This is a genomic window from Streptomyces sp. NPDC020875, assembly GCF_040641415.1.
Taxonomy (GTDB): domain Bacteria; phylum Actinomycetota; class Actinomycetes; order Streptomycetales; family Streptomycetaceae; genus Streptomyces.
Genome location: NZ_JBFADP010000035.1, coordinates 1 through 94,450, shown reverse-complemented (window position 1 = coordinate 94,450; position 94,450 = coordinate 1). Strand labels below are relative to the sequence as shown.

Annotated in this window: 60 protein-coding genes and 2 pseudogenes; 33 read left to right on the top strand and 29 right to left on the bottom strand. The window is 70.2% G+C overall.

All coding sequences use genetic code 11. The features are described 5' to 3' along the window. Positions 1-99: 99 nt before the first annotated feature. From AB0G74_RS21100 to acnA, 12 genes and pseudogenes are all read right to left on the bottom strand, one after another. A pseudogene (locus AB0G74_RS21100) lies at positions 100-429 on the bottom strand (hypothetical protein); the annotation flags it as partial. A 220-nt stretch (positions 430-649) separates the two neighbouring features. Next, the gene (locus AB0G74_RS21095; protein ID WP_361148419.1) at positions 650-1,330 is read right to left on the bottom strand and encodes a DJ-1/PfpI family protein; all 681 of its coding nucleotides are present in this window, start codon (positions 1,328-1,330) and stop codon (positions 650-652) included. 147 nt (positions 1,331-1,477) lie between these two features. Beyond that, entirely contained in the window at positions 1,478-3,013 is a 1,536-nt protein-coding gene (locus tag AB0G74_RS21090) for an amino acid permease (RefSeq protein ID WP_361148417.1), read from the bottom strand. 148 nt (positions 3,014-3,161) lie between these two features. Beyond that, positions 3,162-5,090, bottom strand: coding sequence for a 1-deoxy-D-xylulose-5-phosphate synthase (dxs, locus tag AB0G74_RS21085; protein WP_361148415.1), 1,929 nt, complete (start codon positions 5,088-5,090; stop codon positions 3,162-3,164). Between the two features lie 425 nt (positions 5,091-5,515). Further along, a complete protein-coding gene (locus tag AB0G74_RS21080; RefSeq protein WP_361148427.1) occupies positions 5,516-6,790 on the bottom strand; it encodes a sugar ABC transporter permease in 1,275 nt (424 codons plus the stop codon). Between the two features lie 71 nt (positions 6,791-6,861). Beyond that, entirely contained in the window at positions 6,862-7,641 is a 780-nt protein-coding gene (locus AB0G74_RS21075) for an ATP-binding cassette domain-containing protein (RefSeq protein ID WP_361148412.1), read from the bottom strand. A gap of 169 nt (positions 7,642-7,810) precedes the next feature. Beyond that, a complete protein-coding gene (locus tag AB0G74_RS21070; protein WP_361148410.1) occupies positions 7,811-8,935 on the bottom strand; it encodes a substrate-binding domain-containing protein in 1,125 nt (374 codons plus the stop codon). 132 nt (positions 8,936-9,067) lie between these two features. After that, positions 9,068-10,252, bottom strand: coding sequence for an ROK family transcriptional regulator (locus AB0G74_RS21065; protein WP_361148408.1), 1,185 nt, complete (start codon positions 10,250-10,252; stop codon positions 9,068-9,070). 218 nt (positions 10,253-10,470) lie between these two features. Further along, entirely contained in the window at positions 10,471-11,406 is a 936-nt protein-coding gene (locus tag AB0G74_RS21060) for a carbohydrate ABC transporter permease (RefSeq protein ID WP_361148406.1), read from the bottom strand. Between the two features lies 1 nt (position 11,407). Beyond that, entirely contained in the window at positions 11,408-12,334 is a 927-nt protein-coding gene (locus AB0G74_RS21055; RefSeq protein WP_358826857.1) for a sugar ABC transporter permease, read from the bottom strand. Between the two features lie 97 nt (positions 12,335-12,431). Beyond that, a complete protein-coding gene (ngcE, locus tag AB0G74_RS21050) occupies positions 12,432-13,871 on the bottom strand; it encodes an N-acetylglucosamine/diacetylchitobiose ABC transporter substrate-binding protein (RefSeq protein ID WP_361148404.1) in 1,440 nt (479 codons plus the stop codon). A 1,228-nt stretch (positions 13,872-15,099) separates the two neighbouring features. Then, the gene (gene acnA, locus AB0G74_RS21045) at positions 15,100-17,814 is read right to left on the bottom strand and encodes an aconitate hydratase AcnA (RefSeq protein ID WP_361148402.1); all 2,715 of its coding nucleotides are present in this window, start codon (positions 17,812-17,814) and stop codon (positions 15,100-15,102) included. Positions 17,815-18,543: 729 nt separating this feature from the next. On the opposite strand from acnA, the gene AB0G74_RS21040 reads away from it, so the two are divergent. After that, positions 18,544-20,073, top strand: coding sequence for a UDP-N-acetylglucosamine 1-carboxyvinyltransferase (locus AB0G74_RS21040; RefSeq protein WP_358826860.1), 1,530 nt, complete (start codon positions 18,544-18,546; stop codon positions 20,071-20,073). Between the two features lie 320 nt (positions 20,074-20,393). On the opposite strand, the pseudogene AB0G74_RS21035 reads toward AB0G74_RS21040, so the two are convergent. Beyond that, a pseudogene (locus AB0G74_RS21035) lies at positions 20,394-20,564 on the bottom strand (FAD-binding oxidoreductase); the annotation flags it as partial. A 222-nt stretch (positions 20,565-20,786) separates the two neighbouring features. Between AB0G74_RS21035 and AB0G74_RS21030 the strand changes: the two are divergent. Beyond that, positions 20,787-21,986 carry an IS701 family transposase gene (locus tag AB0G74_RS21030; protein ID WP_361148425.1) on the top strand — a complete coding sequence of 400 codons (1,200 nt, stop codon included), beginning with the start codon at positions 20,787-20,789 and terminating at the stop codon, positions 21,984-21,986. 279 nt (positions 21,987-22,265) lie between these two features. Here AB0G74_RS21030 and AB0G74_RS21025 read toward each other — a convergent pair whose 3' ends face one another. The 3 genes from AB0G74_RS21025 to AB0G74_RS21015 all read right to left on the bottom strand — a co-directional run bounded on the left by AB0G74_RS21025 (position 22,266) and on the right by AB0G74_RS21015 (position 27,212). Beyond that, positions 22,266-22,385, bottom strand: coding sequence for an NUDIX domain-containing protein (locus AB0G74_RS21025; protein WP_361148399.1), 120 nt, complete (start codon positions 22,383-22,385; stop codon positions 22,266-22,268). A 70-nt stretch (positions 22,386-22,455) separates the two neighbouring features. Next, entirely contained in the window at positions 22,456-23,655 is a 1,200-nt protein-coding gene (locus AB0G74_RS21020; RefSeq protein WP_361148397.1) for a damage-control phosphatase ARMT1 family protein, read from the bottom strand. 26 nt (positions 23,656-23,681) lie between these two features. Then, on the bottom strand, positions 23,682-27,212 hold the full coding sequence (locus tag AB0G74_RS21015) for an NB-ARC domain-containing protein (RefSeq protein WP_361148395.1): 3,531 nt from the start codon (positions 27,210-27,212) through the stop codon (positions 23,682-23,684). A 270-nt stretch (positions 27,213-27,482) separates the two neighbouring features. On the opposite strand from AB0G74_RS21015, the gene AB0G74_RS21010 reads away from it, so the two are divergent. Genes AB0G74_RS21010 through AB0G74_RS20985 form a run of 6 tightly spaced genes read left to right on the top strand, consistent with a single transcriptional unit; the run spans position 27,483 to position 33,422 of the window. After that, positions 27,483-28,160 carry a class I SAM-dependent methyltransferase gene (locus AB0G74_RS21010; protein WP_361148393.1) on the top strand — a complete coding sequence of 226 codons (678 nt, stop codon included), beginning with the start codon at positions 27,483-27,485 and terminating at the stop codon, positions 28,158-28,160. Then, complete coding sequence (locus AB0G74_RS21005) at positions 28,157-29,473, top strand: N,N-dimethylformamidase beta subunit family domain-containing protein (protein ID WP_361148391.1); 1,317 nt, start codon at positions 28,157-28,159, stop codon at positions 29,471-29,473. The genes AB0G74_RS21010 and AB0G74_RS21005 overlap by 4 nt, the downstream gene beginning before the upstream one ends. Before the next feature lie 19 nt (positions 29,474-29,492). Further along, a complete protein-coding gene (locus AB0G74_RS21000; protein ID WP_361148389.1) occupies positions 29,493-30,647 on the top strand; it encodes a glycosyltransferase family protein in 1,155 nt (384 codons plus the stop codon). Between the two features lie 5 nt (positions 30,648-30,652). Further along, positions 30,653-32,200 (top strand): hypothetical protein, encoded by a 1,548-nt coding sequence (locus AB0G74_RS20995; RefSeq protein ID WP_361148387.1) that lies wholly within the window; start codon positions 30,653-30,655, stop codon positions 32,198-32,200. A gap of 5 nt (positions 32,201-32,205) precedes the next feature. After that, the gene (locus AB0G74_RS20990; protein ID WP_361148385.1) at positions 32,206-32,760 is read left to right on the top strand and encodes an FkbM family methyltransferase; all 555 of its coding nucleotides are present in this window, start codon (positions 32,206-32,208) and stop codon (positions 32,758-32,760) included. 23 nt (positions 32,761-32,783) lie between these two features. Further along, a complete protein-coding gene (locus AB0G74_RS20985; protein WP_361148383.1) occupies positions 32,784-33,422 on the top strand; it encodes a histidine phosphatase family protein in 639 nt (212 codons plus the stop codon). 32 nt (positions 33,423-33,454) lie between these two features. Here the strand turns inward: AB0G74_RS20985 and metG are convergent, their stop codons facing one another. Next, positions 33,455-35,179 (bottom strand): methionine--tRNA ligase, encoded by a 1,725-nt coding sequence (gene metG, locus AB0G74_RS20980; RefSeq protein ID WP_361148381.1) that lies wholly within the window; start codon positions 35,177-35,179, stop codon positions 33,455-33,457. Positions 35,180-35,536: 357 nt separating this feature from the next. Here metG and AB0G74_RS20975 point away from each other — a divergent pair, with 357 nt between their 5' ends. The 7 genes from AB0G74_RS20975 to AB0G74_RS20945 all read left to right on the top strand — a co-directional run bounded on the left by AB0G74_RS20975 (position 35,537) and on the right by AB0G74_RS20945 (position 51,117). Then, the gene (locus AB0G74_RS20975; RefSeq protein ID WP_361148379.1) at positions 35,537-36,832 is read left to right on the top strand and encodes a nucleotide sugar dehydrogenase; all 1,296 of its coding nucleotides are present in this window, start codon (positions 35,537-35,539) and stop codon (positions 36,830-36,832) included. Between the two features lie 20 nt (positions 36,833-36,852). Further along, on the top strand, positions 36,853-37,800 hold the full coding sequence (locus AB0G74_RS20970; RefSeq protein WP_361148423.1) for an NAD-dependent epimerase/dehydratase family protein: 948 nt from the start codon (positions 36,853-36,855) through the stop codon (positions 37,798-37,800). Between the two features lie 612 nt (positions 37,801-38,412). Next, entirely contained in the window at positions 38,413-39,273 is an 861-nt protein-coding gene (locus tag AB0G74_RS20965) for a DUF4132 domain-containing protein (RefSeq protein ID WP_361148377.1), read from the top strand. After that, complete coding sequence (locus AB0G74_RS20960) at positions 39,270-44,411, top strand: hypothetical protein (RefSeq protein ID WP_361148375.1); 5,142 nt, start codon at positions 39,270-39,272, stop codon at positions 44,409-44,411. Before AB0G74_RS20965 ends, AB0G74_RS20960 begins: the two co-directional genes overlap by 4 nt. Then, complete coding sequence (locus tag AB0G74_RS20955) at positions 44,408-45,661, top strand: AAA family ATPase (protein ID WP_361148373.1); 1,254 nt, start codon at positions 44,408-44,410, stop codon at positions 45,659-45,661. The genes AB0G74_RS20960 and AB0G74_RS20955 overlap by 4 nt, the downstream gene beginning before the upstream one ends. 3 nt (positions 45,662-45,664) lie before the next feature. Next, positions 45,665-49,324: a DUF5682 family protein gene (locus tag AB0G74_RS20950; protein WP_361148371.1), complete on the top strand. Its 3,660-nt coding sequence runs from the start codon at positions 45,665-45,667 to the stop codon at positions 49,322-49,324. Continuing rightward, entirely contained in the window at positions 49,321-51,117 is a 1,797-nt protein-coding gene (locus AB0G74_RS20945; RefSeq protein ID WP_361148369.1) for a hypothetical protein, read from the top strand. Before AB0G74_RS20950 ends, AB0G74_RS20945 begins: the two co-directional genes overlap by 4 nt. A gap of 149 nt (positions 51,118-51,266) precedes the next feature. Here AB0G74_RS20945 and AB0G74_RS20940 read toward each other — a convergent pair whose 3' ends face one another. Genes AB0G74_RS20940 through AB0G74_RS20920 form a run of 5 tightly spaced genes read right to left on the bottom strand, consistent with a single transcriptional unit; the run spans position 51,267 to position 60,301 of the window. After that, the gene (locus AB0G74_RS20940) at positions 51,267-52,967 is read right to left on the bottom strand and encodes an RNaseH domain-containing protein (protein ID WP_361148367.1); all 1,701 of its coding nucleotides are present in this window, start codon (positions 52,965-52,967) and stop codon (positions 51,267-51,269) included. A 3-nt stretch (positions 52,968-52,970) separates the two neighbouring features. Continuing rightward, positions 52,971-54,014: a DUF3962 domain-containing protein gene (locus AB0G74_RS20935; protein ID WP_361148365.1), complete on the bottom strand. Its 1,044-nt coding sequence runs from the start codon at positions 54,012-54,014 to the stop codon at positions 52,971-52,973. An 11-nt stretch (positions 54,015-54,025) separates the two neighbouring features. Further along, the gene (locus tag AB0G74_RS20930) at positions 54,026-57,592 is read right to left on the bottom strand and encodes a hypothetical protein (RefSeq protein WP_361148363.1); all 3,567 of its coding nucleotides are present in this window, start codon (positions 57,590-57,592) and stop codon (positions 54,026-54,028) included. Further along, complete coding sequence (locus tag AB0G74_RS20925) at positions 57,585-58,766, bottom strand: hypothetical protein (protein ID WP_361148361.1); 1,182 nt, start codon at positions 58,764-58,766, stop codon at positions 57,585-57,587. Before AB0G74_RS20925 ends, AB0G74_RS20930 begins: the two co-directional genes overlap by 8 nt. Next, positions 58,763-60,301 carry a PD-(D/E)XK nuclease family protein gene (locus AB0G74_RS20920; protein WP_361148359.1) on the bottom strand — a complete coding sequence of 513 codons (1,539 nt, stop codon included), beginning with the start codon at positions 60,299-60,301 and terminating at the stop codon, positions 58,763-58,765. Before AB0G74_RS20920 ends, AB0G74_RS20925 begins: the two co-directional genes overlap by 4 nt. A 102-nt stretch (positions 60,302-60,403) precedes the next feature. Between AB0G74_RS20920 and AB0G74_RS20915 the strand changes: the two genes are divergently transcribed. Further along, positions 60,404-61,303 carry a serine/threonine-protein kinase gene (locus tag AB0G74_RS20915; protein ID WP_361148357.1) on the top strand — a complete coding sequence of 300 codons (900 nt, stop codon included), beginning with the start codon at positions 60,404-60,406 and terminating at the stop codon, positions 61,301-61,303. 24 nt (positions 61,304-61,327) lie between these two features. On the opposite strand, the gene AB0G74_RS20910 is transcribed toward AB0G74_RS20915, so the two are convergent. Beyond that, complete coding sequence (locus tag AB0G74_RS20910) at positions 61,328-64,069, bottom strand: tetratricopeptide repeat protein (RefSeq protein WP_361148355.1); 2,742 nt, start codon at positions 64,067-64,069, stop codon at positions 61,328-61,330. Between the two features lie 230 nt (positions 64,070-64,299). Here AB0G74_RS20910 and AB0G74_RS20905 point away from each other — a divergent pair, with 230 nt between their 5' ends. The 4 genes from AB0G74_RS20905 (at position 64,300) to AB0G74_RS20890 (ending at position 67,368) form a co-directional block, all read left to right on the top strand. After that, positions 64,300-64,467 carry a hypothetical protein gene (locus tag AB0G74_RS20905; RefSeq protein WP_361148353.1) on the top strand — a complete coding sequence of 56 codons (168 nt, stop codon included), beginning with the start codon at positions 64,300-64,302 and terminating at the stop codon, positions 64,465-64,467. A 265-nt stretch (positions 64,468-64,732) separates the two neighbouring features. Further along, positions 64,733-65,530: a hypothetical protein gene (locus tag AB0G74_RS20900; protein ID WP_361148351.1), complete on the top strand. Its 798-nt coding sequence runs from the start codon at positions 64,733-64,735 to the stop codon at positions 65,528-65,530. Continuing rightward, positions 65,527-65,784 (top strand): helix-turn-helix domain-containing protein, encoded by a 258-nt coding sequence (locus AB0G74_RS20895; RefSeq protein ID WP_361148349.1) that lies wholly within the window; start codon positions 65,527-65,529, stop codon positions 65,782-65,784. Before AB0G74_RS20900 ends, AB0G74_RS20895 begins: the two co-directional genes overlap by 4 nt. A 309-nt stretch (positions 65,785-66,093) precedes the next feature. Next, complete coding sequence (locus tag AB0G74_RS20890) at positions 66,094-67,368, top strand: right-handed parallel beta-helix repeat-containing protein (protein WP_361148347.1); 1,275 nt, start codon at positions 66,094-66,096, stop codon at positions 67,366-67,368. Between the two features lie 79 nt (positions 67,369-67,447). Here the strand turns inward: AB0G74_RS20890 and AB0G74_RS20885 are convergent, their stop codons facing one another. Next, on the bottom strand, positions 67,448-67,918 hold the full coding sequence (locus AB0G74_RS20885) for a hypothetical protein (RefSeq protein WP_361148345.1): 471 nt from the start codon (positions 67,916-67,918) through the stop codon (positions 67,448-67,450). A gap of 155 nt (positions 67,919-68,073) precedes the next feature. Here AB0G74_RS20885 and AB0G74_RS20880 point away from each other — a divergent pair, with 155 nt between their 5' ends. Next, complete coding sequence (locus AB0G74_RS20880) at positions 68,074-68,916, top strand: RNA polymerase sigma factor (protein WP_361148343.1); 843 nt, start codon at positions 68,074-68,076, stop codon at positions 68,914-68,916. 390 nt (positions 68,917-69,306) lie between these two features. On the opposite strand, the gene AB0G74_RS20875 is transcribed toward AB0G74_RS20880, so the two are convergent. Then, the gene (locus AB0G74_RS20875; protein ID WP_361148341.1) at positions 69,307-69,813 is read right to left on the bottom strand and encodes a hypothetical protein; all 507 of its coding nucleotides are present in this window, start codon (positions 69,811-69,813) and stop codon (positions 69,307-69,309) included. 32 nt (positions 69,814-69,845) lie between these two features. Next, complete coding sequence (locus AB0G74_RS20870; protein ID WP_361148339.1) at positions 69,846-78,419, bottom strand: DNRLRE domain-containing protein; 8,574 nt, start codon at positions 78,417-78,419, stop codon at positions 69,846-69,848. Positions 78,420-78,861: 442 nt separating this feature from the next. Here AB0G74_RS20870 and AB0G74_RS20865 point away from each other — a divergent pair, with 442 nt between their 5' ends. The 7 genes from AB0G74_RS20865 (at position 78,862) to AB0G74_RS20835 (ending at position 83,502) form a co-directional block, all read left to right on the top strand. Next, positions 78,862-79,392 carry a hypothetical protein gene (locus AB0G74_RS20865; protein WP_361148337.1) on the top strand — a complete coding sequence of 177 codons (531 nt, stop codon included), beginning with the start codon at positions 78,862-78,864 and terminating at the stop codon, positions 79,390-79,392. Between the two features lie 125 nt (positions 79,393-79,517). Next, on the top strand, positions 79,518-79,757 hold the full coding sequence (locus AB0G74_RS20860; RefSeq protein ID WP_358826882.1) for a hypothetical protein: 240 nt from the start codon (positions 79,518-79,520) through the stop codon (positions 79,755-79,757). Further along, positions 79,754-80,245 (top strand): Clp protease N-terminal domain-containing protein, encoded by a 492-nt coding sequence (locus tag AB0G74_RS20855; RefSeq protein WP_361148334.1) that lies wholly within the window; start codon positions 79,754-79,756, stop codon positions 80,243-80,245. Before AB0G74_RS20860 ends, AB0G74_RS20855 begins: the two co-directional genes overlap by 4 nt. 70 nt (positions 80,246-80,315) lie before the next feature. Beyond that, positions 80,316-81,245: an ABC transporter ATP-binding protein gene (locus AB0G74_RS20850; RefSeq protein ID WP_361148332.1), complete on the top strand. Its 930-nt coding sequence runs from the start codon at positions 80,316-80,318 to the stop codon at positions 81,243-81,245. After that, positions 81,242-82,084, top strand: coding sequence for an ABC transporter permease (locus AB0G74_RS20845; protein WP_361148330.1), 843 nt, complete (start codon positions 81,242-81,244; stop codon positions 82,082-82,084). The genes AB0G74_RS20850 and AB0G74_RS20845 overlap by 4 nt, the downstream gene beginning before the upstream one ends. A gap of 330 nt (positions 82,085-82,414) precedes the next feature. Next, positions 82,415-82,726: a YrhB domain-containing protein gene (locus tag AB0G74_RS20840; RefSeq protein WP_361148328.1), complete on the top strand. Its 312-nt coding sequence runs from the start codon at positions 82,415-82,417 to the stop codon at positions 82,724-82,726. Then, a complete protein-coding gene (locus AB0G74_RS20835) occupies positions 82,723-83,502 on the top strand; it encodes a YrhB domain-containing protein (protein WP_361148326.1) in 780 nt (259 codons plus the stop codon). Before AB0G74_RS20840 ends, AB0G74_RS20835 begins: the two co-directional genes overlap by 4 nt. Before the next feature lie 164 nt (positions 83,503-83,666). Here AB0G74_RS20835 and AB0G74_RS20830 read toward each other — a convergent pair whose 3' ends face one another. From AB0G74_RS20830 to AB0G74_RS20820, 3 genes are all read right to left on the bottom strand, one after another. After that, positions 83,667-84,062 carry a VOC family protein gene (locus tag AB0G74_RS20830; protein ID WP_361148324.1) on the bottom strand — a complete coding sequence of 132 codons (396 nt, stop codon included), beginning with the start codon at positions 84,060-84,062 and terminating at the stop codon, positions 83,667-83,669. A 77-nt stretch (positions 84,063-84,139) separates the two neighbouring features. Further along, complete coding sequence (locus tag AB0G74_RS20825; protein WP_361148322.1) at positions 84,140-84,631, bottom strand: hypothetical protein; 492 nt, start codon at positions 84,629-84,631, stop codon at positions 84,140-84,142. A gap of 164 nt (positions 84,632-84,795) precedes the next feature. Beyond that, positions 84,796-85,017, bottom strand: a complete 222-nt coding sequence (locus tag AB0G74_RS20820) for an MbtH family protein (protein ID WP_361148320.1) — start codon at positions 85,015-85,017, stop codon at positions 84,796-84,798. A 985-nt stretch (positions 85,018-86,002) separates the two neighbouring features. Between AB0G74_RS20820 and AB0G74_RS20815 the strand changes: the two genes are divergently transcribed. The 5 genes from AB0G74_RS20815 (at position 86,003) to AB0G74_RS20795 (ending at position 94,331) form a co-directional block, all read left to right on the top strand. Continuing rightward, positions 86,003-86,689, top strand: coding sequence for a PIG-L family deacetylase (locus AB0G74_RS20815; RefSeq protein ID WP_361148318.1), 687 nt, complete (start codon positions 86,003-86,005; stop codon positions 86,687-86,689). 289 nt (positions 86,690-86,978) lie between these two features. Beyond that, the gene (locus AB0G74_RS20810) at positions 86,979-88,289 is read left to right on the top strand and encodes a nucleotide sugar dehydrogenase (RefSeq protein ID WP_361148316.1); all 1,311 of its coding nucleotides are present in this window, start codon (positions 86,979-86,981) and stop codon (positions 88,287-88,289) included. A gap of 46 nt (positions 88,290-88,335) precedes the next feature. Next, positions 88,336-89,292: an NAD-dependent epimerase/dehydratase family protein gene (locus tag AB0G74_RS20805; RefSeq protein ID WP_361148314.1), complete on the top strand. Its 957-nt coding sequence runs from the start codon at positions 88,336-88,338 to the stop codon at positions 89,290-89,292. Between the two features lie 347 nt (positions 89,293-89,639). Further along, positions 89,640-92,444: an AAA family ATPase gene (locus AB0G74_RS20800; RefSeq protein WP_361148421.1), complete on the top strand. Its 2,805-nt coding sequence runs from the start codon at positions 89,640-89,642 to the stop codon at positions 92,442-92,444. 288 nt (positions 92,445-92,732) lie between these two features. Then, complete coding sequence (locus tag AB0G74_RS20795; protein ID WP_361148311.1) at positions 92,733-94,331, top strand: D-alanine--poly(phosphoribitol) ligase; 1,599 nt, start codon at positions 92,733-92,735, stop codon at positions 94,329-94,331. Positions 94,332-94,450: the final 119 nt, after the last annotated feature.

Here is a 94,450-nt window from a genome sequence, read left to right as displayed (position 1 = left end):
AACTGACCTATCCGCTCGGCGAGAAGCCCGGCTTCCGACTGAAGGCCGTCAACTCTTCGAGCGGCGACTGCAAGGTCGACCTGGGCCGGTCCTCGCCGCCTCCAGGGCCTCCTCCTGACGTGGCAGCAGCACCCCGGCGAGGAGGACGGCGGCGCAGCCGGTGAGCAGGATCGAGGTAATGAGCCAGCCGCTGCCCAGGACACCGAGGCTCTGCCCGGTGGCGAATCCGAAGACGGGCACCGCGATACCGACAGCCGCGTACACCCGGCAGATCCGGTGCAGCGTCCGCAGGGTCGCCAGGGGCCCCGGTGCACGGGGGGCGGCCCGCACCCGGCGCAATGCCTCGGGGAACATGCTCGCGGCGACGGTGACGGGGCCGACGGCGCATATCGCGGCCAGGACGTGCAGCGAGAGAAAGAAATCGGTCACGGGGAAGTACTCCGGTTCGGCGAGGGGCGGCCCGAAGGGCGCCCCGTACGTTCGGACGCCACCGGCCGCGGCCCGGGGAGCCGGGGCGGAGTTCATCGGGGCCGGGCGTGTTCCCGGCGGGGGCCGGCGCGTCCTCGGGCGGGTACCGGTCTCGTCCGGTACGGGAGGGGACCGGCGGCGGGTTCCCCCGGAGGCCCGCCGCCGTGGTGTTCGCACGCGGTCAGATCGTGCTGGGCACCCGGCCCTCGGCCCGCCAGACAAGCCCCTGGCGTTCGTGCCCCAGCAGCTTCTCCGCCGCCCGGGCCACCCGGGGGCCGTAGCTCCGCTCCAGCAGATGAATACCGAGATCGATACCGGACACGAGGCCCGAGGCGGTAACCAGATCACCGTCGTCCACGACCCTGGCGTCCACCGCCCGGACCCCTTCGGCCTCCAGCAGCTTCAGATCGTCCCGGTTCCAGGTGTGGTGGGTCGTCGCGTGACGCCCCTTGATGAGACCCGTCGCGGCCAGCATCAGCGAGCCCGCGCACACCGTGGCGACCGTGGTGTCCGGCCGCTCGACGGCCTCCTTCAGCAGCCCGGGCAGTTCGGTCCCCAGCGCCCGCTCCACATGACGGGCGATGCTGTCCACGCGCCGCGCGAGGTCGGAGTCGTCGGGAGCGTCGATCCGCCCGGCCGCCCCCGGAACGACGATCAGATCCGCGCGCTCGGGCGACAGCCGCCCGTACGCCCGTACCGTCAGCGGTGGTGTGCCACTAGGTACGTCCCGGGGACCCTCCGCCGTCACCACTTCCACCGTGAGATCACCATCGGTGAACAGCCCGCCCGCGAAGAGCACCTCATAGGGGCCCAGAGCGTCCAGGGGATCGAAGCCGTCGAAGAGAACCACCTGTGCCAACATGCCGCACCACTCCTTGTCATTGCCCGCACGGGAAGGCGAACGCCGCAAAACTACGGCGCCCGCCACCGTCCCGAGCAGTGGCAAAAGTGCCCCCCTCCACTGGATTCCGGCCAGCCGGATCGTTCTCGCCGTACGGAGTCCACGAGGTCACTCGCCCCCGGCCCCCGGCTGTCCGGCCCCGGCCTCGTCCTGCTTGCCGAGCCGGCTGTGGCGGCGGCCGTAGAGGTAGTAGACGATCACGCCGAGCGCCATCCAGCCGCCGAACCTGATCCAGGTCTCGGTGGGCAGATTGAGCATCAGCCAGAGGGACGCGGCGACCGAGGCGATCGGCAGCCAGGGCACCAGCGGGGTGCGGAAGGCGCGGGGCAGGTCGGGGCGGGTGCGGCGGAGGATCAGTACGCCCAGGGCGACCACCACGAAGGCGAAGAGGGTGCCGATGTTCACCAGGACCGCCAGCTCCTGGATGTTGGTGAAGCCCGCGATGATCGCGATGGCGACGCCGAGGAGGACGGTGGCGCGGTAGGGGGTGCGGAAGGTGGGGTGGGTACGGGAGAAGAAGCGGGGCAGCAGCCCGTCCCGGCTCATCGCGAAGAACACCCGGGTCTGGCCCAGCAGCAGGATCAGACAGACCGACATCAGTCCGATGACGGCGCCGAAGCTGATGACGCCCGCGTACCAGGGGTGGCCGGTGGACTTGAAGGCGTCGGCGAGCGGGGCGTCGACGGACAGCTCCGAGTAGTGCTGCATCCCGGTGACGACCAGGGACACGGCGACGTAGAGCACGGTACAGATGAGCAGGGAGCCCAGGATGCCGCGGGGCATGTCGCGCTGCGGCAGCCGGGTCTCCTCGGCGGCGGTGGCGACCACGTCGAAGCCGATGAAGGCGAAGAAGACGATGGACGCGGCGGTGAAGATGCCCATCACACCGAAGTTGGTGGGGGCGTAGCCGAACAGCAGCTGGACCAGGGGTTCCTGGAGTCCGGAGCCGCCGGTCTGCGGTTCGGCCGGGGGGATGAAGGGGTCGTAGTTGGACGCCTTGACGAAGAACGATCCGGCGACGATCACGATCAGTACCACCGCGAGTTTGATCGCCACGATCAGTCCGGTGACCCGGGCGGAGAGCTTCATGCCCAGGACCAGGACCACCGTCAGCGCCAGGACCAGCAGAAACGCCAGCAGGTCGAAGCCGAAGCCGGTGACGTCATTGGTCCCGGAGAGGGCGTCGGGGAGCTGCCAGCCGATGTTGTCCATCAGGGACCGCAGATAGCCGGACCAGCCGACGGCGACCACCGCCGTGCCGAGGGCGAATTCGAGGACGAGGTCCCAGCCGATGATCCAGGCGGGGAGTTCGCCGAGGGACGCGTAGGCGAAGGTGTAGGCGGATCCGGCGACCGGCACGGTGGACGCGAACTCGGCGTAGCAGAGGGCGGCCAGCGCGCAGACGATCCCGGCGGCGACAAAGGCGAGGGCGGTGGCGGGGCCCGCGTTCTCCTTGGCGACGGCCCCGGTCAGCACGAAGATGCCGGTACCGATGATGACCCCGACGCCGAAGACCGTGAGATCGAGCGCGGAGAGGGACTTCCTGAGCGCGTGTTCCGGCTCCTCGGTGTCCCGGATGGACTGCTCGACGGTCTTCGTACGGAACGCGCCCGCCCTGGGCGCGGGGCCGGTCTGAGTACTCACCGTGGACCTCCAGATCTGTCGTCCCGACATGATCGGGACGACCCGTGGTCCACCGGGGTCCGGTACGGCTGGGTTTCACGCGAATGGGCCGGTAGGACCACCCGTCAGGGGTGTTCCTGCCCGGCCCTTCGCGGATCGGTTCCGGAGATCAGTCCCGGACGGGTTCGACCGCCCCGGCCTCTTCCGTAGCCGCGTCGACCGTGCCGTCGAGCCGGGCGACGAGACCGGTGACCTGCCGGGCGATGTCCGGCGCCGTCAGACCGATCTCGGTGAGCAGCTCGGCCCGCGAGGCATGGTCGAGGAACCGCGGCGGGATACCGAAGTCCCGCAGCGGTACGTCGACCTGGGCGTCCCGCAGGGCCTGGGCGACGGAGGCGCCCACCCCGCCGGTACGGACGCCGTCCTCGACGGTGACCACGACCCGGTGGCGGTCGGCCAGCGGCACGATCGCCTCGTCGACGGGCTTGACCCAGCGGGGGTCGATCACCGTCGTGGAGATGCCCTGCCGGTCGAGGAGGGCGGCGATCTCCAGACACATCGGGGCGAGCGCGCCGACGGAGACCAGCAGCACGTCCGGGGTGTCGGTACCGGGCTCGCGCAGGACGTCCATCCCGCCGATCCGGCCGACGGCCTTGACGGCGGGGCCCACCGCGCCCTTGGAGAAGCGCACCACGGTGGGCGCGTCGTCGACGCTGACGGCCTCCCGCAGCTGGGCCCGGACCTGGTCGGCGTCGCGCGGGGCGGCGATCCGCAGCCCGGGGACGACCTGGAGGATCGACATGTCCCACATCCCGTTGTGGGAGGGGCCGTCGGTGCCGGTGATCCCGGCCCGGTCGAGGACGAAGGTGACCCCGCAGCGGTGCAGGGCGACATCCATCAGGACCTGGTCGAAGGCGCGGTTGAGGAAGGTCGCGTAGACCGCGAAGACGGGGTGCACCCCGCCGGTGGCGAGTCCGGCGGCGGAGGCCGCGCCGTGCTGCTCGGCGATGCCGACGTCGTAGACCCGGTCGGGGAACGCCTTGGCGAACTTCTCCAGGCCGACGGGCTGGAGCATGGCGGCGGTGATCGCCACCACATCGGGCCGCTCCTCGCCCAGCTTGACCATTTCCTCGCCGAAGACGGAGGTCCAGTCGAGGCCGGAGGAGGCGATGGGCAGACCGGTGTCGGGGTGGATCTTGCCGACGGCGTGGAAGCGGTCGGCCTCGTCCTGGAGGGCGGGCTGGTAGCCGCGGCCCTTCTCGGTCAGGCAGTGGATGATCACCGGGCCGTTGAACCGCTTGGCGCGGGCCAGGGCGGACTCCAGGGCCTCGATGTCGTGCCCGTCGATGGGGCCGACGTACTTCAGGCCGAGGTCCTCGAACATGCCCTGCGGGGCGATGAAGTCCTTGAGGCCCTTCTTGGCGCCGTGCAGCGTCTCGTAGAGCGGCTTCCCGACGACGGGGGTGCGGCCGAGGATGTCCTTGCCGCGGGCGAGGAACCGCTCGTAGCCGTCGGTGGTGCGCAGGGTCGCCAGATGGTTGGCGAGGCCGCCGATGGTCGGGGCGTAGGAGCGCTCGTTGTCGTTGACCACGATCACCAGGGGGCGGTCCTTGGCGGCGGCGATGTTGTTCAGCGCCTCCCAGGCCATGCCGCCGGTGAGGGCGCCGTCGCCGATGACGGCCACCACGTGGTCGTCCTTCTTCAGCACCTCGTTCGCCTTGGCGAGGCCGTCGGCCCAGCCGAGGACGGTGGAGGCGTGCGAGTTCTCGATGACGTCGTGGTCGGACTCGGCCTGGGAGGGGTAGCCGGAGAGGCCGCCCTTCATCTTCAGCCGGGAGAAGTCCTGGCGGCCGGTGAGCAGCTTGTGCACATAGCTCTGGTGGCCGGTGTCCCAGAGGATCCGGTCCTTCGGGGAGTCGAAGACCCGGTGCAGGGCGATGGTCAGCTCGACCACACCCAGGTTGGGTCCGAGGTGGCCGCCGGTCTTGGCGACCGCGTCCACGAGGAAGGTCCGGATCTCCGCGGCCAGCTGAACCAGCTGCTCCGGGCTGAGCGTGTCCAGATCGCGCGGTCCCCTGATACGGGTAAGCAGCGTCACCCGTGCCTCCTTGCGTGTTGAGCTGGGCGTATGAGCTGGTCGTGTCGTCGCCGTCGAGCCGGTGATCTGACCGAGTCTAGTGTTTGGGCGGTGCGGCGCGACCGAAGGGGCGGGCTGTCACCGCACGAACAACTGAACGCCCCTGTGGGTGAACGGTGCCACCGGGCCGTTCACCGGATGGTGTGAGGCACGTCTCAGCGCCGCCCGGGCGTGGCGGGCCCGGGCCGGCCGGGCACGACGGGCCGGGGCCGGGCCGCCGGGGCGGGGGCGGCGGGCCCGTCCGCCGGAGAGCGGCGGCCCGGGTGGTCCGGAGTGTCACGTTCCGTACGGTACGGTGCCCGGCCCCGCGCGCGTCGCCCGGCCCGCGCGTCATGCCGTACGGCCCACCGGGCCCAGGAGCCCGGACGGCCCACCGGCCCCGCGCGTCAGGCGCGGCCCGCCGCCTTCTGGGTACGGCGGGAGACGGAGTCGATCACCACCGCGGCCAGCAGCACCCCGCCGGTGATCATGTACTTCACGGGTTCGGCGATGCTCTCCAGCTGGAGCCCCTTCTGTATGGAGACGATCACCAGCACCCCGAGCAGGGCGGACCAGGTCCGGCCCCGGCCGCCGAAGAGGCTGGTACCGCCGATCACGGCGGCGGCGATGGAGGACATCAGCAGATCGCCGGAGCCCGCGCCCTGATTCGCCGCGTTGATCTTGGAGGCGAGCATCAGCCCGCCGGACGCGGCCAGGGTCCCGGCGATCGCGAAGACCGCGATCCGGACGGCGGACACATCGATCCCGGCCCGCCGGGACGCCTCGATCCCGCCGCCGAGGGCGAACACCCGCCGCCCGAAGACGGTCCGCCGGAGCACGAAGTCGGTCCCGGCCACCACCGTCAGAAGGATCACCAGGGCGAGCGGCAGGCCCTTGTACTGGTTGAGCAGGTACGCGACCGGATAGCAGACGGCCGCCAGCAGCGCCGTCCGCAGCAGCAGCTCGCCCGGCGGCCGGGACGGCACCCCGGCCGCCGCCCGGCCGCGGGCGCCCAGCAGGGCGGCGGCGCCGTATCCGGCGACGGCGAGGGTCGCCAGACCGTAGGCGGCGGCGATATCGGAGAAGTAGTGGGTGGTGAGCCCGGCGATCAGTCCGCTGTCGTCCAGGTTGATGGTGCCGTTGGCGCCCAGGATCTGGAGCATCAGCCCGTTCCAGGCCAGCAGGCCGGCCATGGTCACCACGAACGCGGGTACCCCGATCCGGGCGAAGAAGAAGCCGTGGACCACCCCCGCCACCGTGCCGGACAGCACGGCCAGGACGAGGGCGAGCCATTCCGGGACGCCGTGGGTGATGTTCAGTACGCCGAAGGCCGCGCCCGCGAGCCCGCTCACCGAGCCCACGGAGAGATCGATCTCGCCCAGCAGCAGGACGAAGACCACCCCGACCGCGATCAGCCCGGTGCCCGCGATGTCGACGGAGATATGGGAGACGTTCTGCGCCGACATGAACGCCGGGTTCAGGATCTGGAAGGTCGTACAGATCACGATCAGACCGGCCACGACCGGTACGGAGCCCAGCTCGCCGGAGCGCATCCGGCGCCGGAACCCGGCGGCGTATCCGGCGAACCCCCGCTCACGGACGAGCAGCCGGGGGTCGACGGCGGAGGTCTCGTCCGGGGCGGTGGCCGGGGCGCCGGCCGAGGGCGGCCGGCCGCCGCGCATGGCCGGGAACACCTTCCGTACGGCGGCCCCGGCCGGGACCGTACCGCCCGGCGGGGGTGTCGGCGCCGCGGTCATCGGATCACCCCTTCGGTACGGGCGGCCCGCCGGGTCACCGCGTTCTCGGCGGCGCCGGTGATCGCGGCGACGATGTCCTCCCGGGTGGCGTCGCCGATGGTGAAGGTCCCGTTGTTGCGGCCCAGCCGGAGCACGGCGACCCGGTCGGCGACCGCCTGGACGTCCGCCAGGTTGTGGCTGATCAGCAGGATCGCCAGACCGCGGGTCCGGAGCCGTTCCACCAGATCGAGTACCTGGGCGGTCTGCTCGACGCCCAGGGCGGCGGTGGGCTCGTCCAGGATCAGCAGCCGGGGTTCGCCCAGCAGGGACCGGGCGATGGCCACGGTCTGGCGCTGGCCGCCGGAGAGCGACGCGACGGGGATCCGGACACTCGGAATCCGGATGGAGAGGGTGGTCAGCAGCTCGTGGGAGCGGCGTTCCATCTCGATCTCGTCCAGTACGCCGGAGCGTCTCAGCTCCCGGCCGAGGAAGAGATTGCCGACGACATCGAGATTGTCGCAGAGCGCCAGGTCCTGGTAGACGGTGGCGATGCCCAGCTCCTGGGCGTCGTGCGGATCGCCGATCCGGACCGGGGCGCCCCGCCATTCGACGGTCCCGCCGTCCGCCGGGTGGACTCCGGCGATCATCTTGACCAGGGTCGACTTCCCGGCTCCGTTGTCGCCGACGAGGGCGACCACCTCGCCCGCGTGGACTTCGAGGTCCACCTCCGTCAGGGCCCGGACGGCCCCGAAGCGCTTCGAGACCCGGCGTAACGCCAGTACCGGCACAGCGGACATATCGACCAACTCCTTCGCCGCCTGACCGGCGGGGTGCGCACCGGGCCCGTCCGAGCGGGGCGGGGCCGCGGTACGAGTACGGGTGCGGTGGATCCGGCGGCCCGGCGCGGGGGCACCGGGAGGCCGGGGCCGGGGAGGCCGGGGCCCTCCGCGGGGGCCGGGGGCCGGGCTACTTCAGGCCGAGCGCGTCGCAGGCGGCGCGATACTTGTCGGTACAGATCTCGGCGATGGTGTAGATACCGTCCTTGACGACGGTCTCCCGGACGTTCTCCCTGGTCAGGGATGTCACCTCCACCAGGGCCGCGGGGACGCCCCGGGTGGTGGGGCTGTCGACCGAGTCCTTGGCGACGGTCCCCAGGTCACGGCCCCGGGCCAGAGCGACGGCCATCTCGGCGGCGGCGTTCGCCTCGCCCGCGTAGGGCTTGTAGACGCTCTGGTACTGCTCACCGGCGACGATCCGCTGGACGGCGGCGAGTTCGGCGTCCTGTCCGGTGACCGGTGGCAGCTTCTCGAAACCGGCGGCCTTCAGGGCGGTGATGATGCCGCCCGCCATGCCGTCGTTGGCCGAGTAGACACCGATGATCTCGTCCTTGCCGAGGGCCGTGATCGCGCTCTCCATATTGGAGTTGGCGTTCTCGGGCTTCCACTCCTTGGTGTCGTACTCCCGGCCGATGTTCACCTTGCCGTCGAGTACGGCGTGGGAGCCCTTCTTGTAGAGGGCGGCGTTGGGATCGGTGACGGAGCCGTTCATCATCACGATCCGGCCCGATTTCGCCCGGTCGCCGAGGGCGGCGAGCAGCGCCTCGGCCTGGACCCGGCCGACCTCCTCGTTGTCGAAGGAGGTGTAGGCGTCGATCGGGCCCTCGGCCAGCCGGTCGTAGGCGACCACCGGGATCCCGGCCTCCTTCGCCTTGCGGACCCCGCCCGCGACGGCCCTGGAGTCCACCGCGTCGAGCACCAGGACGTCGACCTTGTTGGTGATCATGGTGTCGATCTGCTGGCTCTGCAGGCTCGCGTCCTGCTTGGCGTTGGCGTAGACGACCTCGCCCCGGCCGTTGGTCAGCTCACTGATCCGCTTCTCGATCAGAGGTTTGTCGAACTTCTCGTAGCGGGCGGTCTGGTTCTCCGGGAGAAGCAGACCGACCGCGATGTCGTCGCCCTTGGCGGCCCTGGTCCCGGTGGCCCGGTCGCTCTCCTCGTCCCCGGACTCCTTGGCGCTGCCGCAGGCGGTCAGGGCCAGGGCCGCGGCGGCGGATAAGGCGGTGGACACGACACGACTCAGCCGAGCGTTCATCGTTACCTCCTGACGCGGCCGCGTCATCGCGGCCGAGGTGACAGGCAGTCAACTCGGCCGGATCTGCGGGGTCAAGGAGTAAATCATTAACGAGATGACAACGGTGCCATCCGTTCTCTAAGTGAATGCTTCTCACACTCCGGGGGCGGTTCGGCCGACCAGGGCCGAGTCCCCCATCTCGCTCAGCACCAGGGCCACCGCGCCCAGCACCTCGGCCCGCGCGCCCAGCGCGCCCTTGACCACGGTCAGCCGCTGGGCGGCGCTGGGGATCGCGTACCTGGTCAGCGCCGTACGGAGCGGGGCCAGCAGCACCTCGCCCGCCTCGGCGATCTCCCCGCCGACCACCACCACCCGGGGGTTGAGCAGATTGCAGAGCGCTCCCACCCCGACGGCCAGATGCCGCCCGGTGTCGGCGATCACCCGGGCACAACCGGGGTCCCCGCTCCGGGCGAGCCGTACCACCCGGTCCATGGTCAGCCCGGGGCCGTGGACGGGGTGGAGCAGCGGCAGTACGTACCGTACGGCGGCGAAGGTCTCCAGACAGCCCCGGTTGCCGCAGCGGCAGACCGGACCGGATTCGTCGAGGGTGAGATGGCCGATCTCGCCCGCGGTGCCGCCGGGGCCCCGGTAGATCCGGCCGCCCATCACCAGTCCGGCGCCGACACCGCCCGCGACCTTGATGTAGGCGAGGTCGGCGACGCCCCGGGCGGCGCCCCAGATCAGTTCGCCCAGGGCCCCCAGATTGGCGTCGTTGTCCACATGGACCGGGACGCCGAGCCGGTCCGACATCTCCTTGCCCGGGTTGGAGCCGACCCAGCCCGGCAGCATCGAGGTGGGGCCGATCATCCCGGACTCGCCGTCGATGGGTCCCGGTACGCCCAGTCCGACGCCGAGGACCTTTTCCGGGGCGGTCCCGGTGGCGGCGATCAGCCGGGTGACCATCCGTTCGGCCCGGTCGAAGCCGCCGTCGGCCGACGAGTCCACATCGAGCGGCTCGGAGTCCTCGGCGAGCACCTGGTGGGCGAGGTCGGCGACGGCGACCCGGAGATGGGTATGGCCGAAGTCGACTCCGACGACGACCCCGGCGGCGGCGCTGAGGGAGATCGACCGGGCCCGCCGGCCGCCCGCCGAGGTGGGGGTGACCTCGACGGTGCCGCTCTCCTTCAGCTCGCGGACGATATTGGAGACGGTGGCGGCGGAGAGTCCGGTGCTCCGGGCGATCTCGGCCTGGGTGAGCGAGCCCGCCATCCGTACGGCCCGGACGACCCGCTCCAGGTTGGCCCGGTGCAGGGACGTCTGCGAACCCGGAGTCTCCACGACCCACCACTCCCGCCGAATGCGTACAACTTGTGAACTCCAAGCTGACCCGGGCGGGGGAATCGCGTCAAGGGGCGGAGGTCCGGACCGGTCCCGGGGCGCCACCCGGGGCGGCGGGCAAGGCTGCGGGCGGCACGCATCGACGCCCCCGGCGGGAAATCAGCCGGGGGCGTCGGGCCGGGGGCGCCTCGGGAGGCGCTGCGGTCCTTCCGTACGGGCTACTTCAGGGCGCCGGCGGTCAGACCGGCCACCACCTGCCGCTGGAAGATGATGTACGCGGCGAGTACCGGCAGCATCGCCATCACCAGCCCGGCGAAGAGACCGGAGTAGTCACCCTTGTATCCCTGGCTGACCGCGAGCTGGACCAGCCCCTGGGAGAGCACCTTCCGGTCCGGATCGGTGTTGAGCACCGTGGGCAGCAGATACTGATTCCACTGTCCGAGGAAATTGAAGATCCCGACACTGATCAGTCCGGGCTTCGCCATCGGCAGCATGACCTGGAAGAACGTCCGGGTGTGCGAGGCCCCGTCCATGAACGCCGCCTCCGCCACCGAGGTCGGCAGCGTTCGGAAGAACGCCGTCAGGAAGAACACGGTGAACGGGAGCGAGTAGGCGATGTACACCAGGATCAGTCCGTGCAGGGTGTTCAGCATGGACATGTTCTGAAGGACGTAGAACAGCGGCACCAGCGCCAGGATCACCGGGAAGCTCATTCCTCCGATGAAGAGGAAGTAGATGAACCGGTTGCCGGGGAAGTCGAACCGGGCCAGGACATAGGCCGCCATCGATCCCAGCAGCAGCGTCCCGATCAGCGAACCGCCCACCACCAGAATGGTGTTGAGGAAGTAGTCGCTCATCCGGGCCTCGTTCCAGGCCCGGGACCAGTTGTCGAACTGGAGGCTGTCCGGCAGCGACCACGGCGTGGTGAAGATCGCCTTGTCCGTCTTGAAGGAGGACATCACCGCCCAGAGCAGCGGCAGCACCACCAGGATCGCCCAGATGACCAGCACACCGTGGGAGAAGACATTGAGGACGCCGCCCTCGGACTTCTCCGTCCGGCGGACGGGGGCCGCCGGCTTCGGTACGTCGGTCGTCTTCGTCAGCTCGGGGCCGTCACCGGCCACGCCCTCGGCCGTGGTGTCAGTCGTCTTCATCTCAGTACTCCAGCCGCTCGCGCCGACCCAGTCGCATCACCGCGGCCGCGAAGAGCAGGGTGACGAAGAGGAGGGCGACACCGATGGTCGTCGCGTAGGCGGCCTGGCCGTCGCGGAATGCCTTCTGGTACACGTACAGCGGCATGACGATGGTCGAGTAGTCGGGTCCGCCGCCGCTGGGGCCGACCGTCATGATCTGGACCACCGCGAAGGACTCGGCGCCGAGCGCGAGGATGCCCATATAGATCCACCCGGACTGCACGGTGTCCCAGAGCAGCGGCAGGGTGATCTTGAAGAAGGTGGTGAACCGGCTCGCGCCGTCGAGCAGGGCCGCCTCGTAGAAGTCCCGGGGGATGGAGGCCATGCCCGCCGAGAAGAGGACCACGAAGAATCCCACGGTCGACCAGACGAGGACGACCATCACACAGATCAGCGCCAGATCGGGGTCCCCCAGCCACTGCGGCTGGGCACCGATGCCGAAGGTCTTCAACGCGGTGTTGATGGCCCCGTCGGCCGGGTTGTACGCGAACTTGAAGAGCAGGGCCACGATCGCGATCGAAAGGACCTGCGGGAAGAAGTACACGATCTTGTAGAAGCCCGAACCCCGGACTCCGGTGACCGCCGCACCCTTGCGCCGCCGCCCGCCGACATTGATCATAAAGGCGAAGAACAGTGCCAGGCCGATCGTCACCAGTGGCAGCGCCACGGCGAAGGTCAGGCTGTGCTGGAGCGACTTCCAGAAGACGTCGTCCTCGAACATCCTGGTGTAGTTGTCGAAGCCGACCATCGAGAATTCGGGACTGAGTCCCGTCCAGTTCGTGAACGAATAGTAGATCGACTGGATGAACGGCCAGATGACGAAGAGCGCGTAGAGCGCCAGGGGGACTACCAGGAACCCCGCGATGAAACGGTACTTACCGTGCTGCATTTCCTACCGACCCCGATCTTCCCTCGGAAAGCACCGCTGGTGCCGTGTGGAGGCCGGGGCCCCGTCCCCGGTCGGCCGGACGGGGCCCCGACAGGGTTCACTGGCGCTTGAACTTCTTGATGGAGTCGTCCTTGGCGGTCTCGTCGGCGACCTTCTGAGCCTTCTTGATGGCCTCGGCCGGGGTGATCCGGCCCGCCATCAGCTCACCGAGAGCCGCACCGATCTTCTCCTTCTGAAGCGCCGCGTACCAGTCTCCGAGCCGCGGGTTGACCACATTCGTACCGGCCTTCTCGAGGGCGGCGACGACGGACTTCATGCCCGGGGTCAGCTCGATACCGTCGGTACCGCCGTCGAACGCGCTCAGCGACTTCACGGCCTTGGTGAAGTTCCGCGACGAGTCGGCACCGAGCATGATCCGGAGCTGCTCCATGCCGCCGGCCTTGTTCTTCGCCTTGGAGGGGACGATGAACGGCTCGCCGCCGGAGGCCCAGAGGGTACCGAAGGGCATCTTGTCGCTGGAGTCGATGCCGGTGGGGGCACTGACGGCCAGGTCGAAGTCCTTCGGCATGGTGTTCGCCGCCTCGTTCTCCACCCAGGAGCCGTTGGGGATGAACAGCGCCTTGCCCTCGGTCCACTTGGTCTGCGACTGGATGTGGTCGAGACCGGGGGTGCCGTCGAGGACGTACCCCTTCTTCTTCAGCTCGTAGTACCGCTCGAAGCAGTCCTTGACCGCGGGGTGCTTCCAGGCGTTCGGCTCCAGGTTGTCGATCGCCTTGATGACGTCCGGGCCGCCGCGCTTGGCGATCATCGGGTAGAGCGTGAAGGGGATGTAGTACGGGTGGACACCGGCGTAGGTCCAGCCGGCGATGCCCTTCTTCTTCGCCTTCTCGCAGACCGCCAGCATCTGGTCCCAGGTCTCCGGGTACTCGGCGTCGAGCGAGTTGAGAAGCTTCTGCGAGTACCAGACGCCGTAGACGGTGTAGGCGTAGTAGAGCATCCAGACCGGGGAGCCCTCGAACTGGCCCATCTCGACGATGCCCGGCCGCAGGGTGTCGCGGACCTTCTTCTTGGGGTCGTCGTAGGAGGGGGCGTCGAGCAGCTCGGTGAGGTCGTGCAGCTGCTTCTGGGCGACCAGGACGCCCATGTCCATCTGTTCCTTGCCGGAGTTGTCGATCAGGTCCGGCGGGGTGCCGCCGTTGAAGCGCGGCTGCAGCTCGGTCTGGATCGCCTGGGTGGCGTGGAACTTCACCTTCGCCTTGGGGAAGTTCTTCTCGTAGACCTTGACGGCGTCCCGGGCGTACTGGTCGCCGAAGCCGCCATTGAAGAGCACGAAGTCGAGTTCGGCCGTCTCATTGACCGCCAGGGGGTTCTTCTCGGACTTCGTGCCCTTCTCGGCTTCCTTCTTGTCGCCGTCGCCGCTGGCACAGGAGGACAGAAAGCCCACTGCGGGTACGGTCATCAGGCCCAGCGCCGCGGAGCGCTTCATCAGCTTCCGACGGCCGAGACCGCCGTTCTCGTGGACGGAGGTGGATCCCATGCTCAAGTCCTCGCCTTCATCAGGACTCAGGCGGTGAACAAGTCGCCCGTCCGTCACGCCTCCCGGCGCAGGGCTCCGCACACCGCGGTGAATTGCTGTGATTTCCCGCAGGAAACTCAGTAAAGCTTGGGTGGTGCACCTTTCTTCGGGAGCCCCGGCGGTGGTCATCGCGTTTACGGCACACGGCGGCCCACCCGCCCGTTCCCCCTGGCCCGGACGGTGTCGTCGGACACCCGCTCGGACGCCGACAGGTATAGTCCACTTCCCTCAGGGGGAGCAAGATCAAGAGCAAGGTTCACTGTCAGTCTTTCCCTAGTTGAGACCGTACGGATATCTCCCCCGCCCCGGACATGGGACGTCCCGCTGACACCCGCCTGACATGCGAAGGCGGGTATGACCAGATCGTTCTCAGCGGAATGGCTGATTCCAAGCACATCGCGCCGCTATTGCGCGCCGACATCGCACCGGCGCTCTTGACAGGGCCGGGCGCCCGCCTCCCGATGGGGTTGCTCCGGGGATTCGGACAACGTTGCCAACATCCTGATCGCCATGATCGACAGCACTTCCGCACTCGGGACGGGCCGCCGCCGGAGCGGAGCAATAGCGGGAAAGCCGGGGCGGACGGAAAGAACTGCCCATCGGATCCCAAGAGCGCATTCGGCGGGGGAATTCGGGCACCGCCGAAGATCGGAGCACCGGACTTCGGCCGGGATCAGCGGGGTTCACCCGGGCGACGAATGCCGCGATTCGGGCGGGGCGCGGGAGAATGCGGCCGATCCGCATCGGTGCGAAAGTGGCTGGAAAAAGCTGTGCGACCGGTCGGATTTCGATGGTTTTCCCGGGGCGGAACGTACCCCCGGCCCGGCTCGGAGCGCCCCAGGTTCCCGGTCGCGTAGACCCCGCTCCGGCACCCCGGGCCCGGCCCCGGCGCCGCCGCCGGACGCCCGCTTCCGACTCCTCCGCCCCCCGCGGGCCCGGCCGTACGGACCCCTCGGGCCCGCCGTACCGGCCCCCTGCGTCCGGGCGTACGGGCGTCGGAACCGGGCTCCCGGGTCCCGGCTGTCGTAGCGCCCCGGACACCCCTCAGCCCGGCCCCGGGCACCCCCTTCCCCGCCCCCCGGCCTCCTCCGCGGGCACGGCGAAGGGCCGCACCCCCCGGGAATTCACCCTGGGGATACGGCCCTCGTCGTGCCGGTAATCAGGTCGCGGACCGTGGTCCGCGACCGCGTCAGCCGCGGATCAGGTTCCGCAGGACGTACTGCATGATGCCGCCGTTGCGGTAGTAGTCCGCCTCGCCGGGGGTGTCGATCCGGACGACCGCGTCGAACTCCACACCCGTGTCGGTGGTGACCTTGACGGTGCGCGGGGTGGTGCCGTTGTTCAGCTCGGTCACACCGGTGAAGGAGAAGGTCTCCTCGCCGGTCAGGCCCAGGGTCTCGGCGCTCGCGCCCTCCGGGAACTGGAGCGGGAGGACACCCATGCCGATCAGGTTCGAGCGGTGGATGCGCTCGTACGACTCGGCGATGACGGCCTTGACGCCGAGCAGCGCGGTGCCCTTGGCGGCCCAGTCGCGGGAGGAGCCGGAGCCGTACTCCTTGCCCGCCAGGATCGCCAGCGGGGTGCCCTGCTCGATGTAGTTGCGGGAGGCATCGTAGATGAACGACACCGGAGCGTCCTGCTGGGTGAAGTCGCGGGTGAAGCCGCCCTCGGTGCCCGGCGCGATCTGGTTCCGCAGTCGGATGTTGGCGAAGGTGCCGCGGATCATGACCTCGTGGTTGCCACGGCGCGAGCCGTAGGAGTTGAAGTCGCGGCGCTCGACGCCGTGCTCCGTGAGGTACTTGCCGGCCGGGGTGTCGGCCTTGATGGCACCGGCCGGGGAGATGTGGTCGGTGGTGACCGAGTCGCCCAGCTTGGCGAGCACCCGGGCGCCGGTGATGTCGGTGACCGGGGAGGGCTCCATCGCCATGCCCTCGAAGTACGGGGGCTTGCGGACGTACGTGGACTCGGTGTCCCACTCGAAGGTGTTGCCGGTCGGGATCGGCAGCGCCTGCCACTGGGCGTCTCCGGCGAAGACGTCCTGGTAGGACTTGTTGAACATGTCCTCGCCGATGGCGTTGGCGACGACGTCGTTCACCTCGGCCTCGGAGGGCCAGATGTCCTGGAGGTAGACCGGCTTGCCGTCCTGGTCGGTGCCCAGGGCGTCGCGGGTGATGTCGACCTTCATCGAGCCGGCGATGGCGTAGGCGACCACCAGCGGCGGGGACGCCAGGTAGTTCATCTTGACGTCGGGGTTGATCCGGCCCTCGAAGTTGCGGTTGCCGGAGAGGACCGAGGTGACGGCCAGGTCGTTCTCGTTGACCGCCTTGGAGACCTCCTCCGGCAGCGGGCCGGAGTTGCCGATGCAGGTGGTGCAGCCGTAACCGACCAGGTTGAAGCCGACCTTGTCGAGGTAGGGGGTGAGACCCGCCTTGTCGAAGTAGTCGGTGACGACCTTGGAGCCCGGGGCGAGGGTGGTCTTCACCCACGGCTTCCGGCTGAGGCCCTTCTCGACCGCCTTCTTGGCCACCAGGGCGGCGGCGACCATCACATACGGGTTGGACGTGTTGGTGCAGGAGGTGATCGCGGCGACGGTGACGGCGCCGTGGTCGATCTCGTACGTGGACCCGTCGGGGGCCGTCACGGTGGTCGGCCGGGTGGGCACGCCGTTGGCGGTGGCCGGGGCGTCCGAGGCCGGGAAGGACTCCTTGCCCGCCTCCTCGTCGTCGTCGACGTAGTTGCGGACGTCCTGGGCGAACTGCTCGGCGGCGTTGGCCAGCACGATCCGGTCCTGCGGGCGCTTCGGACCGGCGATCGAGGGGACGACCGTGGAGAGGTCCAGCTCCAGCTTCTCCGAGAAGTCGGGCTCGGCGGCCGGGTCCAGCCAGAGGCCCTGCTCCTTGGCGTACGCCTCGACCAGCGCGACCTGCTGGGCGGAGCGGCCGGTCAGCCGCAGGTAGTTCAGCGTCTCGTCGTCGATCGGGAAGATCGCGGCGGTGGAGCCGAACTCGGGGGACATGTTGCCGATGGTGGCGCGGTTGGCGAGCGACGTGGCGGCCACGCCCTCACCGTAGAACTCCACGAACTTGCCGACGACCCCGTGCTTGCGCAGCATCTCGGTGATGGTGAGCACCAGGTCGGTGGCGGTGGTGCCGGGGGTCAGCTCGCCGGTCAGCTTGAAGCCGACGACCCGCGGGATGAGCATGGAGACGGGCTGGCCGAGCATCGCGGCCTCGGCCTCGATGCCGCCGACGCCCCAGCCGAGCACACCGAGGCCGTTGACCATGGTGGTGTGGGAGTCGGTGCCGACGAGGGTGTCGGGGTACGCCTGGCCGCCTCGGACCATGACCGTACGGGCCAGGTGCTCGATGTTCACCTGGTGGACGATGCCGGTGCCGGGCGGGACGACCTTGAACTCGTCGAAGGCGGTCTGGCCCCAGCGCAGGAACTGGTAGCGCTCCTTGTTGCGGCCGTACTCCAGCTCGACGTTCTGGGCGAACGAGTCGCGGGTGCCGAACTTGTCGGCGATGACGGAGTGGTCGATCACCAGCTCGGCCGGGGCCAGCGGGTTGATCTTCGCCGGGTCGCCGCCCAGCTCCTTGACGGCCTCGCGCATGGTGGCGAGGTCGACGACACAGGGGACACCGGTGAAGTCCTGCATGATGACGCGGGCCGGCGTGAACTGGATCTCCTGGCTCGGCTGGGCCTGGGAGTCCCAGCCACCGAGCGCCCGGATGTGGTCGGCGGTGATGTTCGCGCCGTCCTCGGTGCGGAGCAGATTCTCCAGCAGCACCTTCAGGCTGTAGGGCAGCCGCGCGGAGCCCTCGACCTTGTCCAGCCGGAAGATTTCGTACGACTCGTCGCCCACGCGCAGCGTGCTGCGGGCGTCGAAGCTGTTCGCCGACACGACAGTCTCCTTCATCAATGTGCGCGTACTACGTCATGCTGCCGCCATGGCCCCTCATCGATCCGCTAAGGTAGGGCTTAGTTAGGTAACCCTTACCGGGATGGCGACTGCGGTACGCCCGGGCAGTTATCTCGATGTCGAGATAACTCTAGTACATCGCCGCGTCGCGGTCATGCGCGGGCACCCCCGTGGCGCCTCACGAGGGTGCCCCCGCATGCCCGCGTACGCCCTCGACCTGGGGCGCCCGGCACCCGGGGCGGCCCGAGCGTGCTCCGTCACGTCCGGCGGACGGCGACGCGCGCCCTCCACCGCCACCCCTACCCCGCACCGCAGACGTACGGCGACACCCGGAACGCCACCCCTACGCGGCATCCGGCACGTGACATCCGGCACGCCCCACCCCCTCCATGCCCCTACGGATAAATCCGACAGGATCCGCCATACGGGGACGACTCCCTCACCCCTTCCCTCCGGCATTTCAGGATGACCCGGACAGGAGGCAGCACCTTCCCCCGCTCCCGAATGGCGGAATTCTTCCCCTTCGATCCGGCCGGGAATAGCCTGTCCGACAAGGGGCAGAAGTCCGGGACCACCCGAACGGTCCGCCCGGGTTGCCGTGACGCCGCCACCGACGGAGCGTCAGAAGTGCGGCGGACACGGCGCGTACGGCTCACCCGGTTGACACCCCCGACGCGCGCCTCATCTCATATCTGAGATAACCTCTGGCGCATGGCAGACGACTACCTCGTACGCATCGGCAGGCTCATCCGTGACGCCCGACAGCATCGTGGCTGGACACAGAGCCAACTCGCCGAAGCGCTCGGCACCAGCCAGAGTGCGGTCAATCGCATTGAACGCGGTAACCAGAACATCAGCCTTGAGATGATCGCACGCATCGGCGAAGCGCTCGACAGTGAAATCGTCTCCCTGGGGTACGCGGGCCCCATGCATCTGCGCGTAGTCGGCGGACGGCGCCTCTCCGGCGCGATCGACGTCAAGACGAGCAAGAACGCCTGTGTCGCCCTGCTCTGCGGCTCTCTCCTCAACAAGGGCCGTACGGTGCTGCGCCGGGTCGCCCGGATCGAGGAGGTCTACCGGCTTCTGGAGGTCCTCAACTCGATCGGGGTCCGGACCCGGTGGATCAACGAGGGCATGGATCTGGAGATCGTGCCCCCGGCCCGGCTGGACCTGGACGCCATCGACGCCGACGCCGCCCGCCGGACCCGTTCGATCATCATGTTCCTCGGTCCGCTGCTGCACCGCGTGGACAACTTCCGGCTGCCGTACGCGGGCGGCTGCGACCTGGGCACCCGCACCATCGAGCCCCATATGATCGCGCTCCGCCGCTTCGGCCTCGACATCACCGCGACCGAGGGCCTCTACCACGCCCGGGTCGAACGCCCCGCCACCGCCGGACGACCCATCGTCCTGACCGAACGCGGCGACACGGTGACCGAGAACGCGCTGCTGGCCGCCGCCCGCCACGACGGCGTCACGGTCATCCGCAACGCCTCCTCCAACTACATGGTCCAGGACCTCTGCTTCTTCCTGGAGGCGCTCGGCGTCGAGGTCGAGGGGATCGGCACCACGACCCTCACCGTGCACGGCGTCCCCACCATCGACGTGGACGTCGACTACTCCCCCTCCGAGGACCCGGTCGAGGCGATGAGCCTGCTGGCCGCCGCCGTGGTCACCGAGTCCGAGCTGACGATCCGCCGGGTCCCGATCGAGTTCCTGGAGATCGAACTCGCGGTCCTGGAGGAGATGGGCCTCGACCACGACCGCTCCACCGAGTACACGGCGGACAACGGCCGCACCCGGCTGGTGGACCTGACGGTACGCCCCTCCAAGCTGGAGGCGCCCATCGACAAGATCCACCCGATGCCGTTCCCCGGCCTGAACATCGACAACGTCCCGTTCTTCGCCGCGATCGCGGCGACGGCCCAGGGCCAGACCCTGATCCACGACTGGGTCTACGACAACCGGGCGATCTACCTCACCGACCTCAACCGCCTCGGCGGTCGGCTCCAGCTCCTCGACCCCCACCGCGTCCTGGTCGAGGGCCCCACCCGCTGGCGCGCCGCCGAGATGATGTGCCCGCCCGCCCTGCGCCCCGCGGTGGTGGTCCTGCTGGCAATGATGGCAGCCGAGGGCACCTCCGTACTGCGGAACGTCTATGTCATCAACCGCGGCTACGAGGAGCTGGCCGAGCGGCTGAACTCGGTGGGCGCGCAGATCGAGATCTTCCGCGATATCTGAGACACGGGCGCCGCTGCACCCCGCCCGACCTGCGACTTAGCGGGTCAGGGAGGGGGCGGCGGCGTCTCTGGGACTTCACTGGGACTTTGGTTAGTTCCGGTTGGTGGCCGTCCGTTCGCGTGCCGTCACCGGGAGTTGGCAGGTTCTCGGCCTTCTGCGCTCGGCCTCCACCGGAGTCGGGTCGTCCCAGGCAGCGTGACAGGCACTGGCGCGAACTGCTCCATGCGCTTCGGATGGCACGGGCCACGCTGGATGGCAGTGGCACGTCCCGGACCCTGCACCCCCTTGGGGAGCGCGAAGCAAAGCTTCGCCCGTACTATGAAGATCTCCAGGGACCGTCGGCCCCGCTGGGCGACCTCGGCCTTCAGCTCGACCAGGTACGGCCCCGACCCCGCCCCGGCCACCAGTGACGTGACGCCCGGCACCCGCTCGGCAATCACGTGTACCAAGGCTCCGGCCTCGGCCAGGACGACTGCGGTGGTGAGCCTCATTGCCGTGCGTGGCCCAGCCAAGCCGGCCACCTAGTACTCCAGCAGGATTTCGCTGTCTGAGCTGTGGTTTTCAGCGGGCGGCGGGAGTGTAGCGGGTTGGTGGGTGGTCGGGGGCGGTCTCACGGAGGCCGCCCCTCGAACGTGTGCAGCCGCCGCCGGTAGTGACAGCGTCCGGGGAAGCCTCCACGTGTGATCACCGAGAGTGCTGCCGAGCAATGGGACCTGGAGCTGGACGACCTCTTCCTGACCATCGGCCACCGTTTCCACCGCGTCGAGCTCCGCCGCCGTATGCGTGACTACGTGCGTGGCCTGCTCGCCCCGGTCGCTCGCAAGAACAGCTGGCAGCTGGCCGAGCAGGCGGGCCACGCCACTCCCGACGGCCTGCAGCACCTGCTGGCCGGCGCGAAGTGGGAAGCCGACGACATTCGCGACGACCTGCAGGAATACACGGCCGACAAGCTGAGAGAAGACGGCGGAGTCCTCGTCGTCGACGACACCGGATTCATCAAAAAGGGCACCACGTCCGCCGGGGTCCAGCGCCAGTACTCCGGAACCGCGGGACGCACCGAGAACTGCCAGATAGGCGTCTTCGCCGCCTACTGCACCACGCGCGGCCGGGCGCTGGTCGACCGCGAGCTCTACCTCCCCAGGGCCTGGGCCGAGGACCGCGAACGCTGCCGAACGGCCAGAGTCCCCGACGGCCGGGAGTTCGCCACCAAGGGCCAACTGGCCCGCCGCATGGTACTGCGCGTCGCCTGGGTCACCGCGGACTCCGCCTATGGACAGGACGGCCGTTTCCGCCGACTGCTGGAACAGTCAGGCGTCGGCTATGTCCTGGCCGTGCCCAAGTCGCAGTTCACCGTGGGCTGCCCCCGCGTCGAGGGCCTGTTCGCCCAGGCCCCGGACGAGGCGTGGGAGAAGATCTCCTGCGGCGGCGGCGCGAAAGGACAGCGACTCTACCACTTGGCAGCGGTACGGCTGGCGGCCGTCGCCGAGTTCGACTACCAGGGCGAGTTCCCCTGCCGGATGCGGTGGGCGCTGGCCCGCCGCAGCATCCGCAGGCCCGGCGAGATCGCCTACTACCTCGTCTACGCCCCGCTGGAGACCACCGCCCACCAACTGGTGCGGATCGCCGGGGCGCGCTGGACGATCGAGGAGTGTTTCCAGGCCGCGAAGAACGAATGCGGCCTGGACCAGTACGAAGTCCGCCGATACGTCGGCTGGTACCGGCACATCACTCTCGCCATGCTCGCGCACGCCTTCCTCGCGGCCACGGCACAGCAGGCCCGGGAAAAGGGGGCGGAACCGGTGAGGCAGCCGGGGCTGTCGAGCTCACCGTGGCGGAGATTCGGCGACTCCTGGCAGCTTGCCGTCCCCAGCTCCCGCACCTGCGCGGATACAGAGACCGACGTCACGCGATGAACTGGTCGCGCTGGCGCCGACAACGCCAGGCGGTCGCACGCCACTGTCACTACCGGCGGCGGCTGCACGCGTTCGAGGGGCGGCCTCCGTGAGACCGCCCCCGACCACCCACCAACCCGCTACACTCCCGCCGCCCGCTGAAAACCACAGTTCAGACAGCGAAATCCTGCTGGAGTACTAGTCAGCACTCGCCACGACCGCTGGCCGCCGACGGGGCAGCGTGCGATGTAGTGGATCTCCCGGCCTGTCATGTGGTGAACCCGTTTGTCCCAGCACGCTTTATGGAATCACCAGGAGCCCGGTCTCTTCCTCGGTCTCACATGTTGCGGCTTCCCCGGGAGTCTCCTCGGGTTCGATCTTCCCTGCCGGGAACTGCCAGGAGAGTGCCCCTTCTGCCACACGTCGCCGCCCCTCACACGACGACGGCAGCGGCGACCGCTCTTCTGGCCTCGACCGTCACGACGATCCCCTACCGTCGAACCTGGATCAGCGCGTGCGTGCCACTCGTACGCCAGGCAGCCCCGGACCGATCCAGCGCGTCCAGCGCTTCCTGCTCCAGGCCGACGATGACGTCGGACTTCAGAGTCCGGAGCGCCGCGACTGCCCCCGGGAAGTATGCGGTGAGACCGGCGAAGGGCGCCGTGGCGTCCCACAGCCGGTCGCCCACCAGACGTCGATAGTTGAGGTCGCCCTTGAGGATGGTGAGCGTGGTGCTCGCGAACTCGCCGCGGAGGTCCTCGGGCATGTCCTCGTACGGCAGCGGAGCGCAGAAGAACGGGTGGGCACGGACCTCCAGGGTTCCTACCGCCATGGCCTTCCACAGCCGGCCGCCGATCGCTCCGGCTTGGCCGGGTGCCTCGGTGAGGCGGCGGAGGCAGTCGACGACGTCGGCCGTCATCGCGTCGGAAACGTAGTAGGGGTACGGCTTGAGGTGCAGCACAGCCTGTTCAGCATGCCGCTGTTCGAGGAGGTGGTCGATGAGGATCAGGTCCGGAATCAGCTCGCGGCCCGCGTTGTCCGCCACCACGGCGACGGTCGAGGAGCCCCCGACGGGCAGCAGCTGCCACAGCACGGTGCTGTCGTCGGCCACCAGGGCGGAGACAGCCGCGTCACCGGCCGCTGTCTCCCCCGCCAAGACGCGGAAGCCGAGGTCCGCGCGGTTGCCCCAGAGCGACGCGTGGAGCAGGGCCGCAGCCCGCTCGTCCGCCGGAACGCTCGCGAGCGCGTCCAGGGCCCGCAGTTCCTCCTCCACCGCCTCACCGCGCAGCTCGGCCTGCTTGAACGGCGCGAACGGATCGACTCCCTGCCACGGCCCGGTGCCGAAGTACCCGACCGCGCCGAGGAGCCTGCGGTAGAAGTAGCTCTCCGCCCAAAGGAACGGGGCGTCGAACCAGGAGCGCCCGAAGTGCTCCTGCCCCCAGTCCGCCCAGCGCTCACGGTCGTGCTCTCCGGGAGCGAGTGACTCGATGACGCCATTGGTGATCTCGTCCAGCAGGGCGTCGAGGGCCCCGTGCTGCGGGCGGCCATAAGGGAAGGCGTCTCGTACCTGCTGGATGAGGGCAGGGTGGCGCTTGGCCAGCACGCCCCAGGCGAACGAGCCGGGCTCGTTGCTCAGGATGACCGGCGCTCCAGCCGTATCACCCGAGACGAGGGAGGTCTTCTGTGCCATGTTGTCCAAAGCCCTTCGCATGTCGCTCACGTATCCATGACCTTCAGGCCCACGACACCAGCCGCGCTCCCGATCAGCACCTCACCCGTCGCCGGTTCGAAGGCGGCGCAGTGCAGTGAGGCGTCCACCCGGACCTTGGCGATCTGCCGCTGTTCGCCGAGCGACCAGACGCGCACCGTCCCGTCCGCCGCAGCCGACACGAGGCGGTCCTCGTCGCCCATGAAGCCCAGCATGAGGATGCGGCCCGTGTGACCGGAGAGGTGGGAGGTAAACCGGTCCGTCCCCAGATGCCGTACCGCGATGTCTCCGGTTCCCGCCCCGACGGCCACGCGGTCGCCCGGACCGTCCACGGTGACGGCGCGAGCCCACCCGCTGGGGCTACTGAACCGGCTTCTGAAATCCCCTGTGGGGGCGTGCCACACGCGCACCGAGCCGTCACCACCGCAGGCAGCCAGAACGTCTCCGCTGTCGTCGAACGAGAGCGACCGCAGCCGACCGGCGTGCACGTCCTGAGTCCACAACAGCGTCGCGGTAAGAAGATCCCAGCACCGGATGTGTCCGTCGCCCGTGCTCGCAGCGATACGAGGCGTCGAACGGGCCATCGTCACAGCCCACGTTCGCGGGGTGTCCTGGTTCAGGGTGAGCGACCATGCCTGGTCGGGCAGCGACCAGACCCTGACCGCGCCGTCGCCGCAAGCCGCAGCGACGTGCTCCTTGCCACAGGCCAGGGACCAGACTCGTCCATGGGCGGCGGGCAGCCTCCTGCCGACCGCCGCTGTCGCAGTGTCGACTACGTCGACGCCGCCGGCCCCGTCGCCGACCACGGCGATACGTCCGCCGGCCGCGAACTGTGTAGACCACACGGTGTTCGAGCCGTCGGCCAGGGTCCTGAGCCTGCTCTTCCCCACAGTCCAGAGGCGGACAGCGCCGTCCTCGCACCCGGCGACCACAGTGCCGTCGCCCGTTCTGGCGAGTGAGCGCACCCAGTCCACGCCCCGTGGCAGGTGCGTCTCGCCTACGGGCGCCTCATCTGAGAACGCCTGGATTCTCGGCTCCTCGGTGGCGGCGACGAGAAGGTCGTCATACGGGGACAGAGCAACGGCACGTACGCGCGCCCTGAGGTCGGCTATCCGGCGGATGATCGCGAGTTTCCTGTCGGCTACGTCCCACAATGCCGCAGAACGGTCACCGGACCCCGAAGCCAAGACAGGGGAACCGGGGGCGAAGGCGACGGTGCGGACCCAGTCCCGGTGTTCCGCACGTTCGTCGAGGAGGCGGCCGGTGCGCAGGTCGAAGAGTCGGACGAACTCGTCCTCCCCGGCTGCGGCCACGAGCGAGTCGGAGTCCCCGCCGATGGCCACGGACCAGACAGGGGTACCTGCCGCCCGCATCGTGCGCAGGAGCACGAGCCGCTCCAGGTCCCACGCACATACGGCTCCGTCCTCGGCACCGGAGACCAGGACGGATTCGGCTGAGGAGAAGGCGAGGCTGCGAACACGGCGGTTGTGCCCGGGCAGCACCCCTACAGGTTCGCCGGTGTCCGTGCGCCACAGTCGGATCGCCCCGTCGTCCCCCGCTGAGGCGAGAACCATCCCGTCCGCGGAGAGCGCGGTGGCGAACACCCATCCGGTATGGGCTTCGTGGGCTCGGAGGAACTTGCCCGTGTTCAGGTTCCACAGCCTGACCACCCCGTCCTCGCCGCCTGATGCCACGAGGCCGCGGCTGGCGGACACACTGACGACTGCACCGATATGACCGCGCTCCGTCACCGCCTCGGAGCTCACCTCCGGGGGCGGCAACAGCCAGCTCGGGGCGAACACCGTCCCCTCCCTCGCAGCGCTTTCCAGGGCTCGGGTCGCCTCTGAGGTGGATGCACGCCGCAACACGATCGAGAGGGTCGAGGCAATGTCGGACGGGCTCTCCAGCCCGTTCAGCAGGTACCCGGCACCGGTCAGGGCCCGTGCGGTGGCCCACACCTGGTGCTGCGGGCGGCCGACGTCGTGGCGCTCGGGCATGGCGTCGAGCACGGCGGCGTCCGCGGTCAGAGACTGGTGTCCGACCAGTTCGACCTTGCGTATGACGTACGTCGGCGAGGCCAGCAGGTCGATGAGCTCGGTGTCGAGGCACGCCTCACGCAGGTGGTAGGGGAGGTGACGCCACAGGTATCCCTCGCTATCAGCGAGCGTTTCCCAGGCACCGTCCGTGCTCTGCCGGTACGCCTCGATCAGGGACCGGTGCAGGGTCGCCCACTGCTCGCCGACCAGATGGCGCAGGTAGGACCGGAACACGTCGTGCAACACGATGGCGTTCCGGTCGGCCAGGTAGGCGCCGATCAGGGACCGGTCGGACAGCACCCGGCAGAACTGGCGCACCACGTGGGGAGCCCATTCGTTCGCGGTGCCCCACCAGTGGGTGAGCACCGACATGGGGATCGGCACCGACGGAGGGAACACGGCCAGGGAGAGGTACCGGTCCCGGAGGTCCGTGCGACCGGCGATCGAGACGCTCTCCGCGAGGCTGCGGAGGCTGGACTCGAGCGCCTGCCCGATGGCGTTCCTGCGCTGGTCGGAGTCCCAGACGTCGAACGCCTGGGGACCGTGCGCGCGGATCGTCGCGCTCGTCTCCGTGACGGCGCGACCGGCCGGGGCGCCGAAGCCGACCTCCTGCGAGACGTTCGCGCCGACGATCGAAGCGAGCAGCGGCCATCCTCCGCACACGCCTGCGAGGCGTGCGGCCTCGGCGTCGTCCAGGGCACCGACGTTACGGACGAGCAGCTCGCGGATCTCCCCCGGGGCCATGGGCCCCAGGCGCACGACTCGGGCGGAGCTGGGGCAGACGCGCACGTTCCGCGTGGTCACGAGCCGTACGCAGTCCTCGCCGCCGAGCAGGAAGGGGCCGAGGTCGGTGGCGGACCAGACGTTGTCGACGACGAGGAGCGCACGTCGTCCCTGGAGCAGGCGGGCGAGGTGAAAGCCGGCCTGCTCCGGATCGGCGAGGGACGGACGGTTGCCGTCGAGGTGGACGCACAGGTCGGAAATCAGCTCGACGACCCTGGCGGCCGTGCATCCCTCGCCGGTCTCCACCCAGAGGATCTCCGAGAAGGAGTCCCGTACGCGCGGGTCGTGGCACACCTGCGTGGCCAGCGTCGTCTTGCCGAACCCGCCGGGGCCACACAGGGCGACCGTGGCGACGGTGTCGTCCTGCGCCGCCTCACGGAGTACGGAGACGAGCCCTTCGAGATCTTCGGACCTGTGCACCAAGCCGGGCTCCGGAACAGGTATGGGGCGGTATTCGTCCGGCGCCGGCGCGGCCTCGGGCGTCGGAACACCGACGGAGTCCCAGAAGCGCTGCCGCACCTCCGCGTCGCTCCGTTCCAACGCCGTGTCGAGTAACGCCTGGGAGTCCGGCGCGACGACGATCTCCTCGCCCCGGGCCTCCCAGTTGGACACCGTCCGGTCGCTGACGCCGAGGTAGGACGCGAAGCCACGCACGCTCCGTCGCGTCGCGAGCCGCAGAGCACGCGCCTCCCGTCCGGTCCAGCGCTGCACTGTGGCCACCTGAGCTCCTTCGACCGACACCGACGACGGTAACAGGGTAGGGCGGCCTGACCAGCGGCGTAGACCCTTCGCTGCGACGGGAGTTCAGCGCGGATGCAGCACCCGGGCCATTCCGGCCAGGTCCGCGCGAGGCGCACCCGTCGCTCTGGACAGCGGCAGGGCTGCACCGCGAGTGCGACACCACGACAGCCCGCTGATCAGCGTCGCTCGGCAGTCTTCTCGGCACGGAGCACCACGGCTCCGTGGGCAGTCGAGAGGGGTGGTCACAGCGTGAGCGGAACAAAAGAACGACAGGGCGATCCGGGCGACTGGTCCGGAGGGCAGATCGCCTACTACCGGGCGCGAGCCGACGAGTACGACGCCACGTACGGCACCCGCATGGACATGCCGCGGCTCGCGAAGGCCCTGGACGCGCTGCCGATCGGCGGTGACATCCTGGAGATCGCCTGTGGCACGGGCCAGTGGACCCGGCTCCTCTCTCGTCGGGCCCGCAGCCTGACCGCGCTGGACGCGGCGCCGGAGATGCTCCGCCGGGCCCGCGACCGTATGCGAGGAACCGAGACCCGCTTCATCGAAGCCGACGTCTTCGGCTGGGAGCCGGACCGCCAGTACGACACGGTGTTCTTCGCGTTCTGGCTCAGCCACGTGCCACCGGTGGAGATGGAAGCGTTCTGGAACCTGCTCAGGTGGGCTCTGGTGCCCGGCGGTCGCGTGGTGTTCCTCGACGACTCGCCGGCGAAGGCGGAGATCGAGGACCGGGTGGGAGCGGCGTCCGTGCCGACCGTCCATCGCACCCTCTCTGACGGCTCCCGTCACATGGCCGTGAAGGTGCTCCGAGACTCGACCGAGCTCACCTCCCAGCTGAGCGGTCTGGGTTGGGACGCCCGCGTCGAGGCGATCGACCCGTTCCACCTCGTCGGCGTGGCCCGTGCCAAGGAGGGCTCGTGACCACCGTCAACGGCTACGCGGCCCGGCCCAGCGCCCGGGCTGGCGAGGTAGTGCGCCTGCACATCGCCACCACCGCGCCCCGCTTCCACGTCGACTTCTACCGCTGGGGAGCCGAACCGCAGCACGCGGGCCACGTCGAGTGGCCCGGCCGTGCCGGGTTTCCTGGAAACTTCGACGCGGACTGGCAGTGGCCCGCGTACGAGTTCCTCGTACCCCCGGAGTGGCGGTCCGGTGTCTACATCGCCGTGCTGGGCACGGAGCGCGGCTCCGGCACACCGCCGTTGGATGCCCGGGAGGCGCGCTTCCTCCTGGTCGTCGCCCCCTCCGCGCCCTCCGGTCGCAGGATCCTGTACAAGATCCCGACGTTCACCTACCAGGCGTACAACACGGCGGGCGGCGGCAGCCTCTACAGCGCCGCCCACGTCACGACGCGCCGTCCCGGGGGCGGTGTCGGTGGGCCCGTGAAGGGTCTGCCGGACGCGTACGACCCGTCATCGCCCCGGCAGACGTTCGCCCACTGGGACGCCCCCTTCATCGCCTGGATGGAGCGGAACCGGATCGAGTCCGACTACTGCACCGACCTGGACCTCCACGAGGGGCTGTTCCTGCGGGACGGATACCGTCTCCTGGTCGCCGCCGGTCACGACGAGTACTGGAGCACCGACCTCCGGCGCCACGTGACCGCCTTCCGGGACGCCGGCGGCCACATCGCCAACTTCGGGGCCAACACGTGCTGGTGGCGAGTCGGCGTCACCCCGGACGGGACAGGGCTGTCCTGCGACAAGTTCCCGCCCGGAGCCCCCGCCGGCACCGACCCGGACAGCTCGTACGGGTGCCCGGACCACTGGTGGGAGTCGGAGCCGGAGAACACCCTCCTGGGCGTGAGCTACCGCAATGGCGGCGGCCACTGGGAAGGCACCCGCGCTTCCCAGGGCTTCGTCGTCACCGACGCCGGCCACTGGGCCTTCGCCGGCACAGAGCTCAGGACCGGAGACAGCCTGGGACACGGCGGGGCGCTGATCGGCTACGAGTGCGACGGCGCGGCGTTCGAGTACGACGCTGTCGGCCGCCCGCGCCCCACCGGCCAGGACGGAACGCCGAAGGACTTCGAGATCCTCGGCATCGCAGAGCTCCCCCCTGCCTGGAACTTCGCCGCCCGGGAGCCGATGCCCGGCCCCCGGGCCGCCACGCTCGGCGTCTTCACCGCCGGCGGCACGATCTTCACGGCCGCCACCACCGACTGGGCGCGCCTCCTGGCGACCGATCCCCAGGTCGCCACGGTCACCCGCAACGTCATCACCCGGCTCTCCTGACCGAAGGGATGGGATCGTCGTGCCCGGAAACGGAATCGGCAACGTACGACCGCTCGACGTCATCATCGGTGTCAACGGCATCGGTATGGGACACACCGTCCGGCAGAGCGTGATCGCCCAGTACCTCCGCGACCGCGGACATCGGGTCCGGATCGTCACCAACGGCCAGGGCAGGGTCGAGTACTTCCGGGACCTCGGCTTCCCCGCCTGGGACGCCTGGATGCCGACGCTGCTCGCGCGCGACGACCGGATCCACGCCCGCGACGCCCTACGCGCGAACATCCGGCAGGCGGCCGGAGGTCTCCTCCGCCACCTCCGGCTGCGCCGGGCCGTCCGGAACAGCGGCGTCCCGGACGTGTTCGTCACCGACTACGAGCCCAACACCCCCCGTCTCGCCTACCACTTCGGTCGGCCGCTCGTCTCCATCGACCAGCAGAGCAAGTACCGGCGCCTCGACCTCCCCACCGTCGGCCGGTACGCCCGTACGGCCGACGAGCAACGGCTTCGGTACTTCGCGCCCCGCATGGACCGGTCCTTCATCTGCTCCTACGTCCCGCTGAGTGCCGAGGACCAGAGGGTGGAGTTCATCTCCCCCGTCGTTCCGGATCTCGTCAGGTCGGCGCAGGTCACCACCGAGCCCATCGTCACGGCCTACTTCTCCCGCTACTTCGACCACGGCCCGGAGGAGTCCGTCCGCGAGCTGGCCTCGGTCTTCCGCCGGTCCGTACCGGACCGCACGCTGCGGATCTACGCACAGCCGGCGGAGCTGAGGTCCCTGCGTGGGTACGCAGACACCCGGATCGAGATACGCGCCTTCGACCGCGAGGCGTTCATCGCGGACATGGCCCGTTCCGAGGCCGTCTTCTCCAACGCGGGCTTCAACCTGATCAGCGAGGCCCTCGTCCTCGGCAAACCGGTCCACCTCGTCCCGTTGCCGACCTACGACCAGCATTGGTGCGCCAAGGTCGTCGACGAGGCCGGGCTGGGCACTGCCGCCCCGCGCGTCGAGCGGCGAGCCGTCCTCGACTTCCTCGCGAGGCGGCCGGTGCTCCGCGACAACGTCGTACGCCACCGCGACCTGTACCTCGCAGCCGATCCCCGGGAACGGATCGCCTCGTACCTGGAGAGCCTGCCGGCCGGCGACTGGCCGATGCCCGCGCCGATCGCGGGGTAGTCGACATGCCGACTCCCCCAGTTCCTTCCTACGTGGTGACCGCGGCGGTCGTGGCCGCCGCAGTGGCCTGCTACCGATTCGGGGTCTCCCCCGCGGTACGGGCTCTCGCTCGGCGCCCCACGCCACTGGCCATGGGTACGGCCGTCGCGGTCATCGCCCCCTTGGCCCTCCGTCCGTCGCCTCTCCCCGAGCAGCTGCGCTGGTTCGTCGTCTTCGTGATCGCCCTCCTCACCTGGCGAGGCGCCACGAGCGACTACGACGTCACGCTGCCCATCGGTCCCCAGCGTCGGGACAAGCTGATCCTCCTGCTCCTCGCCGTCGCGTCCTGCCTCTGGGCTCCCGCCCTGCTGGCCTGGATCGCCGTGTTCTGCGGCAGGCTGCGTGGCTGGCAGCACCACGCGATGATGTCGGTGAGGCTGCTGAAGGGGTACCTCGCCTGGTTCCTCGTGACCGCAGTCCTCACCCCGCCCCCGTCCGACTCCACGGCGGGTCTGGTGCTGGTACTCGGCTGCGTCTCGCTGTCGCACTACGTCAAGCCGGCCTGGAGCAAGGCCCGTCTGGGGCCGCGCCCCTGGTCGTGGGCCTGGCACAACCGCACGCACTACCTCATGGCCTCGGCGTACTCCTGGGGCTGGGCGCGCTTCCTCCCGTCCGGAAAGGTGTCTCAGCTCCTGCGCCGGACGAGGGCCGTGGACCGCCCCGTCAACATCCTCACGATGGTCGTGGAGGCTGCGGGGCTGGTCGCCTTCCTGGACCGTAAGCTGCTGATGGCGATCCTGGTGGCGACCGCACTCTTCAACCTCGCCGTCGCCCTCGCCTCCGGCATCCTCTTCTGGGAGAGCATCGCCGCCAACACCGGACTCGCGACGGTCGTCGGGCTGCTCCCCGGCACGGAGTACGACACGGCCTTCGGGTGGCCCGCCGCACTGGTCGCGCTCACAGTGATCCTGCTCAGCACCGCCGACCTGCTGTGGCAGCCCTGGCATCTGGGGTGGTGGGACTCACCCTTCACCGCCCGCATCCACTGGCAGGTGGAGACCATTTCCGGTGCGACGCGAGCTCTCTACAACAACTACATGTGCCCATACGAGCGTGAGTTCGGCCGCGTCGAGGGCTACTTCCTGACGGACGAGCCCGTCCTCCACGGACACCTCGGAATCGTCTGGGACCGGCGGATTCGCGATCTCCTCGTCCAGGCCGACGGGGACGCGAACCAGCTACACCAAGTCAAGCAGACCTACGGCCGGACACACAGGAACGAGGAACGGTCGGCCGAGCACGTCGCCTTCCTGACCGCCATGTTCACCCGGCTCAACGCCGGTACTCGAAAGAGCCTCCTGCCCTGGTGCCTACATCACCTCAAGGCGCCCGGGGGCCAGCTCTACCGGTGGGGCGATCTGCCCGCCTACCGCGGCGAGGAACCCGTCCGCCGCATCACCATCCGCTACGAGGAGCGCTGCTACCTCCCCCAGACCGGCGACTTCGTCCTGCTCGCCGATCACGTCGTACGGGAGATCGACCTCAGCGCTCCGATGACCCACCTGGAGGACTGACTCATATGCGCAAGATCTTCGTCGACTGCGGCGCCAACCTCGGAATCGTGCTGAGGCGCTTCATACACGAGCTCCCGGACCACGACTTCTACGCCTTCGAGCCCAATCCGACCCTGCTCCCCTCCATCACGGCGAACGTGGAGCAGGCCCAGCGCGCCGGTCTGGTCGAAGTCTCCCCCAGTGCGGTGTGGACCGAGGACGGCACGATCGACCTCTTCCTCGGCCACCACGAGAGTTCCACCGTGATGCCCGGCAAGCGGGTACCGCCCGTGTACGACCAGCAGATCGACTACAGCTCCCCCGTCACCGTACCGGCGGTGGACTTCAGTGCCTGGCTCCGCCGGACCGTTACGCCGGAGGACCACGTCGTCGTGAAGATGGACATTGAGGGCGCCGAGTACCCCGTGCTCAGGAAGCTGCTCACCGACGGGACGATCGACCTCGTCTCCGTCCTCTACGTCGAGTGGCACCACGACCGCTTCCCCGCCATGAGCCAGGCCGAGCACGACGAGGTGGCCGCCGCCGTCTCCGCACGCGTCGACGTCCGCCACTGGGACTGACCGGAGTGAGGGGACACGAAGCCATGGACACCAAGCGCATCTGCCTGATCAAGCACGGTGAGACGGAGGAGAACCTCCAGGGCATTCACCAGGGCCGCGCGGTCGGCGGCCGGCTCAGCGAGCGCGGACGCGCCGACATCGGGCGGGTCGGCGCCTGCCTCGCGGCGGCCGGAGTCGCCGTGGACCAGATGCTCGTCAGCCCGATGTCCCGTTGCCGGGAGTCGGCCGAGCTCCTCACCGCCGCGCTGGCCCCGGCCGACGTCCGTGTCGACGAGCGTCTGGCCGCCAAGGACAGCGGTCACCTCGGCGGCCGCCCCAGGGAACTCGCCGCCGCCGAGGCCACTCGCCACGGTGTGCCGATCCACCAGCTCCGCACCCCGGGCGGTGAGTCGTCGGAGGACGTCCAGGCCCGTTACGTGGACCTCTGGGACGAGGTCTGCTCCGGCGAGCGGCGAACCACCGTCCTCGTCGGGCACGGTGGGGGCATCGCCTGCCTGCTGCTGTGGCTCACCGGCAACGGCTTCGACCGGTACCTCCAGCACGTGCCCGGGTCCGCCGGGGTCACGTGCGTGGAGATCGGCGGCCCGGCTCCGCGCGTGCGGCTCATGAACGTCTCGCCCGCGGACCTGCCCGTCCTCCTCCACTCCCGTACCGCCCGATGAGAGTCGGGACGGTACGGGGGCGGGGACGCCTGTCAGGCCTCCGGGGCGCCGCCGAAGCGCGCACGGTAGGACTCCAGGTCCTCTTCCGTGATCTTCGCGAAGAGCACCGGCGGCACCGTGAACGCGGTGCCGGCCGGGACGGTGTCCAGGGACTTGGCCTGCTCCGCCGTCACCCAGGTCGCGGTGTCGTTTCCCAGGGCGAAGGCCCCGCGCATGGCGGCGGCCGACGTCGGGATGAACGGCTCGGAGACGACCGCGTACAGGTGGATCAGGTTCATCGCCGTGCGCAGGGTCAGCGCCGCCCCCTCGGGGTCGGTCTTGATCTCCAGCCAGGGGGCCTTCTCCTCCAGGTAGGAGTTGCCCGCGGACCACAGCGCACGGAGGGCAGCAGCGGCCTTGCGGAACTGAAGGGCCTCCATCTGCTCCTCGTACTCGCCGAGCAGACGGGCGATCTCCTCACCCAGCTTGGCCTCCGCCTCGCCGGCGGCGCGGCCGGCCGGGACGTCGTCCCCGAAACGCTTCCGGGAGAACGACAACACGCGGTTGACGAAGTTGCCGAGGGTGTCCGCCAGGTCCTTGTTCACCGTGGCGGTGAAGTGCTCCCACGTGAAGGAGGAGTCGTCCGACTCGGGGGCGTTGGCGATCAGGAAGTAGCGCCAGTAGTCGCCGGGCAGGATCTCCAGGGCCGCGTCGGTGAAGACGCCGCGCTTCTGCGAGGTGGAGAACTTGCCGCCGTAGAACGTCAGCCAGTTGAAGCCCTTGACGACGTCGACCTTCTTCCAGGGCTCGCGCACGCCGAGCTCGGTGGCCGGGAACATCACCGTGTGGAAGGGGACGTTGTCCTTGGCCATGAACTGCGTGTACCGGACGGTGTCGTCGGCCTCGTACCACCACGACTTCCAGTCGCGGGTCTCACTGTCGGAGGCGGCGTCCGCCCACTCCTTCGTCGCGCCGATGTACTCGATCGGGGCGTCAAACCAGACGTAGAAGACCTTGCCCTCGGCCGCGAGCTCCGGCCAGGTGTCGGCCGGCACCGGGACGCCCCACTCGAGGTCGCGGGTGATGGCGCGGTCGTTCAGGCCCTCGGCCAGCCACTTGCGGGCGATGGACGTGGACAGGTGCGGCCACTCCGCGCTGACGGCGGCGATCCACTCCTCGACCTCGTGCTGGAGCTTCGACTGCAGCAGGAAGAGGTGCTTGGTCTCACGGACCTCCAGCTCCGTGGACCCACTGATCGCCGAACGCGGGTCGATCAGGTCGGTCGGGTCGAGCACGCGGGTGCAGTTCTCGCACTGGTCGCCGCGGGCCTTGTCGTAGCCGCAGTGCGGGCAGGTGCCCTCGACATACCGGTCCGGCAGGAAGCGGCCGTCGACCGGCGAGTACACCTGCCGGATCGCCCGCTCCTCGATGAAGCCGTTCTCGTTCAGCTTCCGCGCGAAGTGCTGGGTGATCTCGACGTTCTGCTGCGAGGAGCTGCGCCCGAAGTAGTCGAAGGCCAGCTCGAACCCGTCGTACACGGCCTTCTGCGCGTCATGGGCCTGCGCGCAGAACTCGGCGACCGTCAGCCCGGCCTCCTTGGCGGCCAGCTCGGCCGGCGTGCCGTGCTCGTCCGTGGCGCAGATGTAGAGGACGTCATGACCACGCTGGCGGAGGTACCGGGAGTACACGTCCGCCGGAAGCATCGACCCGACCATGTTGCCCAGGTGCTTGATCCCGTTGATGTAGGGAAGCGCGCTGGTTACCAGGTGTCGAGCCATCCTTGGATGCTCCATTTCGTACGTACGGCGCCGGTGGCGCTGCCACGGCGGGCCCAGGTATGGGAGACCGCAGCCGACGCGATCACTCCGATCGCACGTCGACGTCACCCATAGTGACGGAACGGGACTGCAAGCCGCCACCATCGTATCGAACCGGAGGTGGGGTCAGCCGGTGGGTTTTCCCGCCCCACCCCGCCGCGCCCGAAAAGCACTCGACCGTCCGGGACAGGCGGCCAAGCGAGTCCCGAACGGTCGAGGCGTCCCCCATTTTACGGCCACCACGCACGGCGGATCTCGCGCCGTGCGTACGTCCCGACCACTCGATCCCCAACCCCGAACCGCAGTGAGGTGGACCTCATGAACAGGAACCACGAGCCCCGTCGACTCCGCGTCGTCGTCGTGGGGCAGGGATACGTCGGGCTCCCGCTCGCGGTGCGCGCCGCCGAGATAGGGCACCAGACCGTCGGGCTCGACATCGACGCCGGGCGGATCAAGCGGCTCATGGTCGGCGAGTCGTACGTCGAGGACGTCCCGGACACGAGGCTGGCACCGCTCCTCGCCGCCGGCGTCTACCAGCCGACCGTCGACCCGGCCGACTGCGCTGGCTTCGATGTGGCGGTCGTCACCGTCCCGACACCACTGCGCGACGGTGCACCGGACCTGTCGCACGTCGAGGACGCGGCGCGGACACTCGCCCGCCACCTCACCCGGGGAGCGATCATCGTCCTCGAATCGACCACGTATCCCGGGACGACCGAGGAGGTATTCCGCCCGCTCCTCGAACGAGGCTCCGGCCTGACCGGCGGCCGGGACTTCCACCTCGGGTACAGCCCGGAGCGCATCGACCCCGGGAACCCCACCTGGAGGCTGGAGAACACGCCCAAGGTCGTCTCGGGCATCACTCCGTCATCCTTGGAGGCGGTGCGCGACTTCTACGGCGCCCTGGTGGACACGGTCGTGCCCATGGCCAACTGCAAGGAGGCGGAGCTGACCAAGCTCCTCGAGAACACCTTCCGGCACGTGAATATCGCCCTCGCCAACGAGCTGGCGATCTTCGCCCACGACCTGGGCATCGACGTCTGGGCGGCCATCGACGCGGCGTCGACGAAGCCGTTCGGATTCATGCGCTTCACCCCGGGCCCCGGGGTCGGAGGTCACTGCCTGCCCGTCGACCCGTCGTACCTGTCATGGCGGGTCGAGCGAACGCTGGGGCAGAACTTCCGTTTCGTCGAGCTGGCGAACGATGTCAACAACCACATGCCTGACTACGTGGTCCGACGTCTCGTGGCGGGCCTCAACGACCGCGGGAAGCCCCTCAAGGGCTCCCGGATCCTGCTGCTCGGCCTTGCGTACAAGGCCAACACCGGGGACGCCCGCGAGACGCCGGCGGCCCGCATCGCCGAACTCCTCGTCGGCATGGGCGCCGAGGTCCAGGCCGCCGACCCGCACGTCCTGGAGGACGCCCACCCGCGGGCCGCCGGTTTGGGGGGCCTCCAGCGGGTGGAGGTGACCCCGGGCCTACTCAGGACTGTCGACGCCACGGTCCTCCTCGCGGACCACGATGCCTTCGACTACCCCCTGATCAGCGCGTACTCCCCGTACATCCTCGACTGCCGCCGCCGACTCACCGGCACCCACGTCGACTCGCTCTGACCTGTATGAAGGGAACCACCGTGAAGATCGTGATCACCGGCGGCGCCGGATTCATCGGCAGCAACCTCGTCCGCGCCCTGACCGAGCAGCCCCAGGTCGCCCGACTCCGGGTCGTCGACGACCTCTCCACCGGGCACAAGGCGAACCTCGCCGACCGAGACGTGGAGTTCTTCGAGGGAGACATCCAGGACGCCGCCCTCCTCGACCGGGCGTTTCACGGCGCCGACGCCGTCGTCCACCTGGCCGCGCTCCCTTCCGTACCGCGCTCCCTGCGAGACCCCCTGGCCAGCCATCACGCCAACGCGACCGGCACCCTCCAGGTCCTCGAAGCCGCCCGCCGCGCCGGCGGCCCGCACGTAATCGCCGCCTCCTCGTCCTCCGTCTACGGCGCCAACCCCCACCTGCCGAAGCACGAGGACCTCGCCTCCGCCCCCATGAGCCCGTACGCCGTCACCAAGCTCACGACTGAGGCGTACCTGAGCGCCTACCACCACAGCTTCGACTTGCCGATCCTCCCCTTCCGTTTCTTCAACGTCTACGGCCCCGGCCAGCAAGCCGACCACGCCTACGCCGCCGTCATCTCGAAGTGGATCAGCGCCACACTCGCCGGCCAGCCGGTGACCATCCACGGCGACGGCACCCAGACGCGCGACTTCACCTATGTGGGCACGGTCTGCGACGTCCTCACCGACGCCCTCCTCCGCCGGGTCGTGGACCCCCGCCCAGTGAATCTCGCGTTCGGAAGCCGTACCTCGCTGTTGGACCTGATCAGCGAGATCGAGACGGCGACGGGGCAGCACGTTGCTCAGGAGAACAGGGACTCACGCCCCGGTGACGTACACCACTCGCAAGCCGACGGTGGTCGCCTGCGGGCGCTGTTTCCGGCGGTGAAACCGCTGCCGTTCCAGGAGGGAATCGCGAGGTCTGTGAGGTGGTTCCGGTCCCAGAACAGGGCAATGCCGATCTGAGCAGACTAACCACATCACTGCTGGCGGGATCGCCTACAAGGTGGGGACTCTCGACCCGCGCGCCCGTTTCAACCCCACGACGAGATGCGGTGAGCGATGACAACGACACCGGCATCATCACCGAGGTCACCGGGTTCCTCAGCGATTCGCGCACCGGTCGGGGGGAGTCCGACCAGTGGACGAGGCGAACGACTCAACAGCGAGTCCTGCTGGCGGGCCACAACATCACCATCCGTCACCGACAGTGGTCTGATTTTCCTCGGCAGGCTCTCAGAGCCTTGCGGCTACGTACTGCTTCTTCGGGCTCGGGTGACCTCCACGAGCGCTTCTCCGCCGCCCCGACTGTCCCTCAACAACGCTCGATCACGCAATGCATCAGCCGACCTCCCCGCCGTGGCGCGAAGTAGTGCCCCGGTCCCCAGGTCCGTACCGCCGACCCTTGGGAACAGGGAGGCGAAACGTTCCGGTTCGACGGGCCCGCCGACCGCACAAGGGCCGTTGTCACTGGGGTCGCCTAAAGTCTCTCCCACTCGTCACGGCGCGTCGCCGTTGACAGGTCTCATCAGCGTGCCGTCGGTGCGGCGGTGTCGGGGAACCATGGGGGAACAGCGCATGGGGTGGGTATCCGCGGGCGACTACGAGGTCGCCCTGGAGGCGGGCAAGGTGGTCTGCCGCAACGGGCAGGGCCGGCGGCTGAAAACCGTCCCGGCCAAACTCAAGGAAGATCCGGCGGTCGTCGGTCTGCGGCAGCTGGCCGAGTGGCTGGAACGGCACGAGCGGCGGTGTCTGACCGAGGTCGAGCAGTGGATGATCCGCTCGCTGCCCGTCCCGGCGGCGGTACTCGCCCGGGTCTGGCCCGACCCGGCGTGGCGGGCGGCCCTGCGGGACGTGGTGGTCACCGGCGTGGACGGCGGGGTCGCCGGGTTCCTGCGCGATGTCGACCCCGATCGCGGACTCGGCCTCGTCGACCTGGACGGCGACACGGTCCGCATCACCCCGGACGTCGTCCGTCTGCCCCACCCGGTCCTCCTGGACGACCTGGACGACCTGCGGGAGTTCGCGGTCGAGCTGGAGGTGCGCCAGAACGTGGAGCAGTTGTTCCGCGAGGTGTGGCACCGCCCGGGTGACCTCGTCCCGGACACCACCTCCGTGGACACCTACGCGGGCGGGGTCTTCAAGGAACTCCGCTTTCTGCACGGCCGGGTCACCCAGCTCGGGTACCGGTCGCGCGGCGGCTACGCGGTCTGCCCGGTCGTCGAGGACGGCTCCGCCGTCGAGGCGCGGATCTGGATCGGCGAGCACGACGGCTACGACGCGTACGACACCGAGACGGGCCCCCTGGGCTGGAACGACCCCACCGGACGGGTGCTGACGGCCGCCGAAGTCGGGCCCGTGGCGTGGTCCGAGGGCATGCGCATGGCGGCGGCGCTCTACGCCGGCCGCGATGTGGAAGACGAGGAGCAGGCGGCATGAGCGAGACCACGACCATCCCCACGACCGGCGCGACCGCCGGGCGGGAGTCCCGGTCCGGCCGGGACGACGCGAACCGCGCGGCGGCCCTGCTGGACGCGGGCGCGATCCTCCCCGCCGGGACCACCGACCGGGACGACGCCGACACACTGACCGCCCGTACCTACAGCCACACCGCGCTCGGCGACCGCCCCGTGGTCCGGCTCGTACCGGGCACGCTCGGTGAGGCCGAGGACCTGGCCCTGGAGTTCCTGGGGCTGGCCAGGACCGCCGAGGCCCCCGTCGTGGGGCAGGTGCGCCGCGAGACGCTGGGCTTCCCCGCCTGGGCCCTGGTCAACGACCCGGCCAACGGGCACCACGCCCTGGCCCTGGTCAAGGACATCGAGCGGCTGGGCCGACAGGCCAAGAGCCGCGCCGGAGCGGCCAAGGAGGGCTTCGACGCCCTCGGCACCCGGCTCGGCCGGGCCGTGCCCCATTTCCTCCCCACCTATTACGAGCAGGTGGCGCGCCTCTTCCTGGAGGCCGAGAACACCTCCTACGCCGCGTCCTTCTTCGGCAAGGCCCGTGAGGCCGAGCGGGTGCACGGGCTGACCGTGGACGAGGACCGGCAGCGGGCCGTCTTCCTGGAGTTCGCCTTCGCCGGGGCGCTGACCGTCAAGGCGCTGCGGCAGTACGTACGGGATCTGGTGGCCCGGCTGGCACCGGCGGACGCCTGGGCCCAGTTCCGCCGGCTGCTGGTCGAGCGCTGCGGTGCCGGGATGCCGCCGTACGCGGCACTGCCCCAGGACGTACGCGCCCTGGTCAAGGAAGCCGGACTGGACCGGGAGACCGCCGAACGCGAGCTGGTGGGCGATCTGATCGGCTCGCCGGGCGTCGTCCGCGCCCCCGCCTCGTTCTGGACCGCCTACCGTCCGGCCCTGATCGCCCTCGCCCGGCGGGACGAGGCCGTACGCGTACGGCTCCTCGGGTTCTTCCCGGAGCACTTCGACGAGGGCGACCGGGACGAGGACGAGCGGACCGGCTGGCTCGCGCTGCTGGCGGAGTCCGACGCCGAGGAGTTGCTGACCGCCCTCCCGGACGCCTCCGGCGGCCCGGCGGTCTCCGCCGCGGAGTGGCTCGGCCGCTGGGAGGCGCACCGCAGGCGCAACCGGGCCTTCTGCGGCCGCGGTCCGGAGACCCTCGGCCTCGTCGCCCGGATGGCGGACCGGCTGCGGGCCGACGGGACTCCCGTCGAGCTGTTCCAGGGCCGCTGGCGGCGCACCGCCGACCTGGACCTCCTCGATCTCTGTCTGGCCTCGGACGTCCCGGTCGCCGAACCGGGCGAGGGCGACGGCGACTACATGTCGACGCCGGTACTCCCGCTCGGTACCTGGCTCGCCGACGAGGCGCCCGGCGCGCGGGACCTCGTCGCCGTCGCCGGACAGCCGGTCTTCCGCTCCCTGCTGAGCCGGACCGTCGGCGGCCTCGGCGCCGGACGCGGTCAGCAGGTGAAGGAAGCCGACCTAACGAGGCTGGCGGCGCATCCGGTGCTCTCCGGCATCCTGCGGGAGTGGCTGACCGCCCGCGCGAAGGAGTACACGGAGGCGGTCGGGCTCCCCCGGCTGCTCACCACCTACAACAGGATCTCGGCGTTCCGTCCGGTGGTCGCGGACGTCGCGCCCGAGGCGGTGAAGCTCCTCGAAGGCCATGACGTCGTACCGGTGCTCGCCGCCACGCTGCGGACCGGTGTCCTCGACGAACTGGGCTGGCCCGCACTCGACGAGGCGTACGCCGAGCTGGCCGCCGAGTCCGAGGACGAGGCCGCGCGGCGGGGGCGCCACCGGTCGCGCGGTGTCGGTGTCACCGGCGTCTGGCCGGCGCTGATCCTGAACACCCGGGAACGGGCCGTCGTCGTCGGCCCGGAAGGCGTTCTGCTCCGGCACGAGCTGCGGCTGCCCGCCACCGTCGTCGAGAACGTCGCGCTCTCCTTCCACTACGTCGACGGCGAACTGCTGGTCATCTGGTGGGAGGACGGCAAGCAGCGGGGCTACTGGTCGAACCGTCCCGGCGAGATTTTCGCCGTCGGCGGCGAGCAGATGTCGCGCTGGGGCAACGCCGCCCCGTCCGAAGGGGCCTGTGTGCCGCTGCCCGGCGGTGGCCGCGCCACCGGTGGCAAGGCCCTGCACGCGGGTGACACATCGCTGCCGCCGCAGCGTGCCGTCCTCTCCGACGGCACCGGCTACTGGCGGGCGGGCCGTCAGGGCACCCAGCGGGTATGGCTGGAGTACGACCCGGCCACCGGCGCGCACGGCCGGGCGTCGCTGCCCGCCTTCCTCCGCTCCGGCGTGCTGGACGGCACCCGGCTGCTCACCGAGCGCTGCCAGGTACTGCCGCTCCGGCCCGGACTGGAGAACACACCGCTGGGCACGGACGGTACGGTCCTCGGCCGCTGGGTCCGCCGTACGGTCGCCGAGCCGGGCGCCGCCGCCCCCGCGGGCGGGCACCGGATGGTCGCGGGCACCCCCGACGGGCACACCGTCTCCCTGCCGGTCCCCCTGCCCGGCGGTGGTTCGCCGGTGCCGATCGGCGCCCTCACCCTGCCCGGTGGTTCGCGTCCCGTGCTGGCCGTCACCGGGCGGTCCGTCGAAGCCCACCCGGGCGACACCGACGGCACCGGTGGCGATCTGTGGTCCGTCGTCACCGACTCCGCCGGTCGGGACGCCGCGGCGGGCACCCCCTATGTACCGCCCGTCGTCTACTGGCACGCCCTGCGGCCGCGCGACGAAGCCGGTTCCCACGCCCTGCGGAATCTGACGGATGCCCGGGCGGAGGAACTGGTCAAGGAGGTCGCCATCGCGATCGGCGAGCACTTGGAGGCGTTCCGGGCCGTCGAGAAGTACACCGGCCCCACCTCGCGGGAGCTGACGGAGGAGGCCGTCGCCCGGGTCCTGCCCGAGGTGTCGGACCCGCGGCTGCGGAGCGGGGTCACCGCGACCGTGTGCGACGCGGTGTACCGGGCCACCGCCCTCGTCCGGTATCTGACGCCGCCCGAGCCGGTCCGGGCCGCCGACCCCGGGACCACCGCTCGCACGGAGGGCATGTTCTTCGACCGCTCCCCCGAGCACGCCGACGACCTGACCCTGTCGCTGGCCACCGCCTGGGGCTCGGACCGGCTGTACCGCGGCTGGTGGGGCTCCGACGAGCGGTGGTCGATGATCCGGCAGCTCCTCGCCGTCAACCACGTACTCGGCGGTGAGTCCGCGTACGGCCCGGCCGTGCCGTCCGAGGCCGCGTTCACGCCGGTGGACGGCTGGCGGCGGGACGAGTGCACGGTTCCCGCCCAGTCCCCGGACTGGACGTCGCTGCTCGACGTGCTCCCCGAACTCGCCTACCGGGCCGCGTCGGCGGCCACCTCCCCGGAGCACCGGGCCGGGCTGCTGGTCCTGCTCGACACCCTCGCCGAGGGCCCGCTGGCCGATCCGGCGGGCACCGTACGGCGGATCAAGCTCACCGAGCTGTCCCCCGCCACGGCGTCCGGGCAGCCCGGCCGTAAGACCCCGACCCCGCTCGGCCAGGTGTTCCGCAAGGGCGACCGCACCGTCGTGGTCATCGCCGACGGCGGCTGGAACTCGCTCCGGGGCCAGTCGCGCTGGCTGGCGCTGGACCACGACCCCGCCGGTGACTTCGGGCCCGTTCCCGGCTTCGCCCTGGAGGGCGAGCACGTCTTCCGCCGGGGCACCGCCCCTGAGCGGCTCACCCGGCTCACCGCCCTCGTCCGGGAGCGGGGGCCCGCGCCCTGGCGCCCGGAGGCGGCCGAGGCGTTCCACACGGCCACCGGTATCGGCCCGCTCCAGTCCACGGCCCTGCTCTCCGCCGCCGTCGAGGAACCCGGTGCCGAGGCGCTGGCGCTGCTCGGGGTCAAGACGCGCGCCCTCCAGGACGCCCAGTCGAAACTGGACGCCCTGCCCGCCGCCGACCGGTACGCGGTACGGAAGGCCCTGCTGCCGGCCGACCCGGTCGAGCTGTGGTCCACGGGCCCGGACGTCCCCGCGGCGGCCGGAGTCTGGCGGGAGCGGCTGGGCGCGGTCGTCCGTGTCCCCGAGGAGTTGGAGCTCGATCTGTCGGGCACCACCCAGGGATCCGTCGACCTGGTCCTCAACGCGGCCTCCCGGACCTGGCTGGCCGGGGGCACCCCGATCGAGGACGGCGGCAACCGGCCGGGCCTGCGCCGGGTGAGCGCGTACGGCACGGTCGCCTCCGCCCTGACCGCCCTGCGGACCCTCGCCTACACCCTGCCGTACGGGCACCCGCTGCGGAGCTGCCTGGTCACCGGTCTCGCGGGCCTGCGCCGCCCGTTGCGTGACCCGGAACTGGTGCTGGACCTGGGGTTGCAGTGGACCGACGAGGGCAACCCCATCGGCCCCGTGATCCGGGCCGCCCTTCAGCTTCCGGAGTCCGGCGGCGCCGGGCCCGACGGCCTGGTCCGGGCCGGTAAGGCGCTGCTCCTCTCGCCCGACGAGAGGGGCGGCGAGCGGCTGCTGATCCGCCCGGCGGGTCTGTCCGGCGCCGACGATCCGGCGTTCGGACTGGTCGAGGGTACGGTCCAGCAGTACCGGCGGGACGAGGTCGGTGCCCTGCGCGCCCTGCTGTCGGCGGAGACCGACGCCCTGGTCGCGGCGGGCGCCCCCGACGGCTCCCCCTCTTACCCGGCCCAGGACCCGGCGCGTACGGTGCCGGAGCTGGTGGCCGAGGCCGCCGAAGCACTCGGCCTGGGCGCCGACGCCGCCGCCCTGTATCTGATGCTGCTGGCCCTGCCCGATCCGACGGACCGCAACTGTGTCCGCTGGACGGGGTGGAAGCCGGCCCGGGTCAAGAAGGCGCGGGCGGAACTGGCCGCCACCGATCTGGTGCTGGAGGCCAAGCGCGCCCGCGCCGGGCGGGCCCTCTTCCTGCCCTGCGGCTGGCTGGAGCGCTCGTCGCCCGGTCTGCCGCTGGAGACCTGGAAGGAGAAGCTGTACCCGGTGGCGGGATCCGTACGGACCCTGCCCCACCTCCCCGTGTCCGAGCTGTACGCCACGGCCTGGTCACGGGTGCGCGACGGCGACGCCCCCGCCTTCGAGGAACTGGACACCCGCGCAACCCGGAAGGGCCGCCGCCGATGAGCGACACCACGCACACCACGAATACCGCCAACACCTCTGACACCGCCACCACCGCCGACGCCTCCGCCCTCGCCACGGGCGGGGCCGTCGGTCCGGTGGGCGGGGAGAACCGCCAGGTCGTCCCGCCGGAGGACCGGTACGCCACCGAGCTGGCCTTTCTCGCCGCCCACGACCCGGGGCCGCGGCCGCCCGGCTGGCTGCTCACTCCGCGCGCCGTCGTCACCTTCGTGATGGGCAGCGGGGGCGAGGCACTGGGCCTGCCGAAGGGCGTACGGCCCGGTGCCGGGGTGCCGGGCCGCCTGGTGATCGAGCAGAAGTTCGTCGGCGAGCGCGCCCTGGTCGAGCGGTGCGTGGTCACCCTCGCCGGGGAGCGGGGGCTGCTCCTCGTGGGTGAGCCCGGTACCGCCAAGTCCCTGCTCTCCGAGCTGCTGTCGGCGGCCGTCTGCGGTACCAGCGCGCTCACCGTGCAGGGCACCGCGGGCACCACCGAGGACCAGCTCAAGTACGGCTGGAACTACGCGCTGCTGCTCGCCCAGGGCCCCACCGAGCAGGCCCTGGTGCCGTCCCCGGTGCTCACCGCCATGACCCGGGGCGCCGTGGCCCGGGTCGAGGAGGTGACCCGCTGTCTGCCGGAGGTCCAGGACTCGCTGGTGTCGCTGCTCTCGGAGCGGCGGATCGCGGTACCCGAACTCGCGGGCGGCACGGGTTCGCAGCTGCACGCGGCCCCCGGGTTCACCCTGATCGCCACCGCCAACCTCCGGGACCGGGGCGTCTCGGAGATGTCGGCGGCGCTGAAGCGGCGGTTCAACTTCGAGACGGTGGGCCCGATCGGGGACGCGGACGTCGAGACGGCGCTCGTCCGGAGCCAGTCGCGGGCGGCCGTCGAACGCGCCGGTACCGCCTACCAGGTGGACGACACCGTCCTGGAGGCCCTGGTCACCGCCTTCCGGGATCTGCGCGACGGCCGCTCGGCGGAGGGCTGGGAGGTGGAGCGGCCCTCCACCGTGATGAGTACCGCGGAGGCGGTGTCCGTCGCGGGTTCGCTCGGTCTGGCCGCCGCCTTCTTCCCCGGCGACCGGGACGTCCTCTCCCTCCTCCCCGGCCATCTGCTCGGAGTCGTACGCAAGGACGACCCCGCCGACGCGGCACGGCTGCTGGGGTACTGGGACGGTCCGGTCCGCAGGCGGGCGGAGCAGGGCTCGGCCACCTGGCGTGCCCTGTGGGAGCTGCGCTCGGTGCTGGAGAGCTGACGGATGGAGCGTCCGACGACCCCGGAGGGCGCGGTGGCCGCCCTCGCGGCGACCGGCCCCGGGCTGCCGTATCTGATCGGGGTGCGCCATCACGCGCCCTCGCTCGCCGCCGCTCTCCCGGCCCTGCTGGACGCGGCGGCCCCCGATGTCCTGCTCGTCGAGCTGCCCGCCGACTTCCAGCCCTGGCTGGGCTGGCTGGCCCATGAGGAGACCGAGGCCCCGGTGGCGCTGGCCGCCGTACCCGGGGACGGGAGGGGGGAGGCGGGTGAGCGGGGGCCCGCGTTCTATCCGTTCGCCGACTTCTCGCCCGAGCTGGTCGCTCTGCGGTGGGCGGCGCGGAACGGAGTCCCGGCCGTGGCCTGCGATCTGCCGCTGGCCGACCGCTCCTGTGTCCGGGGCGGTCCGGACGGGGCCGCCGGTACGGGCCCGGCTCCCGGGCCCTCGCCCGTGGCCGGGGAGGGACCCGGGCTGTCCGCCGCCCTGCGGTCCCGGCTCACCGGCCGTGACGGCGACGACCTGTGGGACCGGCTGGTCGAGGCCCCCGCGCCCGGTTCGGCACCCGAGGCGGTGCGCCGGGCCGCGCTGCTCACCGGCTGGGCCATTCGGTACGAGGCCGAGTCGCTGGGCGGCGTGGACGGTACGGACCTGGCGCGTGAGGCGTATATGCGCGTACGGCTCTCCGAGGCGCTGGCGGCCGGGCGGCGGCCCGCCGTGGTGGTGGGGGCCTTCCACACCCCGGCGCTGTTGCCGTCCGCCTCCGCCTCCGCCGGGCCCGCGCCGGGGGAGGCGGACGGCGGCTGGGCTGACGACGCCACCGGTGAGCCGGCGTGCACGGTCTCCCTGATCCCCTACACCTATCCGCTGCTCGACTCGCGGTCCGGCTATCCGTCCGGCATCCGGGACCCGGAGTGGCAGCACACCGTCCTGGAGGCGGCCGGGGACCCGGCCGCCCTTCAGGAGGCGCTGATCCGCACCGCCGTCCGGATCTGCGCCGACCTGCGCGAACACGGTCACCCCTACGGTCCGGCGGAGGGCCGGGAGATCGTCCGGGTCGCCGGGGACCTGGCCAGGCTGCGCGATCTGGCCGCCCCCGGCAGGGGCGAACTCCTGGAGGCCGTGCAGTCGGTACTCGGTCGCGGCGAGACCCATGGCACGGGCCGGGCGGTCGCCCGGGCGCTCGAACGGGTCCTCGTCGGCGTCCGCACCGGACGGCCCGCCTCCGCCGCCCCGCGCGGCGGGCTGGGCCCGGCGGTGGAGGCCGAGACCGCGGCGCTGTCGCTCCCCGGCCCCGGTGACGCGTACGAGAAGACGCCGCGCGATCTCCGGCTCGACCCGGCTCGCTCCGGACTCGACGGACGGCGCGAACTGCTGCTGCGCAGGCTGACGGTGTGCGGTGTCCCCTACGCGCGGGAGCAGGCGGTGACGGGCGCCGGGGGTACGGAGGGACTGACGACGCGCTGGCAGGTGCGGTGGACTCCGGCGACGGACGCGATGCTCACCGCTGCCGGGGCCCGCGGGGTCACCCCCGCCCAGGCGGCCGAGGGCGTGCTGCGGCAGCGGCACGGGACCGAGCGGGCCGAGGGCGGCCCCACCGCCGCCCAGGTCGTACGGGGTCTGACGGAGGCCGTCGAGTGCGGACTGCCCGTACTGGCCGGTGAACGGCTCACCGAGCTGGCGGCCGTCCTCCCGTCCGCCGGGACCCTGCCCGAACTCCTCGCGGGGCTCGACCTCCTGGACCGGATCGCGGCGGGCCATTTGCCGGTCCCGGCGGCCCCCGGCCCCGTGCCGACCCACGAACCGACCGGGGCATCCCCCGATATTGGGGTCGCGGACGCGGTGGAGCTGCTGACGGCCGCGGCCGTCCGGCAGGTCGACGGCCTGACCGGATCCGAGGAGCCCGAGGACGCCCGTGCCCTGCTCGAACTCGCCCAGCGCGCCGACCGGTTGGGCGGCATCCGGCTGACCGACGCCCTCGCCCGGCTGGTCGCGAACGGCACCCCGCTGATCGCCGCCGCCGCCGGAGCCGTCCGGGTGCTCACGGGCCACGACGAGGCGGAGACGTTCGGGGTACGCGTCGCCTCCTGGGTGGACACGGCCGTCGACGGCGCCTCCCGGGCCGCGCTCACCGCCCGTCTCACCGGGGTCCTCACGGCGGCGGGCCCGCTGCTGACCGTCGGCGCCGGGGCCCTGGACCCGCTGCTGCGCCGCGTGGTCGAGCTGGACGACGCCGCGTTCCTGACCCGGCTGCCCGCTCTGCGCGGTGGTTTCGAGACCTTGAGCCCCGTCGCGCGGGACCGGCTGCTGGAGACCGTCGAGGAGCGGCTGGGCGAGCGGGTGGGCGGCCCGGACGCCGAGGACCCGGCCGAACTGGCCCGCCGTACGACCGCCGACCTCGCGGCCCGCGACCTCCTGACCGGCCTCGGCCTGCCCGTATCGGCACCGGCGTACGACGACCCGCCGCCGCTCCCGGCAGATGCCGTCCCCCGACCGGTGGCGACGGCCACGTCCCTGCCCGAACCGCCCGCCACCGGCACGGGCGGCCCGGCCGTCCCGGTCCGGACCCTGGCGCCCGCCGACCGCTGGCGGCTCGTGCTCGGCCGCCGCCCCGACCGGCTGCCGTCCGGCGCCGCCCGCCTGGCGACCGCCCTGGACGAGTTGTACGGCTCGGGACACGGCGAGGGTTCCCGGGGCGGCACGGCCGCCCCCGGGCGCGGTGGACGCGAGGCGCCCTTCCCCGGCGTCCGCGAATGGTCCGAGGAGCTGGCCGCGCTGTTCGGCCCCGGCGTCCGCGAGGAGGTCCTCGCCGCCGCCGCGGCGACCGGCCGGACGGATGTGTTCGGCGCACTCGACCCGGCCGCCGCCACCCCCTCCGTGGAGCTGCTGCGTACGGTCCTGCGCTACGCGGGCGGCCTCCCCGAGGCCCGACTGGCGGCGCTGCGCCCCCTGGTCCGCCGACTGGTCGACGAACTGACCCGGCAGCTCGCCACCCGGCTGCGGCCCGCCCTCACCGGCACGACGACGGCCCGCCCCACCCGCCGCCCCGGCGGACGGCTGGACCTGCCCCGCACCCTGCGCGCCAATCTGGCCACCGCCCGCCGGACGGCCGACGGAACGGTCCGGGTGATCCCCGAGAAGCCGGTGTTCCGCGCCCGCGCCCGCAAGTCGGCCGACTGGCGGCTGATCCTGGTCACCGACGTCTCCGGCTCCATGGAGGCGTCCACGATCTGGTCGGCGCTGACCGCTTCCGTACTGGCCGGGGTGCCGACCCTGAGCACCCACTTCCTCGCCTTCTCCACCGAGGTCATCGACCTCACCGGCCATGTCCACGATCCCCTCTCCCTCCTGCTGGAGGTGAGTGTGGGCGGCGGCACGCACATCGCCGCCGGGCTGCGGCACGCGCGCGGACTCATCACCGTGCCCACCCGCACCATCGTCGTCGTCATCAGCGACTTCGAGGAGGGCGCCCCGCTCGGCGGACTGCTCGCCGAGGTACGGAACCTGGTGGCCACCGGCTGCCATGTCCTCGGCTGCGCGAGCCTGGACGACGCGGGACGGCCCCGCTACTCGACCGGGATCGCCGGACAGCTCGTCGCCGCCGGGATGCCCGTGGCCGCGCTCAGCCCGCTCGAACTGGCCCGCTGGATAGGGGAGAAGACCGGATGACCGCCGTCGAGTTGCCCGCCGTAGCGCCGGAGGTCACGGCCGCCCTGGTGGAGGACCTCTCCCCCCGGCTGCGCAAACGGCTGGACGCGGCGGTCGTCAAGCTCGGCGCCCGCCCGGTCCACCGCGACGGGGACACGGTGACGATCGCGGTCGACGACGAGACCGAATTGCGCCTCCACGCCCCGGGCGGCGTGGTGCGGACGACGGACGCCGTCCACTGCGGCTGCCTCCTCGCCCCCGCCTGTGTCCACCGCGCGGCCGCCGCCTCCGCCGCCCGCACGGCGGATCCGGCGCCCGAGCCCCCGGCGGCGACCGAACCGCCGCCGCGCCCCGGCACCGCCGACCGGCCGGATCCCCCGGCCGGGACCGCGAGCCCGGCCGAACGCGACGCGGCCGACGCCCTGTGGTCGGCGGGGGCCGCCGTGCTGGAGACCGGTGTCGACGGCGCGGGCGCCGTCGCCCAGGCGGCGCTCCTGCGCGCCGCGCACACCGCGCGGCTCCGGTCCCTGCCACGAGCCGCGGGCGCCGCAGTCTCCGTCGTCGCGCTGCTGCGCGCGGCCCGCGCCGGAGACCCCTCGTACCGTACGGCCGACCTCGTGACCGCCCTCGCCGAACTCCTCGGCACCGCGCACCGGGTGGGCACGGCGACCGGGCCGGAACTGGCCGCCGTCAAGGGCCGGGCCCGCCGCCCGTACACCCCCGACGGGTCGCTCCGCCTCTACGGCCTGTTCACCGAACCCGTGGTCACCGACTCGGGCCACGGCGGCGCCCGTACCTGGGTGACCGGGCCGGACGGGCGGCTCTTCACGGTCGGTGACGTGGCACCCGGCGGCGCGGGACGCGCCCTGGGCGTGGCCGACCGTGCCGTTCGGCTCGGGGACAGCGCGCTCACCCACCGGGAACTGGGCCGGGCCGGATTGGCGGTCTCGGGGGCGACGGTCTCCCCGGACGGCCGGCTGGGCGCCGGGAAGGGCGTCAAGGCCGTCTCCGCCAAGGGGGTGTCCTGGACGGAGCCGCCGCTTGCCGGGCTCTGGGAGACAGCGCCGTCCCGACAGGTCGCCAGAGCGCTGGGTGCTGCTTCCTCTGATTCCTCTACTTCCCCCGCTTCCCCTGACGCGGACCAGGTCGGCGGCGGTGACGACCTGCTCTTCCTCGATGTCGAACTGATCGGCGCCGTGAAGGAGTCGGGCGGTATCTGCCTCCTCGCCCGGTGCGACGGCGGGGTCACCGTCCGGCTCACGGTCGCCGACGACGATCCGGCACTGGCCCACCGGGACAACCTGATGCTGCTGGCCACGGCACCGGGGACCCGGCTACGGATCATCGGCCGCCTGATACCCGCCCTCCACCCCCGTCTCACCCTGCTCGCCTGCTCGCATCCGACCGGCGGGGGCACGATCGACCTCGGCTTCGACCGGCTGGGCCGCGCCGACCTCCCCTCCCCCGGCGCCGCCGCGCATCCGGCTCCGTACGAACCAGGCGGATTCGGTGACCACTCGCCCCTGCATCTCCTGGCCCGCCGCGTGGAACAGACGGTCCCGGCGGGGCGCACCGCCCTCGGCATGCTCGGCGACATCTCCGCCGAGAGCCACCGCCTCCGCCGGGCGGGCCTCCCGACGGCCGCCGACCTGCTCGGCGCGCTGTGCGCGTCGGCGGCCCGCCGGGACCGCGACCCCTTCGGCCGCCTGCTGCCCGCCGACACGGACGGCTTCGCCAGACACTGGCTCGCCGCCGCCCGCTATACGTCGGCCGTCTCCGATTCGCTGTGCGTGGCGGCCTGGGAAGCGGGGTGAGGGCCGTTCCGTGACGCTCGGCGGAAGCGGGCGCCGAGCCGCCCGACGGAGATCTGGTGATTCCCCTGTATGACGTCCACGACGGGTCGGGGCGGCCGGGCCCGCCGCGCTCCGAACCGGGGGCGCGGCGGGTTTCTACGGTTCGCCGCTCACCGGCCGAGGTCGGGCGCCGCTCCTCCCCGTGACCCGCCGCCGGCGACCGGAAGGACGTACTCCCCCGCGAGCCGTGCCAGGTGCAGCGGCAGCGGGCGGGCCAGCGGCGGATAGTCGTCGTGGTAGCGGAGCTGATGAGCCAGCGTCGCCCATTCCACCGGCAGATCGACCGGATGCCCCTCGCGCCCCGAGTCCGCCAGGGCCTTCTCCGAGTGACAGCCGAGTACGGTCAGCTCCAAGCGGCCCGGGTTCCAGGCGGTCTTCCCGGGTGCGGTCCGGCCCGCCGCCGTGGGGACCAGCTTCATCAGGCCCTTGGGAAGCTTGGCCGCGGTGTGCGGGGTGGCGGCCGTACTGCCGAAGACCCGGCTCTCCGGATCCCCCGTCCCCCACACTCCCTCGGCGAAGCCGACTCGGCCCTTGCCGTCGTGCGCGTACCACTCCGCGACCTCCTCCCGTCCGTTGGCGTCCCGGACGCAGAGCATCCGCAGCTCGGGCCCGTAGACGGTGAGCCGCTGGTCGGGTTCGGTGCCGCAGCCGAGCATGTCGCGGGTGAGGGAGCCGTTGCGCAGCCGGGGCCAGCACTGGCGCAGATTGCCCGCGTCGACCAGGAGCAGTGTCGGCCGGTCGCGGAGTTGGAAGAGCAGTGTCCGGACCTGGCGTTCGACGTCCTGCCGTTCGCGTTCGGCGGGCCTCGTCTCCTCACCGGTGGTGGCCCGGTCGGCGGGGTCGCCGGTCGTTCCGGTCGCCGGGGTGGCGCCCGGGGTCTCGGAGAGGAGGAGCAGCAGCTTCGCGTACGGCACCCAGTCGGCGCGCTCGGAGTCCCACCCTTCGACGGCCCCGATACCGCCCCCGGCTCCCGGGCGGACCCGCACCGCGACGAGCCGGCGGACCGGGCACCGGGTGGGTCCCTTTCCGGTGAGACGGACCAGCCAGAGCGCCACGTACTGGAGGTCGTCGGGGATACCGGCACCGGCCCGGTGCGCGGGCGGGCTGATCGCGCCGAGTTGCCGGAAGGTGTCCAGCCAGGTCCACCGGGCGCGGTGTTCCATGGCGCTGTCGGTGTCGTCGGACGGATTGACGAACTGGGTCAGCCAGCCCTGCCGAGCCCAGGCGATGCGCAGGGCGTGCTTGGGGTCGGAGTCCGGGACGGCGGCGAATCGGTCCTTGCCCGCGATCTCCGCGATCACGACTCCGGGGCCGCCGCGGAGTGCGGACGTCCGGTCGGCGACCAGTTCGCACCGGCCTTCGACGGCCTCGGCGAACCGGACGGCTCGCGGACGCCCGCGGTCCCGCGAGACCGGTAGCGCTTCGGCCAGCGGCCCGGCGGGCCGGGTCCGGACGCGGATCTCCAGTCCGCCGTCGCTCCACCGGTGGTCGTCGCCGGCTTCCGGGTCCGCGGGCTCGCAGGGTCCCAGTCCCAGGAGTTTCGGCAGCTCCGCGAGGAGCGCCGCCCGGGTGTCCGGGGACTGCCAGTGGAGTTCGACCTCCAGCGGGCGGCCGTTCAGCGCCCGGGTCAGTTCGGCCCTGCGCCGCGCGACCATCAGGGACTCCCGGGTGTCCGGGGCGTCACCGCGTGTACGCGGCAGCAGTACCGGGGTGTTGCGCCGGGTGACCCGGGTGAGGTCGTCGACCCGGCGGAGCATCGGGCGCATTCCCTCCTCGACCCAGGCGTCCAGCTCGGCCCGTTCGCCGGGCATGAGTCAGGTGCCGACCGAGTGGGGGCCGACCGACGGGTGGTAGACGATCCCCGCCGCCACGTCCCCGGACCCGTTCAGCCAGCGCTCCGGGTCGGTGAAGAGTTCCTCGGGCTCCGGATAGCGGCGCACGATGTCCAGTTCGGGCATGAGCAGTACGGGGCTGCGCCGGCGCCACGCGAGTGCCTGGCGACGCCGGTCGTAGCCGAGGGTGTTCACCAGCAGCCGATGGCCCCGGTCGGGGCCTTCGGGCCAGGGCAGCGGGGCGTCCAGCAGGACGGTCGCCCCGCCGAGTTGACGGGGGCGGAGGTCGAACCGGGTGGCCCACCGGCGTACCTGGGTGGAGACATGGACCCGGAACCGGTCGGCGAACGGAACCGTGTGGACGGTGATGCTCAGACAGGCCGAGTAGTACCAGGTCCGCTTGCGGTGTTCGTACCGCTGGGGCGGCCAGGAGACGAGCCTGGTTCCGTCCGCCGTGCTCTCGACCCGGAAGCGGAGGGTGACGCCACCGGTCCGGAACGGGCGGGCGGCCAGCCGGAAGGCGATCCACTCCGGCAGCAGATGGTAGAGACGCGGGGCGGGTTCGGCGGTTCCGCCCGCGGAGGTCGTGGTTTCGGTGAGGTCGATCGGCTCGGTCTGCCAGCGGGGCAGCAGGCCCGGAGCGGCCGGGTCGTCGGTGAGCAGCCGGTCCTCCAGCTCCGCGCCGTCGTCGTCCTCATCCGGTACGAGTCCGGCGGCCCAGGTACCGATCAGTGGCGCGAGTACCTCCGGCGGGACGACTTCGCGTGAGTAGAGCCAGGGCAGCCGACCGTCCGAGCCCGCACCACGACCGGTCGCGACCACGCCCGGCGCCATCGCCTGGAGCATGGAGTTGAGCCGCCGTACGGGCAGGTGGCGGATACGGTCCGCCTCTTCGCCGGGCCGGGTGTGGATCCGGGTGAGTTCGGTGTGCAGGTCCTCGCCGAGCCGGAGGACGTACGGCTCCTCCCGCCACGGTCCATGGCGGGGGTCGGGTTCATAGGCGGTGGAGCGAATGGTGGGATACACGAGGTCGCCTCCTAGTAGGCGGGGTGCCGTTCTTCGGGGTGGACCGGGTCGTCGGTGTCACCGTCGGTCAGCAGCCGGGTGAGCATCCGGCGCAGCGGCTCGTAGAGGGCCCGGGCGATGAACTGCTCCTCCGGGGGTTTCGTACCGCTGTCGAAGTAGGGGTCGAGTACGTCCAGGACGCTGTGCAGCAGGCTGGACTCGGGGGTGTCGGGGTGCGGGGGTGTCGCGGCGCGGTTGGGGGCGAAGGCGGCGTCCACGAAGACCACCTGGGCCGGTACGCCGCCGCGTAGCAGCCGCCCGATGACCTGCCACATCAGGACCAGCAGATCCCAGGTGACGCGTTCCCGTTCGTCACCGAGGCGGCTCCACGCCATCGACCGTTCGAGTACCTGGTACCAGCGGGAGCGGGCCCGGCCGCGGACCTCGGCGGCGCCTTCCTCGATCGTGTCGGCCCCGCGTACCCAGGTGTCGAAATCGCCGCCGGTGACGGCGCGGACGATCCAGTCGTTGACCGCGTGGACGGCGAGCGAGAGATCGTCCGGATGCGGGTTGGGCCGGACCAGGAAGTAGACGGTGCCGATGGCGGCCACGGCCTCCTCGTTGAGGATGTTGTGGCCGCGTTCGACGGCGAGCAGGGGTGCCACGAGGATGTCGGCGTCGAGATCCCGCAGTTGCTCGACGTCGCTGCGGCGCAGGGTGCGGGCGCGGTGGACGGAGGGTTCGTCGTCGCCCGGGGCGATCTCCTCGTCGTCCGAGACGAGACAGAGCACCTTGTTCTGCCAGCGGGTGTTGAGGTTGTGCAGGGTGTCGGCGACAACCCGGGCCTCGGCGTAGCTGCCGACCAGCAGCAGGATCTGGTCCCGCCCCGTCGGCAGCGACCGCAGTTCGCGCTCCAGCGGCCCGCCTTCCTGGCTGTCGTAGCCGCCTTCCCCCAGATATTCCGCGATCCGGCGCAGCTTCCCGGGGCGGGCCTCGGGATCGGTGCCGGACAGCCGCACCTTCTCGTCGCCGTCGGCGTCGTCCACGAACTCGAAGCGCATGGTGCTCTCGGCGGCGATCCGCTCCGTGGTGGCGGCCGGCGGTTGGATGATGACCCCGACCGGTACGCAGACGTGGTAGCGGCTGGACGCGCCGGCCCAGCTGCTGCCGGACATCAGCAGCAGATGTGTACCGGGCCTGCCGTCCACGGAGGCGAGGTGCGGCATGGCGCGCAGCAGCTCACGTCCGACACCGCTGCAGCGGAAGAAGCTGAGTTCCCCGCTGCGGATCCCGCCTTCGTCCTTACCGGAGACCCGGAACTGGAATCCCAGCACATTGCCCATCGGTGCCTCGGGCACCATCGGGCCGTAGTCGATCGGCCGCCGGTACATCTGGTTGTAGCCGAGGGCCAGGGCGGCCTCGGCCCGCGGCCACATGGCGTTGATCATGGCGAGCGGTGGCTCCAGGGCGCTCAGCAGCAGGGTGAACTCGAAGCGGGTGGCGAGTTCTTTACGCCATTGCTCCGGCGACTTCGGCGGCCGGGGTGTCCGGGCGGCGGGCCTGCCGCGCTTCCGCCGTTCGTCCTGTGTGCGCTGCCAGGTCGCGAGTTCTTCCTCGTAGGCCCGTTGGCGGGCCTCCATGAAGGCCGGGTCGAGCCGGAAGATGTCGTCCATGGCCTCGATCACCCGGCGTCGGGTGTTCTCGGGAGTGCCCGTGTGCAGCAGTTCGTTGAGGAGTACGGTCAGCCGGCTGAAGTCCTGCTCCGTGCGGCGGCGCCGGTCGCCGAAGGGGTTGTCCCGGAACGCGTCGAAGAGTTTGCCCAGCGCCTCCCTCGGAGCCTGGTTCGGGTGTCCCGGGGCGCTGTCCTCGTCCTCGTTCTCGGCCTCGTTTTCGGCCTCGGGCAGCGGATAGCGCTCGTCCAGCAGCCCGAGCTGAAGGGTCCAGGCGCTGAAGTAGCCCGTCCTGACCCAGCAGCGGAGGTCGTAGTCGCCGACGAGCATGGCGTACAACCGGTCCGTCGCGGTGTTGGCCGTGTTGAGCGCGGCGGAGAAGGTCTCCACGTCCCGTTCGGAGAGTTGGGTGCGTCCGCTCACCGCCAGCTCCCGGATCTTGTGCCGGGTCAGCTGGTCGATCAGGCCCTTGTCCTCGTCGCTGGCGAGTACGGCCGCCGGGGCGAAGGTCTGGTCCAGATGCATCTGGACCCGGTCGGCCTCGTCGACGATCACCAGATCGCTGCGTCGGCAGGCGAGTTCGAGATAGCGGATCCGCTCGGGGTTCTGGGGGCCGGGCGGCTCGGAGTCGATCAGGGCGGGCAGGGTGGCGACCCAGATCTCCGCGTCGACCAGTGCGCGGGCTCCGTGGTGCCGAGGGCAGACCGACCAGTACGGGCAGGCCATCCGGGTTCGCTGCCACGGCGAGGACTTCCCGGACCGGGTTCGGCGGCCCGGGTCCGACGGCTGCGACAGCCGTCCGCAGGGGGCCTCGTTGTAGGCGATCGGCTCGACGGACGGCACGGTGGCCTGCCGGTGGGCGTTGAGCGCGCACGACGTACCGAGGTAGGCGAAGGCGGACTCGTCGTGGGCGAGCAGCCGGTGCTCACCGCGGCCCGCCAGCCGCCGGTGCAGCCGCTGGGCGTGCCGCTCCCGGCCCGCGGAGCCGATGACGGGGGCCGCCTTCCCGTCGGTGTAGAGGTTGTAAAGTTCGACCAGTTTCAGGACTTCCGCGACATCGGCGACCACGACGGTGGTACGTCGGCCGAGCTTCGCGAGATGGACGGCGATGATGTCGCGCAGGGTGCTCTTGCCCGCGCCCACGATGCCCAGCAGATGCTGGATCCCGTCGACCGTGAACGCGAAGTCGTGCTCCTTGCGGAAAGTGCCGCCCTCCTCGGCCCTGGCGGACAGTTCGAAGTCCTGGAGCCGCTGCTGCCAGTTGGGCGGGTTCTTCCGCCCGGTCCGGCGGTACACGGCGTCCATCTCGGCCGCGGTCCGCTCCAGCGCCTTTCGGGTGAACCGCAGCGGTTCGCCGTCGCCCGCCGGTCCCAGATCGATGTCGTGGGCGACGACGGGAGTACGTGGCACGGCCGGCAGATCGACCACCGCCAGGGAGCGGCTGACCGGGAAGGCGTGCGGCCCCGGGCCCGCGACCGCCATCCGCTTCCCGGCCAGGGGCGGGGCCGTCCTCAGCAGTTCCTCGTACGCCGGGACGCGGTCCCCGGCCACCGACACCTCCCGGCGGTCAGCGGGCCGCTCGGCGTCGGGGACGTCGTACAGCCGGATCGCCCGGTCGAACCGCTGATAGCTGTCGAGGGCCTCGCGCCAGGCCCGGCCGCGGCGCAGGGTCCACAGCGAGTAGCGGGCGACGCGAAGGGTGTGGCCCGCGTCCGGGGGCAGTTCGACTCCGTACGCCGCCGCGAACCCGTAGCCGCTGAACAGCACCCAGGCGCTGCCCGCGGGGGTGCCGGGCATCAGTTTCCGCTGCAGCAGCAGGCCCAGTTCCACCTGGCAGAACGTCTCCAGGTCGGGTCTGCTCACGGCGGGCCCCAGATAGTTCCGGAGCGCCGCGATCACCTCGGTCAGGGGTGGGGTGATGCTACGCATCGTCGGTGGTTCCTTCCTGGTTCGGACGGTCGGTCTGAATGCCGCCGCCGGTCGGCGAGCCGATCCGGCGGACGAGGTCGTCGGGTGCGGTGAGTACCAGCCGCTCCCTGAGGGGGCCGGGCAGCGCGGCGGTGAAGGCCGCGCGGTAGCCGTCCCGGGCGGCGAGGCGCGGGGGCACCACGACGAAGGTGCGATCCGCGAGGGGTGGGCTCTCGGCGAGCCGGGCCGCGAGCAGGCCCGGCTGCGTCCGGTCGTACATACGCAGGTCGACGGTGCCGGTACCGGCCGCCGGGAGGTGGTAGCCGCCCGAGGAGCCGGGCAACGCTCCGTACTCGATACCGGCCCCGGCGAGGGCCTTCAGCGCCGCCGTCTCCACCCGGTACGGCAGGACGAGGAACGCCCGCAGCGACCGCCGCAGGACGAGGGTTTCCTCGGGTTCACGGATCAGTTCGAAGTCCGCGTCGCGCGGGCAGCTCTCCCCTTCGCACCAGATCTCGTCGTCGGCCGTCCGCTGCCCGGGGAGGGGTGTCCGGCCGCCGCGGCCCGGCAGGGCGGGCAGTCCGCAGACCGGACAGCGCACCGCCAGCCCGTCGACGACGAGGGATGTGGGCAGCGGCTGGTAGAGCCCTCTGACCCGGGTCCACACGGAGGTGCTCCAGCCCGGTCCGAAGCGGTCCCGTTGCTGTACCACGGGGTGGCGGGCGAGAAAGCTACGGCACCGGCGGAACCGTTCGTCGTATCCGCACCGGTCCGCCAGGTCACCCAGCAGGGTGTGCGCCTCCCGTTCCACTCCACCCGGCTCGCCGTGGGAAGCGGCTTCGAGGCAGGTCCGGGTCGGGAACAGGCCGACGGGGTGGACCAGTGTCGAACCCGGGGTGACCAGCGACGCGGGCACTCCGAAGAGCCGGTCGTCCGAGGTCCGGACCCGGCACCACCGCAACAGTTCCGGCAGGCTCCTCGGCGGGGCTTCCCCGATGTCGAGGCAGTGGGTCACCGCGCGATCCAGGGCGTGCTGGGCGGCGTTCGGGTACGGGAGGGTGAACGAACGGACGCCCCGGATCTCCGCCATCGCCGCCACTACCCGGGCCAGTGCCAGAAACAGCCGGGTGCCCGCCGTACTCGCCTCGTCACCGCCCGGCCCGGGACCCGGCCGTCCGGCCGTACGGGCCCTCACGCGAGCGCCTTCGCGGAGGACGTCGCCGAGCACCACCGGGCGGTCGCGCACCGGTCGCAGGCGGGGCCGGGCTGGGGCCGGTAGGCATCGTCGCCGTACCAGCCGGTCACCAGATCCCGCACGGTCTCCTCGGCCGCGCTCCGGTTGGCGGCGACGAACGGGTCGACGATCTCCAGATCGGCGCCGCCCGGCCGCAGTACCTCCAGCTCGACCCGGGCCCGGGCCCGCGAACCCCCGAGATCCCCCCGTGCGACCAGCAGCACCCCCAGGGCGAGCTGGGGATACAGCTCCACCAGCGGACGACTCGAACGCCGCTCCCTCACAGAGGTCTTGGTCTCGCGCCAAACCCAGGAGTCGCCGTCCCGGTAGAGCAGATCGGGGGCCGCCAGCACGATGACGTCCGCGGCGGTGTCATGCCGTACCACCCGCGGCTCGGTCCGTACGTCAGCCCCGTCCCGCACATATCGCAGCGGACAGACCGCGGCATGCCGACGCAGCAGCCACACCCCGAGAACGCGCTCTTCGTCGGGCAGATCGAATTCTTCGGGCACCCATTGTTCGGGTACGTCCGCGGAGCACGGCCCGGGTGTTCCTGCACCGTGCCGACCGGCGAGATAGGCGTGGAGCGCCCGGCCCCGCTCGGCCGTGGCCTCCCGTTCGACGGAGTCCGCCGCGGGCAGCCGCAGTCGCCGCATGTGGTCACGGGCCGGGCAGGCACGGTAGTTCCGGCCGTTCGTCACCGACCAGGTACGCCGCGGCCGCCCCTGCGGGGTCTCGACCCCCAGCAGTCCGGGCGCCGCGCGCAACGCCGGGCATACCCTCACGAAGGGGCACTGGGCGCACGAGGCACCGGGGCGGTACTCCCGGCCGTGCAGGATGTCGGCCAGCGCGCCGGGGCCATGGGTCCGGTAGAGGGCGAGCGCCTGGGCCCGGCTGCCGCTGAACAGTTCCCGGGTACGCCCGTCGAGGAGGGCGAACTCCACGATCCGTACGTACTCCGGCAGCGGCCCGGGACCGCCTTCGGCGAGAACCAGCGCGGCGGCGGCGACAAACGCCTCGGGCGGCGGGCTCTGGCCGATCCGGTGTACGGGCAGCCGGAGTTCCCGGTGCGTGCCGTCGGCCGAGGCCAGACAGCGCCCCCAAACGGCGAACCGGTACTCCTCCGCGCGCCGGGCGTCCGGCCCCGTCAGCCGGTAGCGGTAGACCCATCGTTCGGCGACCTCGGCCAGCGGCCGCTCCGGATCGGCCGGGAAGGCCGCCTCGTATCCGGCGATCCCGTGCGCGGTCCAGGCCCGGAGCGCGTCATGGGAGGGGGCGGTACGCGACCCCTCCCCCGGGCCCCGGGAGCCGTCGCGGCGGGCCCGGTCGTCGCACGCGGCCATGAAGGGACCGAGGGTGAAGTGCTCCAGCCTCTCACGGCGGCGCGGCGCGGGTTCGACGGGCAGATAGCCACGCGCCTTGAGAGCGTCGGCGGCCGGACAGCGGAACTCGCCCCGCTTGAACATGCCGACGGTTACGGTGATGACTTCGGACATTCGGCGCACTCCGTCGGGAGGCAGCCAGGGTTGCGACATCGCTAGCTCCTTTGTTCGGGAAGGGGAAAGCGGCTCGGGTCGAGCCGGGAAACGGAGGTGGTCATGGGCGGGGACATCGGGGATATCGAAGAGACCTACGAGGTGCTGGGTCGGCTCAGCGAGGACGGGGGAAACGGCGATCTTTACGTCGGGCGCGATCGCGCAACCGGCGAAAAGGTGGCAGTGAAGACACAGATGCCTTGGCGCATCGACACATGGGCCGAACACGAGGAGTACGGGGAGAAACTGATTGAAGAAGGCCGTCTCATGCTGTCCTTGAGCGGATTCGGCGGCATCCCGGAACTCATCGCGACCGGCACGTATCAGGAGGACGCTTGCCTGGTCATGGAACTCATCGAGGGCCGTCAGCTTCGCGATGTCCTGACGGAGAGAAGGCCGGTCAAGGATCCCGGCACCATCGCCTCGATCATCGGTCAACTCTGCGAGACGCTCCAGGAAGTGCACAGGGCGAAGTTGGTCCACTGTGATCTGAAACCCGAGAACGTGCTCGTCCAACCCGACGGCCGCTTGCGACTGATCGACGTGGGGCTTGCCGCCCGGATCGGAAATGCGACACCGGAAGGAATCGGAACTACCGGATACGCCTCCCCGGAACAATTGGAGATGAACAGCCAGGGTCTCGACGGGCGGTCCGACATCTACGGTCTCGGCTGCATGCTGCTGGAGATGACAGTGTTACGCCTGCCCTACGGCGGGCTGGAACGACGCGTACGCCGCGGATATCCGGTATTACCACCCGCGCACCTCGATTCCATTCCTCCGGAATTCCGCGACCTCGCGCTGCGAATGGTTCAGTGGGAACCCGAAGACCGTCCGGCAGATGTCCGCGAGGTGTTCGAGCAGATCCGGGCGTATCTCCCCGGACCGAACTCGGAACGGCCGCGGAAGCCGCTGCGCCCGGATCCGACGGAGTACTACCGCACCCGCGCACCTCGGCTCTGACACCGGATCCGGCGAGGGGTGATGTCAGCGAAGGGCCTCCAGGGCCTCGCGGATCTCCTCGGTGTCCATGCCTTCCATCTGCTGCCGGAGCACCAAGACCCGTTCCAGTTCCTTCACGGCCTCGTCCCTGCTCCCGGCGGTCAACAAAACCTCAGCGAAGAGTCGTCGCGCCTTGTCCTCGGCCGGCCAGGACTCCTGTTCGCGGTAGATGTCGCAGGCTCGCCGATAGAGCTTGATGCCCTCGTCCCGTTCGGAGCGGGCGAGGTGCACTTTCGCGAGGGTGTGCAGCACATCGGCGAGTCCACCGCGCTCCGGGGTTCGTTCGACCACCCGCAGGGCGTCCCCGCACCAGCCGAGCGCCTCGTCGTAGTCGCCCCGGTCGTTGTGGATCGCCCCGATACCGTTCAGCGTCGCCGCCTCCCCCACCAAGTCACCCGTCTCCCGGTACAAGATCAGGGCATGGTGGAATTGGTCCTCGGCAGGAGCCTCCTCGCCCTGCTTTCGCAGGGTGACACCGAGCGCGTAGCGCGACCGCGCCAGGCTGAGTCGTCCGCCGGGGCTGTCGTCCTGCCTGCTGAGGAACACCGCCCGCCGCAGATGACCGGCGGCTTGATTGAATTCCCTACGATGCCAATGCGTTCCAGCCAGCATCCGGTGGACCATGGCGCACTCGACCGGCGAGCCGACCGCCTCCGCCGCGTCTGCGGCCCGAAGGAGATCCCGCAGCGCGTCGTCGAGGCGATGACGTCGCCATTGATAGGTGACCAGGGACATCGGCAGGAGCCAGGTGTACCGTGCGTGCCCTTGGTCAACGGCGAGATCGATACAGCGTCGAGACGTCTCGTACTCCTGATCCAACCATGTCATCGCCTGTCGCAGATCCTCGGGGGCGATCAGCGTGACTCCCCGCGGTTCCCCCACAGACAGGATCCGCTGGCCGTCGAGCACCCGGTCACATGCTCGGACATTGTGCAACTGGCATTCCAGGATCTGCCGTTCGGTGACCTCCTTGAGCGCCTCCTTTTCCCTGGGAGATATCAAATCCATATGATGACGGGCGAAGACACGCACCAAGTCGTGCAACCGGTATCCGTCACCTTGCTTGTCCAACAGACTGGCCGCAACGAGTTCTCCGAGAGCCCGGTCCGGGGAGGCACCCTCCTTCACCGAACCCACATCCGTGACCGTCTCCCAGGAAATATTCGGGCCGGGGTGAATGGCGAGCTGCCACAACAGCAGCCTGGCCGACTCGGTGAGTGCCCGGACGGAGCTTTTCAAGGCTACGCGGACCGACATTTCATGCTCCGGGAGATCCAGAGCGCCGAGCCAGGACTCCTCTGCCTGCATTTCCCGCACCAGCCCGCGGATGGCTTGCACAGGACGGTACTTCAGATACTGGGCCACTACGGTGAGTGCCAGCGGCAGCCTGCCGCAGAGACGTACGACCTCTTTGAACTCCGAGTCGAAATTCCTCCGGTCCGCTTCGGGTACCTTCACCTGAAGCAGCTCCAAGGCATCTTCTTTGCACAACAGCTCCACCTTTCGAGAGTGCACCTCCGTCCTGGAGCACAGGCCGCCCAGATCATTGCGACTGGTGATGATCACGGCACAGGTGTCGGCGCCCGGAAGCAGCGGCCTCACTTGCTCGGCGCTCAACGCGTCGTCGAGGACGACGAGCATGGAACGACGTGCCAGGGCAGAGCGCAGCGCCTTGCTCTTGCCCGGCAACCCGGTCACCGTGGAGTAGGGCGGCAGAGCCGCGAGGAAGTTGTCGAGGACGAGCTCCGGCGCCGTAGGCCCGGCTTCTCCGTCGGCGAAGCCGTTCAGTTCGTCATAGAGGACCCCGTCACGGAACCGGTCCTGCAAACGCCACGCGAGATCGACGGCCACGGTGGACTTGCCCACACCCGCCATACCGCTCAGCACGACCAGCGCCGCCCTGCCTGCGTCCTGCTCCTGGCACACGTAGTCCACCAGCTCGTCGACCAGCTCGCTCTGTCCGACGATGTAGCGCTTGCGGGCGGGTAATTGAGCCGGGATCGGGAGAAAGGCCGTACCCCCCGATCGGGGTCGGTCTCCTCGCAGCCGGTCGATGACGTGCTGGAGATCCGAGTCGAGCTGTCCGCCGCGTTCCGTGAAGCGCCTGATGAGCTGCTCACGCTCCTCATCGGGCGTGTACTCGCCGTGCGCCAGCAGGTAGTACCGGAAGATCACATTATGTGTGGGCAGTCGGTCGAACCACAGCTTGGACTCGGCACGGAAGAGCTGCTCGTACTCGGGCGACTGCGCGGCAGCCAGCAGTTCGCACCCGGCGGAGATCCGCTCGGCCCACAGTCGTTCCCGGATCTCCCGGAAGCCGACGCCGAGCCCCTGTAACGGATCATCGCTGGCCCACTCGGCCAAAGCGGTGCGGAGCGCCTCGACCCGCTCCGGCAGCGGCACCGCGGCGGCCCGTTCGCATCCCGCCCGGAAGCGCAGATAGTCGACGCTCGCCTCCGGCAGCCGAAGCCTGACGAACCCCGACTTGCCGCTGAACGGGAACAGTTGTCGGCCGAGGAGTTTACGCAGAACCGAGATGACGCGATCTACCTGGCCCGTCGTGACCTCGGCGCCCTCCCAGAGAACCTCGGCGATCTCCTTCCTGTCGCACTGGAGCCCCGGCGATGTGACCAGCAGCGCGAAGAGCGCCCCCGCTTTGGTAGCGGCGCCGGCCACCTGTCCGTCCTCCGCCTCGACCCGCACCGGACCCAGCACCCGCCCGTCCATCGCTCTCCTTCGGCACGCACCGCGGCAGGGCCGTCCCCGGCCGCACCTCTTGATGTGTACGCAGCCGTCGCCGGATTCACACGCATCCGCTCCTTCACGCCCCCGGGCCTCAGTTTTGCCTCAGTTTTCGGTCCGCGGCCGCTCCGGCAACCGGGGCACGATGGCATCAGCCGCTCGCCGAACAGGCGAATGCGGATCAATTTCCCCATCAGAAAGGAACCTCCTAGAACATGGCAAACCGCCAGCGCAATCGCCGGCTGAACCGCCTGCGGCGGTCCCCCGGCTACCCCTCGGGCCGTCGCCGCCGGACGGCGGTCGCCCCCGAAGGGACGGCCCCGGCCGTGCCGCGGTCCGACGCCCCCGACGCCCCCGACGCGCCGTCCACCGACAGCGCCTGAGTCCAATCTGCCGGAGGGTGCCCGCCTCGGGGCGGGCACCCTCCCCCACTCGGTAACCGACCCCGCCGCGCCCCCAACGCGCTCAAGGCGGGGCCTATCGCACCGATATCGGCGAGTACAGGGGTGTCCTCACGAGTTCAAAAGTGAGGCGCCTGGGGCTGATTCCCGATTTGCCGGAATCTCCATGTCGGGACGCCGCTTCACCACCGCTACCCATGCACTGCTCATCGCCCGGAGCATCCTCGGGCTGAAGACAGGATATTTCATGATTCAATCCCCACCTGCCAGCGTATTCGCCTCGGTACGGCAGCACTTCGCCGACCCACAGGTGAAGGACAACGCCCTGGTTCACCTCGCCCCGGGCACCCCGGAGACGGAACCGGTCCGGATGACCCCCACCGAGGTGTACGCGGCCCTCAACGGCCCGGACGCCGACCCGTGGACCTCGGGTCCGCTCTGGGACGCGGTACTCGACACCGCGCGAGCGGATCGCACCCTGGAGGGAACCGGGAGGCTGCTGCTGATCTGGCTGCTGCTGCCCCGGCTCACCGGCACGGCCCACCGGGTCTGCCTGCGGCTGCGCGCCGACCGGTCGGACGTGGAGGCCGAGATGACACTGGCCCTCCTCGAAGAGCTGGCGGCCACCGACAACCCTAACCACTCCTGCATCTCTCCGCTGATCAGGACGGCCCGCACCAGGGCATGGACCTTCGCCCGAGCTGGCTTGCGGGAGAAGCCGTCGACCTTGGTGGAGCGCATCACACAGGACCGGGCCGTGGTCCCGCCGAGCGAGCCGGCCGACACCGCACCGGATCCTCAGATCTTGGAGGTACAGGTCGACCGGCCGGACGGACCGGAGGGGTTGCGAGCCTCCCTGCGCTTCCGCGTCCGGCCCGAGCATCTGCGCGAGGGCGTTCTGACCGGTGGCGGGAGCGGCACCAACACGACGACGGCGACCGACGGCAGGGACGGCGCGACGAGCTGCCGCCCGCACCGTCGACGGCGATCCCGGCGACGCCGGGTCGGCACCCTGCCCATCCGTCCCTCGGCGAGGCGCCCGTGACCACCCCTCCCCGCCGAGGACTCGGCTTCACCGAACTGTTCGACCTGCCGGTCGCGGTTGATCTCCGGACGGCGGCTCGAGCGCTCGGCATCTGCACGACGACCGGATACCGGCTGATCCGCCGGGACGAGTTCCCCTGCACCGTTCTCCGTATCGGTGGCCGGTACCTCATCCCGACCATGCCGCTGATGCGCGTCCTGGGCATCGAGGATCTGCCCATGTACTCCGTGGAGGACCCGGAGGCGGACGAGTAGGCACCATCCCGTAGTCGATCGGACGGCCCCCGCCTTACCGGCGGGGGCCTGATCCGTGATTACCGGAGATCATTTTCCATCCCCGAGGCGACAAGAACGCGATCACCCGGATACCAAATCCATCCGACCGGCAGGCTATTCGGTCAGCCTTCACCCGACTTTGGTCATTCTTTGCCGATTCATAGCCCATGTAATTCATTCCCTTGACGCTGTCGGGAGAGGCGGCCGTCCGCCTCGTCGCCGTACCCGGGGGCCGGACCGGCCCGTGGGTGATCGGGAAAGCCAAGACAGAGGGAATGGGGTCTCGACATGATCCGCCTTTCCGGAACAGCTTCCCCCAGATGGCTCGCCGCCGTCGGAGCCGCCGCGCTCGTCGGGGTCGCGGTGCCCGCGCAGTCGGCCCACGCAACGGTGCTGACCTGCGGGCAGACCGTGACCACCAGTGTCGTACTCACCGCCGACCTGCTGAACTGTCCGGGCGACGGGATCGTCGTCGGGGCCGGTGCGATCACCATCGACCTCAATGGGCGTACCGTCGACGGGATCGGGCTGGGGACCGGGATCCGCAACAACGGATTCGCCGGGGTCACCGTCACGAACGGTGCCGCGACCGCCGCGCGGGTCGAGCAGTTCGATTACGGGGTCCGGCTCAACGCCGGGACCTCGGGCAATGTGGTGGAGAAACTCACCGTGCACAACAATGAGTTCTCCGGAATCGAACTCAACAGCGCCCACTTGAACAACACGGTTCGCAACAATCTCGTCGACCGGCAGAGCCACAGCGGTATCGCGATCACCGGTGGAACGGGCGGCAATCTGATCGCCGACAATACGCTCACCAACAACCAGGGCCTGGGCGCGGTCGTACGGAACTCGCCCGACAACCGGCTGGAGCGGAACCGGATCACCGGCAGCGGCGGCTCCGCGCTGGCGCTGGAGAACGCCGACCGCGGCACCCTGCTCGCCAATACGGCGGGCGACAGCGGCGATGCCGCGATCACCCTGCGGCTCGGCTCCGACAACAACCTGCTCCAGGGGAACTCGTCCGTCCGCAGCGCCGACGCCGGGCTGGTCGTCGCCGACTCCACCGGCAACCGGCTGCTCTCCAACAACCTGCACAACAGCGGTGACAGCGGGATCGTGCTCCAAGCCGCCCACGGGAACACCGTCACCGGGAACGACGTCAGCCGGAACACCGGCGGGATCGAACTCAGTTCGGCCAACAACAATCTGATCCATACCAATATCGCCAGCGACACCACGGGGGACGGGATCAGCCTGGGGCTCTCCCGCAACAACGACGTCCGGGAGAACCAGGCCAGCCGCAACGGTTCCAAGGGCATCCATGCCGTCGGCGACGCGCCGGCCGGGACCGGGAACCAGCTGATCCGTAACACCACCACCGCCAACCAGGGCGACGGCGTCTACGTCTCCAAGTCCGTCCACACCCTTCAGGGCAACATCGCCCGCGACAACAAGGGCTGGGGCGTCTACGCCGAGCCGGGCAACACCGACGGCGGCGGCAACCGGGCCTCCGGCAACGGGCAGGCGGCGCAGTGTCAGGGAGTCGTCTGCATCCCCTGAACCGGGCGCCGCGCAGAGCGCGTCACGGAGCGGGCGGAGCGCCGGGCGGCGCTCCCCCGCGCCCCGGGCCCGCCGCCCTTTACCTCGGTGGGCCCGGCGGCCGGGCCGGTCCGCCCGGATGGGTCGGTCCACCGGCCCGCCGCCGCCCGTGGAGCTGGAGATAGAGCAGGGCCACCGACTCCTCGGCGCCGTAGTCGAACCGCTTCGCGACCTTCCCGATCGGATTCCAGCTCCGCCCGTCGGGCATCCGGACGGCCACCGGCTGACCGAACAGCTCCCGCTGCTCGGCGCCGAGGTCGACCCAGAACCCGCCGGCCCGCCGGACGATCACCTCCCCGGCATAGGCGCCGAGGCCGAACAGCGTCTCCACGGGCCGGGCCCGCCCGGCTCTTCCCCGTCTCAGGCCGTCCACCACTCGGTCGACGACGCGCAGGCTCTTCACCGAGTAGTCGAGAGGCAGCCGCGCCCGCGCGTTCACCCGGTCCACGAACTCCGCGACGTACTCCCGCATCTGAGGTGCCGTTGGTACCGGGTCGACGATGGGATGCATCCGTACTCACCTTCCTCACCATGACTCGGGCCGTGCCGGACGGCCCGCTGGGATAAGCGGACGGAGAGGCTCGAACATCACGCGGGGATAGCGTGACGGCCCTCCCGGAGGGGAAGCGTCCGAGAGGGCCGCGCCCGCACCGAGAGGGGAACCACGTGGGTGTACGGAACGAGGAGCGCGAGGCCGCGCTGGAGAGAGCGGTCCGCAGGGCCCAGCGGGGCGAGGAGACGGCGTTCGCCTGGGTGTACGCGACCGTCCAGCCGACGTTGCTCGCCTATCTCTCCCGGCTGGTGGGCCCGGACGCGGAGGACGTGGCATCGGACAGCTGGCTGGACATCGTGCGGGACCTGAGCCGGTTCCACGGCTCGGGCTCCGGCTTCACGGCATGGGCCAGGACGATCGCGCACCACCGCGCCGTCGACCATCTGCGCCGCCGCCGGAGCCGCCCCCGTACGGCCCTGCTGGACCACGATATCCACGACTTCCCCGGCCCCCGGGACACCGCCCTGGAGGCGCTGGAGACCCTCGCGACCGAGCGCGCCCTGTCCCTGATCGCCATCCTCCCGGACCGCCAGGCGCGGGCGGTCCTGCTCCGGACCGTCATCGGCCTCGACACGGCGACGACGGCCCGGCTGCTGCGGGCCCGGCGGTCGGACGTACGGTCCGCCACGCATCGGGGTCTGAAGGGTCTGGCCCGCTATCTGACCTTCACGGATCCAACCCCAGCACAGGTGGGAGGCGATCAGCCCTCCGGGACGAAGAACGGCTGTGGCACGGCTTGCGCGATCCCGAACGCACCGAAATCGGGGTCCAGCAGGGCCCGGCCCATGAACTCCGAGACCGGTATGTCGAAACGCGACCACTCCCCCGGGCCGAAGTCGGAGTTGCGGACGAGCGTGGGCCATGACTCGGGAGGATTGGATCCGGCCAGCCAGAACATCTCGTCCCCGGCGTCATTTCCGCCCCAGGGAATCAGACCTTCGCATCCCGGGCGATAGATCGGATACGGCGCGTACTCCGAGGTGTCCGCCTTCTCGGATCCCGGCTCGGGAACGGATCGGAGGTAGACCTGCCAATCGCTGAGGATGTCTCCGCTCTCCTCATCTCCGACCGAACTCAGGTAGTACACGCCACAGAACGTGCCGTATCCGAAGGCGTCGCACATACGCTTGTAGTCCTCGGGTAACGACGTCTTCAACGCCGCTTCCACCGGGCCCCACGGCAATGCCAGCCGCTGATCCTGACGCCCGGTCGCCGCCAGCAGTCTTTCGGTCCACATATGATCTCCCTTCGCGCCATGCGCAGTGTCGTCACCGGCAACGGAAACGGGCGCCTCGGCATGGCAAGTCCGAGGCACCCGCGATCCTTCGCACTACTACGTCAGAGAGTTAAAAATCTTCGTCTGCGGCACTCATGAATTCGGCCTCACCCACTCCCCACAACGATGTGTCCCCCAGGGGACACTCGTCGAATTCCGCCCGAAGCGTCCGGAAGAGGAACTCGGCCATCCCCATGTCATACCGAGACCATCCACCGGTACCGCGGTTCCAGACCACGACAGGCCAATCGTCCGGATGGCTCAATGACGCGTCCCAGCACAGGATATCGGCGGCGGCGTCGACTCCCCAGGCGATCAACCGGGGCTCGGGAGGGACCTCGAAGTTCCTCTCCGGTTCCTTGTCCCAGGTGAGTCGCGCGGTCCTGGTCTCGGCCGAGAAGCCGTCGCCGACCTGCTGCTCGTCCCAGGGTTCCGGCGCCAAGATCTCCAAGAAGTCCTCAATGGCGCCGGGTCCGTAGACCGCCATGAACTGCCGGAAGTCCGAGGGAAACGTCGACAGACCCCACGAACCGGAGATCACGCCCCAGTCGAGCGGCTCGGGTGTTTCCTCGGGCACGGGAAGCAGTGAGCGCAAATCATCTAGATGGGTCAATTCATACCTCCGACTGGCACGGGATCACCGGTGTTGGGATCATTGTACGTACCCAGATTGCGCCCATTGATGAGTTCATTGGGAACAATGTCCTGGAACATCATTCCCACACTGCCGTCCGCGTAGGTACCGACGGCTTCCATGTGGAATCCGTCCGCCACGGTTCGGTTGCCCTGGTACCTGGGAGTGACCTTGTAGTAGACCGTCATGCCCGCTTTCAGCGCACTCTCGACATCCGTCTCATACTTGCGCATGTTTTTCTCGCCCTGAGTGGAGCCCTCCTGATAGGTGTTGGCTCCACGCGAGCACGTACTGAGGTTCCGCAGGTCGGTGCCCGAACCAGTCAGAGTGTCCGCCAGCAGATGGCAGGCGTTGATGTTTCTCCTCTTGGACAGACCGTGGAATGCGGCTGTCCGCCGCGCCCATTGATACCCGGGCGGCGCGACCTCCTTGACCTTGGTCGAAGTCCCTCGTGACTTGTTCTCCTTCACATACTGCTCAGTGAGACATGCCTCCATTCCCGTAGCTCGCCCACCCTTTGACTTGTCGTTCTTGCCCAGATTGAGCCAGCCGCTCGAGCCGGCTCCACAACCGCCGCGACCACGCGGAGTGAAGGGCTTCGGTGTCACCGCGTCGAAGAGTCGGTCGATCGCGGTGTCCAATGGGTTCTCATAGCCGAAGACCCAACTTCCGCCCTCGATGAGCAGGCCGGCCGGATTTCTCTTGACTCCGAATTTGGTGGCTTTCCGACCCCATTCACGCGCGGTGTCCACCAGATCGCCCACACTGAAGTGGCCATCGACTTCGATGAAACTGGTGGGATTGCCGCCGGTAAAGGCGTAGCGGTTTCCGGTGTACGGGTCGGACCCCAGGTCCATATCGGCGAGAGCACCGTTGTACATATCCCGGCTGGTGAACCGGTTCAGCCCCGGACTGTAGTCCCGGAAGCCCATGTCGTAGGTGCCAGATGAGGCATCCCAGCGCTTCGCGTTGTACCGGTAGGGGTTGTACGCCTCCTGTGCCGGGTTGGCGGCGTCCGGCCGGTCGATCCCGGTGAAGTCCTGGATGTCATCGGATCCGTAGGCCGTGTATCCGTAGGTCGCCTTGGTGTTGCCGTTCACGTCGGTGAGGGTTTCCACATCCGTGTGGCTGTTGTAGCCGTAGTAGGCGTCCTCGGTGGTGCCGTCGGCGTTGTGCTTCACCTGCGACAGGCGCTCACCCCAGGGGCTGTACTGATACGACTTGCGCAGTGCGCCCGCGACCTCTTCGTTGAGTACCTCGTCGGCCAGACCGAGGTAGGTGAAGTCAGTGGTCTTGGCGCCTTCCGTCTTCGAGGCCGTACGGTCGAGCGGGTCGAAGGAGTACCTGGTGGTCTCCATGGCTCCGGCCTGGTTCCGCTTCTGGGCCTCGACGACATGGTCGAAGCCGTCATAGACGCTGCGTTCCATGACCTGGCCGCCCCGGGTGACCGTGCTCTGCCGCCCGAAGGGATCGTAGGAGTAGACCGAGGTACTGCCGGACGCGGTGGCCGACACCAGCCGGTTGCGGTCGTAGGCGAAGGTGGTGGCTATGCCCTTGACCGTCTGGCTCACGACATTCGCGTTGTCGTCGTGCACATAGGTGTCGGTGCCCGCCCCGTGGCCGGTGCGTACCGACCGGGTCAACCGGTCGGCCGGGTCGTAGATGTAGTCCGTAGTTGATTCCAGGTAGGACGTATGGGCTTCGGCGTTCATCTTCTTCGCCACGTCCTGAGCCTTGTTGCCATTGGCGTCGTAGCCGTAGACATGCGAGGCCACCAGCGTCCCGTTGGCCTTCTTCTCCGTCTGCCCCTTGAGAGATCCGTTCAGATAGTAGGTGTGGTCGACGGTGTTCTGGTTGGCCTTGGTCTCCCTGAGCCTCAGCCCCCGGGGCGTGTAGGTGTACGAGGACTGCTTCGGCGCGGGGTCCGCCGCGGTGCGGCCCACCGAGACCGTGGCCACGAGGTCGCGCAGATCATAGGTGTAGGCGGAGTACTGATCGGGATGAGTGACATTGGCGGGCCGCCCGTTGACGTCGTACGTGTACGAGGTCGACTTCTTCTCCTGACCCGCGAGCGCCTCGGTCACCTTCCCCACCCTGTTCAGGGAGTTGTAGGCGATCGTATAGGCGTCGATCTTGGTGCCCGTCGAAGTGTCGTCGATCGATGTCATATTGCCGTTGACGTCATAGGCGTAGGCGAAGGAGCGCCTCTCGTCATCAGTCTCACCAGCGGTGTCGCGGACCAGTTTGACACCATCCGCGACTACCGTGCCCACGGTGTTCCGGAACAGCTGGAGCTTGGCCTGATTGCCATGGGTCAGAGGGAAGGAACCAAGTGAGACCCAGGTTCCGGCGCCCGTTGTCTGGTTCCGGGTTATGTCGGTGGTTGTGCCGTCGGTCTTGGTGAAGGTGTATTTGGCGGCGGTGGCCGCCCCGCTGACCGGCGGATACTTCACATAGGCGGTGTACGTGCCGCTCTTGGGCACGTCGAGGTTCCAGGTGAATGTCTCACTGCCGGTCCCCGCAGCTTGCGTCTGATGGTCATAGCCGTGCTGGCCGGTAGTGGTGGCCTTCGTCCAGACGCCCGTCGCGGAAGTGCTCTGGGTGTCGGAGTTGTCCACGACGACGACAGCGCTGCCGACCGGCACTCCGTCGTCCGTCTTGGTCTTCAGCTTTCCGTCCGGGAAGTACGACCAGCCCATGGTTCGCGTTGCGGTGCCGTTGGCCGAGGTGATGGTCCGGGCCGTCTGCTGGCCGAGCTCGTTGTAGTCGTACGAGGTGGAGATGTCCCAGGGGTCGATGGACTTCTTCATCCAGCCGTTGTCGTAGTACTCGTGGTCGGTGTCGTTGCGGACCGTCTGCCCCTCCGACGGCGGCAGGGACGTCCGTTTCACCCGGCCCACGGCGTCGTACACGGTTTCGGTGTAGACCCGCTGGTTGTACCGGGGGTCGGCCGGGTCGTAGGGCTGGTACTGGCGCACCGGCCGGTTCAGCGCGTCGTAAGTGGTCTCCGCGGCGAAGTCGTCCGGGGCTGAGGTGTTCACCCCACGCGGGGTGATCGTCTTGACGTTGTTGCCGACCTGGTCGTACTCGAACCTCGCGGTCCGGACCGTGGTGCCCTCGTAGGGAGCCCGGACCTCGGTCCGCGCACCGCGTTCGTCGTAGACGGTGTGGGTGGTGTTGTTCTCCTTGTCCGTGACTGAGGTGACCAGGGAGTCCTTGTCATAGGTCTGCGTGGTGGTATGGCCAGCCGCGTCCGTCGTGCCGACGACCCGGTGGTTGAGGTCGTAGGACCTCTTGGTGGTGAAGTCGTCGGGGTTCGGGGTGGCGGTCTTCTTCGGGTCGCGCATCGTGACGAGGTTGCCGACGTTGTCGTAGACGTACGAGATCGTGTCACCGGCCTGGTTGGCGACGCTCGTCAGCTGGTCGATCTTGTCGTAGGTGTTGACGGTCCGGTAGTCATCGGGATCCGTCGTGGTCAGGGCACCCTTGGGCTCCACGGCGGCAAGCAGATTGCCGACCTTGTCGTAGGTGTACAGGGACCGGCGGATCGGGGCGGTCGGGGTGTCCTGCGGCGCTGTGGCCTCGGTAATCTGATCGGCGGCGTCGTAGACCGCGGTGGAGACCGCGCCGGCCGGCGATGTCGAGATGGTGACGTTGTCGTTCGGGTCGTAGACGGGTGCGGGGGTGGTGATCACCACTCCGCCCTGCTGGTCCTTGGGCGCCTTGAGCACCAGGGGACGACCGTAGACGTCATAGGTCTGGGTGGTCTTGATGCCGAGCGCGTCGGTGACCTCCCGAGTACGGCCCACTTCGTCGTAGACGTAGGTCGTCGTCTTGTTGAGCGCGTCGGTGACGGTGGCCGGAAGGCCGTGCGCCCCGAAGCCGCCGTGGGTGGACACATTGCCGTTGGCGTCGGTCACCTTGGTCATCAGGCCATGTGCGTTGTACTCGTACTTGGTTGTGTAGTCGTCCGGTACGGACGGGGTGGCGATGCCCTTGGGGTCGGTGACCCTGGTCAGATTGCCGAAGGAATCGTAGGTAAACTGCCAGGCGCGGCCCTCCGCCGATGTCTTGCGGAAGAGATCGGCCGAGAAGCCGTCGACCCGGGTCTGGTACTCGTAGGTCGACGCGTTGGCCGGATAGACACCCGGAGCGCACTCTGCGGCCGAGGGCACACCGGTCTTGTTCTGCTCCGGCTCCCGCTTCCACAGCGGATAGCCGGTCTTCTGGTCGTAGCAGTACGCCGTCTTCGCGCCGTTGGCCTCCTCCAGCAGCACCACATTGTTGTCGGCGTCCCACGTCGATCTGGTGATCTGGGATTCGGCGTTGGTGTGCCGGATGCCCCGGCCGTGCCCGTCCGTCACATATCGGGAGACGCGCTGTTCGGAATCGGTGACGGTGGTATCGGTGCGGGTAGCGTCGGTCGCGTTGGGCGCGTAGGCGTAGCCGGTCGTGCCCTGGAGCCGGTCGGTGAGGGTCTTGGTACGCCAGTTGTCGATGACGGCGGTGCCCGCCCCGGGTACGTGGTAGGCCAGCGCCGTTCCATTGCCGCGCGGATCCTCGGCCCGGACGAGCTTCACATTGCGATCGCTCTGCGCCGTGTCGTAGGTGAAGGAAAAGACCTTGGGCTGGCTGGACCCTTCTCCGTCGGTGATCCGGCCGAGCATTCCCTTGGCGGTGTAGTGGAAGGACACCTTCCGCCCTGAGACGTCCGTTATGGACTTCACATGATCGTAGATTCGGGGGTTGGTGAGATTGGTGCCGGAGACCTTGGCACCGGCGTCATTGATGTACTCGTAGCTCGCGTCGCCCTTCTCCCAGTAGTCGATGGTGAGCGACTGCCGGTTGGCGGGATCGGTGACATAGACCAGGAACTTGATGGTCCGGTTGTTGGAGACCCGCTCCTCGTAGGCGAACTCCTGGCTGTTCCCGTTGTTGTCGACGGTCTCGGTGAGATAGCCGTCGCAGCCGAACCGGAAGCGGGTGCCGTCCGGCCGGGTGAGGGTCCAGGCGTCGGAGATCGAGTCCTGATCGGGAGTGCAGGTCAGACCGGTCTTCTTGACCAGCCGGTATTGGACGCCCGACGGCGCACGCCAACTGCCGTCCGACTGCCTCGTGAAGAGAAGTGAGGTGCCGTCGCCGTCCATGAGCCGGATCTCGGTCGGGTTGGCGCGCGGATGGAAGTCGAGCGGTGTGCCGAGCCTGATCGGCCCCGCCGCCTGGGCCGACCAGCCGTGTCCCAGGACCGTGTCCGAGGTGTCCTGCGAGTTGTAGGAGAACCGGGCGAAGGTGGTCAGACCGCGGCCCGGGTTGCTGAAGGCGTTGTAGGACCACACACTGTTGCCCGCGCCCAGATTGTTCATCAAGGTCGACCCGGCGCCGGTGTTCTTTCCGCTGTATGTGTAGAACTTCTCCAGGCCCAGGTGGTGGGCCTTCAGATCCTCGACGGCGACGTCCTGCCGGAGCGGCGGGATGCCGCCCGCGCCCGCCGAGAGCCAGCTGCCGTCGGAGACCTTGCGGATGTCCCAGTTGATGTAGTGCTCGGCGCGTTCATTGCCGGTGGTGGTGATGTCGGGGGATCTGATGGCCGCGGTCACGGTCGCCGACTTGCCGGGCAGCAGGGCCGGGATCGGGGTCCGCTTCTGGTTGGCCGTCGTGGTGACATCGGTGCCGTCGGGGAGTTTCCAGGTGTACGACAGCTCCCGCTCCCCGGCCGCCCACGCGGTGGAGGTGGTGTTGGTGACCGTGACGGCACCGGTGTAGTCGGTGTTCGTCGTCATCCGGTGCGGGGTGTGCGGCGCGTAGTACGTGTTCTCCGCCGTGGCGTCGACGTAGATCACCCGCAGCAGCGGGCGGAGCTGGGGGTCGCGGGCCCCGGCGGAGAGGAAGATGGAGCGTTCCTGCGGTCCGGTGGCCGACTCGTCGTGCAGTTTGACCAGGGCGCCCTTGTTGTTGGCGGGGGTCCGGACCCAGCTCTGGGTGATGCCGGTGACGTCCCACCAGTGACGGCCGAGGTCGGTGTTGAAGGAGGGCACGTAGTCGGCGACGGCGGACGAGTGATCACCGCCGGGTGCCGTCCACGCCGTGGTGGCGTTGGCGTTGTTCCAGGTGGCCGCGGTCTCGGTGAACTCCCGGGTGAGGCTGTGGACGTTGTAGCGCGCCTTGGCCGTGCCGGTGCGTTCGGTCTGGTTCCGCCAGAGGAACATCCGGCTTTCGAGGATGGTCGCCGTGGTCGGAATCGCGGTGGTCGGGAAGTCGATCACCGACCGGGTCTTGCCGTAGGTGGCGGAGTTGTTGCCGACGGTCAGCCAGTGCTGGCCGACCGCGCCCTGTTCGATGGTGTTGAGATTGGTGGTCGGCTGGGCCGACGACAGGGTGGTGTCGGTCTGTCCGGCCTGGATCAGCCGCATGGTGCGGCCCGCCTTGGGGATGGCGACCAGCCGCGTCGGCGAACCGAGGAGCTGTCCGTCCTTGGTTCTGACCGCGATCTGGTAGTAGTACACCTTCCCGATCTCCTCGGGATGGCTGTCCGGGGTGGGGACCGCGGTGGTGTCGGTGTACTGGGTCACCGTCCGGGCGACGGGCGCGATCCGGGTGGCGGACGAGGGGGTGAAGACCTGCTGCGTCGAGCGGTGCAACTGGTAGTCGACCAGATCGAGGTCCGGGTCCCCAGTGGTGTTGGTGTAGGCGGGCCAGGAGAGTTCGGGCCCGGTGGAGTGGATGACGGTCGGTGACCGCAGCGATGTGCCGACCTTGCCGAAGGTGACCGTCAGCCGGGGGATCGTGGAGGTCTCGCCGCCGTAGTCGAAGTCACCGGCCTCGTACGCGGGCCCGCCGAGCGGCGCGGTCGACGTCTCGTTCACGGCCTTGATCACAAAGCCGTGGTTGGCGGCGGTGCCGCTGACCCACTTCTGGACGGTGTCGGCGACGGCGAAGTTGTGCCAGGAGTTGTACTCGCCGATGTCCTTGCGGATCTGGGCCGCGTTCACCAGCCGTACGGCGTCGGCCATGGTCCGCTTGGCCGCGTCGCCCGTATCGCCGAGGACGATGTTGCCGGTATTGCCCTTGGTGAAGTCGATCTGGGTCGTGCCGAGTTGCCGCCAGCCCGCGGCCCCGGTGGACTGGTCGACCGTGTAGTTCTGGACGGGCTCGGCGGAGTTGATCCGGTACGGGGCGGCGGTGGCGCCGTCGGTCTGCGGCGTGGTGTACACCTCGACGCGGTAGTCGGCCGTCTCGTGCACCTGCGGCTGATAGGTGTACGACTCACCGGTCGCGGCGTTCTTGTTGTAGGTGTAGTCACCGCCGATACCGGTACCGGTGACCCGTGGCCATTCGCCGACCGCGGCCGTCCCGGGATCACCGTCGTCGAGCTGGACGGTGGTCGACGACTGCTCCCCCACCAGGGCGTTGGTGTTGTTCCAGTTGGCCGTCGCCTCGTCCCAGGCGCCGGTGGCCCGGCGGATCTCGACGTCCACATTGGTGGTGGCGGTGGTGTGGGTCTGGTCGTAGTAGAGACCGAGCCGGGCCGCGTCGATCTTGGAGCCGGCCGGGATCTCGTCCAGCGGGAACTTGATCAGGGAGCGGGCGATCCCGGTGGCGCTGGTCTTGCCCGCCGCCATCTCCCAGGTGCCGTTGAAGTTGGTGGTCGGCTGGTCCGAGCGGACCATCACGTCCTGGGAGACCGAGGCGGACGGGGCGATGGTGATGGTCGGGTCGATGACCACGGGGTACGCCCGCTCGGGCGCGGCCAGCCAGGCCGCGTCCGGGGTGAGGGCGAGCCGCCAGCCCTTGCCGTGCCGGGTGAGTTTCTGGGCCACCTTCGGGCTGAAGGACTTGCCGTACGGGGAGGTACGGTCCTTCCGGCTGTCGGTCATGAAGGCGGGCGGGATCACCAGGACCGGGGTGCCGGGGTCCTCGCCGAAGAGGGCGATCGAGCCGTCCCGGCGTTCGGTGGGCCGCAGGGTCCCGGCGTCGAGGGAGAAGACGTACGACACCGGTTTCGCGGGCCGCCTGGTGAGGGTGATGTTCTCCTTCACCCGCCCGGCGCCGACCTGGTACGAGACGTCCGCGCCACCGGCGAGGCCCTTGTAGGTGACGGTGTCGCCCTTGGCGGACGGCCGTACGCCGCGGGCCGCGTCCAGCAGTCCGAGGGTGACGGTCTCGCCGGTCGGGGCCTGGAAGCGGAGCAGCCGCCCCGGGTCCGTACCGAACCAGCTACGGGTGACGTTGGCCGTGTTGGCGAAGGCGAATCCCTTGTCCTTGGTCGCCTTCACGGTGGGGTCGACGGACTTCCAGGAAGCGCCGGATCGGTACGAGACGGGGGCGGCCGATAATTCGGCCTCGACCCGGCCGTCGGAAAGCTGCCAGAACCTGGCCTGTGGGGTCCTTCGCTCCGCCAGTTCCTTTATTCGCTTGGCGGGTGGCGCCTTCTTGCCCCGGGCCAGCTTTTCCCGGCTGGGTATCTCGATCTTCCCGCCGGTCGGGGGTTCGGCTCGTTTCGGCTTCTTCTCGTCATCGTCCGAGAACCAGCCCTTGACGGTACCGAACACGCCTTTTCCGTCATCCTTGCCCGAGGACGACGTCTGTGCGGCATGGGCCGCCTGAGGTAGCAAAGTGCCCGCGATCGCCGCTGCGACCAGGCAGGACACCCATCTTCCGTAGGGGTTCCTCACCTCACGTCCTTCCGTTCCGACGGCCCGCTCCGGCGCCGGAGCGGCGAAAAGCGGGCACGCCGAATGAGCTGGAGCGGAGTTTTCCGTCCAGCTGAAACCCTTTTCCACCGCACCGGGAGAAGGGAGTTGCGTTTCCATCCCGGCATGGCGGCGAAGAGTATCCGGCATATGCCCGACGACCTGTCAACCCTCTGGACATTTAGGGCAGTAGGTGGCTTCCGGAGCGGCGCATTGCCCTGGTTTCGCCCGGGGCTTTCACCTCGGCCGGGCCATGGTGTATATCCAGCGGGTCGACTGTCCGGGGATCCGGGAAAGGCGGGTGGCGGTCATTTCAGCCAGCAAAGTCCAGGAAGAGGAAGAGACGACACCGGAGCACATCGGCGCCTCGGAGGCGGCTGATGGCGGACCGGGGCGGGCGCCACGCGGCCGATGGTCGCGGCGCCGGTCGGGCGCGATCGCCGGAGCGCTGGCCCTGGTCTGCGCGACCGTCGCCTACGGCGTCTACGGGTCGTCCGGCGGGGGCGACTCGGGGGACGACCCGCCCGCCCGGGCGGTCCCGACGGTAGGGGTGACGTACGAGGTCACCGGGGAAGGACCGGCGGAGATCACCTTCCGCCCGGCGGGCGGCACGGCTCCGGCGACGGTGGTTCGCGACGCCGCCCTGCCCTGGCGGACCTCGGTCCGCCTGCCTGCCGGTACTCCCCCGACGGTCTCGATCGTCCTCGGTGAACGCGGCACCACGGCGACCTGCACGGTCACGGTCGGCGGCGAGCATGTCCAACGCGCCGTGGCGATGGGCAGTTACGGGCGTACGACCTGCGGCGGGGAGGGCGCGGCGGCGGGGCGGTGACGCGCGGGCGTGGCCGACGGGTGCGGGCCGGGCGGATCGGCGGTAAGCGTCGGCCCCCTCGGCTCCGCCGGAAGTACTGAGCAACTTGCGTTGACAACACCTATCAGTCAACCTAAGTTGCTCGTATGACGAGTGTGGAGGACGGCCTCGTATCGCACGATCCCGCCCGGCAGTTGGCCGCGGCGGTGGCACTGCGCCGCCTGGCCGATCAGCTGGAGGACGCCGCGGTGGAGCGGGCCATGCGAGCGGGCTGGAGCTGGCCGGATGTCGCCGAGGCACTGGGGGTGACCCGGCAGGCGGTCCACAAGAAGCACGCCAGAAGGCTGATCGCCCTCGGTGTCGAACTGAAGAGGAGGATGATGTGACCCGGCGGCAGTTCGACGTCTATGTCGAAACCGTGATCGAGTCCGGCGCCGACGAGGCCCGGCGGGCCGGATCGCCCACCGTCGAAGCCGAGCATCTGCTGCTGGCCGTCGCGACCGACCGGGAAAGCGCCGCCGGACGGCTGCTGGAAGCCGCCGGACTCGGCCGCGACGCCGTCCACCGGGCGCTGCGGGAGGAGTTCCGGGAGAGCCTGGCGGCGGCCGGAATCTCGATCGCCGATGAGGACCTGCCGCGCCCGTCGGCGTCGGCGAAGCCCCCTTCCCGGCTGGGCCAGTCCGCCAAACTGGCCCTGGAACGCGGCCTGGCGACGGCCGGCGGGCGAAGGGAACTGCACCCGCTCCATCTGCTTCTGGGGATCCTGCTGCTGGAGTTCGGCACCGTGCCCCGCGCCCTGTCGCTCGCCGGGGTCGACCGACCGGAGCTGCGCGCCCGCGTCGAGGCGTCGCTCGGCACGGAGGACGCCTCGTGAGGGCGCGTACCTCCGCCCCCGTACCAGGGTTACGAACCCGGGGCCGCGATACGGCACGAGGGGGTGGCCGATGACGGCCCGGACCGGAATCGCCCTGGAGGTGGACGGTCTCCGGATGCGCTACGGCAGCCGTGACGTCCTGGAGAATGTGTCGTTCCGGGCGTACCAGGGCGAGATCCTGGTGATGCTGGGCCCCAACGGGGCGGGGAAGACCAGCACGATCGAGATCCTGGAGGGATTCCGCAGGCGATCGGCGGGCCGGGTCCGGGTACTGGGTGTCGATCCCGAGGCCGGCGGCGAACTCTGGCGGTCCCGGATCGGAATCGTGCTCCAGTCCTGGCGGGACCACGCGAAGTGGCGGGTACGGGAGCTGCTCGCGCATCTGGCCACGTACTACACCTCCTACGCGGCCCCCGGGGTCCCGCGGCCCTGGAACGTCGCGGAGCTGATCGCCCGGGTGGGCCTCACGGACCACGCCGACCAGCGGATCCGGCTGCTCTCCGGCGGGCAGCGGCGCCGCCTCGATGTCGCCATCGGCCTGGTCGGCCGCCCGGAGCTGCTGTTTCTGGACGAACCCACGGTCGGCTTCGACCCGGAGGCCCGGCGGACGTTCCACGAACTGATCCTGGGTCCCGTCGCCGCCGACGGGACCACCGTCGTACTGACCACCCACGACCTGGCCGAGGCCGAGAAGCTCGCCGACCGGATCGTCGTCCTCGACCGGGGGCATGTCGTCGCCGACGGCTCGGCCGCGGAACTGGCCGAACGTTTCGCCGGTGCGGACGAGGTCCGCTGGACGCTGGACGGACGGCGGCATGCGCGGTCGGTCGCCGACTCCACCCGGTTCGTCCGGGAACTCTTCGAGCGGTACGGCCGGGCCGTCGGCGGGCTGGAGGTCAATCGGTCGTCGCTGGAGGACACCTATCTCTCCCTCGTCCGCCGGGCCGAGTCCCACCCGGCCGGAACCGGCGCCTTGGGGACGGAGGGGCGAGTGGGATGAACACCGTCACGATCGTGATACGTACCGGCCTCGCCCGGGGGCTGATCGAACTGCGCCAGGCGTTCGCGGGGTTCGAGCTGGTCAACCAGCTGCTGTGGCCGGTGGCGACCCTGGTGGCCGTCTTCTTCCTGCGCGACAGGGAGTTCGGGGACACCGGATTCGGGCTGGGCCTCCTGGCGATGCCGGGCGTTCTGGGGATGTTCATCGCCCTGGGTATGCTGCTGGTGATCCAGTACCTCGCCGCCGAACGCGAGGACGGCACCCTGCTCCGGGCCAGAACCCTCCCGTACGGCATCCACGGCTACTTCCTGGGCAAACTCGTCACCACCTCCGGCTCGACGCTGGTCTATCTGGCGATCCTCTTCGTCCCGGGCGCCTTCCTCGTCGACGGTCTGCAACTCGACGCGGGCTCCTGGCTCACCCTGGCGTGGGTCCTGGTACTGGGCCTCGCGGCCACCCAGTCCATCGGCGCGGCCCTGGGCGCCCTGGTCTCCGGCCCCCGGGCGGCGGGCGCGGTGTCGGTACCGGTGATGGCCCTGATCGGCGTCTCCGGCATCTTCTACCCGATCACCTCGTCGCCGGACTGGTTGCAGTGGACGGCCCAGGTGTTCCCGGTCTACTGGCTTGGGCTGGGCATGCGCTCCGCCCTGCTCCCCGACGACATGGCCGTGATCGAGATCGGAGAGTCCTGGCGGCGGGCGGAAACCCTGGGCGTACTCGGCGTTTGGGCCCTGGCCGGACTCGTCCTGGCTCCGATCGTCCTGCGCCGGATGGCACGCCGACAATCCGGCTCGAAGGTCGCGGAGTACCGCGAGAAGGCCCTTCAGCGAGTTGGATGAGGCCGACAAGGTTTACGCCGGGCCCGCGCCGGGGCCCGGTCGGGGAGTTTCAGCCTTATGGACCCCATCGACCATCGGCCCGGTCCGATACAGGTGGGGCCGGTCCGCGCTTCGATCCCGCCCGCGCCGGGCCCCGGGAACCCGGCTGACGGAGGAACGACTTCCGGCCACGGCCGGGGCCCGGGGCCGAGGGAGTGTCAGTGCCCGGCGTTACGGTCGTGGGCTCAGGCGAACAGGAGGAAGGACGGGGGACATGGGGTCCGATTTCGCCTCGGAATGGCGACAGTTGAAGGCCGACGCCCCATCGGTGAAAGTAGTGGAATCCGGCATATGTTGAGCAAGGACGAGGCACTTGCCGCAGCCAAGAGCTTCCTCGACGGCACCTATGCCAACGACCCCAAAGGCTGGGTCATGGTCGTGGTGGCCGAGCGCTCGTACCGCTACCGGGATGGCTGGATCGCTTACTTCAATACCCAGGAGGGTATCGACAGCGGTAACCACTGGGTCGGACCCATCTCCAAGATTCTGATCGTTCCCGACGAGGGTTCACCGTACTTCAGTCCCACCCACGCCACGTCCGAGCAGTTCCGGGAGTTCTGCGAGACGGGGATCTGGCCGGTCGCGTTGAGGATGCCGAGGTGACCCCCGTCGAAGCCGCCCATCACTGGCTCCAGCAGACCTATCGCGGGCCGGTCGAGCTCGCCGTCCCGCAGCCCGTCGCGCAGGACGGGGCCACCTGGTTGTTCGGCTGTCGAACGGTGGTGTTTCCGGGGCGGGCGGCGGGTCCGATGTTGGCCGCGTCCCTGGTCGTGCCCAAGGACGGCGGGGTGCCGTTTCATCCGGCGGCGGACGATCCGTTCGGGGACGCGGCCGCCTATCCCCGTACGCCGCCGGAGTTGCGGGCTCCGCAGGCGCGGGCTCGACGGCTGAACGCGCGCGGCTGGCTGTTCGCGGTGGAAACGGTCGCCCGGCTGCGGGGCGGGGACTGGCGGGACGCGATGGTCGACGCGGCCGTCGTCGTACCGAAGGGTGCTCAGCAGCCGTTTCTGCTGCCGAACGACGATCCGTGGGGCTACTTCGCCGCCTGGGACCGGGGGGACGCGGTGGGGCCGACGCCCGAGCCCGGTCCGGCGGCGTGGTTCGGGCCGACGCTCCGCAAGCTGGGTTCGGTGCTCTCCGTCTCGGAGCACCGGGATGTCGGGGAGGCGATGGCCGGGCTGTTCGCGCTGCCGCCCGGGGCGCGGGCCCTGGTCTGGTTGAGCCGGCTGGACGGGCGGGGGCGCTCGTCGACCGGGCTGCTGCTGACGGGGGTCCGCACACCGGACGGCGGGGCGGCGCTGCTCGACGGTTCGGCCCGGCCCCTGACCGACCTGCGCGGGCTGCGGGAGCACACGGTCCGGGTGATCCGCTACCGGTAGATAGTGCTGTGACCGGAAAGGTTCACCGGCCCGCGACGCCCGGCACGGCACTTCGCCGCGTTGTCGGACCACGCAAGTACGTCCAGTACGAGCCGTGGACCTCCGCCTTGCGACGCACCGCACCGAACGCCGCGGGCCCACGGCAAACCTTTCCGGTCACAGCACTAGCCGTAGGCCGGTTGCGGGGAGACCGCAAGGGAGAAGGAGTGACCCGCCGGGTCAGAGTAGAGGCGGACCTCGCGCGGGCCGCCGCGGTTCTCGGTGTCGACGGGGCGGGCGCCGAGGCCGATGAGTTCGCGTTCCGCCTCGTCGAGGTCGTCGCGGTCGACCAGGATCCGCAGATGGGACTGGAGGGAGTCCTCGGGCCGGGGCCAGCTCGGCGGGGCGTGGCCGGGGTCCCTGCGGATGGCCAGGTGGACGCCCCGGTGGCCGATGATCTCCACGAAGTCGGGGTCGTCGCCCCGGTGGATCTCGGCGTCGAGCAGGGCGGCGTAGAACTCCGCCAGCTCCAGGGGTTCCGCACAGTCCAGTACGAGCACACTCGTCTTCGTCACTGCCATGGGCCGCGTCTACCCGGGGAGGCGGCACGCACTCCTGTCCGGGCGGGACGGTTTCGGATCGGCGGCCGGTACGGGCGTTACGCCGGGTCCGGGCGGCCCTCGCCCGCCATGAAGCGCCACACCAGGCCGTGGCCGAGGAGGACCAGCAGGGAGAGCAGGATCGCCTCGGCCTGGATCGGGCGGAGCGAGATCGTGTCGGCGAGGGACGGGACGGTGCCCACGACGGCGACCAGGGCGTAGATCAGGGCCGCCGCGAGCTGCGGCAGGGCGAGATGGGCGAAGGCCCGGTCGCGGGCGGTCAGGGCGAGCAGCCGTAGTGTCGACGCGCAGCCGACCACCGCGATCACCACAAAGCTGACGCGCCAGATGCCGGGGGTCCTGACTCCGCCGACCTGGGCGAAGAGTCCCATCACCGCGGGGAGCAGAAACGACAGGTAGATACCGCCGACGACCCGGCGGACGGGGGGTACGCGGAGCCATTCGGCATGGCCCTGGACCACGTTCCACCAGAGGCCGACCAGGGTGAAGCACGTCGCGGAGAAGAGCGCGTAAAACGTACTGACGTCCACCGGGCGGTCCTCCCGCGTCGAGGACCGGGGGTGTCGTCGTCCTCGCCCGGTCCTTGGGTGCCGAGCGTCCCACGCCGGGGGCCCGGGGACCGGGGAGCGACACCCGCCCCGGGGCGGGCCGCGGGGTGCCGAGGCGGTGGTCGCCCCGACACCCCGGGCCGGTGTTACGGGGCCGAGCCCTCCATCGCCTCGCGGAGGCTGCGGGGGCGCATATCCGTCCAGTGCTCCTCCACATAGTCGAGGCAGCTCTGGCGGGATTCCTCCCCGAAGACGGTTCGCCAGCCGTCGGGGACGGGGGCGAACGCGGGCCACAGGGAGTGCTGGTCCTCGTCATTGACCAGGACGAGGAAGCGGCCGTCCTCGTCGTCGAACGGATTGGCGCTCATACGCGGGTTCCCTTCTGCGCGGACCGGGGCCGGACCGGACCGGGCTCGGCTCGGACCGGGTTCGGACTGGGCGCCGACGCCTCTCGCGCCGGGCGCCCGGCCGACGCGGGAGCCGTCGGCGATGGGGCAGCGGTACCCCGGCATGATCGCCGAGTCCGGGGTGCCCGGGCAAGATGTCGTACCCCTCGGGGACCGGGGAGCCCGGGTTTTGGCGGCGAATCCCCGAATTCACCTCCGGCGGGCGGCGTATGCGTTCCGGAATCATTTCGGAGTCCGCGATCTTCTTTACCGCATACATAACACCCAGGGAATACGGATAACCGGGTTTCGGGCCGCCGCGTCATCGGGCTCGGTCGGACTCGTACTCCGAAAATTCACCGCCAACCCGACATCTCGCCACACCCTCGACGGGCCTCACAACAGGGCTCCGCACGACAGTCGACAACCCGATCAGGGATGATTTCACGATTTCTTCACACCAAAATCACTCAACTGCCACCCCTGGAGCGATGATTTGGCAAAGGCTCCAGGGCTGTACGGCCCCCCACGGGTCGGGCGCGCCGCGCGGCGGAGGCGACCGACACGGACCATCATGTCCGATCCGGACCGTTTAGGGCCTATAGTGGCCAGCCTGACGTATAGGCCCTATAGTGGCCGCGGCGGGGGCCCTCGGTCGCCGCCGTGCCCCACCGCCCCGCCCCGGCGCCGCCGTTCACGCCGGAGCGCGTCCGAATGATCCGGTGCGATAGGGGCGGACGACGGCAAACGCGGGAGCCACCGAATAGGGGTTGACGCAGATGGGGGCAACTGGCAAATTCGGCAGCCAAGCGGTGGGAAGATCAACGCACGAGCCCGCGTTCTTCCCCCCGCTTTTTGCAATTCTCCGCACCGTGACGGCGAGACCGGTATTCGCGGGATTCCCCCGGATGGCGGTGGAACTGGCTCCGCGGGCCACGCGGTCCACTCCGAGGGAAGGGCAAGAACGTTGCACCGGACGATACGCAGACTCATGGTGGCGGTCGCCCACGGCGACGACGAGACCCTGGGGGCGGGCGGCACGCTGGCCCGCCTCGCCGACGAGGGTGTCCGGATCGGTCTGTGCGTTCTGACCGACGACGACGGTTCGCGGTCGGCACCGGGTTCCGGCCACGGGGTCACCTCCCGCCGGTCCGCCGTCGAGCAGGCGGCGAAGATCCTCGGGATCGAACGGGTCTCGGTCCACTCCTTCGGCGACAACCGGCTCGACACGGTGAGCCAGCTGGAGCTGAACCGGGTCTTCGAGCGGGAGTTCCGGGAGTTCGGCCCCGATACGGTCCTGACCACCAGTCTCAGCGACCTCAACTATGACCACCGGCTGGTCAGCCGGTGCGTCCGGGTGGCCGCGAGACCCGGTAAGGGGACCGTACGCGAGATCCGATGTTTCGAGGTCAGATCCGCCACCGATGTGGGTGAGGCGTCCGGGCTGCCCGTCTTCTCACCCCAGATCTGGCAGCCGCTGGAGCCGGTCCATCTGGAGCGGAAGCTGGAGGCGCTGCGCGCCTACGGCGACGAGGTCCAGGAGTGGCCCTCCCCGCGGAGCGAGCGGGGCACCCGCGCCCTGGCCGAATACCGGGGTTCCCAGGTGTCGGTACCGCTGGCCGAAGCGTTCGAGCTGGTCCGGGCGGTCCTCTAGTGCCGGGCGGAATCCCCGCCGGCGGCGCCGCGTCCGGTGTGCCGTAGGGGCGGATAAGGGTAGGAAGCGCGCGCGTCGGCTGCGTAGCATCCCCAAGGGAATTCCGGGGAACACCTGAGCGACAGCACAGGTCGTGTGCCGGACATTCGCCGGGAATCCGGGGTGCCATCCGCCCCGTTCCACGATGCGCGACCGGGCTGCGGATTCGCTTCGTATCGCCGTTCGCCGTATCACCCTTTCCTTCCGCACAGGACACTCCTTAGGCCCACACAGCGAATTCGGGTGGAATATGCTGAACACTTCTACCACCGAAAGACCTCTCGCCCTGCCGACGGCGCTGACCTCGGTCGCGGTCGTCGGGATGGGGTATGTCGGCCTGCCGACCGCGCTGGGCCTGTTAGAGGGCGGTGTGCGGGTCATCGGCATCGACCACAGCCCCGAGCGGCTGCGGGCGATCGAGACGCGCGATGTCGATCTGATCGAGGCGGACCACCGGCGCCTGGAGAAGGCGCTGTACCTGGACGGTTTCGAACTCACCGGTGATCCGGCCCGGTTGGCCGAGGCTGACGCGGTGATGGTGTGCGTACCGACGCCGGTGGACCGTTATCTGCTGCCCGATCTGGGGCCGCTGCGGTCGGCGTGCGAGGCGCTGGTACGGCACGCCCGGCCGGGCCAGACCCTGATCCTGACGTCGACCAGTTTCGTCGGCACCACCCGGCGGATGCTGGTGGAGCCGCTGGCGGCGCGTGGACTGACCGTCGGCGAGGACGTGCTGGTGGCGTCCAGCCCGGAGCGGATCGATCCGGGGAACTCCACCCACACCCAGCGGGAGACGCCCCGGGTGCTCGGCGGGGTCACCGAACGCTGCACCGCTTCGGCGGCCCGGGTGATCGAACTGCTCACCCCGGCCGTGCACCGGGTGGCCTCCCCCGAGGTCGCGGAGATGACGAAGCTCTACGAGAACACGTTCCGGGCCGTGAACATCGCGCTGGCCAACGAGTTCGCCGATATCTGCGCGGGTCTCGCCCTCGATCCGATCGAGGTCGTCGACGCCGCGCGGACCAAGCCGTACGGCTTCATGGCCTTCGACCCCGGCCCGGGGGTGGGGGGTCACTGCATCCCCTGCGATCCGCACTATCTGCTCTGGCAGTTGCGGGAGACCCGGACGGCCGCGCCGCTGGTGAACCAGGCGATGACCTCGATCGCGGAGCGGCCGCGCGGGGTGGTGGACCGGGCGCACGAGGTGCTCTCGGACGCGGGCCGGGGGCTGGGCGGGGCCCGGGTCCTGGTCGTCGGGGTCGCCTACAAGCCGGGTGTGCTGGACGTCCGTTCGTCCTCGGCGCTGGACATCATCGAGGATCTGAACCGGCGCGGCGCCCGGGTGGCGTACCACGATCCGCTGATTCCGACGCTGGCCCTGCCCGGCGGCGGGATGCTGGAGTCGGTGGCGCGGCCGGGCGACGGGGAGTGGGATCTGGTGCTGGTGCACACGGTCCATCCCGGACACGACTACGGCTGGATCGGCGACGGGACACTGGTGCTGGACGCCACCTACCGGTTCCGGTCGGCCGACGGCTCGAAGGCGGGGGCGACCCCGTGAGATTCCAGGACATCCACGGGGCACCGGCCCCGGAGAGGGGGCGGTCTTGCGCTGTCTGATCACCGGTGGCGCCGGTTTCATCGGCTCGCACCTGGCGGAGCATCTGCTCGGTCTGGGGCACGAGGTGGTGGTGCTGGACGATCTGAGTACGGGCCGGGAGGAGAATCTCGCCGGGCTGCCGGGCCGGGAGCGGCTGCGGCTGGTCCGGGGTTCCGTACTGGACGCCGACGCCGTCGAGGGCTGTATGGCCGGGGTGGACGCGATCTACCATCTGGCCGCCGCCGTCGGGGTGTTCACCATCATGGGCCGCACGCTGGAGAGCCTGCGGACCAACCTCGGCGGTACCGAGACGGTACTGGAGGCGGCCCGGCGGCACGGGGTGCCGATCCTGGTGGCCTCGACGAGTGAGGTCTACGGGAAGAACACGGCGATCGGGCTGACCGAGGACGCCGACCGGATCGTCGGATCGCCGCTGCTGAACCGCTGGTCGTACGCCGAGGCGAAGGCGCTGGACGAGACCCTGGCCTATCTGTACGGCGTCGAGTACGGCGTCCGTACGGTCATCGTCCGGCTCTTCAACACGGTCGGGCCGCGGCAGAGCGGCCGGTACGGGATGGTGGTGCCGCGGTTCGTCCAGCAGTCGCTGGCCGGCGAGCCGATCACCGTCTTCGGCGACGGCCAGCAGGTGCGCTGCTTCTGCCATGTGCTGGACGTCGTACCGGCGTTGGTGGCGTTGTTGGCGGACGAGGGGGCACACGGCACCGTGTACAACCTCGGCAATCCCGAGCAGACCAGTATCGGCGAACTCGCCGAGCGGGTCCGGGCGGCGACGGGTTCACGGAGCCCGATCGTCAAGGTGCCGTACGAGGAGGCGTACGGGCCCGGTTTCGAGGACATGGAGCGTCGAGTACCCGACTGCACCAGGGCGTTCGAGCGGATCGGCTTCCGGCCGACCCGTTCGCTGGACACCATCCTGCGATCCGTGATCCAGGAATACCGGTGACGGCAGTGGCGGTTGGGGCGTACGCGGCGGCGGGGACTACGGACCCCCGCGAGCAAGGCGACACTCCGGCCGCCACTCAAGCGGTCGAACTTTCACAGCATTTCGGAAAGTTTCCCACCGGGCATTAGGTTAATGACGGGTACAACTGTGACAAAGGCTCTGATATGGTACCAGCGCGGTAACTAACGGAAACGAGGGGTGATACGCGGATCATCCCTCGATCAGTACGGGGGCATAGACGTATGGCATCCGTTCGAAGTACCCAACTTCACATAGCGCCTGACGGCGCGAAGAAATATTTGTGGAAACAATTTCAGCAGAGTTCCGCCGGGGCCGGTCGATTGATCATGGTCAGCGGCGGTATCGCCAGTGGTAAGACGGTTCTCCAGGAGGAGTTGCTCGACGAGGCGGCCGGAGCGGGGGCGCTGACCCTCAGCGCGACCGGCGCGCGCGACGAGCAGCACATCGGGGCGGCCGTCATCGATCAGCTGCTGACGAACTCGTCCCTACCCATCGACACCCCGTCCACCTTCGCCTGGCCGGGCAGCGGCGCCGCTGCCGTCCCCGACGGGCCCGACGAGTACGCGGGGGCCCGGCTCGTCCGGGACGTCTGCGACACCCTGTTGGGGCTCGCCAGGACGCAGCCCATCGTGATCGGCGTCGACGATCTGCACTTCGCCGACGAGACATCGCTCAAGCTGCTCTCACAGCTCCAGCGCCGGATCCGGCGCACCCGGCTGATGATCGTGCTGACCCAGCCGGACTGGCAGCACTCGCCGACCCGGCTCAGCAGCTACTTCGCCCGGCAGCCCCGGTTCCAGGCGGTACGGCTCGCGCCGCTGCCGCCGCGCTCCATCGCCCGGCTCCTCCAGGAGGCGCCGGAGGGGCCGGCCGATCCGGCGGCGGACGAGGCCGCGAGCCGGATCCACGCCCTGAGCGCCGGCAATCCGCTCCTGGTCCACGCGCTCGCCGAGGACTACCGGGAGAGCGGCGAACGCCGTCAGGTGGCGGCGGGCCCGGCGTACAGCGCGGCCGTGCACTCCCTGCTGGAGCGGCCCGACACCCAACTGCTGGACGTCGCGTCGGCGGTGGCCGTACTGGGCCGCCACTGCAGCGACGGCCGGCTGATCGCCGAGCTGACCGGGATCGACCCGGACACGGTGACCGCCCTGCTGGGCGCACTCCAGCAGGCCGGGCTGCTGGCGGACGGCGCGTTCCGGCACCCGGCGGCGGGCACGGCCGTCCTCAATGTGCTCACGCCCTCCGACCGGACCCGGCTGCACGCCGACGCGGCGGAGCTGAAGTACCGGGCGGCGGCCACGGCGACCGATGTGGCGACTCATCTGATCACCGCGGCGGACGCCTCGGCGACCTGGTCCGTACCGCTGCTGCGGACGGCCGCGGAGCAGGCGATGACCGCCGACGACGTACAGTTCGCCACCCAGTGCCTGGAGCTGGCGCTCAAGGTGACGGACGACGAGCAGGAGCGCCGGTCGCTGCGCCAGTCCATCGCCCGGAGCCTGTTCCGGGTGAACCCGTCGGCGGTGAACCCCTACGCGGCACCGCTGCGGGAGGCCGTGCTCGACGGGGTCTCCGACCACGCCGACTGTTTCGCCGTGATGCGGCACGCCCTGTGGCAGGGGGACCGGCAGACCTTCGTCCGGGTGCGGACGGCGCTGCTGGACACCGGTGAGCCGGTGGATCCGCAGACCATGGTCGAACTCGACCTGGCCTACCGCTGGCACTTCGGGCCCCGGCCCGAGACGCCCGGCGACCCCGGCGCGAAGGGCGCCGGGGAGCGGCCGGGGGCGGAGGCCGGGACAGCGTCGGCGGCCCCGCAGCGGGCCACTCCCTGGAGCCATACGGCGGACACCCTGCTGCGGATGTGGCGGCAGCGGGGCGACGGGGCGACGATCGCCGGCGCGGAGCGGATCCTGCGCAACTGCCGGCTGGGCGACACCGCCCTGGAGGCGATCGCCATGGCCATCTCGGCGCTGGTCAGGGCCGGGAGGGTGGACAGTGCCGAACGGTGGTGCGTCACCCTCAGCCGGGAGGCGCACCAGCGTTCCGCGGTCACCTGGGAGGCGATGCTGGTCGCGCTGCGGGCCGATATCGTGCTCCGGCGCGGCGATGTGTCGTGCGCGGAGGACCGGGCCCGGGCCGCTCTCGACATGCTGGGCGACCAGAACTGGGGCACGTCGATCGTCCACCCCCTCTCCACCCTGCTGATGGCGAATATCGCCGCCGGGAATCTGGAGGAGGCGGCCAGGACGCTGAAGCGGCCGGTGCCGGCCGCCGCCCTGAACACCCTGGGCGGACTCCAGTACCTGCGGGCGTGGGGCCACTTCCATCTGGCGACCAACCGGCCGCTGGCCGCGGTCAGCCTGTTCCAGCGGTGCCAGCAGATCACCCGCGACTGGGAGCAGGAGGCGGCGCCCCTGGTGCCCTGGCGCAGTGATCTCGCCGAGGCCAATCTCCAGCTGGGGAATGTGGCGATGGCCCGCGATCTGGCCCGGCAGCAGGTGAAGCTGGCGGTCGACACCGATCCGTACGCCTGCGGTCTGGCGCTGCGGGTGCTGGCGATGGCGGCGGCGCCGCAGGAGTCGGCGGGCATCTCCGGCCGGGCGGCCACGTACTTCCGCGAGGCCGGTCACCAACTGGAGCTGGACCGGACGTTGAAGCTGCTGGACCGGGCCAGGCCCGCGGTCCAGGGCGGTGCCGACCGGGCGGTGGCGGCCCGGCGCGAGGGCGACCGGCCGGTACGGGTGCCGTCGGTGCCCGAGCAGCGCCGGATGATGGTGCCCCGCGCCCCGGGCCGGGAGCTGATGGTCAGAACGGCACCGGTGGCCGGGAGAGCCGACGTCCCGGTCCGGGAGCCCGAGCGGGTCCGGGACCGGGAGGCCGAACGCGACCGGCCGGAGCCGGGCGAGAGCACCGTACTGAGCGAGGCGGAACTGCGCGTGGCCCATCTCGCCGCCCTGGGCCACACCAACCGGCAGATCAGCAGCGCCCTGTTCATCACCGTGAGCACGGTCGAACAGCATCTGACCCGGGCCTACCGGAAACTCGGCATCAGCGGGCGCAGCGCGCTGGCGAACAAGCTGAGTCTGCGTGAGCCCGAGCTCGCGGCGAAGAACGGAGGCGGTTTCTAGCCCGCGTCCCGTCGCGGCCGGTTCCCCGGGAGGGGCCGGGCGGTGGTACGCGGGTACGGCACGGCGGCGTCCCCCGGGTTCAGGGCCGGGGGGACGCCGTTGTCGTGTCCGGGACCGGACGAGCCGCGACCGGGCCGGGTGTGAGCGGTCTGCGGGCGGGCGGAGAAGAAAGGGGGTGGATTCGGCCCGGAATCGGGCTTCGTCAGGGGTTTTAGGGGCCGTCATAGGGGTACGGCCGCCGCTAGGATTTCGGATGTTCCGCATTCGAGGTCACCCTGTGAGGCGAACATGAGTCGGGAAGTCTTCACCCTCGCCCAGAATCCGGTGGAAAGGCTCCATGAATTCCTTCTGGTCGGCGCCCGGCTGACGCCGGACAAACCGGCGGTCGTGGAATTCTCCGGAGCCGAGCCGGGCATTATCAGTTATCGCCAGCTGGCGTGCCGGGCCGAGGAGTACGCGGTGGTGCTCCGCGGTCTCGGGCTGGACATCGGCGACCGGGTCGTCCTGGAGTCGGACACCTCCGCGTCCGCGATCGCGGCCCTGCTGGCGTGCTCGTCGCTGGGGCTGCCGTTCGTGCCGGTGACCCCGGAGACGCCCGCCAAGCGGCTGCTCTCCGTGGTCGACACCGTCTCCCCCGCCCTCTATCTGCAGGCCGACGGGGGCCGCCGCGAGGGGATACCGGAGTCCGTGGGCACCGGGCGGTTCGGGCCGGGCGGGCTGGTGATCGAACGGGCGCCCCGGCCGGGCCCGGGGTTCCGCCGCGAGGTCGCCCCGGCCGACCCGGCGTACATGGTCTTCACCTCGGGCAGTACCGGCCGGCCCAAGGGCGTCGTGATGAGCCATCGGGCGATCCTCTCGTTCTACCGGGGGATGCTCTCGCAGGGCATCGTCGGGCCGGAGAGCCGGGTCGCGTCCACGGCTCCGTTCCAGTTCGACTTCTCCCTGCTGGACATCGGGCTGGCCCTGGGCAGCGGGGCGACCGTGGTCCCGGTGCCGCGGGCGCTGCTGCGCTGGCCGCGCCGGTTCGTCCGCTTCCTGCGGGACTCGGAGGCCACCCAGGTCAACGGCGCCCCCTCCATCTGGCGGGGCGCGCTCCGGCACGAGCGGGAGGAGCTGGCGGTTCTCGGCGACCGGATCGAGGGGGTGCTCTTCTCCGGCGAGCCGTTCCCGCTGCCGGAGGTGCGGGCCCTTCAGGAGGCGCTGCCGCTGGCCCGGATCGTCAACTGCTTCGGCAGTACGGAGTCGGTGGCGGCGTCCTTCACGAACGTGCCGCGGCCCGTGCCGGAGGGGCTGACGAAGCTCTCCATCGGCCGGGCGCATCCGGGGGCGGAGATGATGCTGCTGGACGAGGCCGGCGTCCCGGTCACCGAGCCGGGCGTGACCGGCCATATCCATCTCCGCAGCGGTTCCCTGTTCACCGGGTACTGGGGCGATCCGGAGGCCACGGCGCGGGCGCTGGTCGCCGATCCGACGAATCCGCTGACGGGTCAGACGGTCTTCCGGACCGGCGATCTGGGGCACCGGGGCGCGGACGGCGAGCTGTACTTCGACGGGCGGGCCGACTCGCAGGTGAAGATCCGGGGCAACCGGGTCGAGCTGACGGAGGTGGAGCGCCGGGTCGCGGAGTTCACCGGGGTGGCGGCGGCGAGCGCCGTACTGCTGCCGGTCGAGGGGGCGGATCCGGTGCTGGCGGTCTTCGTGGAGCTGTCGCCGGGGGCGGAGTTCGACGAGATGGAGTTGGGCGCTTTCTGTCTGGAGGAGCTGCCGGACTACATGGCGCCGCAGCGGATCCACGTACTCGACGCGCTGCCGCTCAACCAGAACGGCAAGGTGGACCGTCCGGCGCTGGTGGAGCTGCTGTCCCGGGAGCTGAGCCCTTCGCCGTGAGGCGGCGGGCGGTCCGGGGAAGTACGACGGCGCCCGCCCACCCCGCCCCGGCGGGGCCCGGGGCGGCGGGCGCCGAGGAGTGTAGAATCGTGGGGTGTTAGGGGGCGGGGGGTTAGGAT

Bases quoted from the DNA above. Each gene is read 5' to 3' on its own strand.
- AB0G74_RS20820 (WP_361148320.1), bottom strand. From the start codon at position 85,017: ATGAGCGCCAATCCGTTCGACGACGAGGACGGCCGCTTCCTCGTCCTG.
- AB0G74_RS20920 (WP_361148359.1), bottom strand. From the start codon at position 60,301: ATGTCCGAAGTCATCACCGTAACCGTCGGCATGTTCAAGCGGGGCGAG.
- metG (WP_361148381.1), bottom strand. From the start codon at position 35,179: ATGGCTCGACACCTGGTAACCAGCGCGCTTCCCTACATCAACGGGATC.
- AB0G74_RS20830 (WP_361148324.1), bottom strand. From the start codon at position 84,062: ATGGCAGTGACGAAGACGAGTGTGCTCGTACTGGACTGTGCGGAACCC.
- AB0G74_RS20840 (WP_361148328.1), top strand. From the start codon at position 82,415: ATGTTGAGCAAGGACGAGGCACTTGCCGCAGCCAAGAGCTTCCTCGAC.
- AB0G74_RS20850 (WP_361148332.1), top strand. From the start codon at position 80,316: ATGACGGCCCGGACCGGAATCGCCCTGGAGGTGGACGGTCTCCGGATG.
- AB0G74_RS20915 (WP_361148357.1), top strand. From the start codon at position 60,404: ATGGGCGGGGACATCGGGGATATCGAAGAGACCTACGAGGTGCTGGGT.
- AB0G74_RS20940 (WP_361148367.1), bottom strand. From the start codon at position 52,967: ATGCCCGGCGAACGGGCCGAGCTGGACGCCTGGGTCGAGGAGGGAATG.
- AB0G74_RS20990 (WP_361148385.1), top strand. From the start codon at position 32,206: ATGCGCAAGATCTTCGTCGACTGCGGCGCCAACCTCGGAATCGTGCTG.
- AB0G74_RS20900 (WP_361148351.1), top strand. From the start codon at position 64,733: ATGATTCAATCCCCACCTGCCAGCGTATTCGCCTCGGTACGGCAGCAC.
- AB0G74_RS20975 (WP_361148379.1), top strand. From the start codon at position 35,537: ATGAACAGGAACCACGAGCCCCGTCGACTCCGCGTCGTCGTCGTGGGG.
- AB0G74_RS21095 (WP_361148419.1), bottom strand. From the start codon at position 1,330: ATGTTGGCACAGGTGGTTCTCTTCGACGGCTTCGATCCCCTGGACGCT.
- AB0G74_RS20905 (WP_361148353.1), top strand. From the start codon at position 64,300: ATGGCAAACCGCCAGCGCAATCGCCGGCTGAACCGCCTGCGGCGGTCC.
- AB0G74_RS21075 (WP_361148412.1), bottom strand. From the start codon at position 7,641: ATGTCCGCTGTGCCGGTACTGGCGTTACGCCGGGTCTCGAAGCGCTTC.
- AB0G74_RS20890 (WP_361148347.1), top strand. From the start codon at position 66,094: ATGATCCGCCTTTCCGGAACAGCTTCCCCCAGATGGCTCGCCGCCGTC.
- AB0G74_RS21060 (WP_361148406.1), bottom strand. From the start codon at position 11,406: ATGAAGACGACTGACACCACGGCCGAGGGCGTGGCCGGTGACGGCCCC.
- ngcE (WP_361148404.1), bottom strand. From the start codon at position 13,871: ATGGGATCCACCTCCGTCCACGAGAACGGCGGTCTCGGCCGTCGGAAG.
- AB0G74_RS20995 (WP_361148387.1), top strand. From the start codon at position 30,653: ATGCCGACTCCCCCAGTTCCTTCCTACGTGGTGACCGCGGCGGTCGTG.
- AB0G74_RS21020 (WP_361148397.1), bottom strand. From the start codon at position 23,655: ATGGCACAGAAGACCTCCCTCGTCTCGGGTGATACGGCTGGAGCGCCG.
- AB0G74_RS20950 (WP_361148371.1), top strand. From the start codon at position 45,665: ATGGAGCGTCCGACGACCCCGGAGGGCGCGGTGGCCGCCCTCGCGGCG.
- AB0G74_RS21070 (WP_361148410.1), bottom strand. From the start codon at position 8,935: ATGAACGCTCGGCTGAGTCGTGTCGTGTCCACCGCCTTATCCGCCGCC.
- AB0G74_RS21055 (WP_358826857.1), bottom strand. From the start codon at position 12,334: ATGCAGCACGGTAAGTACCGTTTCATCGCGGGGTTCCTGGTAGTCCCC.
- AB0G74_RS20810 (WP_361148316.1), top strand. From the start codon at position 86,979: ATGCTGAACACTTCTACCACCGAAAGACCTCTCGCCCTGCCGACGGCG.
- AB0G74_RS20860 (WP_358826882.1), top strand. From the start codon at position 79,518: ATGACGAGTGTGGAGGACGGCCTCGTATCGCACGATCCCGCCCGGCAG.
- AB0G74_RS20845 (WP_361148330.1), top strand. From the start codon at position 81,242: ATGAACACCGTCACGATCGTGATACGTACCGGCCTCGCCCGGGGGCTG.
- AB0G74_RS20945 (WP_361148369.1), top strand. From the start codon at position 49,321: ATGACCGCCGTCGAGTTGCCCGCCGTAGCGCCGGAGGTCACGGCCGCC.
- AB0G74_RS20885 (WP_361148345.1), bottom strand. From the start codon at position 67,918: ATGCATCCCATCGTCGACCCGGTACCAACGGCACCTCAGATGCGGGAG.
- AB0G74_RS20930 (WP_361148363.1), bottom strand. From the start codon at position 57,592: ATGCGTAGCATCACCCCACCCCTGACCGAGGTGATCGCGGCGCTCCGG.
- AB0G74_RS20795 (WP_361148311.1), top strand. From the start codon at position 92,733: ATGAGTCGGGAAGTCTTCACCCTCGCCCAGAATCCGGTGGAAAGGCTC.
- AB0G74_RS20960 (WP_361148375.1), top strand. From the start codon at position 39,270: ATGAGCGAGACCACGACCATCCCCACGACCGGCGCGACCGCCGGGCGG.
- AB0G74_RS20955 (WP_361148373.1), top strand. From the start codon at position 44,408: ATGAGCGACACCACGCACACCACGAATACCGCCAACACCTCTGACACC.
- AB0G74_RS20800 (WP_361148421.1), top strand. From the start codon at position 89,640: ATGGTCAGCGGCGGTATCGCCAGTGGTAAGACGGTTCTCCAGGAGGAG.
- AB0G74_RS21080 (WP_361148427.1), bottom strand. From the start codon at position 6,790: ATGCGCGGCGGCCGGCCGCCCTCGGCCGGCGCCCCGGCCACCGCCCCG.
- AB0G74_RS20985 (WP_361148383.1), top strand. From the start codon at position 32,784: ATGGACACCAAGCGCATCTGCCTGATCAAGCACGGTGAGACGGAGGAG.
- AB0G74_RS20910 (WP_361148355.1), bottom strand. From the start codon at position 64,069: ATGGACGGGCGGGTGCTGGGTCCGGTGCGGGTCGAGGCGGAGGACGGA.
- AB0G74_RS21040 (WP_358826860.1), top strand. From the start codon at position 18,544: ATGGCAGACGACTACCTCGTACGCATCGGCAGGCTCATCCGTGACGCC.
- AB0G74_RS20965 (WP_361148377.1), top strand. From the start codon at position 38,413: ATGGGGTGGGTATCCGCGGGCGACTACGAGGTCGCCCTGGAGGCGGGC.